The 114,322-nt window shown below is 45.9% G+C and carries 117 protein-coding genes, 5 pseudogenes and 1 riboswitch (2 of these 123 running past the window's edge); of the genes and pseudogenes, 23 read left to right on the forward strand and 99 right to left on the reverse strand.

What is annotated here, in order from left to right; all coding sequences use genetic code 11:
• A protein-coding gene (locus OCV70_RS01155) for a class II fructose-bisphosphate aldolase (RefSeq protein WP_021926663.1) crosses the window boundary here: on the reverse strand, window positions 1-379 show its 5' portion. The gene continues 470 nt to the left of window position 1, outside the view; only the first 379 of its 849 coding nucleotides appear in the window; the start codon lies at window positions 377-379; its stop codon lies beyond the left edge, outside the window.
• Window positions 380-632: 253 nt separating this feature from the next.
• On the opposite strand from OCV70_RS01155, the gene OCV70_RS01160 reads away from it, so the two are divergent.
• Entirely contained in the window at window positions 633-1,076 is a 444-nt protein-coding gene (locus tag OCV70_RS01160) for an RbsD/FucU family protein (protein WP_021926662.1), read from the forward strand.
• 112 nt (window positions 1,077-1,188) lie between these two features.
• On the opposite strand, the gene OCV70_RS01165 is transcribed toward OCV70_RS01160, so the two are convergent.
• Window positions 1,189-2,391: a hypothetical protein gene (locus OCV70_RS01165; protein WP_262579030.1), complete on the reverse strand. Its 1,203-nt coding sequence runs from the start codon at window positions 2,389-2,391 to the stop codon at window positions 1,189-1,191.
• Window positions 2,392-2,882: 491 nt separating this feature from the next.
• Here OCV70_RS01165 and OCV70_RS01170 point away from each other — a divergent pair.
• Window positions 2,883-3,128 (forward strand): annotated as a pseudogene (locus tag OCV70_RS01170) (transposase); the annotation flags it as partial.
• A 229-nt stretch (window positions 3,129-3,357) separates the two neighbouring features.
• On the opposite strand, the gene OCV70_RS01175 reads toward OCV70_RS01170, so the two are convergent.
• Window positions 3,358-5,154: an L-fucose isomerase gene (locus OCV70_RS01175; RefSeq protein ID WP_262579033.1), complete on the reverse strand. Its 1,797-nt coding sequence runs from the start codon at window positions 5,152-5,154 to the stop codon at window positions 3,358-3,360.
• Window positions 5,155-5,398: 244 nt separating this feature from the next.
• Here OCV70_RS01175 and OCV70_RS01180 point away from each other — a divergent pair, with 244 nt between their 5' ends.
• The 3 genes from OCV70_RS01180 (at window position 5,399) to OCV70_RS01190 (ending at window position 7,394) form a co-directional block, all read left to right on the forward strand.
• Entirely contained in the window at window positions 5,399-6,247 is an 849-nt protein-coding gene (locus OCV70_RS01180) for an AraC family transcriptional regulator (RefSeq protein WP_021924664.1), read from the forward strand.
• Window positions 6,248-6,867: 620 nt separating this feature from the next.
• Window positions 6,868-7,104, forward strand: coding sequence for a hypothetical protein (locus tag OCV70_RS01185; RefSeq protein WP_117850733.1), 237 nt, complete (start codon window positions 6,868-6,870; stop codon window positions 7,102-7,104).
• A gap of 29 nt (window positions 7,105-7,133) precedes the next feature.
• Window positions 7,134-7,394, forward strand: a complete 261-nt coding sequence (locus tag OCV70_RS01190; protein ID WP_021924666.1) for a heavy-metal-associated domain-containing protein — start codon at window positions 7,134-7,136, stop codon at window positions 7,392-7,394.
• A gap of 111 nt (window positions 7,395-7,505) precedes the next feature.
• Here OCV70_RS01190 and OCV70_RS01195 read toward each other — a convergent pair whose 3' ends face one another.
• The 16 genes from OCV70_RS01195 to OCV70_RS01270 all read right to left on the reverse strand — a co-directional run bounded on the left by OCV70_RS01195 (window position 7,506) and on the right by OCV70_RS01270 (window position 20,005).
• A complete protein-coding gene (locus OCV70_RS01195; protein WP_021924667.1) occupies window positions 7,506-8,570 on the reverse strand; it encodes a cob(I)yrinic acid a,c-diamide adenosyltransferase in 1,065 nt (354 codons plus the stop codon).
• Between the two features lie 187 nt (window positions 8,571-8,757).
• Window positions 8,758-9,909 carry a 1-propanol dehydrogenase PduQ gene (locus OCV70_RS01200; RefSeq protein ID WP_021924668.1) on the reverse strand — a complete coding sequence of 384 codons (1,152 nt, stop codon included), beginning with the start codon at window positions 9,907-9,909 and terminating at the stop codon, window positions 8,758-8,760.
• A 26-nt stretch (window positions 9,910-9,935) separates the two neighbouring features.
• Complete coding sequence (locus tag OCV70_RS01205; RefSeq protein WP_021924669.1) at window positions 9,936-10,697, reverse strand: DeoR/GlpR family DNA-binding transcription regulator; 762 nt, start codon at window positions 10,695-10,697, stop codon at window positions 9,936-9,938.
• A gap of 37 nt (window positions 10,698-10,734) precedes the next feature.
• Entirely contained in the window at window positions 10,735-11,283 is a 549-nt protein-coding gene (locus OCV70_RS01210) for a BMC domain-containing protein (protein ID WP_117850741.1), read from the reverse strand.
• Window positions 11,284-11,299: 16 nt separating this feature from the next.
• Window positions 11,300-12,628, reverse strand: a complete 1,329-nt coding sequence (locus tag OCV70_RS01215) for a 4Fe-4S dicluster domain-containing protein (RefSeq protein WP_117850744.1) — start codon at window positions 12,626-12,628, stop codon at window positions 11,300-11,302.
• A gap of 4 nt (window positions 12,629-12,632) precedes the next feature.
• Window positions 12,633-12,899, reverse strand: a complete 267-nt coding sequence (locus OCV70_RS01220; protein ID WP_117850917.1) for a EutN/CcmL family microcompartment protein — start codon at window positions 12,897-12,899, stop codon at window positions 12,633-12,635.
• A 107-nt stretch (window positions 12,900-13,006) separates the two neighbouring features.
• The gene (gene pduL, locus OCV70_RS01225; protein ID WP_117850748.1) at window positions 13,007-13,651 is read right to left on the reverse strand and encodes a phosphate propanoyltransferase; all 645 of its coding nucleotides are present in this window, start codon (window positions 13,649-13,651) and stop codon (window positions 13,007-13,009) included.
• A 47-nt stretch (window positions 13,652-13,698) separates the two neighbouring features.
• Window positions 13,699-13,977: a BMC domain-containing protein gene (locus OCV70_RS01230; protein ID WP_005427721.1), complete on the reverse strand. Its 279-nt coding sequence runs from the start codon at window positions 13,975-13,977 to the stop codon at window positions 13,699-13,701.
• A 203-nt stretch (window positions 13,978-14,180) separates the two neighbouring features.
• Entirely contained in the window at window positions 14,181-14,483 is a 303-nt protein-coding gene (locus OCV70_RS01235) for a BMC domain-containing protein (protein ID WP_117850750.1), read from the reverse strand.
• A 21-nt stretch (window positions 14,484-14,504) separates the two neighbouring features.
• On the reverse strand, window positions 14,505-14,780 hold the full coding sequence (locus OCV70_RS01240; RefSeq protein WP_117850752.1) for a BMC domain-containing protein: 276 nt from the start codon (window positions 14,778-14,780) through the stop codon (window positions 14,505-14,507).
• Window positions 14,781-14,906: 126 nt separating this feature from the next.
• On the reverse strand, window positions 14,907-15,221 hold the full coding sequence (locus OCV70_RS01245) for a BMC domain-containing protein (protein ID WP_117850755.1): 315 nt from the start codon (window positions 15,219-15,221) through the stop codon (window positions 14,907-14,909).
• A gap of 23 nt (window positions 15,222-15,244) precedes the next feature.
• The gene (locus OCV70_RS01250; RefSeq protein WP_173765987.1) at window positions 15,245-16,483 is read right to left on the reverse strand and encodes a zinc-binding dehydrogenase; all 1,239 of its coding nucleotides are present in this window, start codon (window positions 16,481-16,483) and stop codon (window positions 15,245-15,247) included.
• A 17-nt stretch (window positions 16,484-16,500) separates the two neighbouring features.
• The gene (locus OCV70_RS01255) at window positions 16,501-17,889 is read right to left on the reverse strand and encodes an aldehyde dehydrogenase family protein (protein ID WP_117850760.1); all 1,389 of its coding nucleotides are present in this window, start codon (window positions 17,887-17,889) and stop codon (window positions 16,501-16,503) included.
• 75 nt (window positions 17,890-17,964) lie between these two features.
• Window positions 17,965-18,837, reverse strand: a complete 873-nt coding sequence (locus tag OCV70_RS01260) for a class II aldolase/adducin family protein (RefSeq protein WP_117850762.1) — start codon at window positions 18,835-18,837, stop codon at window positions 17,965-17,967.
• Between the two features lie 235 nt (window positions 18,838-19,072).
• Window positions 19,073-19,621, reverse strand: coding sequence for a EutP/PduV family microcompartment system protein (locus tag OCV70_RS01265; RefSeq protein WP_021924990.1), 549 nt, complete (start codon window positions 19,619-19,621; stop codon window positions 19,073-19,075).
• A 6-nt stretch (window positions 19,622-19,627) separates the two neighbouring features.
• Window positions 19,628-20,005 (reverse strand): BMC domain-containing protein, encoded by a 378-nt coding sequence (locus OCV70_RS01270; RefSeq protein ID WP_021924989.1) that lies wholly within the window; start codon window positions 20,003-20,005, stop codon window positions 19,628-19,630.
• 330 nt (window positions 20,006-20,335) lie between these two features.
• Here OCV70_RS01270 and OCV70_RS01275 point away from each other — a divergent pair, with 330 nt between their 5' ends.
• Window positions 20,336-21,049, forward strand: a complete 714-nt coding sequence (locus tag OCV70_RS01275) for a phosphatase (protein WP_021924988.1) — start codon at window positions 20,336-20,338, stop codon at window positions 21,047-21,049.
• A gap of 111 nt (window positions 21,050-21,160) precedes the next feature.
• Here OCV70_RS01275 and OCV70_RS01280 read toward each other — a convergent pair whose 3' ends face one another.
• From OCV70_RS01280 to OCV70_RS20045, 14 genes are all read right to left on the reverse strand, one after another.
• Entirely contained in the window at window positions 21,161-21,466 is a 306-nt protein-coding gene (locus OCV70_RS01280) for a cysteine-rich small domain-containing protein (protein WP_021924987.1), read from the reverse strand.
• Between the two features lie 344 nt (window positions 21,467-21,810).
• Window positions 21,811-21,998, reverse strand: a riboswitch (cobalamin riboswitch).
• A 260-nt stretch (window positions 21,999-22,258) separates the two neighbouring features.
• Entirely contained in the window at window positions 22,259-23,644 is a 1,386-nt protein-coding gene (locus OCV70_RS01285; protein WP_021926132.1) for a C40 family peptidase, read from the reverse strand.
• Window positions 23,645-23,935: 291 nt separating this feature from the next.
• Window positions 23,936-25,441: a PspC-like choline-binding domain-containing protein gene (locus tag OCV70_RS01290; protein WP_021926133.1), complete on the reverse strand. Its 1,506-nt coding sequence runs from the start codon at window positions 25,439-25,441 to the stop codon at window positions 23,936-23,938.
• Window positions 25,442-25,707: 266 nt separating this feature from the next.
• Window positions 25,708-26,694 (reverse strand): diaminopimelate dehydrogenase, encoded by a 987-nt coding sequence (locus tag OCV70_RS01295; RefSeq protein ID WP_021926134.1) that lies wholly within the window; start codon window positions 26,692-26,694, stop codon window positions 25,708-25,710.
• A 193-nt stretch (window positions 26,695-26,887) separates the two neighbouring features.
• Entirely contained in the window at window positions 26,888-27,541 is a 654-nt protein-coding gene (locus tag OCV70_RS01300) for a J domain-containing protein (protein WP_173765981.1), read from the reverse strand.
• The gene (locus tag OCV70_RS01305; protein WP_021926135.1) at window positions 27,525-28,379 is read right to left on the reverse strand and encodes a DUF5685 family protein; all 855 of its coding nucleotides are present in this window, start codon (window positions 28,377-28,379) and stop codon (window positions 27,525-27,527) included. Before OCV70_RS01305 ends, OCV70_RS01300 begins: the two co-directional genes overlap by 17 nt.
• A 1-nt stretch (window position 28,380) precedes the next feature.
• On the reverse strand, window positions 28,381-28,794 hold the full coding sequence (locus OCV70_RS01310) for a TFIIB-type zinc ribbon-containing protein (protein WP_021926136.1): 414 nt from the start codon (window positions 28,792-28,794) through the stop codon (window positions 28,381-28,383).
• Window positions 28,795-28,840: 46 nt separating this feature from the next.
• Window positions 28,841-30,043: a class I SAM-dependent rRNA methyltransferase gene (locus OCV70_RS01315; protein ID WP_021926137.1), complete on the reverse strand. Its 1,203-nt coding sequence runs from the start codon at window positions 30,041-30,043 to the stop codon at window positions 28,841-28,843.
• 197 nt (window positions 30,044-30,240) lie between these two features.
• A complete protein-coding gene (locus OCV70_RS01320) occupies window positions 30,241-30,852 on the reverse strand; it encodes an ECF transporter S component (protein WP_021926138.1) in 612 nt (203 codons plus the stop codon).
• A gap of 209 nt (window positions 30,853-31,061) precedes the next feature.
• Complete coding sequence (locus OCV70_RS01325; RefSeq protein ID WP_021926139.1) at window positions 31,062-32,663, reverse strand: DUF1002 domain-containing protein; 1,602 nt, start codon at window positions 32,661-32,663, stop codon at window positions 31,062-31,064.
• 159 nt (window positions 32,664-32,822) lie between these two features.
• Window positions 32,823-35,090, reverse strand: coding sequence for an endopeptidase La (lon, locus tag OCV70_RS01330; RefSeq protein WP_262579047.1), 2,268 nt, complete (start codon window positions 35,088-35,090; stop codon window positions 32,823-32,825).
• A gap of 207 nt (window positions 35,091-35,297) precedes the next feature.
• Window positions 35,298-36,272: a choloylglycine hydrolase gene (bsh, locus tag OCV70_RS01335; protein WP_117850778.1), complete on the reverse strand. Its 975-nt coding sequence runs from the start codon at window positions 36,270-36,272 to the stop codon at window positions 35,298-35,300.
• A gap of 15 nt (window positions 36,273-36,287) precedes the next feature.
• Window positions 36,288-36,821, reverse strand: a complete 534-nt coding sequence (locus tag OCV70_RS01340) for a hypothetical protein (RefSeq protein WP_262579048.1) — start codon at window positions 36,819-36,821, stop codon at window positions 36,288-36,290.
• Window positions 36,822-36,841: 20 nt separating this feature from the next.
• Window positions 36,842-36,916: a DUF6783 domain-containing protein gene (locus OCV70_RS20045; RefSeq protein WP_408610248.1), complete on the reverse strand. Its 75-nt coding sequence runs from the start codon at window positions 36,914-36,916 to the stop codon at window positions 36,842-36,844.
• Here OCV70_RS20045 and OCV70_RS20050 point away from each other — a divergent pair.
• Window positions 36,890-36,949 carry a hypothetical protein gene (locus tag OCV70_RS20050; RefSeq protein ID WP_317259443.1) on the forward strand — a complete coding sequence of 20 codons (60 nt, stop codon included), beginning with the start codon at window positions 36,890-36,892 and terminating at the stop codon, window positions 36,947-36,949. The two genes, OCV70_RS20045 and OCV70_RS20050, sit on opposite strands and share 27 nt — an antisense overlap.
• Here OCV70_RS20050 and OCV70_RS01345 read toward each other — a convergent pair.
• From OCV70_RS01345 to OCV70_RS01360, 4 genes are all read right to left on the reverse strand, one after another.
• Window positions 36,924-37,646, reverse strand: coding sequence for a LytR/AlgR family response regulator transcription factor (locus OCV70_RS01345; protein ID WP_262579050.1), 723 nt, complete (start codon window positions 37,644-37,646; stop codon window positions 36,924-36,926). The genes OCV70_RS20050 and OCV70_RS01345 overlap by 26 nt on opposite strands.
• Before the next feature lie 308 nt (window positions 37,647-37,954).
• On the reverse strand, window positions 37,955-38,719 hold the full coding sequence (locus tag OCV70_RS01350; protein WP_021926144.1) for a tRNA threonylcarbamoyladenosine dehydratase: 765 nt from the start codon (window positions 38,717-38,719) through the stop codon (window positions 37,955-37,957).
• Window positions 38,720-38,746: 27 nt separating this feature from the next.
• Entirely contained in the window at window positions 38,747-39,298 is a 552-nt protein-coding gene (locus OCV70_RS01355) for a flavin reductase family protein (RefSeq protein ID WP_021926145.1), read from the reverse strand.
• A 109-nt stretch (window positions 39,299-39,407) separates the two neighbouring features.
• The gene (locus OCV70_RS01360; protein WP_021926146.1) at window positions 39,408-39,758 is read right to left on the reverse strand and encodes an arsenate reductase family protein; all 351 of its coding nucleotides are present in this window, start codon (window positions 39,756-39,758) and stop codon (window positions 39,408-39,410) included.
• Between the two features lie 181 nt (window positions 39,759-39,939).
• Between OCV70_RS01360 and OCV70_RS19515 the strand changes: the two are divergent.
• The 3 genes and pseudogenes from OCV70_RS19515 to OCV70_RS01375 all read left to right on the forward strand — a co-directional run bounded on the left by OCV70_RS19515 (window position 39,940) and on the right by OCV70_RS01375 (window position 41,332).
• Window positions 39,940-40,356, forward strand: a pseudogene (locus tag OCV70_RS19515) (type III toxin-antitoxin system ToxN/AbiQ family toxin).
• Window positions 40,357-40,467: 111 nt separating this feature from the next.
• A complete protein-coding gene (locus OCV70_RS01370; RefSeq protein WP_117850783.1) occupies window positions 40,468-40,782 on the forward strand; it encodes a PadR family transcriptional regulator in 315 nt (104 codons plus the stop codon).
• 1 nt (window position 40,783) lies between these two features.
• Window positions 40,784-41,332 carry a DUF2812 domain-containing protein gene (locus OCV70_RS01375; RefSeq protein WP_021926148.1) on the forward strand — a complete coding sequence of 183 codons (549 nt, stop codon included), beginning with the start codon at window positions 40,784-40,786 and terminating at the stop codon, window positions 41,330-41,332.
• Window positions 41,333-41,417: 85 nt separating this feature from the next.
• Here OCV70_RS01375 and OCV70_RS01380 read toward each other — a convergent pair whose 3' ends face one another.
• From OCV70_RS01380 to pcrA, 6 genes are all read right to left on the reverse strand, one after another.
• A complete protein-coding gene (locus OCV70_RS01380; RefSeq protein WP_117850786.1) occupies window positions 41,418-42,224 on the reverse strand; it encodes a class I SAM-dependent methyltransferase in 807 nt (268 codons plus the stop codon).
• A gap of 14 nt (window positions 42,225-42,238) precedes the next feature.
• Window positions 42,239-43,093 (reverse strand): alpha/beta fold hydrolase, encoded by an 855-nt coding sequence (locus tag OCV70_RS01385; RefSeq protein WP_117850788.1) that lies wholly within the window; start codon window positions 43,091-43,093, stop codon window positions 42,239-42,241.
• 252 nt (window positions 43,094-43,345) lie between these two features.
• Window positions 43,346-43,528 carry a hypothetical protein gene (locus OCV70_RS01390; protein WP_021926151.1) on the reverse strand — a complete coding sequence of 61 codons (183 nt, stop codon included), beginning with the start codon at window positions 43,526-43,528 and terminating at the stop codon, window positions 43,346-43,348.
• An 80-nt stretch (window positions 43,529-43,608) separates the two neighbouring features.
• Entirely contained in the window at window positions 43,609-44,988 is a 1,380-nt protein-coding gene (rlmD, locus tag OCV70_RS01395) for a 23S rRNA (uracil(1939)-C(5))-methyltransferase RlmD (protein ID WP_117850790.1), read from the reverse strand.
• A gap of 78 nt (window positions 44,989-45,066) precedes the next feature.
• Window positions 45,067-45,297, reverse strand: coding sequence for a hypothetical protein (locus tag OCV70_RS01400; protein WP_021926153.1), 231 nt, complete (start codon window positions 45,295-45,297; stop codon window positions 45,067-45,069).
• Window positions 45,298-45,542: 245 nt separating this feature from the next.
• On the reverse strand, window positions 45,543-47,774 hold the full coding sequence (gene pcrA / locus OCV70_RS01405; protein ID WP_173765911.1) for a DNA helicase PcrA: 2,232 nt from the start codon (window positions 47,772-47,774) through the stop codon (window positions 45,543-45,545).
• Between the two features lie 217 nt (window positions 47,775-47,991).
• On the opposite strand from pcrA, the gene OCV70_RS01410 reads away from it, so the two are divergent.
• Window positions 47,992-48,615: a DUF1836 domain-containing protein gene (locus OCV70_RS01410; protein ID WP_021926155.1), complete on the forward strand. Its 624-nt coding sequence runs from the start codon at window positions 47,992-47,994 to the stop codon at window positions 48,613-48,615.
• A 124-nt stretch (window positions 48,616-48,739) separates the two neighbouring features.
• Here the strand turns inward: OCV70_RS01410 and OCV70_RS01415 are convergent, their stop codons facing one another.
• The gene (locus OCV70_RS01415) at window positions 48,740-49,066 is read right to left on the reverse strand and encodes a YerC/YecD family TrpR-related protein (RefSeq protein WP_021926156.1); all 327 of its coding nucleotides are present in this window, start codon (window positions 49,064-49,066) and stop codon (window positions 48,740-48,742) included.
• Window positions 49,067-49,297: 231 nt separating this feature from the next.
• Between OCV70_RS01415 and OCV70_RS01420 the strand changes: the two genes are divergently transcribed.
• From OCV70_RS01420 to OCV70_RS01430, 3 genes are read left to right on the forward strand one after another with little or no spacing between them, the layout of a single operon-like run.
• Window positions 49,298-49,987, forward strand: a complete 690-nt coding sequence (locus OCV70_RS01420; protein ID WP_173765909.1) for a YesL family protein — start codon at window positions 49,298-49,300, stop codon at window positions 49,985-49,987.
• Window positions 49,984-50,913 (forward strand): tRNA modification radical SAM protein MnmL/YtqA, encoded by a 930-nt coding sequence (gene mnmL / locus OCV70_RS01425; protein WP_173765907.1) that lies wholly within the window; start codon window positions 49,984-49,986, stop codon window positions 50,911-50,913. The genes OCV70_RS01420 and mnmL overlap by 4 nt, the downstream gene beginning before the upstream one ends.
• 2 nt (window positions 50,914-50,915) lie before the next feature.
• Window positions 50,916-51,428, forward strand: a complete 513-nt coding sequence (locus OCV70_RS01430) for a DUF4364 family protein (RefSeq protein ID WP_021926159.1) — start codon at window positions 50,916-50,918, stop codon at window positions 51,426-51,428.
• 24 nt (window positions 51,429-51,452) lie between these two features.
• Here OCV70_RS01430 and OCV70_RS01435 read toward each other — a convergent pair whose 3' ends face one another.
• The 11 genes from OCV70_RS01435 to infC form a co-directional block, all read right to left on the reverse strand.
• On the reverse strand, window positions 51,453-52,775 hold the full coding sequence (locus tag OCV70_RS01435) for a replication-associated recombination protein A (protein WP_021926160.1): 1,323 nt from the start codon (window positions 52,773-52,775) through the stop codon (window positions 51,453-51,455).
• 106 nt (window positions 52,776-52,881) lie between these two features.
• A complete protein-coding gene (locus tag OCV70_RS01440) occupies window positions 52,882-53,640 on the reverse strand; it encodes a polysaccharide deacetylase family protein (RefSeq protein WP_243280710.1) in 759 nt (252 codons plus the stop codon).
• A 140-nt stretch (window positions 53,641-53,780) separates the two neighbouring features.
• Window positions 53,781-54,404: a cytidylate kinase-like family protein gene (locus OCV70_RS01445; RefSeq protein WP_173765905.1), complete on the reverse strand. Its 624-nt coding sequence runs from the start codon at window positions 54,402-54,404 to the stop codon at window positions 53,781-53,783.
• Between the two features lie 68 nt (window positions 54,405-54,472).
• Window positions 54,473-55,183, reverse strand: coding sequence for an ABC transporter ATP-binding protein (locus OCV70_RS01450; RefSeq protein WP_117850803.1), 711 nt, complete (start codon window positions 55,181-55,183; stop codon window positions 54,473-54,475).
• Window positions 55,184-55,198: 15 nt separating this feature from the next.
• On the reverse strand, window positions 55,199-55,957 hold the full coding sequence (locus tag OCV70_RS01455) for an ABC transporter ATP-binding protein (RefSeq protein WP_021926164.1): 759 nt from the start codon (window positions 55,955-55,957) through the stop codon (window positions 55,199-55,201).
• 2 nt (window positions 55,958-55,959) lie between these two features.
• The gene (locus OCV70_RS01460) at window positions 55,960-57,033 is read right to left on the reverse strand and encodes a branched-chain amino acid ABC transporter permease (protein ID WP_117850924.1); all 1,074 of its coding nucleotides are present in this window, start codon (window positions 57,031-57,033) and stop codon (window positions 55,960-55,962) included.
• Window positions 57,034-57,043: 10 nt separating this feature from the next.
• The gene (locus OCV70_RS01465) at window positions 57,044-57,928 is read right to left on the reverse strand and encodes a branched-chain amino acid ABC transporter permease (protein ID WP_117850805.1); all 885 of its coding nucleotides are present in this window, start codon (window positions 57,926-57,928) and stop codon (window positions 57,044-57,046) included.
• 279 nt (window positions 57,929-58,207) lie between these two features.
• Window positions 58,208-59,368: an ABC transporter substrate-binding protein gene (locus OCV70_RS01470; RefSeq protein ID WP_117850808.1), complete on the reverse strand. Its 1,161-nt coding sequence runs from the start codon at window positions 59,366-59,368 to the stop codon at window positions 58,208-58,210.
• Window positions 59,369-59,761: 393 nt separating this feature from the next.
• Window positions 59,762-60,118: a 50S ribosomal protein L20 gene (gene rplT, locus OCV70_RS01475; protein WP_117850812.1), complete on the reverse strand. Its 357-nt coding sequence runs from the start codon at window positions 60,116-60,118 to the stop codon at window positions 59,762-59,764.
• 40 nt (window positions 60,119-60,158) lie between these two features.
• Entirely contained in the window at window positions 60,159-60,356 is a 198-nt protein-coding gene (gene rpmI, locus OCV70_RS01480; protein WP_173765903.1) for a 50S ribosomal protein L35, read from the reverse strand.
• 89 nt (window positions 60,357-60,445) lie between these two features.
• Window positions 60,446-60,940: a translation initiation factor IF-3 gene (gene infC, locus OCV70_RS01485; RefSeq protein WP_117850820.1), complete on the reverse strand. Its 495-nt coding sequence runs from the start codon at window positions 60,938-60,940 to the stop codon at window positions 60,446-60,448.
• 442 nt (window positions 60,941-61,382) lie between these two features.
• Here infC and OCV70_RS01490 point away from each other — a divergent pair, with 442 nt between their 5' ends.
• Window positions 61,383-61,703 carry a DUF1540 domain-containing protein gene (locus OCV70_RS01490; protein ID WP_021925349.1) on the forward strand — a complete coding sequence of 107 codons (321 nt, stop codon included), beginning with the start codon at window positions 61,383-61,385 and terminating at the stop codon, window positions 61,701-61,703.
• A 77-nt stretch (window positions 61,704-61,780) separates the two neighbouring features.
• Here OCV70_RS01490 and ftsZ read toward each other — a convergent pair whose 3' ends face one another.
• From ftsZ to OCV70_RS01620, 26 genes are all read right to left on the reverse strand, one after another.
• Entirely contained in the window at window positions 61,781-62,929 is a 1,149-nt protein-coding gene (gene ftsZ / locus OCV70_RS01495) for a cell division protein FtsZ (protein ID WP_117850823.1), read from the reverse strand.
• 375 nt (window positions 62,930-63,304) lie between these two features.
• Window positions 63,305-64,381: a cell division protein FtsQ/DivIB gene (locus tag OCV70_RS01500; protein WP_021926437.1), complete on the reverse strand. Its 1,077-nt coding sequence runs from the start codon at window positions 64,379-64,381 to the stop codon at window positions 63,305-63,307.
• Window positions 64,382-64,388: 7 nt separating this feature from the next.
• Window positions 64,389-65,657 (reverse strand): UDP-N-acetylglucosamine 1-carboxyvinyltransferase, encoded by a 1,269-nt coding sequence (gene murA, locus OCV70_RS01505; protein ID WP_289045052.1) that lies wholly within the window; start codon window positions 65,655-65,657, stop codon window positions 64,389-64,391.
• Between the two features lie 216 nt (window positions 65,658-65,873).
• Window positions 65,874-66,941, reverse strand: coding sequence for an FtsW/RodA/SpoVE family cell cycle protein (locus tag OCV70_RS01510; protein ID WP_330385649.1), 1,068 nt, complete (start codon window positions 66,939-66,941; stop codon window positions 65,874-65,876).
• A 145-nt stretch (window positions 66,942-67,086) separates the two neighbouring features.
• Entirely contained in the window at window positions 67,087-68,442 is a 1,356-nt protein-coding gene (gene murD, locus OCV70_RS01515; protein WP_021926440.1) for a UDP-N-acetylmuramoyl-L-alanine--D-glutamate ligase, read from the reverse strand.
• Window positions 68,443-68,464: 22 nt separating this feature from the next.
• Window positions 68,465-69,421, reverse strand: a complete 957-nt coding sequence (gene mraY, locus OCV70_RS01520) for a phospho-N-acetylmuramoyl-pentapeptide-transferase (RefSeq protein WP_021926441.1) — start codon at window positions 69,419-69,421, stop codon at window positions 68,465-68,467.
• Window positions 69,422-69,497: 76 nt separating this feature from the next.
• Window positions 69,498-71,228, reverse strand: a complete 1,731-nt coding sequence (locus tag OCV70_RS01525; protein WP_021926442.1) for a peptidoglycan D,D-transpeptidase FtsI family protein — start codon at window positions 71,226-71,228, stop codon at window positions 69,498-69,500.
• Window positions 71,229-71,301: 73 nt separating this feature from the next.
• Window positions 71,302-73,437 (reverse strand): peptidoglycan D,D-transpeptidase FtsI family protein, encoded by a 2,136-nt coding sequence (locus OCV70_RS01530; protein WP_243176585.1) that lies wholly within the window; start codon window positions 73,435-73,437, stop codon window positions 71,302-71,304.
• 136 nt (window positions 73,438-73,573) lie between these two features.
• A complete protein-coding gene (locus tag OCV70_RS01535; RefSeq protein ID WP_021926444.1) occupies window positions 73,574-74,125 on the reverse strand; it encodes a septum formation initiator family protein in 552 nt (183 codons plus the stop codon).
• A 13-nt stretch (window positions 74,126-74,138) separates the two neighbouring features.
• Window positions 74,139-75,074, reverse strand: a complete 936-nt coding sequence (gene rsmH, locus OCV70_RS01540; RefSeq protein ID WP_117850832.1) for a 16S rRNA (cytosine(1402)-N(4))-methyltransferase RsmH — start codon at window positions 75,072-75,074, stop codon at window positions 74,139-74,141.
• A 35-nt stretch (window positions 75,075-75,109) separates the two neighbouring features.
• On the reverse strand, window positions 75,110-75,541 hold the full coding sequence (gene mraZ / locus OCV70_RS01545; protein WP_021926446.1) for a division/cell wall cluster transcriptional repressor MraZ: 432 nt from the start codon (window positions 75,539-75,541) through the stop codon (window positions 75,110-75,112).
• A 332-nt stretch (window positions 75,542-75,873) separates the two neighbouring features.
• Window positions 75,874-77,286, reverse strand: coding sequence for a prolipoprotein diacylglyceryl transferase (gene lgt / locus OCV70_RS01550; protein ID WP_021926447.1), 1,413 nt, complete (start codon window positions 77,284-77,286; stop codon window positions 75,874-75,876).
• A 41-nt stretch (window positions 77,287-77,327) separates the two neighbouring features.
• The gene (ychF, locus tag OCV70_RS01555) at window positions 77,328-78,425 is read right to left on the reverse strand and encodes a redox-regulated ATPase YchF (protein WP_021926448.1); all 1,098 of its coding nucleotides are present in this window, start codon (window positions 78,423-78,425) and stop codon (window positions 77,328-77,330) included.
• Window positions 78,426-78,609: 184 nt separating this feature from the next.
• Window positions 78,610-79,287 carry a thiamine diphosphokinase gene (locus OCV70_RS01560; RefSeq protein WP_173765899.1) on the reverse strand — a complete coding sequence of 226 codons (678 nt, stop codon included), beginning with the start codon at window positions 79,285-79,287 and terminating at the stop codon, window positions 78,610-78,612.
• A gap of 8 nt (window positions 79,288-79,295) precedes the next feature.
• Window positions 79,296-79,967, reverse strand: a complete 672-nt coding sequence (rpe, locus tag OCV70_RS01565) for a ribulose-phosphate 3-epimerase (protein WP_021926885.1) — start codon at window positions 79,965-79,967, stop codon at window positions 79,296-79,298.
• Window positions 79,968-79,971: 4 nt separating this feature from the next.
• On the reverse strand, window positions 79,972-80,850 hold the full coding sequence (gene rsgA / locus OCV70_RS01570) for a ribosome small subunit-dependent GTPase A (protein WP_173765897.1): 879 nt from the start codon (window positions 80,848-80,850) through the stop codon (window positions 79,972-79,974).
• A gap of 3 nt (window positions 80,851-80,853) precedes the next feature.
• Complete coding sequence (pknB, locus tag OCV70_RS01575) at window positions 80,854-83,112, reverse strand: Stk1 family PASTA domain-containing Ser/Thr kinase (RefSeq protein ID WP_262579061.1); 2,259 nt, start codon at window positions 83,110-83,112, stop codon at window positions 80,854-80,856.
• Window positions 83,106-83,852, reverse strand: coding sequence for a Stp1/IreP family PP2C-type Ser/Thr phosphatase (locus OCV70_RS01580; RefSeq protein ID WP_021926887.1), 747 nt, complete (start codon window positions 83,850-83,852; stop codon window positions 83,106-83,108). The genes pknB and OCV70_RS01580 overlap by 7 nt, the downstream gene beginning before the upstream one ends.
• 26 nt (window positions 83,853-83,878) lie before the next feature.
• On the reverse strand, window positions 83,879-84,919 hold the full coding sequence (gene rlmN, locus OCV70_RS01585) for a dual-specificity RNA methyltransferase RlmN (protein ID WP_021926888.1): 1,041 nt from the start codon (window positions 84,917-84,919) through the stop codon (window positions 83,879-83,881).
• 11 nt (window positions 84,920-84,930) lie between these two features.
• Window positions 84,931-86,280, reverse strand: a complete 1,350-nt coding sequence (gene rsmB / locus OCV70_RS01590) for a 16S rRNA (cytosine(967)-C(5))-methyltransferase RsmB (RefSeq protein ID WP_021926889.1) — start codon at window positions 86,278-86,280, stop codon at window positions 84,931-84,933.
• A complete protein-coding gene (locus OCV70_RS01595) occupies window positions 86,273-86,986 on the reverse strand; it encodes a zinc metallopeptidase (RefSeq protein ID WP_117850846.1) in 714 nt (237 codons plus the stop codon). Before OCV70_RS01595 ends, rsmB begins: the two co-directional genes overlap by 8 nt.
• Window positions 86,987-86,990: 4 nt before the next feature.
• Window positions 86,991-87,941, reverse strand: coding sequence for a methionyl-tRNA formyltransferase (gene fmt / locus OCV70_RS01600; protein WP_173765893.1), 951 nt, complete (start codon window positions 87,939-87,941; stop codon window positions 86,991-86,993).
• On the reverse strand, window positions 87,942-88,424 hold the full coding sequence (gene def / locus OCV70_RS01605) for a peptide deformylase (protein ID WP_021926892.1): 483 nt from the start codon (window positions 88,422-88,424) through the stop codon (window positions 87,942-87,944).
• A gap of 19 nt (window positions 88,425-88,443) precedes the next feature.
• Window positions 88,444-90,672 (reverse strand): replication restart helicase PriA, encoded by a 2,229-nt coding sequence (gene priA, locus OCV70_RS01610; RefSeq protein WP_186900704.1) that lies wholly within the window; start codon window positions 90,670-90,672, stop codon window positions 88,444-88,446.
• A 3-nt stretch (window positions 90,673-90,675) separates the two neighbouring features.
• Window positions 90,676-92,133 carry a UDP-N-acetylmuramoyl-L-alanyl-D-glutamate--2,6-diaminopimelate ligase gene (locus OCV70_RS01615; RefSeq protein WP_195587178.1) on the reverse strand — a complete coding sequence of 486 codons (1,458 nt, stop codon included), beginning with the start codon at window positions 92,131-92,133 and terminating at the stop codon, window positions 90,676-90,678.
• A 62-nt stretch (window positions 92,134-92,195) separates the two neighbouring features.
• Window positions 92,196-93,908, reverse strand: a complete 1,713-nt coding sequence (locus OCV70_RS01620) for a COG1361 family protein (RefSeq protein ID WP_262579069.1) — start codon at window positions 93,906-93,908, stop codon at window positions 92,196-92,198.
• Between the two features lie 448 nt (window positions 93,909-94,356).
• Between OCV70_RS01620 and arcC the strand changes: the two genes are divergently transcribed.
• Window positions 94,357-95,289, forward strand: coding sequence for a carbamate kinase (arcC, locus tag OCV70_RS01625; protein WP_021926896.1), 933 nt, complete (start codon window positions 94,357-94,359; stop codon window positions 95,287-95,289).
• Between the two features lie 107 nt (window positions 95,290-95,396).
• On the opposite strand, the gene OCV70_RS01630 is transcribed toward arcC, so the two are convergent.
• From OCV70_RS01630 to OCV70_RS19520, 3 genes and pseudogenes are all read right to left on the reverse strand, one after another.
• On the reverse strand, window positions 95,397-95,849 hold the full coding sequence (locus tag OCV70_RS01630; RefSeq protein ID WP_117850858.1) for a hypothetical protein: 453 nt from the start codon (window positions 95,847-95,849) through the stop codon (window positions 95,397-95,399).
• 101 nt (window positions 95,850-95,950) lie between these two features.
• Entirely contained in the window at window positions 95,951-96,769 is an 819-nt protein-coding gene (locus OCV70_RS01635; RefSeq protein ID WP_173765887.1) for a hypothetical protein, read from the reverse strand.
• Window positions 96,770-96,872: 103 nt separating this feature from the next.
• Window positions 96,873-96,977, reverse strand: a pseudogene (locus OCV70_RS19520) (DUF6783 domain-containing protein); the annotation flags it as partial.
• On the opposite strand from OCV70_RS19520, the pseudogene OCV70_RS19525 reads away from it, so the two are divergent.
• From OCV70_RS19525 to OCV70_RS01645, 3 genes and pseudogenes are all read left to right on the forward strand, one after another.
• Window positions 96,960-97,007: pseudogene (locus OCV70_RS19525) on the forward strand (DUF6783 domain-containing protein); the annotation flags it as partial. The pseudogenes OCV70_RS19520 and OCV70_RS19525 overlap by 18 nt on opposite strands.
• 99 nt (window positions 97,008-97,106) lie before the next feature.
• Window positions 97,107-98,114, forward strand: coding sequence for an aspartate--ammonia ligase (gene asnA, locus OCV70_RS01640; RefSeq protein ID WP_117850862.1), 1,008 nt, complete (start codon window positions 97,107-97,109; stop codon window positions 98,112-98,114).
• Window positions 98,115-98,141: 27 nt separating this feature from the next.
• On the forward strand, window positions 98,142-98,552 hold the full coding sequence (locus OCV70_RS01645; protein WP_021925339.1) for a CBS domain-containing protein: 411 nt from the start codon (window positions 98,142-98,144) through the stop codon (window positions 98,550-98,552).
• 71 nt (window positions 98,553-98,623) lie between these two features.
• Here OCV70_RS01645 and OCV70_RS01650 read toward each other — a convergent pair whose 3' ends face one another.
• The 3 genes from OCV70_RS01650 to OCV70_RS01660 all read right to left on the reverse strand — a co-directional run bounded on the left by OCV70_RS01650 (window position 98,624) and on the right by OCV70_RS01660 (window position 100,964).
• Window positions 98,624-99,370 carry an amino acid ABC transporter ATP-binding protein gene (locus tag OCV70_RS01650; protein WP_021925338.1) on the reverse strand — a complete coding sequence of 249 codons (747 nt, stop codon included), beginning with the start codon at window positions 99,368-99,370 and terminating at the stop codon, window positions 98,624-98,626.
• The gene (locus OCV70_RS01655) at window positions 99,360-100,052 is read right to left on the reverse strand and encodes an amino acid ABC transporter permease (protein WP_021925337.1); all 693 of its coding nucleotides are present in this window, start codon (window positions 100,050-100,052) and stop codon (window positions 99,360-99,362) included. The genes OCV70_RS01650 and OCV70_RS01655 overlap by 11 nt, the downstream gene beginning before the upstream one ends.
• A gap of 132 nt (window positions 100,053-100,184) precedes the next feature.
• Complete coding sequence (locus tag OCV70_RS01660; protein ID WP_021925336.1) at window positions 100,185-100,964, reverse strand: transporter substrate-binding domain-containing protein; 780 nt, start codon at window positions 100,962-100,964, stop codon at window positions 100,185-100,187.
• 265 nt (window positions 100,965-101,229) lie between these two features.
• Between OCV70_RS01660 and dapF the strand changes: the two genes are divergently transcribed.
• Window positions 101,230-102,084, forward strand: coding sequence for a diaminopimelate epimerase (dapF, locus tag OCV70_RS01665; protein ID WP_021925335.1), 855 nt, complete (start codon window positions 101,230-101,232; stop codon window positions 102,082-102,084).
• 47 nt (window positions 102,085-102,131) lie between these two features.
• On the opposite strand, the gene OCV70_RS01670 is transcribed toward dapF, so the two are convergent.
• From OCV70_RS01670 to yedE, 8 genes are all read right to left on the reverse strand, one after another.
• Window positions 102,132-102,449, reverse strand: coding sequence for an AzlD domain-containing protein (locus OCV70_RS01670; RefSeq protein WP_021925334.1), 318 nt, complete (start codon window positions 102,447-102,449; stop codon window positions 102,132-102,134).
• The gene (locus OCV70_RS01675) at window positions 102,439-103,164 is read right to left on the reverse strand and encodes an AzlC family ABC transporter permease (RefSeq protein ID WP_173765885.1); all 726 of its coding nucleotides are present in this window, start codon (window positions 103,162-103,164) and stop codon (window positions 102,439-102,441) included. The genes OCV70_RS01670 and OCV70_RS01675 overlap by 11 nt, the downstream gene beginning before the upstream one ends.
• 146 nt (window positions 103,165-103,310) lie before the next feature.
• Complete coding sequence (locus tag OCV70_RS01680; RefSeq protein WP_262579077.1) at window positions 103,311-105,335, reverse strand: FtsX-like permease family protein; 2,025 nt, start codon at window positions 105,333-105,335, stop codon at window positions 103,311-103,313.
• Window positions 105,328-106,095: an ABC transporter ATP-binding protein gene (locus OCV70_RS01685; protein WP_173765881.1), complete on the reverse strand. Its 768-nt coding sequence runs from the start codon at window positions 106,093-106,095 to the stop codon at window positions 105,328-105,330. Before OCV70_RS01685 ends, OCV70_RS01680 begins: the two co-directional genes overlap by 8 nt.
• Before the next feature lie 124 nt (window positions 106,096-106,219).
• The gene (locus OCV70_RS01690) at window positions 106,220-106,858 is read right to left on the reverse strand and encodes a DUF3786 domain-containing protein (protein WP_173765879.1); all 639 of its coding nucleotides are present in this window, start codon (window positions 106,856-106,858) and stop codon (window positions 106,220-106,222) included.
• A gap of 147 nt (window positions 106,859-107,005) precedes the next feature.
• The gene (locus OCV70_RS01695) at window positions 107,006-107,248 is read right to left on the reverse strand and encodes a putative Se/S carrier protein (RefSeq protein WP_021925329.1); all 243 of its coding nucleotides are present in this window, start codon (window positions 107,246-107,248) and stop codon (window positions 107,006-107,008) included.
• Window positions 107,248-107,454: a sulfurtransferase TusA family protein gene (locus OCV70_RS01700; protein WP_021925328.1), complete on the reverse strand. Its 207-nt coding sequence runs from the start codon at window positions 107,452-107,454 to the stop codon at window positions 107,248-107,250. The genes OCV70_RS01695 and OCV70_RS01700 overlap by 1 nt, the downstream gene beginning before the upstream one ends.
• 116 nt (window positions 107,455-107,570) lie before the next feature.
• Window positions 107,571-108,650, reverse strand: coding sequence for a YedE family putative selenium transporter (yedE, locus tag OCV70_RS01705; protein ID WP_173765877.1), 1,080 nt, complete (start codon window positions 108,648-108,650; stop codon window positions 107,571-107,573).
• Window positions 108,651-108,817: 167 nt separating this feature from the next.
• Between yedE and OCV70_RS01710 the strand changes: the two genes are divergently transcribed.
• Window positions 108,818-109,999, forward strand: coding sequence for an aminotransferase class V-fold PLP-dependent enzyme (locus OCV70_RS01710; protein ID WP_173765875.1), 1,182 nt, complete (start codon window positions 108,818-108,820; stop codon window positions 109,997-109,999).
• 40 nt (window positions 110,000-110,039) lie between these two features.
• Window positions 110,040-110,942: a selenium metabolism-associated LysR family transcriptional regulator gene (locus tag OCV70_RS01715; protein ID WP_173765873.1), complete on the forward strand. Its 903-nt coding sequence runs from the start codon at window positions 110,040-110,042 to the stop codon at window positions 110,940-110,942.
• Between the two features lie 78 nt (window positions 110,943-111,020).
• Here OCV70_RS01715 and OCV70_RS01720 read toward each other — a convergent pair whose 3' ends face one another.
• The 4 genes and pseudogenes from OCV70_RS01720 to OCV70_RS01735 all read right to left on the reverse strand — a co-directional run.
• On the reverse strand, window positions 111,021-111,530 hold the full coding sequence (locus tag OCV70_RS01720; protein WP_173765871.1) for a hypothetical protein: 510 nt from the start codon (window positions 111,528-111,530) through the stop codon (window positions 111,021-111,023).
• 315 nt (window positions 111,531-111,845) lie between these two features.
• Window positions 111,846-112,121 (reverse strand): phage holin family protein, encoded by a 276-nt coding sequence (locus OCV70_RS01725; protein ID WP_262579086.1) that lies wholly within the window; start codon window positions 112,119-112,121, stop codon window positions 111,846-111,848.
• Between the two features lie 109 nt (window positions 112,122-112,230).
• A complete protein-coding gene (locus tag OCV70_RS01730) occupies window positions 112,231-112,806 on the reverse strand; it encodes a hypothetical protein (protein WP_173765869.1) in 576 nt (191 codons plus the stop codon).
• A 25-nt stretch (window positions 112,807-112,831) separates the two neighbouring features.
• Window positions 112,832-113,965, reverse strand: a pseudogene (locus tag OCV70_RS01735) (RHS repeat-associated core domain-containing protein); the annotation flags it as partial.
• 81 nt (window positions 113,966-114,046) lie between these two features.
• On the opposite strand from OCV70_RS01735, the gene OCV70_RS01740 reads away from it, so the two are divergent.
• Window positions 114,047-114,322: the 5' portion of a sigma-70 RNA polymerase sigma factor region 4 domain-containing protein gene (locus tag OCV70_RS01740; RefSeq protein WP_117851042.1), read on the forward strand. 105 nt of this gene lie beyond the right edge of the window; the window shows 276 of its 381 coding nt (coding positions 1-276); it begins with the start codon at window positions 114,047-114,049; the stop codon falls past the right edge of the window.

Raw genomic sequence — 114,322 nt, forward strand, 5'->3', positions numbered from 1 at the left:
TGGATGCTGCAACATCAGCAACCTTCTTGCTCACCTCGATGTTGCCCTCATAATCCAGCTTGGAGCCATCGATCATAACAGAAGTATATCCGGCCTTGAGAGCCTTCATCGCAAGGTCAAAGCTGCTGCCGTGATCCAGATGCAGGCATACAGGAACGGAAGCCTTGGCAGCTTCTGCTGCAACGATTGCCTGATAGGTCTCCAAAGTTCCGTACTTGATGGTAGACGGGGTAGTCTGGATCATAACCGGTGCCTTCAGCTCCTCTGCAGCCTGGATGATTGCTTTCACCATCTCCATATTCTCTGCATTGAATGCACCGACTGCGTAACCTCCCTGCTGAGCCTTCAGTAACATTTCTTTAGATGTAACAAGTGGCATATTTTCCTCCTTCTGCCTGTGCCGGACAGGCTGTAAGCTTTCGCTTTTTCAGAAACCGAAACGTTTCCGTTTGAGTTCATAATAACTCTTTTGCCAGTTCCTGTCAACTGTAAATATTTCATCTTTTTCCGTAAAATTTTAACTTGAAATGTTGTTTAAATACGGGTAATTTATAGAGTAGAATACTTTCGGAACCGAAGTATGTTTCAGGCAGATTTCGGTTCTCCGAGAAAGAACGAAGGGAGATTAAATTATGTTAAAAGGAATTCCGGAAATACTTTCACCACAGCTTTTAAAGGTATTATGTGAGATGGGCCACAGCGACCGTATTGTAATCGCAGACGGCAACTTCCCTGTAGAATCCATGGGTAAGAATGCAGTTGTTGTACGCTGTGACGGACATGGCGTTCCAGAGCTTCTGGATGCGATCCTGACTGTTATCCCGCTTGATTCTTATGTAGAGAAGCCGGTAACATTAATGGAAGTTATGCCTGGTGATCCAGTTAAGACCCCGATCTGGGATACCTATAAGGAAATTGTTTCCAAGCATGACGACCGCGGTGCAGACGCTGTTGGAAATATTGAGCGCTTTGCATTCTACGAAGAAGCCAAGAAAGCATACTGCATCATCGCTACAGGTGAGAAGGCAGTTTACGCAAATGTTATGCTTCAGAAAGGTGTTGTTATCAACAATTAATTCCAGACTCTATGAAAAAATACAGCCTTGCTGCTGTTTTATAACAGCCTCCTATCAAAAAAGCTCCGCCGTTTTCATTCCGGCGGAGCTTTTATTTTGTATTCTTATTTACTTAATCATTGTCTTTTTTGTTTCTCTTAAGGAGCCAGATCACAACTGCAATTCCGATAATGATTACAACGACTAGAATCCAGATCAGTGATGTCATGCCGGAAGAGGTCTTCTCCACATTCTCACTGGATGCTTCCTGTCCTGCACTGTCCGTTGGAGTGGCAGCCTCAGTTGGCTTCTCTGTAGGTGCGGATGTCTCAGTCGGCTCCGGAGTTGGAGTGCTTGTATTAGTCGGCTCCGGAGTTGGAGTGCTTGTATTAGTTGGTTCCGGAGTTGGAGTGCTTGTATTAGTTGGTTCCGGGGTCGGGGTGCTGGTATTGGTTGGTTCTGGAGTTGGGGTGTTGGTTGGCTTCGGAGTTGGGGTTGCAGTTGCCTTTGCCTTAGTGTCTGCTGCAGCTTTTCCAACAGCCTGTGCATCATCCTCAGAATTCATACCAATTCCATCTTCCGCCTGCGGCTCTGCCACGTCAGAATTGTCAGCTGCTCCAGCCTCTTCTGATCCATTGCCTGCAGTGTTCGTTTCATCCGTATCTGCAGCCACTGCTGCATCAGCTGTACCTGTCTCTTCTGCTGCCTGCGCAGTGTCAGGAATCAGTTCTACAGTGCTCTGCTCAGTATTAGTAGCCTGTGCAATGTCTACCCAGCCAGATACATCGCCTGCTGTGGTTTTGCCCCAGATGCCGTCCTTGCCGGTGTCAACTTCTACGTCAATATGTAATTTCTCGCCGTTGGCAATGTTGCAGCCGCCGGATACTGTGCCATATTTCTTGCCAGGTCCCTTGTAAAGGGAAACAGAACCATCTTCCTTGGCATTTACGGTAATGTCATAATTCACATCTGTACTTCCATACAGGGCAAGCTCGGAAGCAACAGCCTCAGCAAGAGTTGCTGGCTTCAGATATTTCTCTTCAAGGAAGCCAAACATTCCGTGAAGCTGTGTATACAGCCACAGGTTTCCTGCATCGTCCTTGCTCTCTCCTTCTACATGGATAGCCGTTCCATTAAGAATCAGTTCATCGTTCAGCTTCGGACTGTCAGTACTTGCCTCAGAAAACATGTCCACTCCGCCGTCCGGTGATTCCACAATCATATAATAATCGGTTTTATAATCTACCTGCTGTGATTTCCCTGCATCTGCAAAAGCGCTTACAGACATACAGAGGGTGAGAACCACAGCCAGCAGCAATCCCAGCTTTTTCTTCATAAATGTCCCCTTTTCCCTGTTATATACTTTTTTATGCTAGTCTTTATTGTACCACATCACCAAGAAGTTGCAACCACTTTTTTCTTTATTTTTCCAGTATTCGAGCCGAATAAGAGTGGTTTTACTTCTTGAACGACAAAAGGCCCGGCGTTCGTGGCATAATCAGTTTATGCTACTTTTCTGAACTGTATAAAACTTACGGCAGGATCAGAAAAAATCAGGCAACGCCGCGTCAGATGCTGAAACTCGTTATCTATGCAGCAATGAATCGAATCTACTCAAGCCGGGATATCAGGAAGGCATGGAAACGGGCTATTACGAAAAACCAGGCCCGGTTATACACGAAACTAACTTCTTTTGTGGCTGAATGCGAAGAACTTCCCTTTTTTGAAAGATATGGAGAGTCACTTAGGCTTTAAGTATTCAGAGATCGTTGCAGATGCCGGATATGAAAGTGAAGAAAACTATCTTTTCATTGCGGGGAACAGACAGAAGATCTGGAACGGATCACAAGTGAGTATGGAACGATGCTCCGTATGAACCGCAGTATTCAGGCAGAAGGTTCTTTTGCCGATGTAAAAGAAGACATGAATTTTCGGAGATACCTGTACCGAGGAAAAGCGAATGCACTGGCAGAGAGCATCCTTCTTGCAATGGGACGAAATATCAATAAGCTTCATTGCAAGATTCAGACCGGAAGAACAGGAAGTCATCTTTTTTCATTAAAGACGGCATAGATTTAGATGGTTGAAAATAAAACAGTTCGAAATAAGGCATGCCGAAAGGGATGTCTGGGAATGAACTGTGTTTATAGAGAATGGCATCGAAACCACAACCAGTTTCGATGCCATTTGGGCTTAAAGCAGGGCTGCCGCCCAGCAAAAAATATTTGCTAATGCGACAGCCCCTTTCGCGTCCTTCTTTCGAAGTCTTGGGGGGAGAAAGAAGGCGATTATAAAAAGCTAATTATTTATAAAGAGGTCCATAATTCTTGCAAGCTCTGAAGTCTGCACCTTCTTTATCCATTCCAAATGCATTCCAAGCTGCCGGACGGAAAACATCTGCTTCAGGTACGTTATGCATGCAAACCGGGATTCTCAGCATAGAGCACATTGTAATCAGATCTGCACCAATATGTCCATAGGAGATTGCACCGTGGTTAGCACCCCAGTTATTCATAACATCATAAGCAGTCTTGAATGCACCGTCTTTGCCATCGCATCTCGGTACAAACCATGTGCATGGCCATGTATAGTCAGTACGTTTCCAAAGTGTATCAGATACATCCTCTGGAAGCTCTACAGTCCAGCCCTCTGCAATCTGAAGAACCGGTCCAAGTCCTTTTACAAGGTTCAGACGGATCATAGTTGCCGGCATGGTGGCTCTTGTCTCGAATCTGGAGGAGAATCCGCCGCCACGGAAGTATCCGTTATCAGCTGCATTCCATGTAGTAGCCTTCATGATTGCTTTCTGATCTTCCTCTGTAACATTCCACCATTCTTTCATAACGCCGTTGCCGTTCTCATCTTTCACAACACCGGAAGCATCAAGGCAACATGCACCGGAGTTGATCAGGTGAATGATACCATCGTTTTCTTTTGCAACGCCTTCAAGATCATATCCTGTAACACGTTTTACTGCATTTGCACTCCAGTAGGTACGAACATCAGCAAACATCTGAGCACGTCCGGTAAGAAGTTTCATAAACAGCATTCCAAGACCGTTAAGTACGTCATTCTCTGTAGCAAGGATGTATGGCTCTCTTGCTCCATCCCAGTCAAAGGATGTGTTCAGCATTGCTTCTGCAAAGTCACCATTCGGATAGAAGTCTGTCCACTGTCTCTGTCCCTGGAAACCAGCTGCAAGTGCATTGTGTCCGATAGCTTCCTCTGAGAATTTCGGGTCAAGATTGTCGCATCCATTCATAAGCTCTTTAATGATAACAGCCATCTTAACTACGAACTCAAACTGCTCTTCTTTCTGCTCTTCTGTCATCTGAAGTTCCGGTGGGTTCTTGTCAAATCCGATGGTGCAGTTCTCTTTTGCCCACTTCATTGCTCTGTCGAACTCTTCGTGATCATAGATGCCCTCTGTCATACGGCGGATAATCTCAACCTCGTCAACAGACTCTACACGCATTCCAAGATAGGACTCGATGAAATCAGGATCGATAATAGATCCGCCGATACCCATTGTAACAGAACCGATCTGCAGCCAGGATTTGTTTCTCATGGTTGCAACAGCAACAGCTGCACGGCCGAATCTTAACATTTTTTCTTTTACATCTTCTGGCATTACTGTGTCATCAGCATCCAGAACCTCATGTCCGTAGATACCGAATGCAGGAAGACCCTTCTGTGCATGTGTAGCAAGAACGGATGCAAGGTAAACAGCACCTGGTCTCTCAGTTGCATTGAATCCCCATACAGCCTTGATGGTCTGTGGATCCATATCCATTGTCTCTGCGCCGTAGCACCAGCAAGGTGTAACGGTTACAGTAATATCAACGCCTTCATGTCTGAACTTATCAGCACATGCAGCAGCCTCACCAACACGTCCGATGGTGCTGTCTGCGATTACAACCTTTACAGGCTCGCCATTGGAATATTTTAAGTTTGCCTCATATAATTCCTTAACGGATTTGGCCATATTCATGGTCTGCTCTTCCAGGGATCCTCTTACGTCGAGGGCTCCTCTACGTCCGTCAATTGTCGGTCTGATACCGATTACAGGGTAGCTTCCGATTAATCTGCTCTTTGCCATAGTAGTTCATACCTCCTGTTATAAATAAAATTTGCTTTTTATAAACATTTTCTGCGTCAGGTTCTGCGCCTGGGTGCTGTCAAGGGTTCAGCAATTCTTCTGATTTCCCTTAACCTCTCATATCTTACATTATATGATTGATTCTGGAAAATTACTTGTGTTATAATAGCAAATAATAGTACAATATTCACCTTTTCTGTTGGAATGACAAAATTTCAATAAATTTGCGGAAGGAGGAATGATTTTGCAGATTATAGATCAGAATGAAGACCGTCCCAGAGGGACTTATGAGTTTCCTTTTGAGTTTCACCACATTGACCAGAGCCATCCCAGATATGTGATGTCTTACCACTGGCATGTGGAATATGAAATCATCCGCATTCTTACCGGAGAATTTACCGTCACTTTAGACGAAAAAAGTTTTAAAGCAGTGCAGGGTGATGTGATTTTTGTCCACAGCGGAATCCTGCATTCCGGAATTCCTGTCAATTGTGTCTATCAGTGCATTGTCTTTGATATGAACGTATTTTTGAAGCTGAATTCCGTATGCGCGGATTACATCCAGAAGATCGTCCACCAGGATATTCTGATTTTTCACCACTTTGACCAGCGTTATCCGGATGTTCTTTCGGCAGTAAATTCCCTTTTTCAGTCTATGGATGAAAAAAAGCCTGGATATGAGCTTTCTGTAATCGGACAATTTTACCACTTTTTCGGTATTGTTTTTGGTAATCATTACTACCTTGACAGCCAGCCCAAAGCGCGCCGGGATTACAAGAGGATCCTGCAGCTGAAGCAGGTAGTGGAATTTATTGAAAAGAACTATGCTTCTCCTCTTACCCTGGGGCAGCTGTCTGATTCCGTATCCATGTCCCCCAAGTATTTCTGCCGCTTCTTTTCGGAAATGACCCATCAGACTCCTATGGACTATCTGAACCGCCAGCGCATTGAGCAGGCCTGCTACCAGCTTTCCACCACAGACGATTCCATAACGGATATTGCCTATCGCAACGGCTTTAATGATCTGAGTTATTTTATCCGTACTTTTAAGAAATACAAGGGAACCACTCCTGGAAAATATAAAAAAAGCTGATCCAGTTTGAAAAACAGGGAACAGCTTGAAGCCAAAATTGATTTTCGGAATTGTGCCGGGCGGGAATGCACCTTTACCCCCGCCCGTGAAAAAGAACTTTATTCTTTTTTCAAAAAGCACCAGATATGTAGAAGATATGATTTTTTTCGCCGCAAGAAAACGACAGAGAACTATTCCCGCATTTTCATGCGGGCTATGGTGATGCACTTTATGCATCTTCTTTTGCTGTACAGACACGAAAAATCGTATTTTCGTTATACAGGCTGGTTATTCCAGGACCCTTATGCTGCGCGTCTCGAGTTAAATGGATGATGGAATGATTGCTGATCAGGCTGAGTAGCCCATGGCAGAAAACTGTCCGCACATACTGCAGCAGAACGCCGCAGAAAATCAGAAATTTGTTTTTCTCTTTCGTTTCCTCTATTCTAACAAAGTTTTTGGTCTGTTACAATAAAATTCGGTCGTAAAATTCTCTTATAAATCGACAGCCGTTCCCGTCATTTTCCGCTGTTATTGAGATATTTTATCAATATGCAGCGTTTTCTTTTGGAATAAACGTGCTATAATAGTTTTAGTTAGAAGATACTAACAAAAGTACGAAGAAGGGAAGCTGTCAGATCATGGGAAGACGATATCATTTATCAAAAGCTGTTTCAAAAGACCAGACAAATGAAATCTTAAAAGAACTTACGGAGCGGGGCGATGTGAAAACTGCCTCAATTTCAGATGATGGACGTTATCTGCATGTAGACACCATTGATGGTGAATTTTCTGTAGTAATGTATTCTGCAGTAAACATCTGCAGCCGTATTGCAAACTGTGAACTGTCCTTCGAGGGATTTGACTATACAGCTTAAAAATATTTACAGAATGGAGAACAACGATTATGCAGCAATATACTTTAAAAATAGACGGAATGATGTGCGGAATGTGTGAATCTCACGTAAATGAAAGCATTCGAAATGCTTTTTCCGTAAAAAAGGTTACCTCTTCCCAGGCAAAGGGAGAAACCATCATCCTCACTGAGAAAGATCTTGATGAGAAGAAGCTGAAGGAAACCATCGATAAGACCGGTTATCAGCTGCTTTCCATCTCCAAATCTCCTTACGAGAAAAAGAAGGGTCTTTTTTCCTTCCTGAAAAAATAAGCCCTCTTTTCCATAATAATTAATAACCCCATAAAAAGACCCTGCTTACGCTCTTATAAAAGAAAAAAGCAGGGTCTTCCCATTCTCAATTCTATCATCCATCTATAAGCTTCAGCCCAGAATCTCAGGCAGTACAGACAGTCCGTATTCTGCAAGGCTGTGGTCTTCTTCACCTGTGCCGCCGCTGATGCCAAGTCCTCCGATAATGGTATCTTCGGATTTCAGCGGGACGCCGCCGCCAAAGATCACAATCTTGCCTCCATCCATCTTATCTACGCCGTAAAAAGTTCCTCCTGGCTGGGCAAGGGCGGAAAGCTCCATGGTGGACATCTTCACTGCCACGGAGGTATAGGCTTTCTTAAGTGCTACATCAAAGCTTACCAGAAATGCTCCGTCCATTACATGAACTGCAATGGGATTTCCGTCTGGTCCACAGACTGCGATCACTGCACGTTTGCCCCGGCGAAGTGCTTCCTGCTCAATCTTCTCGATCAGCTTCTTGGCTCCGTCCAGTGTAATTCTGCCGGAAACACCAAGACGTCTTAAAACTGCCTGGATCACGGCTTCATCTACAGAATCAGAAGAAACGCCGCCGGACGGCTGTGCCTTCTCTTTCGAAGACAGGGGCGTACCTGGCGCCTCATGATCAGCTGCGCCAGATAATCCCTTCCCAGACATACTGGCATCGGCATACCTTGCCAGCACATACAGATAGTCAGCCAAACGGTTCATATATTTCTTACTGCCGGAATCCGTACCGAACTTTACGCTTACTGCTGCAAGTGCGCGCTCAGCCCTTCTTGCAACAGAACGGGTCACATCAATCTGGGCAGACAAAGGACAGGCTCCCGGAAGAACGGAATCCTTCGGACAATGAAACAAACCTTCCAGACGGTCAATTTCTTCCTCCAAAAGCTCCGTCTTATCATCGTTGATCTTATATTCTCTGTTATAAGGATCTGCCACTCCTGCCGTTACTTTGACAAGATTTTCCTGAATCTTCTCCAGGAAACGGATAGTATCCCCGTCGCTTATCATGGTTTTCACCACACCGATATGGCTGGTCAGCTCATCTATGGTTCCCTTCAACTGGATTCGGTCATCCGATTTGGAAACATTTTTGGTATGGACAAGATTGGTGGTTCCCTTGTCTCCGCTTTTCGTATAAATACTCATATGGCACTCTCCCGGTCTTTTTGTTACCAGTACACTGAAAATAAGACAACCTAAGCTGTTGCCTGATGTTCACTATACTGGTAGGCTTCTCACTGTGTAATTGATAAACTGGCTTAAGACAGACCCGTTAAGTATCTGCCTTAAGCCCATTGCATTCATCAAAATACCGCCTGTGGCGATACCGCTTTTAGAATGACCACAGTTTCTTGTAAATCTTTACGATATCTTCCTTGGTAGGAACTCTCGGGTTCGCAGGTGTGCAGGCGTCTGCAAGTGCTGCGTCTGCCATCTTGTCGATAGCTCCAAAATATTCATCAGGAGAAATGGTTCCAAGTTCCTGAATGGTAAGCGGAATATTCATTTCCTTCTGCATGAACTGGATCCAGTTTACAAGAGATCTGACGGACATTACTTTGTTGTAATTGCTAAGACCCAGAATATGAGCAATATTTGCATATCTCTTCACTGCCGGAAGATATTCTTTCTGGCTCTTGCTGTGTTTGTTAATGTCTGCATTAAACTCAACAATATGAGGAAGAAGCATGGCATTGGCACGGCCGTGAGGAATGTGGAACACAGCTCCAAGCTGATGTGCCATACTGTGTGTAATTCCAAGTCCTGCTGCATTAAAGGAAAGTCCAGCAAGACAGGAAGCTACATGCATTTTCTGACGGGCATGCATATCGCTGCCGTCAAGGTAAGCTCTTAACAGAAAGACTCCGCAGATTTCAATTGACTTTTCTGCAAGAGCAGATGAAAATTCATTGTGATTGATACTTACATATGACTCAATGGCATGAGTCAGTACATCCATACCTGTATCCGCTGTAATGGAAGGCGGAACACTCTTTACAAGCTCTGCATCCAAAATTGCCTCATCAGCAGTCAGGCTGTCTGAGATCAGCGGATATTTCACATGATTTTCTGTATCGTTTACAACTGCAAAAGAGGTAACCTCAGATCCTGTACCACTTGTGGTAGGAATTGCAATAAGACCTACCTTGCCGTAATTGTTGATCTTCAGGGCAAACTCACGGATTGCCTTGGAAGAGTCAATTGCAGAACCGCCTCCAACAGCTACTACAACCTCTGGCTGATACTCCAGGAACTTCTTTACACCTACTGCAATTTTTCCTACCGGTGCATCCGGCACAACATCACTGAATACTTCAAACTCCTTACCACCGCGTTTCAATGGGTCTGTGATCAGATTGATCATTTCCCCTTTTGCGATGAATGGATCTGTGATCACCAGAACTTTTTTGTATGGCAGTTCTGCCAGTCTATCCAGGGAATTGTCACCAAAATGGATGACTGTTTTCATTTCAAAAGTTTTCATAATTCAATGCTCCTTTATCGGACAGCTTACGGATATCTGCACTCCACGCCCACCTCTTCAAACAGCTGCAGCCATTTGTCGGAAGGCTTTTCATCTGTCACGATGATATCAATGTCCCGCAATTTTCCTGCTACGGAAAACGCGGTCTGGTCAAATTTTGTATTGTCCACAACCAGGATTTTCTTACGTCCGGAATCCAGCATAGCTTTCTTCGCAGTTCCGAAAGCCTCCTGAGATTCCATTACTCCAAGCTTCTCATCAAGAGCCTTGCAGGAGAAAATAACGGTATCAGCAAAATAAGAGCGAATGACTTCTTCTGTGCGGGAACCAAGGAAAGCCAGGTAGCCTTCCTTCATCATCCCGCCTGTGGAAATAATATTCCAGCCTGACACATCAGCCAGTTCCAGAAGGATCTCCATGGAATTGGTGATCACAGTCAGGCGCTCTTTTTCTTTCAGTGCTTTCGCCACGAACACCGCAGTGGTGCTGGCATCCAGAAGCAGATGTTCCCCGTCATGCACAAGAGAGGCTACAATTTCCGCCATCTTTTGTTTTCCCACTACATTCTGGTTCTTGCGCACATTAAAGGGCAGGTCAATGCTCACATCTTCATTGATCACAGCACCGCCGTAGCTTTTGATTGCAAGACCTTCTTTTTCCAGCTTATCCAGATCTCGCCGGATGGTCTCCTCAGAAACCCCGTACATCTGACTAAGCTCGCTTACAACTACACGTTTTTCATCCTGTAGTTTTTCCAGAATCAGATTTCGTCTCTCTAATGCAAGCATAAGGTCTCCTCCGCGCTTATTTTTTTAGACCAGAAGCTTACAGAAGGCTGTCGATCATTCTCCTATCCGGATGTGCGATAACAGATGAATCCAGATACATGCCTTTTGCCGCAACCAGCTCTTTGGCTCTGTCAATAGATGCAGATACTGCAGAAACCTCACCAGTGATCATCATGTAAGATTTTCCGCACATACCTTTTGCAATACGAAGCTCAATAAGATCAACGATTGCAGTCTTTGCAGCCTGGTCTGCAGCTTCAATAATGGAAGCTGCATCATATGTTTCAAGAATTCCCAGTGCACTGATCTCCTCAACCTGAGTAGTTCCATAAATTGCCGGGAAAAGGGACTCATGTGGATTGCCCAGTACGAAACTGTCAATGCACTTGTCCTCGTATGTTGTTACAGCTGTATCAACGGCAGCTTTTACCGCACTGAGATCACCGGTAATAATTGCAATATATTTACCCGGACACACGGTCTGCGCCTCAACGATTTCTACATCAGATGTCTTAACCATTGCATCTGCTGCAGTAACGCCGGTAGCTGTAGTTTTGAATTCAATCATTCCGATTGCTTTACTCATTTTCTGCACGTCCTTTCTAATTCTTTGCAACTACGATCCAGCGATCTGTCACTTCGGTAACTTTACCGGAGATGGTTGCATGGATGCCAACACTTAAGCCCTGGGCAGGTTCTGCGATCATCTGACCTCTTGTCACCTGATCTCCAACCTTGACAATTGCCTTTGCAGGTGCTCCGATATGCTGGCTCAAAAGAATTTTTACCTTCGGAATCTCAACCAGTGTCTCGTCCATTGGTGCGTCCTTATCATATTTGGTAAGACCAAGACGTGCCATCAGGCGCTCTTCCGGAACCTTGCGGTATTCTCTGGATTCCTTAACCGGTACTGGCTGTACTCCCTGAGGAGGACGAATACCTGCCTGACGAAGTCCGCCCTTCATATCTGCAAGAAGTGTTCTTGGAGCAAGACTCTGCGGACATGCATACATTTCACAAACACCGCAGGAGCTGCAGAAGCTTGCATTGATGTATGGATTCATGTCTCTGAAATCATGATTGGATGCTGCACGCATGAAACGTGCCGGATCAATCGGATGTCCCAGATTGTTACGTGGGCAAAGGTCTGTACAGGTATTGCACTGGCAGCAGATAGATGCTGCGCGTTTCAAATCTATGGAAGAAGTCCGCATCTTCTTCTGTACGATTAAATGGTCTTTTGGCAGAACCAGAATCGCATTTGTTGTCTTCGTTACAGGGTCAGAACCTTTTCCGATTCTTCCCATCATCGGTCCACCAACAAAGTAAACCGGGTCTTTTACAGTAGTTCCGCCAGCCTGGGCTACTACATCATCCATGGTACATCCAAGAGGTACTCTTACAGTGACCGGATGATTTACCTCAGCTACAACAGATACATATTTGGATGTTACTGGCTCTTTTTTCTCTACTGCCTGATAAATGTTGTACAGTGTCTCTACGTTGAATACTGCAACTCCCTGCTCAATAGGAAGTCCGCCAGGTCTTACAACTCTACCAGTTGCCTCGTAGATCAGTACAACCTCGTCTCCCATAGGATATACCTCATCCAGAAGGTGGATGCGCATTCCCGGGAACTCCTCGATATGCTGTTTCAGAGCATTTACTGTCTGAACATAGGATTTCTTAATTCCAATAATGGACTCAGCAGCACCAACGGTCTCCTGAACCATATGGAAAGTTTTCATAATTTCGTAAGCGTGCTTCTCTAATAACTGTCTGTGTAATTTCAGTAAAGGTTCGCACTCTGCACAGTTCATAAGAATGGTATTAGCTTTGTCTGTCAGCTTCATGTATGTAGGGAATCCTGCACCGCCGGCACCAACTACACCATTCTCCTGTATAATATTCTGTAATTCTTTGATATCCATGGCGTTACTCCAATCCTGCACCGTCATCAACGATACCTACAATGGCGGCATCTACCGGTGCTGTTTCTACGCCGCAGCCAATTCTTGCCGCGCTTCCTTGTGCCACCAATACATATTCTCCGATTCCTGCACCGATAATATCGATTGCAACAATCTGGCTGAGGTCACCTTTCATGTGATGAACCGGTTCCACGATCATAAACTTATTGCCGATAAGCTTTTCGTTTTTTCTTGTGGAAACAACGCTTCCTACTACCTTGCCAACTATCATGTGAACCTCCAAATTTATGTCAGCACAGCCATGCAGCATCTGTACTGCCAGATCCCGCATGGCTGAACATCTTTATTTTCGTAATGAGGGGAAAATCCCCGACTGCATTACTTTATAATTGTAACTGTATTGCCTGTGGCAATTTTTGCTGCATTTGCTTCGTCTGTATCAATGTGCATTTCCAGTGTAAAGCTGTCGTCTACACGGATCTTCACCTGATTAAAAATGGTTCCTCTCTCATTGTCTGCCTTAACGGAAACAATATCTCCATCCTTCACTCCGGCTGCCTGGGCATCCTTCGGGGACATGTGGATGTGGCGCATTGCTACGATACATCCCTCTTTCAGATAAATTGCACCTTTCGGTCCGACAATTGCAATAGGAGCACTTCCCTTAACATCTCCAGACTCACGAACCGGCACTTTCATGCCAAGCTTGATTGCGTCTGTAGCTGATACTTCAACCTGGGAAGCCTTGCGGACCGGTCCGAGAATACGTACATTCTCGATTGCGCGCAGCTTAAGTCCAACGATGGTAACTGTCTCATTGGAAGCAAACTGTCCGCCCATCAGCTCTTTCTTCTTAGTAAGCTGATATCCTGGTCCGAATAAAGCCTCTACATGTTCCTGTGTCAGGTGGATATGTCTTGCGGAAACTCCGATCGGCACCATGAAGCCATTGCCTTTTTCTTCCTTTTTGTTAAGAGCGTCCAGCACCATTCTGGTGATCAGCTCAACATTATTGGTTTCCAAAAGTACACCTGCTTTCTTCCTGGATTATGTAATAATCTAGGCGTGGATTATTTAAGAACTGGAAGAATTTTCTCAACGTCTGTATGAGGTCTTGGAATTACGTGTGTAGCTACAAGCTCTCCAAGTCTGGATGCTGCTGCGCTTCCGCTCTCTACTGCAGATTTAACTGCTCCAACATCTCCGCGAACCATAACAGTTACAAGACCGGATCCGATCTTCTCTGTTCCAACTAATGCAACGTTAGCTGCTTTGCACATCTGGTCAGCTGCCTCGATAGCTGCTGTAAGTCCTCTGGTTTCTACCATTCCTAAAGCTTCCTGTGTCATGATTTTTTCCTCCTTATGAATTGCTGGTTTCTCAGCTTCTATATGTTTGGTTTCTGTAATCTTTTCATCTGCTGCAGTGGTTTTGGCTTCTTCCGCTTTTACCTCTGCGGCTTTTGCTTTTGTTGTTCTGGCCGTTCTTCTCGGAGCGGCTGCCTTTTTAGGGGCTGTTTTTTTCGCTGTCTCTTTCTTTTCTTCGTCAGCCATTATTCATCCCCCTTTTTCTTTCTCCATCGACTTGCGCTTAACTCCACCATTTTGACGATTTCCTCATGGGGATTGGCAATTACTGCATAGCTTGCCGGTTTCTTGATGGCATGTGTTGCTGCCGCTTCCACGGCTTCTGTAACAGCTGCCACATCGCCTTGTACAATAATGGTCACCAGTCGTCCGCCCAGCTTACGCTCCCATGACGCCAGCTCAACGTCTGCCGTTTTACACATGATGTCCAAGGCATCCATAGCCGCTACAACACCTGTGATTTCAATAAAACCATATGATTTACTCATGAGCGAACTCCTTTTAGTTCATTAGATGCTTGGAAGGATTTTCTCCACATCTGTATGAGGTCTTGGAATTACGTGTGTAGCTACAAGCTCTCCAAGTCTGGATGCTGCTGCGCTTCCACTCTCAACTGCTGCCTTAACAGCTCCAACATCGCCGCGAACCATAACAGTTACAAGACCGGATCCGATTTTCTCTGTACCAACCAGTGAAACCTCTGCTGCTTTTGTCATTGCATCTGCTGCCTCGATTGCAGCTGTAAGTCCTCTGGTCTCTACCATTCCTAAAGCTTCCTGTGCCATGATGAATTCCTCCTGATTTATCTCAACTATTCAAGTACGCTCCAGCGCACTTGCTGTGAGGTACCTGTCATGCTCCGCATGACTGTTCATTTTTATTATAGATGTTTCTTCACTGGTTCGCAATAACTATTCCTTATCCAGTGCGCTGATTTTCAGCATTTTTTCTGTACCGGTTTCCGGATTGGGTATTACATAGTGCTGTACCACACCAGTCATACTCTCTGCCACTCTGATTCCCGCTTCCACAGCTTCTGTTACATCAGATACGCTTCCGCGGAACTTGATGCAGACAAGGAGCGGTACCGGCAGACTGTCCGCATTTGCAGGTTTATTTTTATCAAAAACCTCCAGATGGACATTTGCTGCCTTACAGCCGGCGTCGGCCGCCACAAATGCTGTTGCCAGTCCGAACACCTCCAAGATTCCTACAGCTTCTGCCATCTTGATTCTCCTTTATCCGGCTATTATTTATTTACGACTGCGATCTTAAGACCGGTCATAGCAAGGTTCTTCTTTAATGCTTCATTGATCTCCTCAAGCGGATACTTGTCTGTGATCAGCTCAGACATTGGAAGTCCGATTGCGTTTGCTCTCTTAAGGAAGTCAAATGTTGTAACGTAATCTCTTAAGGTGTATACCCAGGATCCTACGATTGTGATCTCTTTGGAGCAGATATCAAAGTGCGGGTTGATTGTAGCATCTCCGCCGTTGATAAAGAATCCAAGCTCGCAGAGACCGCCGCCGTTACGGATGAATTTGTAGATGTTTGCATGAGCAACAGGTGATCCTGTGCACTGGAATGCAAAGTCTGCAAGATGTCCGCCGAACTGCTCTTTTACTGCCTCAGCAAGTGCTTCAATTCCTTTGTGCTCCATGAAGTTTACACTCATGGTAGCGCCCATTCTCTTAGCGAAATCAAGACGCTGCTGGTTTCCGTCTACTGCGCAGATGTTCTCGATACCCATGGTACGAAGAACTGCGATGCAGATCAGACCGATCGGTCCGCATCCCTGTACAACAACTCTGCTGTTGAAACGAAGGATACCAGTTGTTTTTGCTCTCTCAACTGCATGTACAAGTACTGCACATGGCTCGATCAGGATACGGGAATCCAGGTCAAGATCGCTTACGTTGAAGAATGTGCTTCCGAAGTTTCCGCCGCGGATAAAGATATAATCGGAGAACCATCCGTTCAGATGTACATCATCATCTGGAAGAAGTCCGTATACATCAGCTCCGCCAACGTTCTTCTTGTTCAGGTCGAACATTGTGATCTCCGGATCATCCTTGAAGATCATGCAGGTAACAACTTTATCACCGATCTTAACCGGTTTTCCAGCTGTATCTGTCTTAACGTTCTTACCCATAGCAACGATCTCACCAGTTCCTTCATGTCCAAGTGCAACCGGGATCAGGTTAAATGGGTCTCTCTTGAATTCGTGAGCATCTGTACCGCAAACGCCGCAGCCTTCTACTTTAACAAGGATATCGTCGTCACCAACTGGTGGAATCGGGTACTCTTTGATATCAAAATGCTCTTTCTCAGTAAGAACTGCAACGTGTGCAGTTTTCGGAATAGCGCCTGCCGGTGCTGCAGCCGGTGCCGGAGCAGCTGCTGGTGCAGAAGCTGCCGGAGCAGTTCCAGCCATTCCAGCAAGAACCTGTTTTACGATTTCTTCAATATTTACGTTATTCATATCCATTTTTATGTTTCCTCCTGTCAGCGAATGCAAAGGCTGTCTGCCATTACGCAGCGTCTTCTCTTGGTGAATGTGCTTGCGCTTGTAAGTCCCTCACCTGTACGGCTTGCGATTGTGAAGGTACAGTAGCCTTCTCCGCCGAATCCAAGTGCTGCATAAGAAGGTGCATTCTTAACCAGGATTGCGGTGTCGATTGCTTTCGCATATTTGGTGATATTATCAATGTTCTTGGAATGAATGTGTGCAGAGTGGCGGTTGCCATGCTCAAGCCATACAGCCTGCTCTACTGCATCATCAAAATCTTTTGCTCTCACAACGCCAAGGATTGGCATCATAAGCTCTGTAGCAATAAGCGGATGTTCCTTCGGTCCTTCGAATACGATGCAGCGGATGTTTGCAGGAGCATTTACTCCGATCATGGAAAGTAATGTCTTCGCATCACGTCCTACGCATTTACGATTCAGCTTGCCGCCTGCAAGAACAGTCTCAACAAGTTTGTCCTGTTCTTCCTTAGAAGCAAGATAGCAGTCATTCTCGCTTACCAGATAATGCATCAGCTCATCTGTAATAGAAGCAACTGCAACGATCTCCTTCTCTGCGATACAAGGAAGGTTGTTATCGAATGTACAGCCGTTTACGATATCCTGAGCAGCTTTTCTGATGTCAGCTGTCTCATCTACAACTGCAGGTGGGTTTCCTGCGCCGGCGCCGATTCCACGTTTTCCAGAGGAAAGAACTGCGGTAACTACGCCAGGGCCGCCTGTTGCTGCGATCAGCGGGATATCTTTATGTTTCATCATGATATTGCTTGTCTCTAATGTAGGTTTCTCTACTGTTACTGCGATATTGTCCGGTCCGCCGGCTTCCAGGGAAGCCTCGTTCAGAAGGTTGATCGCATAAATAGAGGTCTTGATTGCTGCCGGATGCGGGTTGAATACAACTGTATTTCCGCCTGCCAGCATGCCGATCGTATTACACAGAATGGTCTCACTTGGGTTGGTACATGGAGTGATTGCTCCGATCACACCGAATGGTCCCATCTCGATCAGAGTAAGTCCTCTGTCGCCTGACCATGCTGTAGTGCTGAGATCTTCTGTACCTGGTGTCTTATCTGCTACCAGATGATGTTTGAGGATCTTGTCCCCAACATTTCCCATTCCGGTCTCATCAACACCCATACGTGCAAGGATTTCTGCATTTTCTTTTGTTTTTCTACGAATGCAGGTAATAATTTTTTCTCTCTGGTCCAAGGACATTTTCCGAACGATTTTCTGGGAAGCTTTCGCTGCCTCGATAGCCTCGTTCATATCTTTGAAAATTCCATGTTTACCGGCCGGAGCTTCTGCAATCTGCATTTTCGCCATAACTTCCTGTACAATGTCCTGTACCATGCTCTCGCTAATTGGCATGAGATTGTTCCTCCTTAAAGGTTTCACGCAGCCGCCTGGTACCACTCCGGGCAGCCGCATTTCTTATTTTTCAGATTATTTCAGGCCTAACTGTGCCATAACCTGTTTTGTGATCTTAGCTACTAACTCTGCATCTGCATTAGCGTTGTTAGCTGTGTCTGCTGTCGGAGCATCGCTTCCGCCAACGAAATCATACTGATATCCTGGGAACTGTTTGTAGTCCTCGTTGTGGCAAGCGCCGCCGCAGTTGTGGCAGTTCAGGCCGTCTTTGTTCTGACAGAGGTTTGCAGGATGTTTTCCAGGCATACCGAATTTACGACGGATCTCATAAAGTTTCTTGATGTTCTCTTTATCGAATTCCTTCGGGCCGCCAAGAAGTTTGCTCTGATACAGAAGCTGTGCGTAGAACTCTACGGATTCCATCTTCATGTATGCAGCGTTCAGATCTGTGCTCCATGTAAGAGCTCCGTGGTTCTCAAGAAGAACTGCATCGAAGTATGGAAGGTATTTCTCAAGGTTATCCGGAATCTCCATTGTAGAAGGTGTACCGTACTCAGCGATCGGAACGCATCCAAGAGCGATAACTGCCTCTGGCATGATCGGCTGTGTAAGCGGGATTCCTGCGATAGCGAAGGATGTTGCATAAATTGGATGAGCATGTACAACAGATCCTACATCCGGTCTCTTCTCATATACTCTCATATGCATCTTGATCTCAGATGATGGTTTGAATCCTGGGTTAGCCTGGATAACATTTCCTTTTGCATCAACTTTACAGATGAACTCTGGAGTCATGAAGCCTTTGGATACACCAGTAGGTGTGCAAAGGAACTCATTGTCGTTAAGCTTTACAGAGATGTTGCCATCATTTGCTGCAACCATGTTGCGGTTATAGATTCTTCTTCCGATGTCGCAAATCTGTTTTTTGATTTCGTATTCGTTTACCATGCTTTTTTCCTCCTTAAGCACATTCAGGTGCGGTGGATTATGTATTTTATAGTACCGCACCGGGTAACTTATCATGGCTGGACATAGTCAGCCTGTTACTTTTATGGTTATGTTGTAAGTTTACACCATTCCACATCATAAGTCAAGGTTTTTCCGTTGTTTTATGTTGTTTTGTGTGGAATCTTTGGAGAATTGCTATGTTGTTTTACGTGGTTTTGATATTTTTCCCACATTCTCAAGGTTTGTTTTCTTTGCTTTCTTCTGTGCTTTTCCCGGATGGTTCTTCAGAAGTATCCTCAGGCTCATCCAGGTCCGCCTTTGGCTTTCCAGGAGCCTCTTCCCAGGGCATTACATCTCCCTCTTCCCGGAGATATTCCAGGATTTCCGGGATGCCTTCCTGCTGCTTGGAATCCACATAAAAGATCTTTTTGCAGCCGGCCAGCTGCAGCCAGGAGGTTGCCAGCTTCACATTGGCCTGGGGATTATGGATCTTGGTGACAATGCCGATCACCTCGCGGTTGGCCATGCAGGTGATGCATGGGGGAAACAGGCAGTACGGCTCGATAGCTGATACCAGAAGTCCCACAACATCGGATTCATATGTATACAACGCCAGGGCGTGTCCAAGCCCTTGGGTCTGGGCATACTCTCCTGGCGTGTCTACGATTACATCAAAATTATTTACATATTGTGTTTTGTGATAGTGTATTTTTTCTCCGCGCAAAGCCTGGGTCAGGGTTGTTTTGCCAGCTTCGCTGCGGCCGATGAGAACCAGTTTCTTCATATTATATCAGGTCCTTGTGATCGGGCATAAGGTAAAGCCCAGCTTGTTTCCCACATAGTCCAGAATGGCGCTTGTGGAAGCTTCCACCTCAGATACAGTGCCTGTGATGATCAGGCTTCCGCTGAAGCGGTCTACAAAGCCCAGCTCAATGCCGGATGACTTCATGGCAATGTCTGCCATAATAATGGCTGTCTCTGCAGGGCTGACAGTCATAATTCCAATGGCTGCCCTTGAATAATCCAGAGACGGGTCAAGTCCTAATTTGGTGTAAAGAATCTTATCCGGATTGGCAATGATATGTGCCAGGGAAATCTGCTTGCCTGGTACAAGCTCCTGCACAATGCGCTGCTTCATTTCCGGAGACATGTTATCTGTATATCCCATTTTTCCTCCTGTCTGAAACTTTGGCTGATCCTGCCGTCAGCATACAGCATTCCCATACCTGAAAGTTTAATATATATACAAAATCTTTTGCTGTTTTTCTACCGTAATTATACTATCCGGTGTTTTGACTGTCAACAAAAAGCAACACTTTTCCTACACATATATGTGGTTTTTCTTGTGTTTATGTGTTGTTTTTATTTGTTTTTCCAAATTTTTCTTATTTTACAGTTGACAGTCTTTTTCTGCTCTGTCATACTGAAAACAGTACAGGCATTCACAGCTTTTTAAACTTTCCGAATGCACAGACTTCTTAACAGGAGATGATTTTTTATGTATCTTTCCGATATGCATACCCACTCTATCGCAAGCGGGCACGGAACAAGCTGCACCATCAGCGACATGGCTAAGTCAGCTTCACGCAAAGGGTTAAAGCTTCTTGGCATTACAGACCACGGGCCAGCTACTCTTGCAGCAGGAACCGCGTCTTATTTCCGCAGTCTTACTTATTCGCCGCGGAAGCGTTTTAATGTGGAATTATTATATGGGATTGAACTGAATATTTTGGATGTGAACGGCAAGGTTGACCTGGAGCAGGAGCTGCTTGAGAAGCTGGACTATTCTATTGCCAGCATACACGCCCAGAATTTCCATCCAGCCAGCAAAGAGGAAAACACCAAAGCCTTTCTTAATGTGATGAAAAATCCTATGGTAAAGATTCTGGGGCATATTGATAATACCCAGTATCCGGTAGATTATGATGCAGTTGTAAAGGCAGCCGGAGAAAATGGGGTTCTTCTGGAGATGAATGAGGCTTCTCTTGCGCCTTATGGCTATCGCGGAGATACCCGCAGCAACTGTGCGGAAATTTTAAGATGCTGCCGCAAATATCTGGTTCCAATTGTACTGTCCAGCGACAGTCATGGGGCAGAGCATATTGGGGATTTCACTTATGCGGCAGATTTTGTCCATCAGGCTATGTTCCCGGAGGGACTGATCCTGAATAACCAGATTCCGAAGCTGAAGATGATTCTCAGTATGCGGTAGTGTGTGATTGTTCAAGCAAACGACTTGTTAGTAAATACCGCTCCTGCTAATTTTATCTGCAAAATAAAAAGTTTCCCTGCACCCAATTTGTGGGTAGGGAAACTTTTTGTTTTACTTTTCTTTTACGTCCTGATTTTCACGTACCTTCTTCATCAAATCAGCCAGTTCCTGATACTTCCCGGTGACATAGCCATAATTTTTCCGTTTGTGGGGAAGCTGGCAGTTAGTGCAGTCCTTGAAGCCTTTTTCGTTGTAGTGGAAATTCCCGCCGCATTTATCCCCTAATGCATAGAGTGGACAATAGCAGAACAGGCAGTTGAAATCCTCCGGATCTGCGCCTTTATGACAGGGAAAAAATTCGCAGTTCTTATGACTGAAGTAGGAATATTCCTTGCCTTCCCAATAATTCTTTTCCATTTTCCGGCTCCTTTCTCATCTGCCCTAACAAATTCCTTTTCCGCAGGATTTTTATAGTAGAAATCTTCTATATCATTTTCAATTAAATAAAAAAATAACCGCTTACGCGGCTTCAAAATTCTCGCAGATATTTAAGAGGGAGCGATGCTACTCCGGGGTAGAATATGACCCGTTCATATATACGCGGAGGGAACGGTTTCATCCAAAGTAGTATCGCCTGCCATTTAATCTGTATAATTCATCTGAACAGGCGATATTCCATAAAAAATGTCCACTCACAAAAGCGGACAACATTCCAGGGCTGCGGATTCCCTAAAACTGGTTGTTACACTTTCATCGGAAGTTTAACCTCGCCATACTAAGCAGGTTTCCTGGCTCCAGAATCATCGCATCATCTCTCCTTCTCATGCATACGCACAATGGACTCTGAGACTTGCTCCTCTGTTACAGTGACCGGATCGCTCAGGTTTCTCACCTGATTCCCTCTTTCTGCCAGCTAATAGCTACCAGCACTTAATATGTTCAATATGGAATTATACTGACATCATAGTACCACCTGCCTAAGTATTTGTCAACCCGTAATCTGTTATTTATTTATCAAAATTATGGAAAGCAAATTCCGCTTTTATACTCTGTTTCGGACACCCTCAAGTTTTCACCATAAAGCCCAAAACAATCCCACCATCAAAAAACCTCCCGGATTCCATAGCGAGGATCCGGGAGGGATTCAAATTCTTTCATTAAATATGCCCGCCGATGCAGGTACTGTATTTATTCAGGCCTATGCTGCAATTACACAAGACGTCTTACAGATGTAATGGTTCTGTATGCAGCATTGTCGCTGATCTTGATTCCGTCTCTGGAGTTGGACGCGTGTACAATCTGTCCATTTCCCATGTAGATTGCGACATGACCGCCGTAGCAGATCAGATCTCCTGGCTGTGCATCTGCATAGGAAACTTCAGTTCCTGCATTCTGCTGCTCATAGGAAGTTCTCGGAAGGCTGACGCCGAAGTTTGCATATACGCTCTGTACGAACCCAGAGCAGTCAGCACCATTTGTCAGGCTTGTTCCGCCCCATACATATGGATTTCCAACAAACTGTGTTGCATAGTTCACTACAGAAGATCCTGAGCCGGAAGAACTGCTGGATGAGCTGCTGGAAGAACTTTCAGAGTAGCTGTCATAATCTACTGTATTATCGCTGTCGATTACGTTTCCATACTCATCATATTCATAATCAGAAGAAGAATCAGAGCTTCCGCTTACAACGTCTCCATCCTCGTCATACTGAACATCTGTATCTGAACTGTCGCTGTAGTCCTCACTATCATCTTCACTGTAGTCATCATAGCTTTCATCACTCTGTGACTCTTCTGCTTCCTGTGCGGCAGCTGCTGCAGCAGCTGCTTCTGCCTCTGCCTGACGTCTTGCCTCTTCCTCAGCTGCAATACGCTCTGCCTCAAGCTGCTCGATCTCAGCCTGCTGCTCTGCAAGAAGGTTTGCATACTCGGTAGCCTGCTGCTGCGCGTATGCGATCTCATTCTCGCAGTCAGCACTGTTTGCACGGGTTACATCCAGCTGATACTGAAGATTGGACTGCTGTGCCTCATACTCCTGTTTCATTGTCTCGAAATCAGCTTTCTCCTGCTCGTACTGATCTTCTAACTTCTGAACCTCTTCAATGGTTCTCGCATACTTCTGAAGGCTCTCTCTGTCCTGCTCATACATCTGCTGTGTGTACTCTGCCCTGGTAAGAAGATCTGCAAGGTTGTCTGCGTTGAGCATCATCTGGAACCATGCATTGTTTCCGCCTTTTTCATAAAGATACTGGATACGTTTCTTCATGGAGCTGTACTGTTTATCCTTGGCGTTCTGTGCCTTAGTCAGGTCGCCCTGGGTTTTCTCAATTTCCGCTTCCTTGGAAGCAATATCATTCTCAAGAGTCTGAATGGAAACCATGACATTAACAAGATCGGAATTCAGGGAATCGATCTGGCTCTCAAGCTGCTGTTTCTGCTCCCAGAGAGCATTCATACGTGCATATGTAGCATCCAGCTGCTGGCTTGTCCAAGCCTGCTCTTCTCTTAAGTCGCTCTCGCGGTCAGCCATTACGCTTACTGCCTGTGAGCCGCACATTAAAATTGCCAGTGTCAGACATACAATTCTTTTCTTCATGTTTCGTCACCCTCATTTTTTAATCTAAATATCTAAATTTGTAATATGTTTGCAATATTTCAATCAATCTTGCTACATATTAACACAGCTTCGCAAACATTTCAACCCTAAAATGCAATAAATTTTAAATTTCTGTAACATTTCGTAATATATTCGTATTTCATTTGCCAGAAATACAGCGTTCTTATAAGCAAAATCCCACAACCGTAAATTGATTTTTGTAATTCGTAATACTCAAAAAGGAGGAAACCAGTTTCAAACTGATTTCCTCCTGTGTAAATCACTGTGAAATTATTTGCCAAAAAGATCATAAAGAATCTGATCAGCTGTCTTGTTTAAATATCCGTCCGGATCAGAAAGAGTACTGCTGTTCCATCTCAGATAATTACCATTACGGATATAGTTTCCGCTGGATGTATGATAATTGAATTTGTTGTATCCGGAATACATTGCCATATATTTCTTTGCAAGAGCCACTGCCTGGCTGGAATAATTTCCAGTCGGTGTAGTTGTTCCGGAAATCTGAACACCAGCCTGAGGAGTAGAGTGAACGATTACAACACTCTTGTCACTGCACTGACCGATTACGATCCAGGTATGACCAGAGTTGTAACCAATATCACCTGGTTTCAGTGTCCAGCCTGCCTTTGACAAAGCTGCCTGATTCAGAACAGTTCCCCATCCAAGGCTCTTATAATAACTTCCAATTTCACCAGACACTACTGTATATCCGGAACCAACACCAGACTTGGTCTGCATTACCTGATAAGCGGACCAGCCCACAAAGCCGGAACAGTCAAATCCTTTCGCCCTGTTGGAAACAGAGAGATCACGATAATTGTTATAATCATATCCGGATGGATTAGAAAGCCACTTGTTATACCAGTCTGTCATAGTGGAGCTAAGGCCCTTTCTGGTAGAATCATTCCAGCCGCCGCCCCAGACATAAAGAGCTTTTCCAACCGGTTTCAGCGCACCTGCAAGGTAATTCTTAATGGTCTTGCTTCCTGTATTTCCACTTGGTGATGGGTCGTCCTTCTTCTCACCCAGGCAGATACCGGAGCTTGAGAACTCATATTTCTTGCCGTCAACGGTCTGTACCCCTGTATACATTGCGCCTGTTGACTTGTTAAAGTAATACTTGGTACCCTTGCTTGTATTGTTTACCCAGCCTGTAGCCATCACTCCAGAGCCTTTATAGAAATAGTATGTAACGTTATTGAGCTTCTTAAAGCCTTTCGCCATAACTCCATTAGCCTGGAAATATCGTTTCGCTCCGGAAGAACTGGTAAGCCATCCTGTAGCCATGATTCCTGTCTTAGTAAAATAACGGGTATTTCCCTTGCTATCCTTTACAAACCCTGTAGCAGCAATACCTGATTTAGAATACAGATAATATGTCTTGTTTCCAAGCTTCAGCCATTTAGTTTTCATATATCCTGTGGACGGATCAAAATAACGTCTCTGTCCTTTAGAATTGGTAAGCCACCCGGTTACCATCGCTCCAGAGCCGCTGGTAAAATAACGCTTTCTGCCCTTTGACGCATTCACCCATCCTTTTATCTGAACACCAGTATTTCTATTAAAATAATATTTTCTTCCCCTTAATGTCAGCCATCCTTTGTGTTTCTGACCATTGGAATCGTAGTAGTAGGTTTTTCCATTTTCTTTACGAAATCCGGTCTTCGTAGCTGCCTGAACATCCTTAGATGTAGCACGGCATGTAACTCCAGCTGCCATAACCATCACCAGTAACAGGAGTGTCCACCATCTGAATTTTTTGATTCTGCTTTGCATGCTTACCTTCCTTTTTTCATAATTGTTATTTATCAGTGCAAGTTTTTACAAAGTTGTTACATCTTTATGTAGCTCATTATAGTACAGAAACCCTTTTCCGTCAACATTAAAGTACAACTCTGTAAAATTTGCACAACATTTTCACCGGATTTTTTTACAAAAAGAAGACAGCCTCTGTGATATGCAGAAACTGCCTTCTTAACTATCTGTCTATTTCTATTTTCTCAGTCCGAAGTCTCACTTCTTCCGAAAACAAAGCCAGTGAATTAAAGCAGGGTCTTTCTTAACTCTTCGCCGCTTAATGCGCTTAAGTAAGCCGGTGCAACATCAAATACGGTCTTGCAGCCCTTCTGTCCTTCCTGGTTCATGCGGTATGCAGCTCTTGCATATGCAATGATAACAGAAGAAGTAAATTCCGGGTTGGAATCCAGCTTCAGGCTGTACTCGATCACATGATTGTTCTCGTCATTCCAGCCGGTCTTGCCGCTGCGGATTACGAAACCACCGTGCGGAATACCGCTGTGGTCACGTTTCAGTTCTTCCTCAGAAATAAAGTGTACAGTGGTGTCATACTCATCAAAGTAATTCGGCATGGTCTTGATCTCATTCTCGATTCTCGCAAGATCAGCACCTTCCTCTGCTACTACAAAGCACTCTCTTGTGTGTTTCTCTCTTGTGGTAAGCTCCGGATTCTTGCCGCTTCTTACAGCTTCCAGTGCGGACTCTACCGGAATTGTGTACTGCTTGCCATCCTTAACACCATCAATACGGCGGATTGCATCAGAATGTCCCTGGCTTACGCCCTTGCCCCAAAATGTATAATCCTTGCCGTTAGTCAGGATTGCATTTGCATACATACGGTTCAAAGAGAACATTCCAGGATCCCAGCCTACGGAAATAATTCCAACATGACCATTCTCAGAAGCAGCCTTATCTACATTGGCAAAATGCTCTGGAATTCTCTTATGGGTATCAAAACTGTCTACTACGTTAAACCACTGCGCATACTTCGGTGTCTGCTCCGGAAGGTCGGTAGCACTTCCTCCGCAGAGGATCATAACGTCGATCTGGTCTTTCATCTTCTCTGCGTCATCTACAGAATATACCTTGGCTGTCTCAGTCAGGATCTTAACAGTCTCAGGAGCACGACGGGTAAATACGCCCACCAGTTCCATATCAGGATTATGTTTGATTGCACATTCTACTCCACGTCCCAGGTTACCATAGCCCAGGATACCAATACGAATACTCATTCTCTGATTCCTCCTATACCACCGCATATGGGATATTCTGCTTCCGCTTCCAGATCAGAATCTACCTGCGGCAACTCTATTTCACGCTTTAACAGTTTAATACGTGCCAGTTGTGTTGTCAATTATTTTTTAGAAAAAACTAAGGAGCCTGAGCATGTTTGAGAAAGGCTCTAAACCCTTTCAGGAAATTTTATCAACAGCAGAGCACGCCGCCTCCAGGGCAGCACATTCCGCAAAGGGCATTTGCCAGGCAAAGCTTCAGGCACATGTCATCCCCTGCCGCCGGCATTCCTCCAAAAGGTCCCTGCTGTGTCTCATACCAGCTTCCGCCGCCTTCCATACGGTTCAGAAGCATGCGGTACTGCTGGTTATTTGGCTCCAGGCGCACAGCCTCGCGGATCTGCTCCAGCGCCTTCACATTATTCCCCATACCCATGTTCGCCATGGAGGAAAGATAATACCATTCTCCATTCTTCTGGGAAAGGGAATTCAGTACATTCATGGCTTCCTGATAATGTCCGCTCTGAACAAAATTGGCTGCTGCCCGTCTGCGGACACTCTCTTCATCCTCGTAAGTGCTCTGACGCTGCTGGCCGCCAAATCCTCCGAAACCGCCATATCCCCCGTATCCGCCAGAGGTGCCGCCGGCACTTCCGTACTCCCGCTCTTTCATGATCTGCTCGTACGCCTGCTGGACTTCCTTAAATTTCTCCTCTGCCTGATCCTTATTGGGATTGTTGATATTTGCATCCGGATGGTACTTCCGGCTTAATTTTCTGTATGCCTTTTTTATCTCTTCGTCTGTCGCATTTCTGGAAACTCCCAGTACGCTATATGGATCTAACATGCTCTTTCTCCCGTTCTCCCCTGCGCTTTTTGCTCACTTCCTCGAAGCGGCACCACACGCCGGAATATAAAATGTTCCGAAGAATATCCCCATATTTAATAATAGGAAGCTTCTCGAATTCTCTGCAGGTTTCTGCCATCATCATAAGAAGAATCCGGCGTACTTCCTCTTCAAACCCTTCCATTGTATATTTTTGTGCGAAAGGATTGTAATCTTCATTTTTCACATCCTCTTCCACATCATCATATGCGTCCAGAAGATAGATGAATTTGCCAAGATAAAAGCCCATTCTGCGAAGGCTTCTCTCCCACTCGTCCTGTCTGTAGGCAAAAATCTCCTCCATAATATGGCCAAAAATACCGGACATTTTGTCTACATCTGTCTCCCCTGCTTTCTCAAGCTCACCAAGTTCATCCAGAAGCTCTGCGATCCGCTTCGCCTTATCCGGATAAAGCTTAAGAAGGCGGTTATTTTTCCCCTCAAGAAGCTTCGCATAGCCAAGCTTCACATATTTCCGGTCGTCCTTCCAGTCGTCCAGACACTTGTAATAAGTAAGAAGGACATTCATATCTGCGCAGTACTCTGTGACCTCACTTTTCCTCACCGGCTGTTTCCGAACCGGATGAAGGATGCAGCGGGTAGTCCCCTTATAAGTCTTCGGCTCATAAAGCCCGGAAAGAAGCAGGATCACAAAAGTCATGTCGTAGCTCAGTGTAATCTGACCGGAGATTCCGTATTTTTCCCGCAGTTCCCTGCACAGTCCGCAGTAAAAGGATCGGTACAGGTCAAAATCCTTCATCTTGATCTCCGGCTTATTCATTACAATATATCCAAACATATCAGCGCCTCTTTATAAATTTGGTATGGCACTTCGGACATTCAATCTCCACTTTCTTAAAGCCGCCTCTTGGAATACGGATCTTCTGGCCGCATCCCGGACAGCTGTAAATATGATAATCCTTACGCTGGCTCATCATGCGCTTCTCTTTCTGAAACCAGGATCTATACTTGGCGGAAACAGAAAGATATTTCTGATTCTCTGCATAGCGCTTGGAAATATTCTTGGAAAAAATCCTGTAATACGTATAGACAAGAGCTGCCATTCCCAGAATGTCCAGGAACGCCCCAAGTCCATTTCTGGTTCCTGTAAACAAAGTCAGCACGATTGCAACCAGTGCCACTCCCATAGTAAATCTGGAAAACTGGTCAACTCCGTTTCGTCCCTGCATAAACCGGATAAATTTTTCTCTCAATGAAATACCTTCTTTCTTATCAGAGTATGTTAAAAAAAGCTCCAGACTATCTGTCGCTGCAAACCTGGAAAATATAAAATTTCAAATAATAGGATTCATCTGCGGACCACAGAATCGGATGATCCGGTGCCTGGGTACGGTACTCTACCTGACGGAGACGCTTGTGCACATTCTTAGCCGCCTGTCCGATGGTCTGTGTAAAAAGCTCATAATCCATAAAATGAGAACAGGAGCAGGTTGCCAGAAATCCGCCGTCCTTTACAAGCTTCATGGCACGAAGATTGATCTCGCGGTATCCCTTTACTGCATTCTTAATGGAGCTTCTGGATTTGGTAAAGGCCGGAGGATCCAGAATCACCACATCATACTTCTCCCCCTTCTCCTCAAGAGCCGGAAGAAGGTCAAACACATCCTCACAGATAAACTTCACCGTATCAGAAAGACCATTCAGTGCCGCATTGGCTGTTGCCTGATCCACAGCAAGCTGGGAAGCATCCACTCCGGTAACCTCCTTAGCGCCCGCATATCCTGCATTCAGTGCAAAAGATCCGGTATGGGTAAAGCAGTCCAGCACTCTTGCATTTTTGCAAAGCTTCTGGATGGCAAGACGGTTATACTTCTGATCCAGGAAAAATCCTGTCTTCTGTCCGTCCTTTACGTCTACCTGGTACTTCACGCCATTCTCAACGATCTCCACCAGAGTTGAAAATTCTTCACCTATAAATCCCTTGTATGGCTCCATTCCTTCCTGCTTGCGGACCTTCACGTCACTTCTCTCATAAACACCGCGGATCTGGATTCCATCTTCTGCCAGAACCTTCTTCAAAAGTTCTACCAGCATCTCTTTGTAGCGGTCAATTCCAAGAGCAAGTGACTGTACCACCAGCACATCAGAAAACTTATCCACAACAAATCCCGGGATAAAATCAGCCTCTCCGAAAATCACGCGGCAGCTGGAGGTATCCGTCACCTTCTTACGGTACTCCCATGCGTCCCAAACTCTCTTCTCGAAAAATTCTTCATCGATCATTGTATTCTCGTCTCTGGAAAGAAGACGTACCACAATTTTGGAATTGGTATTGATAAATCCCCTTCCAAGCGGATAGCCGTCAAAATCATGAACAAGAACAATATCTCCATTTACAAAGCTTCCCATTACAGAAGCTATTTCATTATCAAAAATCCACATGCCGCCGGATTTTAAAAGTCGTCCCTCTCCCTTTTTCAGGGTTACTACTGCCAGACTCATAGCATTTCTCCTTTGCTTTTGCGATTTAGCTATCATTTTAGCACACAATGTTTCAATTTACCAGTATTTCCAGCGTCTCCAGGGCAAAGTCACAGAAATTTCATTAATCTTAAATTTTTATAAAAATGAACTTAGGAAAAAATATGGCTCCAGATTCTGCACTGCAAAATCTGAAGCCAGTATAGAAGTTCTTATATTTATTTGTTAGCAGATGCCATTACATGGACATCGATCAGATTCGCCTTGATCAGCGCCGGACGGATGGCATTGTAAAGAATAACTACCAGGATGGTAGATACGATCGCATTGACGAAGGTTGCGCCTGCACTTAATTTTGCAAGAATGCTTGCTACTTCCTGAGGCTGTCCCAGAATGTACTGTTTGTAGAAGTATCCAACAACCGGATCTGCAACTACATTAAATGCCAGACCTGCGATAGATGCGATCAGACTCCATTTGAAAACGTATTTCTTGTCATTGGTCTCATTGATCTTGGCAAGCTTGTGGGCAACCAGTCCTGTGATCAGGCCGATGCAAAGCTTCAGCACAAAGGTCTTCGGTGCTCCTGTAATGTAAACCGGATCCATAAGGTCTGCGATGGTCATACCGATTGCTCCTGCAAGGCCGCCGTACCAGCCGCCAAGAAGCAGTGCTCCAAGTACACAGAAGGTATTTCCAATGTGAAGGGAAGTCGCATCCCCGCCAGGTACCGGAATCTTAATCTGCAAAAATGTGAAAGATACGTAGCAAAGTGCAGCAAGAAGAGCTGTCTCTGCAAGTTTCATAACGGTAGTGTTCTGTTTGTTCATAGTTTCTCTGCCTTTCCTGGACCAAAATACTGTTCCTGTATAATCAGCACTATCTTACCCACATACTGTCTTCTCGCCAATAGCCACTTTCAAACTTTTTTGCATGGTCAGTTTAATTGTAAAGCACTTCCACAAGTTCCATCCTGGCAGAATCTCTTTCCCCTATAAGAAAAGGGGAGACCAAAGTCTCCCCAAAACAGTTGTCCTGTTTATTCAGCAGCATCCTCAATTGTGTCTTCGGAATAGGAATCCTCTCCTGCCCCATCAGCTGCGCTGTCATCTACAACTGCATCGCTGTATTCTGCGCTGTCTGTTGTCTCACCGTAAAGATTCTCAAAGAACTTCATAGTGTCTTTGTATAAGGTATCCTTATCCTCGTCAGATACATCTGCACCCAGAATATCGATATCCTCGATAGAGGAACCGTCATCAATGATATCAATTCCGAAAAGCTTCTTCAGCTGCTCATCCAGCATATTCAGCTCTGGAGTCATGTATTTCTCTGTGCCGTCTGCGGAGTAAGTAACTGCTCCATTGCCAAGGATTCCAAGGTATTTCTCAAGAACCTGGATGGAAAGCTTATTGGCTGTATCAGAATCCAGTGTTACAAGTGCAGCTGCATCATCGCCCATAACCTGACGAAGCGCATCCTCATCACCCTCATACTCACCCTGGCAGAAAGTCTTGGCTTTCTCGAATTTTGCCTGGGCATCCTCATCCAGGAAATCTGCATTCAGCTGGGAAATATCGGTAATCTCATCAGAACCAGACTCATCGGTTCCATCTGAGGTGTCAGCTGCAGCATCCTCTGTGTTTGCATCGCTGCTGTCAGAAGAATCATCACTTGTCGGATACTCTTCCCAGTCTTCACTGTCGCTGCTGTCAGAAGCGCCAGTCTCTTCAGCAAGTCCCGGGTCCTCTGTAGAACTCTCGATTACATTGTCTCCAAGAGCACTCTGATCTACGTCATTTACAATGCTGTCCGGATCTTCCTCGGAACTGTCTGCTGCTGTGCTCTCATCTGCCTGACCTGTCACGTTGTCATTCACACGCTCCAGAGTCTCCTGCATTTCGGAATAATCGTAATTCTGCTGTGCGATCTGGGTCAGCAGGCTTACGATGGTGTTCAGCTCATCATCTGTAAGAGATACGTTGTTGTTATTGGAAATATTTACTACAATGTTGTAGATGTCATCTGCATTCTGCACATTGTCTGCGATTACCTGCATCTTCGCCTGGTTGATGACTGTAGTAGCATCATTCTGTCCTACAGAATCTGCAAGGTTGCCGGTTACTACCATCTCTTCAGTAGCCAGCTCCTTCTTGGTCTCATCAAGCTTCTCACCGCTGGCTGTCTCATAAGCCATCTGGATACCGGTCAGAGCACCGGTGCCAGATACCTCGAACGGGCAGGCAGCAACCACTTCGCAGTTAGTTACACCGGATGTGGAAAGAGAACTTGCGATCATATTACAGGTAACCCAGTTCAGGTTCGCTGTACGTACCTTGATGCCGCCGGATGTGGTAGGCTTCACATAAGCACAGCTTACGGTTCTGGTACCGATCTGCTCCAGCGGAACATAGGAACTTAAGTGGTCTCTCTCGTCCTGATTGGTAACATAGATGATCTGCACCTGGCTGGAATCCACCTTAAAATATCTCAGCATGGTGTTCTTCTGATCCTCGGAAAGGTCTGCTCCTAATGTTACAACCTTCATGGCATCTGCCATGGCAGGAACTGACGGAACAACACTTCCGATCAACATGGATGCGCTGCATACAAGCGCTGCTAATAATTTGGATTTCTTCATAAATTTCCCTCCATAACTTCTGTTCGGATTAGAGTCTGTTTTTATTTGATGAATCTATTATAGCATACTTTTTTCTGGTTTTGTAATATTAATTCACTGCTGCAGTCCAAATATCGAAAATATGTTTTGGTGGTTTTTACCAATTCAGAAATTTACCCTTTATTTCAGAACCTGCTTCAGCACTTCCTGTACAGTCTTTACAGGGGTAATCTCAAGCTTCTCCTTCACCTCGTCTGCCACATCATCCAGGTTGTCCACATTCTCATATGGAATGAATACATGTTTTACACCGGCCCGCTGGGCTGCCATCAGTTTCTCCGGCAGACCGCCGATGGGCATAACCCCTCCACGTAGAGAAACCTCACCTGTCATAGCAATTTCTGCCGGAGCAGGCTTTCCTGTTACCAGAGAGGAAAGGGCTGTCACCAGGGTAATTCCAGCGGATGGGCCATCCTTTGGAACAGCACCTGCCGGAACGTGGATGTGGAGGTCATTTTTCTCAAACTTCTCTGCCGCATCCGGATAAAGGGATTTCACAAGGGTGATCGCGATCTGGGCAGACTCTTTCATTACATCCCCAAGCTGTCCGGTGATAATCACCTTTCCGCTTCCTTTGGTAAAAGAAGTCTCAATGAACAGAATCTCTCCTCCTGCACTGGTCCATGCAAGACCGGTTACCACGCCAGGTGCTGGGTTTTCCAGAATTTTTTCGTGATGGATTCCGTTATTTCCAAGGAACTCTGGAACCCGCTTCTCGCTGACTGTAATGCTCTTCTGCTCACCTTTTACCAGCTTCACGGCAGCGTAGCGGCAGAGCACATCCATCTGCTTTTTCAGCCCGCGTACACCTGCCTCTGCTGTATATTCCTCAATGATCCGGCGGATTGCGTCATCGCTCACCTTCAGATTCTGGGCTTTGATTCCCATGCTCTTCATTGCCTTGGGCAAAAGATGGCGTCTGGCAATCTGGAATTTCTCCACTGCAGTGTAGCCAGGGAACTGGATCACTTCCATTCGGTTCAAAAGAGGCTCCGGAATCGAATCTGTAGTGTTGGCTGTGCATACAAATAATACGTTGGACAGATCATACGGCACATTCATGTAGTGGTCTGTAAAGCTTCCGTTCTGTTCCGGATCCAGTACCTCCAGAAGAGCGCTGGCCGGATCGCCGCCGTAATCCTTGGCAAGCTTGTCCACCTCATCCAGCACCATAACCGGATTGGCTGCGCCGCTTCGCTTCATCCCTTCCATAATTCTTCCCGGCATAGCGCCGATATAGGTTCTTCTATGTCCGCGAATCTCAGCTTCATCCCGGATTCCTCCAAGACTGATGCGCACGTATTTCCGGTGAAGGGCACGGGCAATGCTTTGTCCGATGCTGGTTTTGCCCGTACCAGGCGCACCTACAAACAGAAGAATGGAACCGGATTGTTTCTTATTTAAGGCCATAACTGCCAGCTGCTGGATAATACGTTCCTTTACTTTTTTCAGGCCGTAATGGTCTTCATCCAGGATTTCCTCCGCTTCACCAAGGTCAATCTTCGCCGACTCCTCCGTTTTCCAGGAAAGGCTTGTAACAAAATCAAGATAATCGTACAGCATTCCGTACTCATGGCTGTCTTTCCCCTCCTGCTTCATTCGGCTCAGCACCTTCTCGGCTTCCTTGCGTGCTTCCTCGTTCATGCCGGACTCCTGGATTTTCTTCTCGAAACGGCGTACATCGGAAATATTCTCCGGATGCATCTCGTCCAGCTGCTGCTGCAGAAATTCAATCTGCTTCTTGATGGCGGACTCGCGGTAAACCTTCTCACTGGAATTCTTCTGTGCAGTCTCCGCTTCCTCACTGACACGGAAAATCTCCATCAGTTCATAGACTGCCTGCTCCATCAGCTCCAGACGCTCTTTCCGGGAATCCGCCTCAAGAATATGGTACTTTTCCTCCCAGGAAAGGCTCATATAGCCAGCCAAAGCGCAGATTGCTTCCGGATAACTCTTCCAGTGATAGATCATGCTGCGCACCCAGACGCCCCACTGAAAACCTTTGGCAAAATCCATCAGTTCTTTCTTGATGGCATCGAATTTCTCCTTCTCCTCTTCTGGAGAAATATCCTGAATGTCCGGCAGATCCACTGCTTCCGCCTGCACCGCGCCATCTGCATATTCTACGGATGATACCTGAACCCTGCATTTCGTCGTTACCTTAATGCTGCCTTCTTCATCTATGCTCTCAATGGTTCCAAGCACACCCACCGGAAAAATATTTTCCATGGAAATTTCTTCTGGAACCATCTCTTTTTTCTGTAACACAAAGAGAATCTCTTCTCCAATATTTTCTTCTGTGATCCTGCCCTTCGGAAACATATCTTTTTTAAAGAAAAATGTAACTCCCGGCAAAAGAAGAAGTTCATAAACTGGTATTGTGATCATACATGTTTCCTCCCTTGTTTTATCAGCACTCCGTTGTATTGAGTGCCAGGTTAATCTTATAGAAAATGGCGAACTCATATGAATTCGCCACTGATTCTATGATAGGTCAATTATAACACCTGTCTGCAAATTTGCAAGATGGAATTTTCTGTCTGCCCGAAGTTCATATTGGGTCTTTGCTGTTATCGCAGGATTCGGTAAAACCTTCTAATTCTGTTTGAAAAACTGCTCTCCCTTTACCAAAGCATAGGATATCAGCTTTTCTCCATCTAAATCTTCCTTGTGCATATCCACTGCGCTGATCTGGTGATTATCATAGGTGTTATAATAATAGATTCCTTTATCCGTATTGCAGCAGGAGGTGTATAAGGTAATCTCATACTTATCTTCCCCAAGCTTGCAGCAGCCTCTCTGCTGATCCACACTGCCAAGAATATGAAAAAACTGGCTGACGCTCTCTTCCTCGGAATCACCGGAAAGGGAATTCATTTTCACAAAGGAAACTCTCACAAACCTAGACTGGGAAGACAGATCTCCCGGAAGTCCCATGCCGCCCATACCGCGGCTGTACGGGTTTAAGACCAGCTCGTCAGAAAAGGTGTTTGGGTGGTTTGCTACGGCAAGGTGCATATAATTATTCAGATTAAACATCTGATAGTCAAATGGCGGATTGTTGGTAAGAACGCCTACCGGATTGTCATAAACCTTCATTCCGGATTCCATACACTCAAGGGTGATGCACGCTTCTTTATCCGCAATGATCCAGTGAAGCTGCGCCATGGGAAGCTTCTCCATAAATGGGATATCTGTAAGATTCAGATTCTCAAGAAGGGCTCTTGCTTCTTTCACAGTTGTGCACTTTCCAAGGATCCAGGGAATGAGCTCAAACTGGGTAATATTATCCTTGTCTGCCACTGGTTTATTGTAGTGGGCATTTCCAACGAAATTAAGCCCTGCAATCCCAAGCCCTTTCTCATTTACCGCATCATAATACAGCGGATAGTCCTGCATAACGCAGGCCATTCCAATCATAGCATAGTGGCTTTTCAGCTGACCGCCGCTGCGCAGGTCAAATACATAATTTCTTGGTGTAATTACCACCTGGTCTCCATAAGAAATCTCATAATCCAGTGTTCTTCCAAAATAAAAATCTTTCGTCTTATAAGTTGCTGCTGTACACATGCTGCCTGCCTCCTCTTATTCTATAGCCTCGCTTGGCTCCTGATTCATTTTTTTCCTGGATTTCTCCGGCACTTCAATCAGTTCAAATCTGTAAAACAATGCATAAATATAGGAAATTCCACGGATATCCCCAAGCGCCTTCGGGCGCAGAACCAGCTTCTTATTATAATGATATTTCCGGATCCTAGTGCCCTCCGCCTGATCTGTCTGATCTGTGTAATCGGTATGCTTCATAGATTCCATACACTCTATGTTTTCCTGGCTTGTTTCAGCCTCCGCATCATACAAAGAGTGAAAAGCCAGCTTCACAGAACTCCACGCCAGACTTTTGCTGTCTTCTCTTCTGTCTACCCATAGTTCCTTGGTAAATCTGCCGTTTCTTCCTACTTTCAGTTTATATTGAAAGGGCAGCCCGGAAGCAGTCCACATTCTGGTATTCTGAAACTCTGCAATGCATCTCCACAGATTTTCCTCTGTGCAGCATTCATGCAGCCTGTGGACAGCTTCCTGCTGCCTTATATTCTGTTCATTTTTCTCTTCTGTATGCATTCACTGACGTACCGCCTTTCCTATCCTATAGCAACTGAATTCGGGCAAAATATGCCGCAAAGTGGGGCGTGCAGATTGCGGGAATGATTTTTCAGACACGCCCTAACGCTTCGCGGACTGTCTGGTAAAGTAGTCGTTATAGGCATCCACCACTTCCTTGCGTCCCCTCACCCGGATCGGCACGCTGGCTTTATTTCGAAGGATAAAATTCTCCTGCACATCTGCAATGTGTTCCATATTTACAAGATAGCTCTGATGGCAACGCAAAAAACGCTGGTCATCGATTCTCTTCTCCAGCTCACCTAACTTATCTACAGTTACAATTTCAGAACCATCCAGCATATGTATTGTCACTGTATGGCGGTAACTTTCCAGATACAATATGTCATCTATAAATGGATATCGGAACTGCCGCCTGCATTTCACCGCAATCCGCCTGCGAAGGTCTGTTCGCAAAAGGCGCTGCAAAAGAGCGTTCGTCTGCTCCTCATCAGCAGGCTTCAACAGATAACCAGATGCCTCCACCTCATAGCTCTCCAGAGCAAAATCCGGCGAAGCAGTCAGAAATATAATGGGTGCTTCTACCCCCAGCTTGCGCAGTCTTCTGGCAGTATCAATTCCGTTCAACTCACCCATATAAATATCAAGAAAAATCAGATCCGGCCAAATATAACCGTCTTCGATTTCTGCAAGAAGGCTTTCACCGGAAACGAATTCCCGGATCTGCGCCTCCCCACTGGTTGTTCGAAAGTACGCCATCAGCTGACGTCGCAGCACAAATCGTTCAACCTCTACGTCATCACATATGGCTATTTCTTTTACCAAAGCTCTCCCAAAGCCTCCTCGTACTTTACATTTTTTATTATAACAGAAATTTTCCGCTTTTTAGAAAATCTGCACAACTCTCACTTTTTTAAGCACAATCCTCAGGTCTGGAGCATCTGCAGAGCGTTTTTCTAACTTTATCTTCTTTTTTCTACCTTTTCAAAAGCCTCTCCCTTGCAAGAACAAACAGCTTTTTGATTCTGGTATTCCCAAATATAGCACTAAAAACTGTATGCGTCAAGTAAGGATTGGGAAACCTGTATTTCGAATTTTCGCGAAATATTTCCAAAGAACCGTAACATAAAATCTTATTTTGGGGATGCAGCACAAAGGTCCTTCACCACTTCCCCTGCAATGATCAGGCCTGCAACGGACGGCACAAATGCTACGCTTCCCGGAATGTCACGGCGCTCTGTGCACTTATGCTTGGCTCCTGGCGGGCAGATGCAATGGGTTCTGCAGCTGATGGACATATCCTCGATTGGTCTTGTGGGCACTTCCTCGGAATATACCACCTTCAGCTTGCGCACGCCTCGCTTCTTCAACTCGCGGCGCATTACCTTGGCAAGGGGACATACTTTGGTCTTATAAATATCTGCTACTTTGAACTGGCTTGCATCCAGCTTGTTTCCGGCACCCATGGAGCTGATGATGGGAACGCCTTTTTCTTTGGCTTTCATTACAAGGGCGATCTTGGCCGTTACTGTATCTACTGCATCTACAATATAGTCGTAGTCCTCAAACGGAAAATCGTCTGCATTTTCCGGCAGAAAAAAGCAGTTGTGGGTCTGTACATCCACATCCGGGTTAATCTCCAGCATACGCTCTTTCATGACTGCGGTCTTGTATTTGCCTACTGTTTTGCGGGTTGCAATGATCTGGCGGTTGAGATTGGTGAGGCACACCTTGTCATCATCGATCAAATCAAAGGCACCCACACCGCTTCGTACCAAAGCTTCGCACACATATCCGCCTACACCGCCGATTCCAAACACAGCCACTCTTGCATTGGCAAGCTTTTTCATGCCGTCTTCTCCAAGAAGCAGCTGGGTTCTTGAAAACTGATTTAACATAAAATTTTTTCTCCTCGTATACTGGGTTTATTTTAATTTCAGGCCGTCTTTGAAAGCGTTTCCTACCTTCTCCCCAAGGACCAGATAGTCGTTGTTCACCGGATCGTAGCTGATTGGTTTTAATTTGGCAGGGTCAATGCGTCCGTCTGTGAGCACGCTCTCATCTGCATTGATATTCACGATTTCCCCTACCAGAATGCCGTTGTCGAAGCTTTTCACTTTACACTCAAGTGCCATAGGAAGCTCATCGATCAGAGGCGCGTTTACAAATTCGCTTCTGGTCGCGTGGAAACCGGATTTCGCAAACTTGTCCGGTACCTTAGCTGCAGACTCGATTCCAACGTAATCGCTGGCAGTTACGGTATCCGCGGTTGCCATGCTTACGGTGAAAGCACCTGTCTTGGCAATGTTTTCTGTTGTTTTGTGCTCGCCCATGCTGATACTGATCTCGTTCATGTCTGTGATAATGCCCCAGGCTGCGTTCATTGCATCCGGTACGCCATTCTCGTCATAGGTTGCTACGATCAGTACCGGCATTGGATATAACCAGGGTTTTACTCCGAAATTTACTCTGCTCATTTTTCTCCTCCTGCTTGTTTCTTCTCTTTTCATGGAAAAAGTGCTTTTGAATCTCACAGGACATATGCAGTTTTTCAGCTGTGTTTCCCCTGTGATTCTTTTCGCACTCTTATAACAGTTTTGCTTCCCACTCAGCTTCTTTAAATCCGGTCAGCACAAAATCCTCTGCCACGATCAGCGGTCTTTTTACCAGCATGCCATTGGTAGCAAGAAGCAAAAGCTGCTCATCCTCACTCATTTCCGGCAGTTTGTCCTTTAACTGCATTTCTTTATAAAGCATGCCGCTTGTATTGAAAAATCGTTTCAGCGGAAGTCCGCTTCGCTGGTACCATTCCTTCAGCTCTTCGTATGTGGGATGATTCTCTACAATGTGACGGTCTGTATATGAAATTTCGTGCCCATCCAGCCATTTCTTCGCTTTCTGGCAGGTGGAGCACTTAGGATATTCTAAAAACAACATGGAACCAGCCTCCTTTTTGTATTTTTTCAGTGATCTTTTTTATTATACATTATCTGGGCAGGACACTCAAGTCACTCTTCTGGTTAATGGGTAAAAATACATTATAAATTTTTCAAAAAACTATTGATTTTTCATTGCAGCTTGCATATACTAAAACTACAGATAAATACTTCATGTCGGCATTCTTTTTACCATTGGCGAATTTCATTATTATGTTCCCCTTTCTTCTGCAAAACCCAAACATCAAAAAATGGCAAACAGTCTGGATTTTCACAAACTCCAGGATGAAAGCACTGGATATCTTTATGCCGTACTAAATCTCAACAATATGATTCCGGTTCCTGATTTCTGCCTAACTTAATTAAAATACAATCAAATCGACCAATTCCGTTCTTTTAAAAATTCCAAAGAAAAAACAGATTATATATATCTTTTGCAAAAAGAAAAATACCTAATTGATAAGCTTCAAACCACATTGCACGCAAAAGCCCTGAAGTTATATCAAAAATGCATTGCCAAGCCTGACTCTTCCCTTGCTATGAGATGCTGCAATTTTAAGTTGCTGGAAGAAAAATGTATGCTCTATTGTTCGCATTAAATATTTTTTATTCTTATATTGTGCAAAATTTTCATTGACATATATATCGAATCTCGATATAATCATTATATCGAAGTTCGATACATCGAAATAAAATGTATAAGAGGACATATGGACAGTAAATTAAAAAGGATTTATGTTCCCATGACGGAAACAGGGTTTTACATTCTTTTTTGTCTGCAGAAGCCGCAGCATGGGTATGGAATTGGGCTGCAGGTGAAAAAGATGACAGATGGAGAAGTTTCCATCAGTGCGGGAACTATGTACGGAACTCTTTCCAAAATGGAAAAAGATGGGCTTATCGCCTTTTTTGCTGAAAAAGAGAAACGAAAATTATACCAGATCACCCCTCTTGGACGGGAAATACTGGATCTGGAAATTCAGCGCATTAAACGACTGTATAGAAACAGCATGGAGGAAATATAGTATGAGCGAGACCAAAGTTAAAATCAGATTTTACACAATTGCCGACTTTAATGAAGAAGAAATCTGGCTGAGAAAAGAACACCAAAGTGGATGGAAGCTTGTGAAAATGGTTCCGCCCTGTTTCTATCATTTCGAGAAATGCCAGCCAGAGGATGTAATCTACCGTCTTGATTTCAAAAACAACGGAGAAAATGCAGATTATATGCAAATGATGAAAGATTATAACTGGGAATATTTCGAACATTGTGTAGGATGGCTATATTTTAGGAAGCCAGCTGCAGAGGTACATACAGAAAATGACGGCGAGCTGTTTTCTGATAATGAATCCCGTGCCGCTATGATTGCGCATGTGATCAAAGTCCGCTTACTCCCGATTCTGGCCATTTTCCTGTGCGCCGTGGTTCCAAACGCCACAAGAATCTCTGCCGAAAGTGTAGGTAATATTATTTTTAGTGTAATTTGCAGTATCCTGCTTGTATTTTATGTTTATCTGATCGTGCACTGCACAGTGAAGCTAAAAAAATTAAAAGATGAAGTTACAATAAAATGAAATAAGTTAAGGTTTCCAAGCGGAAAACAGACAGCGGGCGAAAATCCACCTGCTGTCTGTAATATTTTCTAAATTTGTTTGTTCTTTATGCTTTCTCAAATACCAGAATCTTCTGTGCGAATTTCTTCACAATAGGCATCCAGGCTACCAGGCCGTACAGAGGGGTCAGGGTTAGCATGCCGCGGACGATGTTGTCGTCTTTTACTTTTCGGAAACCTGCGGCAATGTCTCCCAGGTCGTCAAAGCAGTTGGCACCCCAGGTAAAGGTGGCTCCGGTAGCTTTGATGGACTTCTCGATTCCTTCTTTTTTCACGAAGTAAGGACACAGGGTTTCCATGCATACATAGGCATTGTCAAAATGATCCCGTATAATTGCAAGCATCTTCTTTACTTCGTCTGCAGTCATATACATGGTAAGCCCCTCGATGATAAACAGCATTTTGCCCCGCACTTTGACCTGCTCCACCCATTTTTCGTCCAAAACAGAGCAGGCGATCGTTGAAATCCTGCCCTTTTCCTGATAGATTGAATCGCGCACCTCTATGGTTTCCGGCAGATCCAGGTTATACCAGGTGAGCCTTCCATTGTCCATACGGTATGCACGGGTGTCCAGTCCGCAGGCAATGTTCACCACAGTGCAGTCCGGGTATTTGGAAATAAACTCACTGACCAGTTCATCAAAAACAACGCTCCTTGCCACAATTCCGCCGCTCATGGCGGTATCTTTTTTTGCATTGCTGAAATCGTAATCCAGACGGTCGATCAGTTCCTCTGCCTTGGCATCGTGAAATTTGTTTTTGGGATTTTTGCTGTGCATGGCACGGGCATAAAAGCATTGAAGCATGGTTTCGGCGGTGCCGTTTAATTTGGGTTTGATTTTCTCATTATTCATTTCTGATGTTCCCCCTAATTTTCAAAGGTTTTCAGAAAATCGCGGATTGTACGCACGTAATCCTCCGACTTCAAAATCGTAGACAGATGACCTCCGGAAACATATGTAATTTTCGGATCATGCATGAGACGAATCAGGTTCTCCTGCATTTTGCCGGAAAAGAAATCCTGGTCTGGAAGAATCAGAAGGATTTTTCCTTTCAGCTGCTGGAAATTTTCTGCTGTAACAGGAGTCTGGTTCATCAGATCTGCCAGCAAACCAGAGATATGTACATCTTTCTCTTTTGTGTAATCTTTAAATATGATTTCAAACATATCCTGGGCGTAGGCAATCTCTTCCTTGCTTTCATTGCGGATATGGCTCATTCCTGCTTTGATCAGTTTTGGCTTCAGTTTTTCATAATTGCAGTGCTTCATATACCAGAGCATGACCGGGGCAAAGAAATACTTCTTTTTCAAAGTTTTCAAGGTTTCGGCATCCATTCCGCCGGTGGAAACCAGAACCATTCCCCCTGCCTCACCCGGGTATTTCTGAATGTAAATCTGCGCCACCATTCCACCGTCACTGGCTCCTACAAAGATTGGTTTTTTTACGCCAATTTTCCTGAAAAAGGCATGCATGCCCGTTACCAGTTCCTGGTTGGTCCGAAGCTCCTGTGGGTAATCGAAAAGCAGTACCTGGTAATCTTCCGAAAAGGCATCCACATAGTTCATCCACATTTCCAGCGTATTCATGCCGCCGTTCAGCATGACGAGCGTCTGGCTGTCCTTCCTGCCGTTTAATACATAATGAAATTTCGCACCATCAACCATCACATCTTCATATTTGTGTGAAGCCGCAAATGCTTTCAAATCCTCTGAATATGACATAACTTTCCTCCCCGCTTTTATTTCATCCACGTTTTTGCAGTACGTTGCAACTAACTTTTATTATATGCTCTTTTTCTCATTTTTTCAATTTTATCTTTTAGAAAAATATAAGCATCAAAAAACATCTACCATTTCTGATAGATGTTTTCAATCGAATCATAATTTGGATAAGTCAGATATCCACAGAATATCCATTTATCCACATGGTTATGGAAATACTGGTGTATAAATATACTTTTATTTTTCTTTCATTTACATAGCACCTCCAGGAAGTGCCGAAACTGCTGATAAATTGATACGGTCTAATGTATCCATCTGCTTAATTGCCAAATTTCTAAGCAATAATTCCTTGAAATCACCATCAAAAGTTGTTTCAACTTTTGTCAGACCATCCTCTGTCGTATAAATAAGCATATCTGTTTTTTCTTTGTTCATAAATCATTTTCTCCCTAAAAAAATCAGATACATTATCAGCTAACACATTGCAATAATAATCTTCCATATTCGCACTGATTTTACTGTGCATCTGGTTTTCGGTTGCTCAAGAGGCAAATTGTCTCGCAATGTACCGTCTCGCAGAACTGGTCCACGCTGCAGGTGCGCTGGATCTGGTAGCCGGCGGCGAGGAAGGAGGGGAGGTCCCGGGCCAGGCTGGTGGGTTTGCAGGAGATGTAGACGATGTTTTCTACGCCGTATGCAAGGATCTTTGGAAGAGCCTTGGGGTGGATGCCGTCGCGTGGGGGATCCAGGACGATCATGTCCGGCTTCTCGGTAAGGTCATCCAGCGCCTTCAGTACATCTCCGGCGATGAAACGGCAATTGGTCAGGCCGTTAAGGGCAGCGTTTACTTTGGCTGCTTCTACAGCTTCCTCCACAATCTCCACGCCGATCACTTCTTTCGCTACAGAAGCAAGAAGCTGGGCGATGGTTCCGGTGCCGCTGTAAAGGTCAAACACTTCCTTATCCTTGGTATCCCCAATGTAATCCCGCACAATGGAATACAGTACTTCTGCTGCCAGAGAGTTCGGCTGGAAGAAGGAAAAGGTGCTGATCTTAAAGCGCAAGCCCAAAAGTGTCTCATAAAAATAATCCTGTCCATAAAGAATCTGCGTCTCATCGCTCTGCACCACATCAGACAGGGAATCGTTGATGATGTGCATGATCCCCACGATTTTGCCCTCAAGAGGAAGGGCGAGCAGTCTGGAAACCAGCGGCGCATAGTCGTACTGGGCCTGGCTTGTGGTAATCACGTGAACCAGAATCTCTCCGGAGGTTACCCCTCTTCGAAGAAGCAGATGGCGCAGATATCCGGTGTGCTGCATTTTCTTATAATGTACAGCTCCAAGCTCTGTGAAAAAGTCCAGCACGCAGGAAAGAATGGCAGTCATGTCCGGATGCACCAGCTTACAATCGGATGCAGTCAGCACATCATAGGTGCTTCCTTTCTTGTGAAGTCCCAAAGACAGGGGACCGTCCTTAAACTCATCCCCAAAAGAGAATTCCATCTTATTCCGGTATCCAAACTCAATGGGACTTCCATGGATTCCCTCCCAGTGAAGATCCACGTCCTCCCCAACTGCTGCCTGAAGAAGACTCTTCACCTGATTTTCTTTCATCTTCAGCTGCTCTTCGTAAGACATGGTCTGATACATACAGCCTCCGCAGGCAGGGAAAATGCTACAGACAGGTTCCCGCACCTCAAGAGGTGATTTCTCCAGAACCTCCAGAAGTCTTCCCTCCACCCGGCCGGAACGCTTCTTGTTGATCATAAAACGGACCTTCTGTCCCGGAATTCCATTCTTTACAATTACTTTTTCTCCATCTATATTTACATATCCCTTATTGGGAAAATCCACTTTCTCAATAACCCCTTCGTAAATCTCGCCTTTTTTCATAATTCCTCCGTAAAAAAATAAGGTATACGGGAGAGCATAAATGCCATATGCCCGTATACCTCATTCGTTAATCCTTAATCATTTCTCTTCGTCCTCGAAATAATCGTCATAGTCATCATCGAAATCTTCTTCGAAATCCTCAAGATAATCCGGTGCAAAGAAGCGATATACTGCAAATGCAATTCCTGCAACAGCAGCTACAGCACCAACGATTGCCAGTACCCAGAGGACTGTATTTTTCTGCTTCTCTTCTTCTTTTTTCTTAAGTAATGATAATAATTCCTCGAGCTTATCCATTTTAATGTTCATGTGATACCATCCTCTCTTTCATATAGCTTGCATGTGCATTCTGAAGCAGTTTCCTAAAATAGCCAACTAACTTCTGCACCGAAACACCAGAGCGTATTCAAAAAGTCTCCGGCACCCGACTTACATTTATTGCAATCTTCATCAGGTTTATTTATTATACCACTTTTGCTACCATTTTACCATAGTTAATCTTTTTATTTTGAATTTTTCGTTTCAAAGCATAGCGCTAATCGCAGGGCGCACAATTATATTTTCTTCAACTTGGCGAAGCTTGCGAACATCTTCTTGACGCCTACCTTGTCAAATTCCACCGTAACCTCGTAGTCCCGGCCGCCCTCCACGATTTCCTTTACGATTCCCACGCCGAATTTAATATGGCGAACCGTATCTCCAACCTCATAATCTAGGGAACCGGATTTGGTCACCTTAAATTCCCTTGGTTTGTAGTTACGGCTCTGGAGAATCTCCTTCATCTTGGAATACTTGGTAGGAGTTGGGATCAGATCCTCGGCCTTCGGCTTTTTCTCCTGGATAGTATGTCCCAGATCTACAAGCTCACGGGGAATCTCTCTTACAAAACGGGAAACCTTATTGTACTGGGTTTCCCCGCGGATCATTCTCTGCTGTGCACATGTCAGCGTCAGATCCTTCATGGCACGGGTAATTCCCACATAACAGAGCCTGCGCTCCTCTTCCAGTTCTCCGTCATCTCCATAGCTGATGGTCATATGGCTTGGGAAAATGCCGTCCTCCATTCCCACCATAAACACCTTTGGGAACTCCAGGCCCTTGGCGCTATGTAAGGTCATAAGCAGTACATAGTCCTGGTCCGGATCTACCGTATCAATATCGGCAACCAGCGCCACTTCTTCCAGAAAACCGGAAAGTGTAGCAGGCTGATTCTGCTCTTCCATAGCCTCCTGATAAGCCACAGTTTTGGAAATCAACTCGTCAATGTTCTCGATTCTGGCCCTGGATTCCTCCGTATCCTCAGCTTCCAGCTCTGCCACATATCCGGTATCATCAATCACCTCCTGCAGCAGTTCTTCCACAGAAAGCACATCCGCCTTGCTCTTCAGGCTCTGGATAAACGTAACAAAACCGTCGATCTTGGATAGGCTTCTTCCAATGGAAGGAACCTCCTCTGCCACCCGAAGAGCCTCATACAGGCTGATTCCCATATTGTCTGCATAGTCCTGGACACGTCCAAGTGTAGTGGCACCGATTCCGCGCTTGGGCACATTGATGATTCTCTGCACAGCAAGGTCATCTCTGGCATTGTCAATGGTTTTCAGATAGCACAGAAGATCCTTGATTTCCTTACGGGCGTAGAAGTTCACGCCGCCTACCAGCTTATAGGGAATGTTGGCTGCAATAAATTTCTCCTCAAAAATTCGTGACTGAGCATTGGTGCGGTAAAGAATGGCGCAGTCCCGATAGCTTCCCATTCCTTCCCTCTTCATCCTGCCAATCTCCCCTGCTACATATTCCGCCTCCTCATAAGCATTGAAAAACTGCCGGAAATGCACCTTGCTGCCCTCTTCATTCTCGGTCCACAAAGTCTTGGCCTTACGCTCGGTATTATTGGCGATCACCTGGTTGGCAGCGTTCAGAATGTTCTTGGTGGAGCGGTAATTCTGCTCCAGGCGGATTACCTTTGCATCTGGAAAAACACGCTCAAAGCCAAGGATATTCCCAATATTTGCCCCGCGGAACTTGTAAATAGACTGGTCATCATCACCCACCACGCACAGATTCTCATATTTCTGTGCCAGAAGGCTGATAAATTTAAACTGCGCAGTATTGGTATCCTGGTACTCGTCTACCATAATATATTTGAACCGCTCCTGATAGTACTCCAACACAGCGCCGCAGTTCTGGAAAAGTTCCACAGTTTTCACGATCAGGTCATCAAAATCCAGGGCGTTGTTCTTGCGAAGGGCAGCCTGATATTCCCGGTAAACAGAGGCTACTTTCTTCATATTATAATCCCCTGCTGCCTTCATCTCCATATCATCCGGCGTCAGCAGTTCGTCCTTGGCATGGGAAATCTGAGCCAGAAGGGACCGCTCCTTATACACCTTGGTATCAATGTTCAGCTTCCTGCACACATCCTTCATCAGGGATTTCTGGTCATCTGTATCGTAGATGGTAAAATTGGTGTCATATCCCAGATTGTCAATGTGTCTGCGCAGGATCCGCACGCAGGCAGAATGGAAGGTAGACACCCAGATGCTCTCGGAACCAAATCCCACCAGCTTGTCCACACGTTCTCTCATCTCCTGGGCTGCCTTGTTGGTAAAAGTGATAGCAAGGATGTTCCATGGATTGACCCCCATCTCTTCCATCAGGTAGGCGATTCTGTGAGTCAGCACTCTGGTCTTGCCTGACCCTGCACCAGCCAGAATCAGAACCGGTCCTTCAGTCTGCGCCACTGCCTCGCGCTGCGGCGGATTTAATGTATCGTATATGCTCATCTATTTTCTCCTATATAAAATTCCAGGTTCATTGTCTCATATGGGTAACCATAACAGTAAAATTCATTATACATGAAATCCTCTTTTCCCACAACCCCGCGCATGCAAAAAAGCAAACATAGTTTCGGTTTCCCTCTTCCATTTTTACAGAAACTGAAAAAAACAGTTTACAAGTAGTTTTAAAAACTATATAATAGGGAGCAGAGGTGATAAAAAAATGACAGAAGACGATAAATCCGTATTCAGAAGCATTCTGGACCACATTTCCGGAATGGATTATATAAAGCCGGAAGATCTCCCGAACATTGATCTTTACATGGATCAGGTCACAACCTTCATGGAAGATCAGCTTGCATCCACCAAGCGCCACGAGGACGACAAGATCCTCACCAAGACCATGATCAACAATTATGCGAAGAACAACCTGCTCCCTTCCCCGGAGAAGAAGCGTTATTCCAAGGATCATCTTCTCATGCTGATCTTCATCTATTATTTTAAGAATATTTTGTCCATCACAGACATCCAGAAGCTTCTGGGTCCTATCACGGAGAAGTATTTCAAGGGCGAGCCAGGCAAGGACATGACCTATGTATATAATGAAGTATTCGGCATGGAGAACCGCAAGATCGACCAGCTGATCAAGAATGTCCTCAAGGACTACCGTTTCTCCAGCGCTACCTTCCAGGATGCAGACGAGGAGGACCAGGAATTCTTAAAGCGCTTCAGCTTTATCTGCCTGATGAGCTTCGACGTCTACATCAAGAAGATGATCATTGAGAAAATGATCGATGACATCTCCCCCGCAGAGGATAAATCCTCCAAGAAAACAAAAGAGAAATAAAACTTCTCTCCCTACACCGCCACAAAACCCGCGAATCACCATCCAATGATCCGCGGGTTTTCTTTCGTGCATGTAAGTCCTGTTCTATTGTCTGTCATTTCCAGAGCGGGAACTTCAAAGCTCCTTATTCGTCCTTCTGGTCCAGCGGACGATTCTGCTCCTTCTTCTCTTCCATTCTCTTAAATACCATGTCGTAGCCGTCATTACCATAGTTCAGGGAACGGTTTACACGGCTGATGGTCGCTGTGGAAGCACCTGTCTTCTCAGAGATGTCCAGATAAGTTCTCTTATCCATCAGCATCTTGGCAACCTCAAATCTCTGGGATAAAGAAAGAAGCTCATTAATGGTACACACATCCTCAAAGAAAGTGTAGCACTCTTCCTTATCCTTCAGACAAAGTATGGCCTCAAAAAGATGGTCAACTGCCTCAGTTCTGATATTTTTACTCATTTCGCTACTCCTTTTTCTATCTTTAATTGTTGCTATTCTATTTTCAATAATTACTATTTTAACACGCTAACGTGTGATAAGCAAGCAATTTCGAGAATATTTTTTTGTGAAAATTTTATACATTTTGATTTTCAAATTGCTTTTTTTCCACAGATTCGTTATACTATTGCATAAGCTATAACGCCGGGACTGATTCCGGCTTTACAACAAACAGAAAAGAGGAGTATATGAATGGATCGTTTCTTCAACATGGATAACAAATTTTTCACCTTTATGAGCAGAGTAGCAGATCTTATCATTCTGAATATTCTGTGCATCGTCTGCTGTATCCCAATTGTTACAATCGGCCCTTCCATTTCTGCCATGTTCTATGTCACAATGAAGATGGTACGCAATGAAGAATCCTACATTGTACGCGGCTTTTTCAAATCCTTTAAGCAGAATCTGAAGCAGGGCATCGTCATCAATCTGATCATGCTGGCTGCCGCAGTTCTCCTTGCCATTGACATCAGCATCTGCCGCGGCACAGCAGGCTCCCTTGGCAAGGTACTCCTGGTGATCTTCATGATGATCCTGGTGGTTTACCTGATGCTTTTCATGTACATCTACCCGGTACTTGCCAAATTTTACAACACTATCAAGAACACCTTTACCAACGCATTTTTGATGTCCATCCGTCATCTTCCTTATACAGCACTGATGATCCTGATCTCTGCTGCACCGGCCCTGGCATTCTTTATTCCAAGCGCCCAGCTCCAGTCTACCGTGATCCTGCTTCTGGTGCTCCTTGGATTTTCCGGAATTGCTTACATCAATTCACATTTCTTTGTGAAAATTTTTGACAAATACATCCCGGAGGAAACCAGCGAACCAGATCCGGATTGTATAGTAGATCACAGCCAGGATCCTGATGTGCGATGAATAACTGGAACGGCAAGCCCTATCATTCCCTTGACTATATGCTGCGGGAACGGTTCGGGGAAAAGGTTTACAAGGTTACACTGAACGGAGGCATGAGCTGTCCCAACCGGGACGGCATCATCGGGCACGGCGGCTGTATTTTCTGCAGTGAAGGGGGCAGCGGAGATTTCGCCGCAAGCGCAGCCCTTTCCATCACCAGGCAGATTGACAGCCAGATTGAAATGCTGTCCGCCAAGCGTCCAATCCACAAATATATTGCCTATTTCCAGGCATATACCAATACCTATGCTCCGGTTCCTTATCTGGAGCGGATTTTCACAGAAGCCATTTCCCATCCAGGGATTGTGGCGCTTTCCATCGGCACCCGTCCAGACTGCCTGGGAGAGGATGTGATAGAACTTCTCTCTCGCCTGAATAAAAGAAAGCCCGTCTGGGTAGAGCTTGGACTGCAGACCATCCATGAATCTACTGTCGCCTATATCCGCCGGGGCTATCCTCTTTCCTGCTTCGAGGATGCACTTTGCAGGCTTCGAAAGGCAGGACTTGAAGTGGTGGTGCACACCATTCTCGGACTTCCGGGGGAAAATAGGGAAGATATGCTGGCAACTATGGATTACTTAAGTGCCTGTGACATCCAGGGCATTAAGCTGCAGCTTCTCCATGTTCTGAAAGGCACCGACCTTGCATATGATTATCTTGCCGGGAAATTTAAAGTGTTGGAACGAGACCAATACATTGACCTTGTAATCGACTGTCTGGAGCATCTGGACCCGTCCATTGTGATCCACCGGGTTACCGGGGACGGCCCAAAAGATCTGCTCATTGCACCTTTATGGGCAAGCCGCAAAAGAGAAGTCCTCAATCTTCTTCACCACCGATTGAAGGAAAGACAGAGTTTTCAGGGAAAAGCCAGAAAGGAGGCTTGAAAATGGCAACACCATTTACTGTTTACAAGCTGATCATTTTATATATGCTTCGAAATTCATCCTCTCCCATTACCAATTCCGAGATTTCTGAATTTATTCTGGACCGGGAATACACCAATTATTTCCATTTGCAGCAGGCTCTTTCCGAGCTTGAGGAGACGGAGCTGATCGAGAAGCGTACCATTTCCAATACTTCCTATTATTATCTCACTGAAGATGGCAAAAACACGCTTACCTATTTTGAGAATGATATTTCCCAGGACATCCGCACCGAGGTGCTGCAGTATTTAGCTGCCAGAGGTGCTTCCGCCAAGAACCAGGTTAAGGCTCCTGCGGACTACTACATCAATAACCAGGGGGAATATGTGGTGCACCTGCAGCTTTTGCAGAAGGGAGCTTCCGTGATTGATCTTTCTCTTGCGGCACCATCCCTTACGGCAGCCAAGGCAATGTGTAAGCAATGGCCGAAGAAATACGAAGAAATATATGCAAAAATAATGGAGGGGCTTCTGTAAAGCTCCTCCATTTTATTACCACTTCTACTGTTTATTTCTTCGTATAAATTCCATATGCTCTTTCAATTTCTTCTCATATCCCATATCGGACAACTCATAGAATTTCTCATCCTTAATTTCATCTGGAAGATACTGCTGCTGTACATAGTGATTCGGATAATCGTGGGCATACTTATAGCCGATTCCATGACCCAGCTTCTCATGCCCGCCATAGTGTGCATCCTGGAGATGTACAGGCACTGTGGTCTTGGTGCGCTTCACGCTGTTCATCGCTGCAAAGATCGCATTCACAGCGGCGTTGCTCTTCGGCGCGCATGCCATATAAGCAACAGCCTGGGAAAGGATGATCTGGGATTCCGGCATGCCTACCCGCTCTACTGCCTGCGCCGCAGCAGTTGCCACCACAAGGGCCTGGGGATCTGCATTTCCAATATCTTCGGAAGCAAGGATCATAATACGTCTTGCAATAAACTTCACATCTTCCCCTGCATACAGCATCTTCGCAAGATAATACACTGCAGCATCCGGGTCTGAGCCGCGCATGCTTTTAATGAATGCGGAAATAATGTCGTAATGGTTATCTCCGTTCTTATCATAGCGTACCACACGCTTCTGGATACACTCAGAAGCCACATCCAGTGTAATATGGATCTTGCCGTCATCAGACCTGGGAGTCGTCAGAATCCCCAGCTCTATGGCGTTTAAAGCGCTTCTGGCATCTCCTCCTGCCATATCTGCAAGAAACTCCAGGGCATCCTCGTCCAGAACTGCTCCATAGCTTCCCATGCCTTTCTCTTTGTCATTGACAGCCCGAAGAATCAGTTCCTTAATCTCCGGAATTTCCAGCGCCTTCAGTTCGAACACAATAGACCGGGACAAAAGAGCCCCGTTTACCTCGAAATAAGGATTCTCTGTAGTTGCACCGATCAGGATAATGGTGCCATCCTCCACAAATGGCAGAAGATAATCCTGCTGTCCCTTATTGAAGCGGTGGATCTCATCGATAAAAAGGATGGTCTTCCTTCCGTACATGCCAAGGGCATTCTGAGCCTGCTTCACCACCTCTTCCATGTCCTTCTTGCCGGCTACAGTGGCATTGATCTGGGTAAAATCTGCGCTGGTGGTATTGGCGATGACCTTGGCAAGGGTGGTCTTGCCGGTTCCCGGAGGTCCGTAAAAAATAACAGAAGTCAGCTTATCTGCCTTAATTGCCCGGTAAAGCAGCTTATCCTTTCCTACAATGTGCTGCTGCCCTACAACTTCCTCCAGACGGGTAGGACGAAGCCTGGAAGCCAGCGGCGACTCATTCTCCATTGTCTTTGCTTTTGCATATTCAAATAAATCCATGTATTTTCTCCATTTTTTGTTTCTTACTCAGATGTATTATACCGCACATTTGTTCTAATTATAATCCATCTTCCCAATTTAGGCAAATCTTTTTCTTTGCATTTTCTCACGGCAGCACCAGTTCATCCACAGTCACAAACTCATACCCCTGTGCCGTCAGCAGATCCACGATCTGAAGGGCTGCATCCACAGAGCTCTGATATGCGTCGTGCATCAGAATCACCGCCCCATCCTCAATCTCTGATTCCACGATCTGCATCACCGCATTCACATTCTGGCTTTTCCAGTCCAATGTGTCAATGTCCCAAAGAACCGGAAACATGTTCACATAAAAGTCCAGATTCTTCTGCCACTCCCCGTAAGGCGGACGAAGCCACATGGGATATTCTCCTGTGATATCGTAAATTTCCTGATTGGTGGCTTCGATTTCTGTTCGGGCTGCCTCCTTGGAGATTTTGCACAGCTCCACATGGTTGTAGGTATGGTTCCCGATCAGATGTCCTTCTGCCTGCATCCGCTTCACCAGTTCTTCTTTTCCCTCTATATTTTTCCCCATAAGAAAAAAGGTGGCATGGACGCCTCTTTCTTTCAGTCCCTCCAGAAGCAGGGGCGTATACTTGCTGCTTGGACCATCATCGAAGGTCAGAGCTACTCTTTTCTTTTCCTGAACCAATCCCCGGTTCTGATCAAAATCTGCCTTCGCGTCTCCGTTTTTTGCTGCATTTGTCAGCTGTACGGCTTCCTCTCCCGCCGTTCCCGTCTCCCCTTCCTTTTCCAGAATAGCTCCAGCCCCCAGCCTTGCGCACAAAAGAACCAGAACCAGCCCCTGCACCCACATCACCAGATGCCCTGTTTTTACTTTCATCTCTTCGCCGCCTGACATCTGTCTTTCCTGATAATATATGTGGATTTTCTTCAGACTATGAAAAGAGCACCGACAATTTCTTTTTTGAAAAAGCCGATGCTCTGTGATTCTTCTTATTTCAGTTTGCCCAAAGGAAGAACTTATTTGTTCTTCAGCATGTTCAGCTGGTTCTCGATTTCCTCGATGCACTTGTCATAGCCAAGCTTGCTGCTGTCCAGGCACAGGTCATACTGGGTGGCATCCTTCCACTCCTGGCCTGTAAATCTGCGGTAGTACTCGTCCTTGCGCCTGTCATCCCTCTGAAGGAATTTCTCAATCTCCCTGGTACTCATGCTCAGCTTCTCAGCAGCTTTTTCCATACGGAAATCCCAGTTTGCATGAACAAATACGCGAAGTACATTTGGATAATCCTTCAGCACAAAATTAGCACATCTTCCGATGATCACGCAGGATTCCTTCTCCGCCAGCTCGCGGATCACTTTTGCCTGATAATTAAACAGGTTTTCATCAGAGGTAAAATCCTTGCTCTGAGGCGGAATCAGCTCTCCGCTGTAAATTCCTTTTTTGCCAAACAGCGGGCGTCTGGCACTTGTGTACTCGTCCACTCTTCCGAAAAGAGTCTCGTGAATACCGCTGTCCTCGGATGCTATGCGGATGATGTCCTTGTCGTAATATCCAATTCCTAATTTCTTCGCAAGCATTTCACCTACGGTACGTCCGCCGCTTCCGTACTGTCTTGCAATGGTAATTACGAAATTGTCCATATTTCTCCTCCTTATTATCCCGGCAAAGCTCCTTTTTGCTGCCTTGCCGGATTAATTTTCAAATGGATTTATTCTCCAAGATAAGCCTTCTGTACAGCCTCATCATTGAGCAGGTCGCTTGCTTTTCCGCTCATGGTGATCTTGCCGGTCTCAAGGACATAAGCACGGTCTGCGATGGAAAGTGCCTTCTTGGCATTCTGCTCTACCAGAAGTACAGTGGTGCCGCCTTCGCTTACCACACGGATAATATCAAAAATTTCATTTACAAAAATCGGAGAAAGCCCCATGGAAGGCTCGTCCATTACGATCAGTCTTGGCTTGCTCATAAGGGCACGTCCCATGGCAAGCATCTGCTGCTCACCGCCGGAAAGAGTACCGGCGCGCTGTCCTTTACGCTCTTCCAGTCTTGGGAAACGCTTGTATACGCCGACAAGGCTCTCCTGGATCTCTGCCTTGTCCTTACGTGTATAAGCACCCATGATCAGGTTCTCATAAACACTTAAGTCTGCGAATACGCGGCGTCCTTCCGGAACATGTGCGATTCCCATCTCAACGATCTTATGCGCCGGAACTTTGGTAATATCTTTTCCTTCAAAAACAACGGAACCTTCTTTTGCGGAAAGAAGTCCGGTAAGAGTCTGCAGTGTAGTGGTTTTTCCTGCACCGTTGGCACCGATCAGGGCGATGACCTCTCCCTGGTTTACCTCAAAGGAAATTCCTTTCAGAGCCTGAATTACACCATAATATACGTGTAAATCCTTTACTTCCAACATTGCCATTTCTATATTTCCTCCTTATTCGCCCAGATATGCAGTAACAACAGTCGGGTCTTTGAGAACCTTAGAGGTCTCGCCCTGACAGAGAACCTGTCCGAAGTTCAGTACGGTCAGCTCCTCGCAGATACCGCCAACCAGCTTCATATCATGCTCGATCAGCAGGATCGTCATGTTAAAATGGTCTCTTACAAAGCGAATGGTATCCATCAGCTCCTGTGTCTCATTGGGGTTCATACCTGCTGCAGGCTCATCCAGAAGAAGAAGCTTGGGATCTGTGGCAAGTGCTCTGGCGATCTCCAGCTTACGCTGTTTACCATAAGGGAGGTTTCCCGCAAGAAGCTCTGCTTCCTGATCCAGGTTAAACACCTTCAGGATCTCCATGGCACGCTCGTTCATTTCTTTTTCCACCTTGAAGTACTTCGGAAGTCTTAAGATTCCGGTAAGGGTCGAATATTTATGATGGTTGTGCAGGCCTGCCTTAACATTGTCCAGCACTGTCATATCCTTGAAAAGACGGATATTCTGGAAGGTACGGGCAATACCTGCCTTGTTGATGTCGATAATGCTTTTTCCTGTAATGTCCTGTCCGTCCAGCTTGATAATTCCCTCATTAGGCTTGTATACACCTGTGAGAAGGTTGAATACCGTTGTTTTTCCGGCACCGTTTGGTCCGATCAGGCCGTACAGCTCGCCTTTCTCAATTTTCATATGAAAATTATCTACAGCGTGAAGACCGCCAAACTGGATGGAAAGATTGTTTACCTCTAACATTGCCATAATTAAGCCGCCTCCTTTTCTTTGCCATGACCTTTGATCTTCTCAACAATACGGCTTCTGAAATCTCTTGCAGCAGGAGCCCAGTTGAACAGCATCATTGCGATCATAACGATTGCATAGATCAGCATACGGTATGTGGAGAATCCACGAAGCAGCTCAGGAAGTGCATAAAGCACGATGGTTGCGAGAATGCTTCCGCGAAGATTTCCCATTCCTCCAAGGATGACATATACCAGAATGGTAATGGACATATTGTAATCGAAGATAGAAACCTTCAGCATGGAAAGGTTGTGGGCATAAAGCACGCCAGCCACTCCTGCAATTGCAGCGGAAATGGTAAATGCAAGCAGCTTGTTCTTTGTTACGTTGATACCGATGGACTCGGCTGCGATACGGTTGTCACGGGTTGAAGTGATAGCACGTCCGCTTCTGGAATTTACCAGGTTCTGGATTACGAAAAGCACGATCAGGATCAGGATCACGCCGATCAGGAAGAAATAATCCTTGATGTCTTTGTAAAGGGTGGAAGTTCCGGAAACTCCAAGGGCACCCTTGATGATCTGCTTTCCGCCTGGATCCAGCTTCAGGTTGGCTGCGCTTGTTGCAACATGAAGCCCTTTGTCATCTACGCCAACATAGAGAATGTTGATCAGGTTCTTGATGATCTCACCAAATGCCAGGGTTACGATAGCCAGATAGTCACCGCGAAGTCTCAGTACCGGAATACCGATGAGAACTCCAAAAACAGCAGCAACCACTGCACCTACCAGGATTGCAAGGATCAGTCTTGGAACAGACGGGATCAGATCACTGGTAACATGGGAAAATACAGCACTGGAATAAGCTCCAACGCACATAAAGCCAGCATGTCCAAGACTCAGCTCTCCGGAATAACCAACTACCAGGTTCAGGGAAAGGGAAGCGATGGTGTAAACGCAGATGGGAACCAGAAGTCCGGTAAGCAGTCGGGACAGGTTTCCGGTTGAGGAAAGGATCTGTACCACTGCGAAAATGGCGATTACCATGCCATATGTAATAAAGTTATTCTTTGTTGTTTTGTTCACTGTCTTTTTCATATCGGCCACCTCATACTTTCTCCTGGATGTTCTTGCCGAACAGTCCAGATGGTTTTACAAGCAGCACGACGATCAGAACTGCAAACACGATGGCGTCTGCAACCTGAGAAGAAATATATGCCTTACTGAAGATCTCGATAACTCCAAGAAGGATTCCTCCTACCATGGCTCCCGGGATAGATCCGATTCCGCCGAATACGGCTGCTACGAATGCCTTGATACCAGGCATGGCTCCTGTATATGGAGTCAGAGTCGGATATGCAGAACAAAGCAGAAGGCCTGCGATTGCGGCAAGTCCGGAACCGATTGCGAAAGTAAGGGAAATGGTTGCGTTTACATTGACACCCATCAGCTGTGCAGCGTCGCGGTCCTCAGAGACAGCCTGCATGGCACGTCCTGGTTTGGTTTTCTTTACGAAAAGCTGAAGGCCGACCATAATTACGATACATACAAGGATAGTTACGATGGTAACACCTTTGACGGTAAGCTGTCCGCCGAAAAGTACCAGTGACGGAACATTGATAACCGGAACGAAACTCTTGGCATCTGCGCCGAAGATCAGAAGGGCCAGGTTCTGAAGCAGATAGCTGACACCGATGGCGGTGATCAGAACTGCCAGGTTGGATGATGCTTTACGAAGAGGTCTGTAGGCAACTGCCTCAATTACAACACCTGCTGCGGTACAGATCACTACGGAAAGGATGATTGCCAAAATTGGTGACATATTGGCTTTGGTGACTGCTGTCAGGATTACAAATGCTCCAACCATGATAACGTCGCCATGTGCGAAATTCAGCATTTTTGCAATACCATATACCATTGTATAGCCCAGGGCGATGATGGCGTAGATACTGCCCAGGCTGATACCATCTTTTAAATAGGATATAAAACTCATAATGCACCTCTTAACTGGATTTTTTCCATGAGCGTGTTTGAAAATTCATTCCCGTTCTTTTTCCACTGTAATCTTTTTATGTTGCCTCGAATTTGAAAAAGCGGAAGTAAATTTTCAGACACGCTCCAGTTATTTTGTAAGTTATTTTTCATAGTGCAAAGAAGGAGACGGACCCACAGGTAACCGTCTCCCCTTTGCTAACGGCCATCCCCTGCGCAATCAGGGAAATGGTTAAGACCTTGCCGGACACCCGGCATATTGTCCTGTATTCTTATGAAATTACTCCATGGAAGCGTAAACGCCGTCTTTGATCACATAAGCCTTAGGAGCTTTATCGCACTCGCCGTCCTCTGTCCATTTAGCTTCTCCTGTAAGACCGTTTACAGTGATGTTCAGCATGGAAGCGGAAAGAGCTGCGCTGATGTCCTCGTTAGACATATCCGGTGTAATACCAGCATCATCTGCTGCTGCTTTCATAGCGTAAAGTACATCATATGCATCTGCTGCGAACTGGTTTGGTGTCTCACCGTTGTTCGCATCGCCGTATGCTTTTACGAAGTTTACAGTTGCCTCATCCTCGCCTGTTGCGGAGAATGGTGTCAGAAGCATAACGCCTTCTGCAAGGGATGTATCGAAGTTCTCAACGTTCAGGATACCGTCCATACCGTCAACACCGAAGATCTTCATGTCAAGACCAAGGTCATGAGCCTGCTGAAGGATCAGTGCGTTGTCTGAGTAGTAGTTCGGCAGGAACAGAAGCTCTGCGCCGCTGTCTTTGATCTTGCCAAGCTGTACGGAGAAGTCTGTGTTGTTGTCTGTTGTGTAAGCTTCATCAGCTACAACCTCAAGGCCGTAGTCACCGCATGCTGCAACGAATGCATCATGTACACCGGAGTTGTAGTCAGCCATGGAATCATAAAGAGTTGCTACCTTTGTAGCAAGTCCGTTCTCGGAGATGTACTCAGCAGATTTGGTTCCCTGCATTGGGTCTGTGAAGCACATACGGAACTCATTGTCACCAGCTGTGATGCTGTCTACTGCTGTTGCAGATGGTGTGAAGAGGAATGTGCTGTCAGCTGCCTCTGCACCTACTGCGATACAAGCACCGGAAGTAACGGTACCGCAAAGCATCTGCATGCCCTTGTCAAGAAGGTCATTATATGCATTAACAGCCTTCTCCGGATCTCCCTGATCATCGCCGGCATCAAGAATCTCTACCTGATATCCATTGAATCCGCCGTTTGCATTGATCTCATCTGCTGCGATCTTCGCTGCGTTGTATACGCCATTACCATACTGTGCGTAATCTCCTGTCATAGGTCCGATGACACCAATCTTGAAGGTTTCCTCGCTCTCTGCAAATACGGATACAGGTGTTACAGTGGATACTGCCATTGCTGCGGCTGCAGTAATGCTGAGTACTTTTTTCAGATTTCTCATAATAAATCTCCTCCTTAATTTATGTAAGAGCTTCTGTCATCTCGCCTTCCGATAAGTCTACCACCAACGGATAATAGAAAAGCCCACTGGTGGTTTCCCAGCCGGCTTTGGCTTCCATAACTTCTTCTCTTTACCACTTTAATGTTATGATTATAGCATCCTGTTTTTTTGATTGCAAGAGAAAATTTTATAGTTTTTTAAGAATTAGATAGGAAAAATCCGTTAAATTAACCAAAATACGCCATTTTTGTTATTTCTGCGGCGCACAAACGTGCGCTGTTAAGCACACATAAATATTTTTTGTATTATTTTGTTTTAAATAGCAGTTCTAAATTTCTGTATAAAAAAGGGAGATGGTTTCCCATCTCCCGTAAAAGTATCTTCTTAATGGAATTAAGCGATTGCTTTCTTAGCGATCTCAGCAAGTGCTGCGAATCCCTGAGCATCGTTTACAGCCATCTCAGCAAGCATCTTTCTGTTGATGTCGATGTTTGCAACTTTAAGGCCGTGCATCATTTTGCTGTAGGATAATCCGTTCATTCTTGCAGCAGCGTTGATACGTGCGATCCAGAGCTGTCTGAACTGACGTTTCTTCTGCTTTCTTCCAGCATAAGAGCTGGTAAGTGCACGCATAACAGACTGTTTTGCTACTCTATACTGTTTGGAACGAGCTCCTCTGTAGCCCTTTGCCAGTTTTAATACACGATTATGTTTTTTCTTTGCGTTTAATCCGCCTTTAATTCTTGCCATTTCTTATTTTCCTCCTGTTCGTCTTCTTCTATGCTATATCTTATAAATACGGTAATGCTTTCTTCATGCTCTTAACATTAGTAGAATCAACAACAGCAGCTTTTCTAAGATTTCTCTTTCTCTTCTGAGATTTCTTTGTTAAGATATGGCTCTTGTAAGCTTTATTTCTTACTAATTTTCCTGTTCCTGTTTTTTTGAAGCGCTTTGCTGCTGCTCTACAAGTTTTAATTTTTGGCATTGTAATTTCCTCCTTAATATCGTATCTATTTAATGTCCCTCATCCAGCCTGGCCGAACCCTTCCGGTCTCTCCAAATGAATGCAACATCCTAGTGTTTCTGTGCTAAAAACATTGTCATGCTTCTGCCTTCTACCTTAGCTGCCTTCTCAACTACGGCAACGTCCTTCAGCATCTCGGCAAAATCATCCAGAACATGCTTGCTGCTTGACATGTGTGCCATCTCTCTTCCGCGGAAGCGAAGTGTTACTTTAACTCTGTCGCCCTTGGTAAGGAATTTGCGTGCCGCCCCAGCCTTTGTGTTCAGGTCATTGGTATCAATATTTGGTGAAAGACGCACTTCTTTGACATCGATGGTCTTCTGCTTCTTCTTGGCTTCTTTTTCTTTTCTGGCAAGTTCGTAGCGATATTTACCATAGTCAATGATTTTACATACCGGCGGCTTTGCCTGTGGGGCAATCTTTACTAAATCAAGCTCTGCCTCCTGAGCCTTGGCCATAGCTTCTCTTGCGGACATGATTCCAAGCTGTTCTCCGTCCGGACCAATTAAGCGTACCTCTTTGTCTCTGATTTGTTCGTTGATCATTAAATTGCTAATTGTTGTGCACCTCCATACCTGATAGATGATCTGTTCTATTCCAGTTTCTAACCCCTGGACTCTCATTCCCCTTCGCAGGAAATTCCTGCCTCATACATGACTTCCTGTTCTTATGCTTCCTCAAACATAAAAAAAGTGCGGACAGAATCCACACTTCTCCTATTACACCCGCGAACTAAGTCACGCGCTGCTGTGCAATATGAACCCGAGCCGCATCTAAATGTGCGCTGAGGTGAGAGTGAACTCTGCTTTCTTTTCATCACGTACTGTTGAATAATACCATGTCTTTTCTTGAAAGTCAAGATATTTTTCTTATTTTTTCACATATTTTTTATTCCAAATAATGTAAGGAGCAACAGGTATATTTTGAATAATTCCGGAAAAACTAAAAATGTTTCATAACACAATCATTACTATCAGGAGGCAAACTATGACTATTTTAAAATGTTCCGCAACAACCTGTGCCTACAACGAGGATATGCTCTGTTCCAGAGGCGAAATTGATATGATGGGGGAAAGTGCCCATAGTGCTGAAGAAACCTGCTGCGGCAGTTTTCGGGAAAAAGGCCAGGGTACTATGAACAGTGCAAAAAATGGCTGTGGCTGCGAAACCATCCAGATTGACTGTAAAGCCTGCGGCTGCACCTACAATGACAAGTGTAAATGTACTGCCGCTTCCATTAATGTAGATGGAAATGATGCCAGAAAATGTGATGAAACAAAGTGCAGCACTTTCCAGTGCGAATACTAAAAGCAGTAATTCAAATTTCCTGCTGCCGATAAAAAGGCCTCCGCACATACATGCGGAGGTCTTTTGTCTGCAATAAATTATCTGTTTCTTAAGAAATCCGGAATCTGGATGTCTTTCTTCTGAACAGTGCTGGATGGTGTCTTCGCTGTGAATGGTGTCGCATTCATAGTAGGCATGCTGAAGCTAGGCATGTTCAGGTTCACGCCGGCAGATGCTGTGGAAGCCGGTCTCTTGTTGGAAAATACGGAATTGCTTGCCTTGCTTCCAAATGGGTTGTTGGCCTGTGCATTGTCTGTAAGACCTGTAGCAATAACTGTGATTCTTGCATAATCAGCAACAGAGTCATCATACATAGCACCGAAGATGATGTTTGCATCCTCACCAGTAAGCTCCTGTACATAGCTTGCTGCATCGTTTGCATCCATAAGGGAGATATCACCGGAAATGTTGATGATAACATGTGTAGCACCCTTGATGGTAGTCTCAAGCAGCGGAGAAGAAACTGCCTGCTGAACAGCCTCCATAGCCTTGTCATCGCCTCTTGCCTCACCGATACCGATGTGAGCGATTCCCTTATCTGTCATAACAGTCTGTACATCAGCAAAGTCGAGGTTGATAAGAGCCGGCAGATTGATCAGGTCTGTGATGCCCTGAACGGCCTGCTGCAGAACCTCGTCTGCCTTTCTCAGTGCTTCCGGCATAGTAGTACGGCGGTCCACGATCTCCAGTAATTTATCATTCGGGATCACGATCAGTGTATCAACTGCTTTCTTCAGGTTCTCGATACCTGCAAGGGCATTGTTCATACGTGTCTTCGCTTCAAAACGGAAAGGCTTGGTCACAACACCTACAGTGAGGATACCCATTTCCTTCGCTGCTGCTGCGATAACCGGTGCAGCACCTGTACCGGTTCCACCGCCCATACCGCAGGTAACGAATACCATGTCAGCACCTTCGATGATCTGCTTTACTTCCTCAATGCTTTCTTCTGCTGCTTTCTGTCCAACCTCAGGCTGTGCTCCTGCACCAAGACCTTTGGTAATCTTCTCACCGATCTGAAGTACAGTTGGAGCTTTACACAGAGTCAGAGCCTGCTTATCTGTATTAACTCCTACAAACTCTACCCCGCCGATGGCTTCCTCAACCATTCTGTTGACTGCGTTATTTCCGGCGCCGCCTACTCCGATTACAATAATCTTTGCAGAGGATTCCGCCTCATTTGACATTATCTCTAACAATGTACTTCCTCCTTTATTTCTACCTTATATCCTTTATCTCTAATCTTAGTCAATATACATGATACCAGTGTCAAAAGATCAAAAAGCTGTTCATGCTTGCACGATAAGGCTTTTGAGCTTGGGACACGCCAAATATGAGAAAGCAGCGATTTACGTAGTAAATCAGCGGATTTCGAATATTTGAAGAATTGTGGGAGCAGCATAGCTGCGGAACAATCCGGGTATCAAATGAGTGGCAAAATTCATTTTGACACTCATCTCATATACATACCAAGCTGCATATAGCTATATCATATATTTTTTTTAGGAATTTATCAACCACTAATTTTGTTTTTTTACACTTTTTTCTCGAAAATTGAAAGATTACTCTTCATAATCGTCCTCTTCCTGGTCATCCCAGTTGGATTCTTCCGTATAATCTTCCTCGTCGCTGGTGTCATTTGGATTAGGACCTACGTAATTTCCATCCTTGTCAAGCTGTCCGTATCCGGTGTAGCTGCCGTCCTCCATATAGCCGCCCAGCCAGTCACCGTTTGCCGCAATGCTTTCCTCGGTAGGCTTTGGACCTACGTAATTCATATTGGCATCATACTCGCCCTCGCCGGTATAGTCCCCCTCTTCGTCATAGCCGCCGTGCCAGTTCGCGATCGCATTCTCATAGGCACTAGTGGTGTCAATACTCGTCGTGGTATCTTCCTCGTCCACTTCTCGCTCAAAGGTGATGAGCTTGGAAGAATCCGTTACATTCTCCATGTGAAGGATTCCTTTTTCCCCGGAAAGCTTTGGCAGGATCGCGCTTACCCGGATCATCTTGTCCTCCAGGTACTCGTCCTTTCCCAACATAACCTGCACATCGCCGTAGGTCAGGGTGATCTGATAGCTGCTGTCAAACTCTATGTGATCTGGGATCACGTCATTTTTCTGGAAAATGGTGGAAAGCGCCACTGCAGTAGTCAGAACCGAACTTCCCTTGATTGGAAGCTTCTCCCCCTGGATCACATGGCTTACCTGGATCCCGTCAAAAAAAGGAACCAGCTCGTCCCGTGTGTGGGAACTCTCAATAAAAATACCATTGCGGTCAAAATACACGTAGCTGTCCAGATAGGGAATGCATCCCACTGCCTTCTTCTCCCGGACACTGATGCAGATGCTGTTATGGGAAAGGCGGGTAATGTTAAAGCCCTCTACAAACGGCACATCCTCCACATCCACCCTGGAATGAAGAAGCACAGCAAGAACAGAGTTATCTGTAAATGCACCCTGCAGAGCCATGCTTTTTACTTCCTCATCGGAATAACGGGCAGTTCCCATTACTTCCACTTTGCTTACATGAAAATAAGAAAAGAAAAAAACAAGGCCTGCCAGCAAAACTGCTCCCAGGGTACAAAAAATCATTTTCTTATGTTTTTTGTCAATCAGATTCTTTTTGAATAATTTCATAATCCTGTTATTCCTGTATCCTTTTTACTGCCGCACCTAACTGCTCAAGATCCTGGCAAATATGCTCATATCCCCTTCGCACAAAAGAATAGCCTTCCAGAACCGTGGTTCCGGCCGCCACCAGTGCTGCCAGTATCAGCGCTGCACCGCCTCTTAATTCCTGTGCTCTTACAAAGGTGCCGGTAAGGGGCTTCCCGCCCTGGATCAGAGCGTCTCTTCCCAGAATCCGGATGTCTGCTCCCATACGCACCAGTTCCGGCGCTGCCTTGTAGCGGTCCTCAAAAATAGCTTCCCGAATAAGGCTTGTGCCTTCCACAGTGGCCAGAACCGCCATCAGAGGAGACTGCAGGTCTGTGGGAAAGCCCGGATATACGCCTGTTTCCAGAAATGCTACGGGGCTGTGAACATTTTTTCCATTGACTAACAGTTTACCACCGATGCCGCTATATTGTCCACCTATTTTCCGATATACTTCCAGAAAGGAATCAAGTTCCCCCTCCGGCGGACCGGTCAGGGTGATCTCACTTCTTGTAATGGCAGCCGCACAGATATAGGTTCCTGCCACAATCCGGTCCGGCGGCACCCAACTGCTGCCTCCCCTCAGGCCTTCCACTCCACTGACGCAGATTCGCCCGGTACCGTCCCCTGTAATCTGCGCGCCCATGGTACGAAGATAATGACAAAGCCAGCTGATTTCCGGCTCGCAGGCACAGTTTTCCAGAACCGTTTCTCCCTTTGCCAGCACTGCCCCCAGAATTCCCTGCTGGGTGGCTCCCACACTTCTTTTTGGAAAAGAGAACTCTGTTCCCTTCATTCTTTCACACTCTGCGCTTAACTGCCCTGCCACTTCCTGTATCCTGGCCCCAAGACTTTCCAGAACCAGAAGATGCATGTCAATGGGGCGTTTTCCGATCACGCATCCCCCCGGATAGCCAAGACTGCCTTTTTTATTTCTTCCAAGAAGTGCCCCCAGAAGGATCACAGAAGACCGCATTCTCCCTGTGAAGGAAAATGGGACCTCTGTTTTGTCCGCTTTGGTGCAGTCCAGATACAGATCGTGGTCCTCCCACCAGGTTACAGCCCCCAGATTCTGCAGGATTTCTTCCATGCAAAATACATCCGCAATTCTCGGACAGCCTTTCAGTACGCTCACTCCCCGGTGTAAAAGAGAAGCCGCCATCATAGGCAGCGCTGCATTTTTGGAGCCCTGTATCTGAACATTTCCCTTCAGCTTGTGTCCCCCTTCAATGAAAATCCGGTCATTCAAGCCATTCACTCCTAAAGGGCCTCTTACCTTTTATTGTATGCAGTTTTCTTAATCTGGTGATAAAATCAGACGTTACTGTTCACTCCGTTCACAGCAACGCGCTTCGCGATGCACAGAAATCATGCATTCGCATGATTTCGCGCCGCAATTCTCAGGTTTTCTGTGAACTTTGTTCACAAAAAACACCTCGCGGAACATTGCCAGTGAACAGTAACAATCAGACAGCTATTTCATTCCGCCGCGGCTTACGCTTAAGGCCAGCCCCATTTCCCCCAGAAGAAACACCACAGACGTTCCTCCGTAGCTTACAAAAGGAAGTGTAATTCCTGTATTGGGGATGGTGTTGGTCACAACCGCAATGTTCAGGATCACCTGGATCGCCATGTGACTCATAATGCCGCTGCAGATCAAAGTGCCTTCCAGATCCCGGCAGTGCAGGGCAATTACGCACAGCCTCCACAAAAGCAGTCCGAAGATCAGGATCAGAAAAGAAGCCCCTGCAAGCCCCTGTTCCTCACAGATAATGGAAAAAATCATATCATTCTGCGCCTCCGGCACGAACCCCAGCTTCTGAAGGCTGCTGCCAAATCCCCTGCCGAAGATTCCGCCGCTTCCAATGGCATAAAGCCCCTGTATGGTCTGGAAGCCTTTTTCGTATTTCTCAGGATTCCGCCAGATTGCCAGCCGTTCCAGCCGGTAGCTTTCCGCTGCCAGAAACACCGCGATCACCGCCACCCCGGCGGCTCCCATTCCAATAAACCTGGCATATCCAGGGTCTGATACAAAGATCAGCACCACGCCGATTCCAAGTATGATAATAGCAGTACTCAGGTTATTGGTGCCGACCAGTCCCACGATTGGAAGCAGGGTCATCATAGTCCTGCACATAAACCAGAAGCCAGCTGTCTTTTTTCTGCTCTTTTCGATCTGCCAAGTAAGGAACAGAATCACGGCGACCTTGGCAAACTCTGAGGGCTGAAAGGAAAGAGGCCCAAAATTCAGCCACCTCTTGGAACCGTTAATCTCCTGTCCCACCAGCAGAACCGCAGTGGAAAGTGCCATGGACAAAAGATAGGCAGCCGGTGCCAGCCCCACGAAAAAGCGGTAATCCATTTCCGCTACTATGTACATTGCCATAAGTCCAAGGGCAGTGGCAAAAAGCTGCTTTTTAAAATAATAGGCAGAGTCGCCGAAACGCACTCTGCCATTGTATTCACTGATGGAAAACAGCATGATCAGCCCGAATACTGCCAGAAGCAGCACCAGGATCAGAAGGACCATATCTGTTTTCATTTTTGGATTTTTCTCCCGGATCATAGCTTGCTCCTGCTGGCTGCCTTATTTAAGCATATGCCAGAGGATGAACACCTATGTCTGGGGATTTTTCCCCTATGTAAAAATAACCCAGGGAAATAGCTCCCTGGGTCAATATGCATTCTTACAGAGCTCTTACGAACTCCTTGAACATCTCGCCTCTCTGCTCATAGTTGTCAAACTGTCCCCAGCTTGCGCAGGCAGGAGATAACAGAACTGCGTCTCCGGCATTTGCCTTGTCTGCACACACCTGAACCGCTTCCTTTAAGTCCTCACAGAGGATAATATCATGGAAGCCGTTCTTCTCGGCTGCTGCCTTGATTTTCTCCTTGGTCTGACCGATGAGAACCAGGTATCTTACCTTACCGTCAAAGGCCTGAATCCACTCGTCATAGCTGGATTCCTTATCATAGCCGCCGCCGATCAGAAGTGTAGGACGGTTCATAGCCTGGATTCCCTTGATGGCTGCGTCCGGGTTAGTTCCCTTGGAATCGTTGTAGTAAGCGACACCATTCTTCTCTGTCACATACTCGATTCTGTGCTCAACAGCTGTAAATTCGCAGACGCTCTTACGGATGCTGTCCATATCAACGCCAGCGCAATAAGCCATGGCAACTGCTGCCATTACATTCTCAAAGTTATGAAGTCCAAGAAGCTTCAGGTCTCCTGTCTTCACTACCGGAATCTCTTCTGTCTTGGTGCGAAGAATGATCTGGTCTCCCTCAAGGAAAATACCCTGTTCCAGTCTTCTTGCGCTGGAGAAATATACGGTCTTCGGTACGATATGCTTACCAAACTCGCAGAGAACCTCATCCTCATAATTCAGTACGCACACATCCTCCGGGCCCTGGTTGCTGGTGATCAGCTCTTTCACACGGATGTACTCTGCCATGGTATGATGGCGGTTCAGATGATCCTCTGTAATGTTCAGAATGGCGCTTACCTTGGGAGCAAATTTGGAAATGGTCTCAAGCTGGAAGCTGCTGATCTCTGCAACTGTAATGGTGTTGTCTTTCATCTCCAATGCCTTGGAGGTGTATGGGGTACCGATATTTCCTACTACAAAAACAGACTCTCTTGCATCCTTCATGATCTTGCCAAGAAGAGCGGTTGTGGTTGTTTTGCCGTTGGTTCCAGTAATGGCAAGAACCTCTCCCTTTCCGGTCTCATAGGCGAGCTCAACCTCTCCCCATACAGGAAGTCCCTGCTCATAAAAGCCCTTCACGATCGGAAGGTCCGTAGGAACGCCAGGGCTTAACACAACCAGGTCAAGGCTGTCCTGAACCTCCTTTGGAAGCTCTCCTGCATAGATCTGAAGTTCATAATTGCCGCTTGTTTTATGTAATACGCTTTCTTTATCCAAGTCTGCTTTTCCGTCATAGAGAATTGGGCAGGCACCTACAGCACCCAGAAGGTCTGCTGCACCGATGCCGCTTTTGCCGGCTCCGAAAACCAGAACCTTTTTTCCTTTTAATTCCATAATAAAATTCCTCCTTAATGCCTTACAAAGCCAAAAGACCGATCAGGCACATGATGGCAGTCACAATGGTAAACACTGCAACTACGCGGGCTTCAGACCATCCGCAAAGCTCGAAATGGTGATGGATGGGAGCCATTTTGAAAATACGCTTGCCATGTGTAGCCTTGAAGTATGTTACCTGGATCATAACGGACAGTACCTCAACCAGGTAGATCAGTCCTACGATCAGGATAAACAGGGGCATCTGCAGCATATAGGCCACGCCAGCCACAAAGCCGCCAAGTGCCAGGGAACCAGTATCTCCCATAAATACGCTTGCCGGATATACGTTGTAAAGCAAAAATCCCATCAGTCCGCCGATAACCGCACAGGTAACCGGCTCAATTCCGGACTGTGTTCCAATGGATACCACGGTAAAGAACACTGCCACGATCAGGGTAACGCTTGTGGCAAGGCCATCAACACCGTCTGTGAAGTTCACGCCATTGACAGTTCCGATCACGGCAAAAAACAGAACCGGAACCGCAAGCCATCCAAGGTTCAGATAATGTCCGCCCCAGAACGGAATGCGCATAGTCAGGGATACATCGGTATATTTCAGCAGATAGAAGGTGAAAATACCGGTTACAACCACCTGAAGCAGGAACTTCTGCCAGGGAAGAAGTCCATCTGATCTGCGAAGCACTACCTTCAGGTAGTCATCCAGAAATCCGATCAGTCCGAAGCCTAATGTCAGGAACAGCACCGGAATGATCTTCGGGTAGTCTTTCACATAGAATAATGAAGTAATAATCGTGGATATCAGAAAAATCACGCCGCCCATAGTCGGGGTTCCGGCTTTCTTCAGATGGGACTGTACGCCCTCTGTACGCTCTGTCTGTCCCATTTTCAGTTTCCTAAGAAACGGAATGATGACAGGTCCTAATACTGCACTGATCGCAAAAGAAATCAGCACCGGGATCACAATATGAAATTCCATCCTCACACCTCTTTAACTCTTTCGTTTTTCATTTTTGTTTTTTGAAGCATCTTATAGTATAAAGCTTTTCCCCTTATTAATCAACCCATAGGTTGCTTTTCGACGATAAAACTGCTTCAAAAATGCTTTTGATCACAGGTGCCGCAATGGTTCCGCCGTAGTAAACGCCCTGTGGATCATGGATGATGCAAAGTCCCAGAATCTGTGGATTTTCTGCAGGCATAAAGCCAAGGAAGGAAGAAATGTACCGGTTGGCACTTCTGGGAAGCGTCTGGGATGTGGCGGTTTTGCCGCCCACTGTATAGCCCTCGATCTGAGCATTTCGCCCGGAGCCCTCTGACACTACTTTTTCCAGGATCTGCCGCACAGTTTCAGAGGTTTTCTCAGAGACGATGCCCTCTTCCACCGGATATTCCAGCTTCCTTCCGCTGAGGCCGTCAGCACTTAGCACTGACACTCCAAAATGGGGCGTGATCCGCCTTCCCCCGTTGATCAGGGAGCTTACGGTAGTGGCAAGCTGAATGGGCGTGATCTGAAAAGACTGGCCGAATGCCACTGTGGCCAGCTCTACATTTCCCATATTTTCCATTTTGTGCATAATGGTTCCTGCTTCTCCTGGAAGATCCACGCCTGTTTTCTTTTTCAGTCCAAATTGTTCGAAGTAATGATAGTAATTTTCCACGCCAAGACGCAGGCCTACCTCGATAAATACCGGGTTGCAGGAGTTCTGTGCCCCTTCCACAAAATTCTGGGAGCCGTGCCCCGTCCTTCTGGCACAGTGGATCCGGCGGTCATCTACTACCTTGTAGCCAGGACAGTAAAAGCGGTCATTTACAGAAACCACGCCAGCCTCCAGTCCTGCTGACATGGTGATGATTTTAAAGGTAGAACCCGGCTCATAGGTATCATTCAGACAGGGATTTCGCCACATCTGGTTCAGAAGGTCCTGTTTTTCCTGCTGGGTCATTCCTGTAGTATCCACATCTGTATTTAAAGTAAAGGGATCGTTCAGGTCAAATTCCGGCACATTGACGCAGGCATAGATTTCCCCGTTCTGAGGATTCATAAGCAGGATGGACACACGAGTGGCCTGCTTTTCTTCCATCACCTTAAGGGCAGCCTGCTGGGCGTACTGCTGGATATCAATATCCAGACTGATCTTCAGGTTTTCACCGGGGACCGGATCCTTTCTGCTTTCTCCAATCTGGTCTATTTCCACACCACGGGCATCTGTGGTGGTCAAAATTTTGCCATTTTCCCCTTTCAGAACCTCTTCATACTTTACCTCAAGCCCGATGATTCCCTGGTTATCCCCTCCTGTAAAACCCAGAACCTTGGAGGCCAGAGAGCCGTAGGGATAGTATCTTTTGTAGTCTTCGTCTACCTTCACGCCCTCAAGACCGTAATCCCGGATGGTATCTCCCACAGATTTCTCAACATTGGTTTTGATCCTTTCAATAGAAGATACCTTTTCCACTCTTTTTCGCACGGTTTCTGTGTCCATATCCAGTTCTTTTGACAGAATCTGGATCACCTTTTCCGGCTCCTTGATCTGGCTGTGTATGACAGAAATGGTGCAGACTGTCTTATTATCTGCCAGCACCCGCCCCTGGGCATCCAGGATCTGGCCTCTTGCGGCTTTGATGTCCCTCTCTCTTTCATGAAGGTCCTGTGCTTTCTGGTAATAGTAATCTGACCGGAACCCCATCAGATAGACCAGCCGGCCGATCATTCCCAGCATCATGACTGCACATATGAGAAAGACCAGCCAGATTTTTTTCCTGTGAAAGGTCATGGCTTTTTTCATAAAAAAATCCCCCGACGGAAACTGTCACAATTAATATATGACAGTTCCCCGCGGGGGTATGTTTCATCTCTGCTCAATCAAGACCAGCTTCTTCGTTTGTAATGCCTTCGCTTTCCATGTTGTTATCCTGGATGGGATCTGTGGTATCTTCCGGCGGACCGGGGACGTTGGTATCGGAAACAGCCTCTGGCAGTGTCTCACCTGCAGAGCCTGTATAGGTATTGCTGGTTCCCTCAAGATTGTCGGATTTGATATACTCTCCGTTTTCATCCATCTTGTAGCTTCCATCGATGTTGAGAAGATAGCCGTTCTCGTCAATGCGGTTGCCGTCCCAGTCGATCAGGTTTCCATTTCCGTCTACAAGATTGCCGTTTTCATCGATCTGGCTATTAGACACATTGTTCGCATAACCGCTGAAATTCTCCCACAGCTCTGTCTCCGGAATGGTTCCGTCTGTGGATTCATCCGGCTGAATGTTCATATAAGGCAGCATCTCAGAAAGAATGGCCTGTGCCACGTACTGGGCATAAACACTGCTTGCCTGATCTTCCACGTTTGGCTCATCAATGACTACATAGATTACCACCTGGGGCTCCTCTACCGGGGCAAAACCAATGAAGGAAACTACATATTTGCCGTTTCCTCGCGGGAATTTCTCCGCAGTTCCGGTCTTACCGCCTGAGCTGTAGCCCTGCACCTTGGAGGTCATACTGGTACCCTGTTCCACACTGGCCTGCATGTAGCTGCGGATATCTGCAGAAATACTCTCGGAAATGGTCTGCTTCTGAAGGATCGGGCTGATGTTTTTCACTGTAGCACCGCTGGCGTCCTTAATCTTGGTAACAAGATGGGGCTGATAGTAGTAGCCGCCATTGATCACAGAGCACATGGCATTGATCTCCTGGATCATGGTGCAGCTGAATCCCTGACCAAAGGCAGAACATGCAAGCTCCGTCTCCTTCATGGTCTCAATGGTATGCATAATGCCGTAGCCTTCATTTGGAAGATCGATTCCGGTTCTGCTTCCGAAGTTGAAGGTGCTCTGGGCCTTCAAGAAATTCTCTGCGCCCATGGCTGCACCAATCTGCATCATGGCATCATTGCAGGAATTGGCAATTACCTCTGCAAGGGTCTCCATGCCATGACCGTAGATATTCGCACACTTGATGGTAGTCATATTTCCTTCCACACCAAAGTTCTGGAATCCATCGCAGTAGAATGTGTCGCTTGTGGAAATTTTGCCCTGCTCCAGAGCTGCTGCCATAACAATGGGCTTCACAACAGAACCCGGTTCATAAATATCTGTAACGCAGAAGTTGTTCCATCTGTCGCTTAAGATCGTCATGGTCTCCGAATCACTCATGGCAGCCTGTTCTTCCTTTGTATACTGATCAGAAAGATCACGGGGATCGTTCAGGTCATAACGGTCTCCGCCATCCATTGCAAGGATTTCACCGTTATTAGGGTTCTCCACAATCACGCCGATGTTCTTGGCTCCTGTGGATTCCATAAAAGCATTCACCCATTTTTCCACAATTTGCTGAATGCCAAGATCCAGGCTGGTTTCCAGGTTGTTTCCATCCTTTGCCTCAATAATAGTCTGCTCCACATTGGAATCATCGTTGAGGTAGCCGTACTGGCGGCCATCGATTCCCACAAGGCTGCTGTTGTAATAGCCTTCCAGGCCATAATCTGCCGAGTCCCTGGAATAGGTGAAGCCAAGTGTATCGCAGGCAAGCTCATTATAAGGATAAACTCTCTGGTAATCCTCCTCAAACCAGACGCCCTTCACATTCTGCCGTTCCTTAATTTCTGCTGCTGTAAGGCCTGTAGTATCGGAAAGGTCACAGTAATCCTCAAAGGCTTTCTGGTCATCCATACTGGCCGCCCTTTTGATCACCCAGTACTGGCTGTCCTTTGTTTCATCATCTGTCAGCGCCTTTCGGACAGCGGTCTCTTCCACTCCAAAAATATTTTCCAGTGCCCGGATCGTGGGCTCTATATAATCGGTCTCTGAGTTTATGGTCCTGCAGTCCAGAATTACATTGTATACCTTGTTGCTGGTTGCCAGAAGGTTTCCATTCCGGTCGTAGATACTGCCTCGCTTGGATGGTATGGTACGATTCTGGTATTTCTGCTGGGCCTGGCTTAATACCTGTTTCTTGTATTTTTCACCGCTGTGAAAATTGATATAGGTAATAACTCCCAATAAAACGACTAAAGCTCCCAATACGCATAAGAACAGTATTGACAGCTTATTTTTCATAGTGTGATTTATTTTTTTAATTGGTTTTTTCTTTGCTTTTCTTCCTGAAGTACTCAATCAAACACCTGCCTTCATTCCCTTACTTCCCGGTTACTTCCTGATACTGCCGGACAAAGCTGCCGCCCTCAGTTGTATAGGTCTCTGTCTGCTGGTTGCTTGGATATTTCATTCCCAGTCGTCCAATCGCGATCTTTCGTATTCTTTCAAGATCCTCGCTGGATGTTACCTGGCTTTCATATGCATCATTATCTTCCTTCAGCTCTGCTAACTGGGATTCTAAGGAAGCCACCTGGCTTCTTTTGCTTGTGCATTCTGTTTTCAGACGCAGATAATTGATGCTGCAAAATACAACTATAACGCCAAGCACGCCCAGAAATATGGCAAAATTCCGGTTCATGCTGTTGGCCTTGGCACGGTTTCGACGCGCTTCCCTGGAAAGAGACTTGCCCTGGCGGGTCAGTTCCTGACCTGGGCCAAGTGCAGGTCTTGCCTGTTTCTTTCTAACTGAATGCTCTGGCTGACGGTATTCCCTTTTTACAGGAACTTCCTGTACTTTACGCACAGTGTTGCCATCAACATACATGCTCTGTGAACTTCTTCTGGAAGTAGTATGTCTGCCTGTCTTCGCCATTTTTTACCCTTCTTTAAATCCTTCGCTCAAAAATTCTTAGTTTTGCGCTCTTAGAACGCGGATTTGTTTCCATTTCCTCATCACTGGGAAGAATCGGCTTCCTGGTGATCACTTTTCCTTTGGACTTCTTCCCGCACACGCAAACCGGAAAATCCGGCGGACAAGTACAGGGATTCTCATTCTTGCGGAAGATGGTCTTGACGATTCTGTCTTCCAGGGAATGGAACGTAATAATACAAAGCCTTCCCCCATCATCCAGAAGATCGATCATCCCGTCAAGGGAATCCCGAAGTACATCCAGCTCCTTGTTCAGCTCAATACGGATTGCCTGGAAGGTACGCTTGGCAGGATGTCCGCCTGCTGCCTGTATCTTCATAGGGATAGATTCCCGTATGATCTGTGTAAGCTGCCCTGTGGTGGTGATCGGGGCCTGCTGCCTTGCGGCAACAATATGTTTCGCTATATTCTTAGCAAATTTATCTTCACCGTAATCGCGTATAATGCGATATAGTTCTCTTTCTTCGTAACCGTTTACAATGTCACTGGCGGTCTGAGTCTGTCTCTGGTCCATACGCATGTCAAGAGGTGCATCTACCCGGTAGGTAAATCCACGTTCTTCATTGTCCAGCTGATATGAGGATACTCCCAGATCCAGCACAATACCATCTACCTTGTGAACTCCCCTTGCGGCGAGCTCCGGTACCATGTAACAATAATTGCTGCGAATGATTGTCACCTGATCAAAGGCGGCAAGTCGTTCACTCGCAGCAATTATCGCATCCTGGTCTTGATCTATACCAATAAATCTCCCCTTGGCAGAAAGTTTCCTGCATACCTCTATGGCATGTCCAGCGCCGCCCAAAGTGCCATCCACATAGATTCCATCCGGCTTGATGTTAAGCCCGCCAACGGTCTCGTCCAGTAATACAGATTTGTGTTTAAATTCCATTTCCGTCTCCTGTTGGATTTCTGCTTGTTTTATGCTCAGATAACGATACCGATGCTTTCCATGCTCTCTGCAATGCTGTCCATATCGTCAAAATTGCAATTCTCGCTCCATTTCTCCTTGCTCCAGACCTCAACTCTGTTCAAGTTGCCTGTCAGGACCACGTCCTTCTCCAGACCAGCGAACTCACGTAACGTCTGAGGTACGAGAATTCTCCCCTGCTTGTCCAGTTCACACATGGTAGCTCCAGCTACAAAGAATCGCGAAAAGGCTCTAGCGTTTTTGTTTGTAAGTGGTAATGCTCTGAGCTTCTCTTCAAAGGCTTCCCATTCATCCATAGGATAAATAAAAAGGCAACCATCAAGTCCCTTGGTCAGTACAAATTCTTCTCCTAAGAGTTCCCTGAACTTAGCCGGGATAATCAAACGCCCCTTCGCGTCGATTATATGATTGTATTCTCCCATGAACATAGAAACTCACCTACTCTCGTGAAATACGATTCTCCCCTTCGTATTTCATGATGGGAAACAAATGGAAGTTCTGCCACTTCGTCCCCATTTGTCACCACTTTTCTCCACTTCCTACCACTTATGCGTTTATTCTAACCCATTTGCTTCTAAATTACAAGTGGCAAATTATGAAATCTATTACATAATTGTGTTACAAAGTCCTTACAAACACAGAAAAAACGCCGCTTTGATGAGTCATTCACCAAAGCGGCGCTTCGCCTTCCATCCCTTTTTGGAATGGTCAAAATATTTCATTCAGCCCGGCAAGATCGTGATATCTGGCGATCATACCGTCAATTTTTCTGCTCATTGGCAGGTTTTTTCGCAAATCTGCGCGGCTTGCTATACAGCCACTCATCATCTTCTGAAAGTGATGGATCCGCTGCAGAAGCAGCTTCTGTTCCATAAGGTGCAGCAGTCTCTTCCACCTCTTCATAGGCGGAATCGTCTTTTTGTAAGCTGCCGTCTTCCTGAAGTGCTTCCTCAGATACGGCTTCATCGCCTTCATTTTCTTCGTATTCTTCCGAAGCTGTTTCTTCAGTCTCAGCGTCTTCGCCAGCAACTGCTTCCTGATTTTCAGAGACTTCTTCATAACCATCCTTTGCAGCTTCTTCCATCTGGTCAGAAGCTGATCCGGCAGTCTCTTCTTCCTTTGGATCATCCTGAGTGCTTTCTTCTTCCTGGCTTTCATAGACCGGAACACTGCCGGAATATGCTTCCGGGACACTGCCTTTCTTTTCATCTGCAAAAGCCCGCTCAAGCTTAAGCCTGTCTCTGTATTCTTCCGCTTCAGCCTGTCTGGCCGCCATCTCCTGTGCTTCATAATCCTGTTCTCTCCTGCGTCTGCGCCTTGCAGCTCTCTTCTTCGCCATAGAGCTCTCCACAGTTACCACTACCGCACATATGAGAAACAGTGCCGCTGAGATCACCTGGCAAATTCCGATGGAAGTTCCGGGAATCGTCAGCTTGTCTGTTCTCAGATATTCCAGAATGAATCTGCCAAGTCCGTATCCAGCCAGATATCTTAAGAATACCTCTCCATGAAAACGTTTCTTTCTTTTCCACACAAGCATGAGCAGAAACAAAAGCAGGCACCACAGACTTTCGTAAAGAAAGACCGGATGAACCTGAATATAGGAAACGCCTCCTATGGTCTCAAGATTCTCCCTCATAACGGATGTGACTTCACTGGAACGCACAGCGGATAAAGGAAGCTGCATTGCAAATATGCTGTTGGTATATTCACCGAAGGATTCCCGGTTAAAGAAATCCCCCCACCTTCCTATTATCTGCGCGATCACCAGTCCCATACAGGCAGTATCTGCCATCTGCATGAAGGCCTTTTTGCGGATGGCACAGTAGATGGCTGCGCCCAGCATGCCGCCGAACAGCCCGCCGTAAAAAGCAAGGCCGCCGCCTCTTAAATTAAAGATCTGATTCACATTTCCTTTATAAAGATTCCAGGAAAAACATACATAAAGTGCTCTTGCACCGATCACTCCCGTCACCAGTGAGAGGATCATCATTTCCAGGTAATCATCTTCTTTTTCTCCGCATCTTCTTGCCTCAAGGACTATAAATCCCAGTCCCAGAAGCATTCCGGCTGCAATCAGAAGACCGAAGAAGGTAATTTCAAATCCAAATATGCGAATGGATTTTCCCACATAATCCAGGTTGATCCCCAGATTTGGAAACTGAATTGACATTTATTATCCCTCTGTCTCTTTCGGTTGGATCGCATTGATCATTATACGTTAAAGCGGAATAAGATTACATCGCCGTCCTGTACCACGTAATCCTTACCTTCCATTCTCACAAGGCCTTTCTCTCTTGCACCTGCATAGGAGCCGCAATCCAGAAGATCCTGATAATTCACTACCTCAGCCTTAATGAATCCTCTCTCGAAATCAGAGTGGATCTTACCAGCTGCCTGAGGTGCCTTGGTTCCAATCTTGATGGTCCATGCTCTTGTCTCATCTTCACCGGAAGTAAGGAAGCTCATCAGGCCAAGGAGATGGTAGCTTGCTTTTACCAGCTTCTCAAGGCCGGACTCCTTAAGACCAAGATCCTCTAAGAACATTTTTCTCTCATCCTCATCCAGCTCGGAAATCTCTTCCTCGATCTGGGCACAGATCACGAAAATCTCGCTGTTCTGCTCTGCTGCATACTTTCTTACAGCCTGAACATGAGCATTGTCAGCTCCGTCGTTTGCAAGGTCATCCTCTGCAACATTGGCTGCATAAATCACTGGCTTCTGGGTGAGCAGGTTATAGGTTCCCATCCATGCTTCCTCATCCTCATTCTCAAGCTCCATGGTAATTGCCATCTTGCCGTCTTCCAGCCATTTCTTAATCTTCTGAAGGAAGTCAAGCTCCTTGGCCGCTTCCTTATCCATACGTGCGGTCTTGGTAACCTTGGCAATTCTTCTCTCCAGGATCTCAAGGTCAGAAAAGATCAGCTCCAGATTAATGGTCTCAATGTCACGGATTGGATCAATGCTTCCGTCTACGTGGATTACATTGGTATCCTCAAAGCAGCGTACTACATGTACGATTGCGTCTACTTCACGGATATTTGCAAGGAACTGGTTTCCAAGACCTTCGCCCTTGGAGGCGCCCTTTACAAGTCCGGCAATATCAACAAACTCGATGACTGCAGGTGTTACCTTCTTGGAATGATAGAAATCTCCAAGCAGAGCCAGTCTCTCATCCGGTACAGTAACAACGCCCACGTTAGGGTCAATGGTACAGAATGGATAGTTGGCGGATTCTGCTCCTGCCTTGGTTAAAGAGTTAAAAAGTGTACTTTTTCCTACGTTTGGTAAACCAACGATACCTAATTTCATTTCTGTATATTCCTCCTTGTATTTCTTCCGAAATACCAATTCTTAATGTAGCAGGGCTGCAAGGCAGCCCAATCCTGTTAAATCATACCACACCGCGTTTCAAAAGTAAATTGTAACTGTATATGGTCTGCGCAGTTACAGCAAGGTTACTATTCGCTCCGTGCCCAGTAACACAGCAAGATCTTTATCTGCGGTCCCGGGACATGATCATCAGAAGGCTGCCGCTCTGGTAGCGGATCACTGCCTCTTCTTCCTGGATCTCATTACTTACGGTAAGTCCGCTGTCCGCTACTGTCAGATTATATCCGGCCAGCGTATACTTAAAGCCCTCAAGGGTAAGTCCCTCAACCGCTCCTCCTGCTGGAAAAAAAGAAACATATTTTCCAAACTGCCTGTCCTTATAAAGCCTGGTTCCACTCTCCACAAGACAGATATAATTCTGCTCGTCTGCCAGGGCAACCTTCACGCCTTTTTGTTTTCCCAGGGTAAGAAGTCCCAGATTGCCAAGGAAGTGGTCCAGCCTGCCTCCTGTCGCTCCCAGGATTAAAATGCTGCGTGCCCCCTGATCAATCACCAGGTTTAATGCAGACTGTGTATCCGTATCATCCTTTTCCGGCTGAAGCTTCATAATTCTGGTTCTAGTAAGGCTGTCAAGGTATGCCTTTCCCTCCGCAGATACGCTGTCAAAATCTCCGTCTGCAAGATCCGGCACCAGCCCGGTCTCTCTGAAAAAGTCCAGCCCCCGGTCAGCTGCCACAAGCTGCAGCTTTTGGTCTTTATTCTCTTTTTGCAGTTTTTTTAAAAAATCGAGGGCAAAATCTTTCTGGATCATGCCCCCGCTTACGATTACTGTGTCTGTCATACTGTATCTCACTCGATTCGGTCGCTGATTTCTTCAATTTCTTTCTGAATGTGACGGACATTTTCTGCGATGTCACCGCCAAATACCCAGGATCCGGCAACAAAAATATTTGCCCCGGCCTTCATAACAGTCTCAAGAGTACCCTCATTGATTCCGCCGTCCACCTCAATATCCACATCCAGATTCTCTTTGTCGATCAGTTCTCTCAGTTCCTGAATCTTCTCTGTACACTCATCCATATATTTCTGTCCGCCAAATCCTGGCTGAACCGTCATCACAAGGACCATATCCACATCCTCCAGCATATGGCTGATGTCATTCACCGGAGTCGCAGGCTTGATGGAGACTCCCACCTTCACGCCAGCGTCCTTGATGCGCTCAATTGTCCTTTCCAGATCCTCACAGGCTTCTGCATGTACGGTAATGGAATCTGCACCGCAGTTTACAAAATCCTGAATGTATCTCTCTGGCTCTGTCACCATAAGATGAACATCAAAAAACATCTTGGATTCCTTACGAATGGATTTGATCACAGGCATTCCAAAAGAAATGCTTGGAACGAAATCTCCATCCATAACGTCAATGTGGAGCCACTGTACTCCTTCGTTTTCAAGAATTTTAATCTGTTCGCCCAGGCGGTTAAAATCCGCTGATAAAATGGAAGGGCATAGCTGATACATAGTTTTAGTATCTCCTTTTCTCTTTTAATTCCTCATATAATGCCAGATAATCCTCATAACGCAGCTGGCTGATCTTTCCCTCTGCCAGGGCTTCCTTAACGCCGCAGTCCGGTTCGTGGATGTGTCTGCATCCCTGGAAACGGCACTGCGGTTCATATTTCAGAAATTCCGGAAAATAATTTCTCAGTTCATCTTCTTCCATATCCGTAAGATACAAAGAAGAAAATCCCGGAGTATCCACAAGGAAGGTATCCTTCTCCACAGGAATTACCTGGGAATGTCTGGTAGTGTGCTTTCCTCTTTTCAGCTTCCGGCTGATCTCTCCAGTCTCCATCTGAATCTCACCCTGCATGCAGTTGGTGATGGAAGATTTGCCAACTCCGGAAGGACCTGCTACCACGGTTGTCTTTCCTCTCAGGATCTGACGGATCTCGTCGATGCCCTCTCCTTCTAAGGTACTGGACAGAACCACCTGGTATCCGCATCCGGTATAGGTCTGATACAGCCGTTCCAGTTCTTCCTTCTCTCCTAAATCCTTCTTGTTAAAACAGATAACAGCAGGAATCCCCTGCTGCTCCATCATAATCAGAAATCTGTCCAGAAGAAGAAAATTCGGCTTTGGATCCTCCATTGCAAAGATAACAAATGCCTGATCCACATTGGCAACTGCCGGACGGATCAGGGAATTGCGGCGGGGAAGAATGGCAGTTACGCTGCCTTCCTTCGCCTCCTGGTCCAGAACGGAAATTTCCGCATTATCCCCTACAAGGGGCTTGAAATTATCCTTTCGGAAAATCCCCTTTGCCTTGCATTCATACACATTGCCGTCCTCGGCATAAATGTAATAAAAACCTGCGATTCCTTTAATGATCTTTCCCTGCATGGATTACTCTGCTTTCTCAAAAGTAAGCGGATAATGTCCAAGTTCCTGGTAGCTTCCGTCTGACTGCTGTTCGGACAGATATAAGGTACCCTCAGCCACACCAGGTGCTCCAATAATGTCCAGCTGATACGGGAAAGTCAGCTGCTGTCCGTCTACTACAGTGCTTGCAGTGGGAACTCCGCTCACTTCCTGAACCAGTTCCAGTCTGACAAGACCGCCTGTGTATCCGGTAGGTGTGTTCAGTCTCTGGGTGCATTTCCAGATTTCACCGTTTGCAACAGCGGCTGCAGCAGCGTCGGAAGAGCTCTGTGTCTGAGTTGTATCTTCTGTGCTCTCTGCGGCAGAAATATCCTGTGTACCACTGCTTACGGTAATGGTAATGGTATCTGTGTCAGGATTTCCGTAAACCGGATCATCATCTGTGAATCCGATCGGATCCTGGGAAATAACGGTTCCTTCTGCAACATCTGTGCTTACCTGTGTCTCCACATTGATATTAAGGAATTTGCCAAGCTTGGCAATTGCTTCATTTTTCTCAAGTCCGGTTACATCCGGTACCTGTACGCTGTCGCCATAGTCAATACCGCGGCTGATGGTAAGGGTAACCGTATCCCCGGCCTTCACAGTCGTGCCGGCTGTCGGCTCTGTATCCAGTACGCATCCGATATCCACAGAAGAGGTATCATCCGGGTAGATCTTATTGATCTGAACATTCACGCCCTGGCTCTCCAGAGTTTCCTGTGCGGCAGCAGCATTCTGGCCAAACAGATCCGGTACTGTAATTTCTTCTGAACCTTTACTTACATAATAATTGACTGTTGAATTCTTCTCTACTCTGGTACCCTCTACAGGATCCTGGGAAGAAATATTGCCTTTGGCCTGAGTGGAAGCTTCCTCACCCTTGTAGCTCATTCCGATATTCAGGGATGCAAGGAGTTCCTGAGCCTCAGCCTCTGTCTTGCCAACCAGATCCGGTACTGGTACCAGTCCGTCATCTGTGTTATCCTGCTGTGTGGTCTGCTCCTGCTGGTCTGCTTCAGTATTTGCCTTGCCGCCTCCGATCAGGCCGGTGGCCTTTCCTGCTACAACGATCACAGCAATGAGAACAGCTGCGCCTGCGATCAGTGCCACAATACTTCCTGCTACGCTGACGCCTCTTTTCTTTTTCTTAAGGCGGCGCTCTCTGTCATCTCTGTCCCTTTCTCTGTCCCTTTCTCTGTCACGGTCCCTGCTGCTTCTGCTGCGGGAACGGCTGGTTCTGTCTTCGTCCTCATCCGGATCGTAATCATCATAGTTGGTCTCATTAAGTTCCTTCTCAAGAGCCTCAATGTCAGCCTTTATGGACTGCTTCGGGGTATGCTTGATCTCCCCAAGCTCCTCGTCAGAGATTACCACCGTCTTGGCATCTGTATCTACAGAAGTCAGCTTCACAAAATCCCCCTGCGGGTCGATCAGGGAATGCTTCAGGTCTGCGATCACATCCTCCATCTTGTTGTATCTGCGGTCCACACTCTTCTGGGTACATTTCAAAATGATCTGCTCCAAGCTGTACGGAAGATCCGGCGCATAGAGGCTGGGCGGAACCATTTCCTCCTGAAGATGCTTGATGGCAATGGCAACTGTGGTATCCCCGTCAAAGGGAACCCTGCCTGTTACCATCTCATATAAGGTAATACCCAATGAATAGATATCACTCTTCTCATCGCTGTAACCGCCTCGTACCTGCTCCGGTGAACTGTAATGTACAGATCCCATCACATTGGAGCTGATGGTATTGGAGGATGCGGCTCTGGCAATACCAAAGTCTGTTACCTTTACTTTACCGTCTGTAGAAATAATAATGTTCTGCGGCTTCACATCACGGTGTACAATTCCGTGGCTGTGTGCAGCCTCCAGTCCCATGGATACCTGAATGGCAATACTGGTTGCTTCCTTTACGGAAAGCTTGCCTTTCTTGGAAATATACTCCTTCAGGGTAATTCCCTCGATCAGTTCCATTACAATGTAATAAACGCCCTCATCATCTCCTACGTCAAATACATTGACGATATTGGGATGCGTCAGTCCTGCTGCTGCCTGCGCCTCACTTCTGAATTTCTTTACAAAAGTTGCATCTTCCCGGAATTCCGGCTTCAGAACCTTAACTGCCACAAAGCGGTTCAGTTTATGGTCCATTGCCTTATATACGTCCGCCATTCCGCCGGTACCGATTTTGCTTACAATTTCATAGCGCTCAGCTATGATCATACCTGTCTTTAACATGTTTCCACCTCATTCGTGAATGGTTCTACCAATACTATTGCAATGTTGTCTTTGCCGCCGTTGTTGTTGGCCTCCCGGATCAGGGTCTCCCCTTTCCAGTTAATGTCTTCATCGGAATTCAATATGATCTCTTCCATCTTGGAATCCTCAACCATATTGGAAAGACCGTCCGAGCACATCAGAATCGTACTTCCCGGCTCCAGACGCATGTCAAAGAAATCTACATCTACGGTTTTCTCTGCACCAAGCGCTCTGGTGATAATATTCTTATCCGGATGATTCCGTGCCTCCTCGGCTGTAATTTCACCCATTCTTACCATTTCCTGTACCAGCGAATGATCTCTGGTAACCTGTCTCAGTTGTTTGTCTGCCACATACAGTCTGCTGTCTCCCACATTGGCCACATAGGCATACTGGCCAACAATGGTGGCTACCACCATGGTGGTGCCCATTCCACGAAGTTTCTCGTCTTTTTGTGCCTGTTCTATAATTTCTGTGTTAGCAGTCTCGATGGCATGGCGGATCACCTTTACTGGATTGTAATCCGTATCTTCCCTGATTTCATCTACCAGTATCCTGACAGCGTGAGAGGAAGCGTAATCACCTGCGTTGTGCCCTCCCATTCCATCAGCAACAGCAAAGAGGTTCGGGAGATTTCCAACCGGGGTCTGGGAAGCGAACACATAATCCTGGTTCATCTTCCGCTTCATTCCGATATTCGTAGCTGAATATACCCTCATGTCACTTCTCGCTTTCTGCTTCTTGGTTACTGCTGATCGTAACCTTTTTCCATATAACTCTTTCTCAATTGTCCACAGGCACCGTCTATATCACTGCCCATTTCCCTTCTAATAGTAACATTAATTCCGCATTTTTCAAGTTTTATTTTAAAATTCTCCACAGCCTGATGGGTGGAACGCCTGTAAGAACGCTCTTTGATCGGGTTCACAGGAATCAGATTTACATGACAGTTAATGTCATGGATCCGGCTGCTTAGCTCTTTTGCGTCCTCATCACTGTCATTAACACCAGCCACAAGACTGTATTCAAAGGTGATTCTCCTGCCTGTTTCCTGGAAATAATTCCGGCATGCATCCAGGACCTCATCCATACTGTAGCGGTTGGCAATGGGCATCAGCTCACGCCTTTTCTCATCATTCGGAGCATGCAGGGATAACGCAAGGGTAATCTGCAGCTTTTCCTTTGCAAGCTCATAGATTTTCGGAACAATCCCGCAGGTCGATACGGTTATATTCCTCTGGCTGATATTAAGACCGCCTTCCTCGGAAAGCAGATGTACAAAACGTACAATGTTATCATAGTTATCCATCGGTTCGCCGGTTCCCATCACCACTACATTGGATACACGCTCGCCGGTAATGCTCTGGATCCGGTAGATCTGGTCCAGCATCTCGGAAGGAAGCAAGTTTCTGGTCCAGCCTCCAATGGTAGAGGCGCAGAAACGGCATCCCATTTTGCAGCCCACCTGGGAGGAAATGCACACAGAGTTCCCATGTTTATAACGCATGAGAACGCTCTCGATCACATTTCCATCAGAAAGACGAAACAGATATTTCCTTGTGCCGTCAATGGCGGAAATCTGCTCGTCCACCATTTCCAGGGCCGTGATGGGATATTCCTTCAGTTTTTCTTTTAATTTTCCCGGGATATTTCCCATTTCTTCATAGGAAGTTACCAGGTGTTCATGAAGCCAGCTGTAGATCTGTTTGGCACGAAAAGGCTTTTCTCCAACCTGTACCATCAGATCCTTCAGTTCTTCTTTATTCATGGACTTAATGTCTGTCATAATTTCGTTTCCTATTTTCTTCTGAATTTTGCAATAAAAAATCCATCTGTCTTATGTACGCCTGGAAGCAGCTGCAGATATCCAAGAGCTGTTGTCTCAGAATGCAGTTCCTCTGGAAGATAAGGATCCAGGCTTTCCAGCTTAAACGGATAATTCTGCAAAAACCACATCATATTCTCTTCGTTTTCTTCTTTTGCAATGGTGCAGGTACTGAAGATCAGTTCTCCTCTTGGCTTCACATAGTTGGCTGCACGGTCCAGAATGGTTCTCTGCAGGATTACGATTTCCTCCTGTTTCTGAGGAGTTACCCGGTATTTGATCTCCGGTTTCTTGCCGATGACGCCATAGCCGGAGCAGGGAACATCTGCGATCACAATGTCTGCCAGCAGCTCTGACTCCTGATCAAACACGGTAGCATCCTGTACCTTTGCCTGCACATTGATGGAGTTGGTTCTCTGGATATTCTCCTCGATCAGGTTCACCTTGTACTGGCTCACATCCCTGGCATCCACAGTTCCGTAGCCTTCCATTTTGTCACCCATGTGAAGGCTTTTGCCTCCCGGTGCCGCGCACACATCAATCACATAATCCCCCTTCTTAGGGTTTGCCACCTCTGCAACCAGCATGGAGCTTACGTCCTGCACTACAATCTGTCCTTTAATGAAGGCATCCAATGCAAGAATATGGTTGAAACCGGAGATTCCATATGCATAAGGAAGATAAGGGGCAGGCGTTACCTCTACGCCCTGATTTTCCAGGCTCTTCACAATTTCTTCTTTGGAATTCAGATAGGTGCGGCAGCGGATGGTAAGAGGCCGCTCGGTAAGAAAATCAGCCAGGATCTTTTCTGTAGTTTCCTCTCCATATGCATCCAGCCATCTTGTTACCAGATTCTCCGGCATGGAATACTTCACGGAAAGATATTTCAGAAGATCTTCTTCCTTCTTCGGGAAGCTGACCTTGTCCATTTCCCTTGCAATGGTGCGAAGCACACCGTTTACAAAAGGCTTCAGGTTATAAAAGCCCTTGCGCTGTGCCAGCTTCACAGCTTCATTGCACACTGCGCTGTCCGGCACGCTGTCCATATATTTCAGCTGGTATACCGCACTTCTTAAGATTTCCCGAATGGCAGGCTTCATCTTATCCACAGTCACCTTGGAAAAAGAATTGATAATATAGTCGATCTGGATCCGATATTCTAAGGTTCCCTCGCAGACCCGGGTAATAAATGCCCGGTCCTGCTTGGGAAGAAACTGGTATTTGGAAAGGGCATTTCGGATCGCCACATGGCTGTGCTCGCCCTCTTCAATTTCAAGTAATATTTCCAGGATCATTTCCCTGGAATTGATTCCGTTAATCATCCCGTCTTCTACCTCCGGAAAGTATGATCAGTCTCAAAAGCTGCAAAATGGAGGAAGCCAGCGCTGCTACATAAGTCAGGGCTGCTGCGGTAAGCACCTTTTTTGCACCTGCATTTTCCTCGTGACTTAGAATTCCGGTACTTTCCAGCATTTTTAAGGCTCTTGAGGAAGCATTAAACTCCACCGGAAGGGTCACAAGCTGGAACAGCACGGCCAGTGAAAACAGCACAATTCCTGCTGTGGTAAGAGCCGGAATGGAAAGGATCAGTCCCAGAAGAAAGATCGGCCAGGAAAGGGAAGATCCGATATTTGCCACTGGTACAATGGCAGAGCGGATGTTCAGCGGTGCATAATTCACATTGTGCTGGATGGCGTGTCCGCACTCATGGGCGGCCACACACACAGCAGCCACAGAAGTTCTTCCGTATACATCTTGGGAAAGTGCCAGCTTCTTTGTTCTTGGATCATAGTGATCCGTGAGGCTTCCTGCAATGGGAACCACTGTCACATCATAGATTCCAGCAGCATTCAGGATTCTCTGGGCCGTCTGGGCTCCGGTAAGTCCGCTGTGGCTTCTTACCTGTTGGTAGCGGGCAAACGTGCTTTTCATTTTTCCGGAAGCTGCCAGCGCCAGGATCATTCCGATAATCAGCAAAACATAGGTAGGATCAAAATAAAATCCATAAGGATATCCATATCCGTACATACGATCACTCCTTTTTATCTGCGAATCTGTTTCCGGCTTCTATGCGGCATCCGCGAAGGAATGCATCTGCGTCCATTCGTTTCTTTCCTTCCAACTGAACCTGGGAAAGCACCAGAACGCCCTCGCCGCAGGCCACATAAATTCCTTTTTTGTCTGCTTTTACAACGGTTCCAGGTTCTGCCTGGTTAAGATCGTCACTCTCTGCCACAAAGCTCTCCCATACCTTTAATGTTTTGCCATTATAGAAGGTAAAGGCACTTGGCCAGGGATTTAAGCCTCGCACAAGTCTTTCCAGTTCTGCGGCAGATTTGGAGAAATCCATCAGTCCCATCTGCTTGGTGATCATGCCTGCATATGGGGTCGGGCTTTCTTCCGGCTGCTTCTCGTAAACGGCTGTGCCGTCAAAAATATGAGGCAAAGTCGCAATAAGAAGCTTTGCGCCTGCTTCTGCCAGCTTGTCAAACAGGCTTCCGCCAGTCTCATCTGCAGCAAGGGGTACTATGATCTTGGAAATCATATCTCCTGTATCAAGACCGGTTCCCATTTGCATGATCGTTACGCCGGATTCTTTTTCCCCGTCAATCACCGCCTGCTGGATTGGCGCTGCACCGCGGTATTTGGGAAGCAGGGAGGCATGGATGTTGATGCATCCGTACTTTGGCAGTTCCAGAATGCTCTTCGGAATGATCTGTCCGAATGCTGCTACCACAATAATATCCGGCTCCAGTCCCTCCAGAACCTCCTGAAATTCCGGATCCCGTACTTTCACCGGCTGAAAAACAGGAAATCCATGCTTCATTGCCTCTTCCTTTACAGGTGTTGGCAGCATGGTCTTTCCTCTGCCCTTTGGCTTGTCAGGCTGTGTGACAACGCCCACAACTTCATATCCGGCTTCTGCCAGGGCGTGAAGAGGATTCACCGCAAAATCCGGTGTTCCCATATAAACAATTCTCATTTAGTCTTCTTCCTCCTCGTTATCATAGCTTACATGATGGAGCTCGCCTTCAACCAGACGGGTGTACATTTTTCCATCCAGATGATCGATCTCATGACAGAAAGCTCTTGCAAGAAGTCCTTCTCCTTCGTATTCCTGCTCCTTCATATCCATATCAAGCGCTTTCACCTTCACATAGTTGGGACGGGTAACCTGACCGGACATTCCCGGAACGCTTAAGCATCCTTCCTCGCCAGTCTGCTCACCGGAAGTCATAAGAATCTCCGGATTTACAAGAACCAGCGGGCCGTCTCCGATATCGATCACTACGATTCTTTTTAATACGCCTACCTGAGGGGCTGCAAGACCTACACCGCAGGCATCGTACATGGTCTCCAGCATGTCTCCTACCAGATCCTTGGTACGCTTGTCAATTTTCTCTACAGGTCTGCAGACTTTCTCCAAAACGGAATCTCCCTCTGTTCTGATTGTTCTAAGTGCCATCTTATTTAATCTCCTTTTTCTATAAAAAATCAAACTGTATATTTACCTTCCTGAAGCCGGAATTAATTTCAATATATTCCTCCAGCCTGTCCTTGATCCGCACAAGCAGGTCATAATTCTCATGCTTCAGATAGATTACTCTTCTGTATATGTCTTTTACTTTTCCCACAGGTGCCGGGGCAGGGCCGATCACATGCAGTGCTTTTCCAGAGTGAAGCTTGTCCACAAACAGCCTGAGATAATGCATGGCTGCCTCCAGCACAGCCTCATCCTCCGACGCTCCAAGCACTGCCATCATATGGGCAGAGGGCGGATAATCCATAAGGATCCGGTATCCCATCTCCTCCTCATAGAACTCCTCGTAGTCCTGCCTGGACGCTGTCTGGATGCTGTAATGATCCGGGCTGTAAGTCTGGATCAGGGCGTGCCCCTCTTTTTTGCCTCTTCCGGAACGTCCTACTGCCTGAGTCAGAAGCTGGAAGGTGCGCTCCCCGCTGCGGTAATCGTCTGCATTCAGGGAAAGATCCGCCGCGATCACGCCGACTAAAGTCACATCTGGAAAATCATGTCCCTTGACGATCATCTGGGTTCCAATGAGGATGTCTGCCCTGTGCTGGGAAAAAGCTTCCAGGATTTCCTCATAACTGCCCTTGGCCCGTGTGGTGTCATAATCCATGCGAAGGACTCTCGCCTCTGGAAATTCTTTTTCCACCACCTGCTGGATCTGCTGGGTTCCTGCTTTGAATCCTCCTATATAAGGGGAGGAACAGACCGGACATCTGTCCGGCTTAGCGGTCTCATAGCCGCAGTAATGACAAATCAGCTTTCTTCCATTATGCTCACTTAAGGACACGTCGCAGTGGGGACATTTCATCACATGGCCGCAGGAACGGCAGGACACAAAGCCTGCATAACCCCGGCGGTTGAGAAACAGCATGGCCTGTTCTCCTTTTGCAAGGCACTGGCCAAGGGCTCCTTTCAGCTCCATGCTAAGAGCGGAGCGGTTGCCTTTTTTTAATTGTTCCCGCATATCCACAATTGATACCTGGGGAAGAGGCCGCTCTTCATATCTGGCCTCCAGCTTCACCAGGGCATATTCCCCTGTGCCGGCGCGGTAATAAGCTTCCATCGATGGAGTGGCAGAACCAAGTATCACATTTGCCCCTTCCATTTTCGCCCTGTATATGGCAGTTTCCCGTGCATGATACCTGGGACTGTTCTCACTTTTATAGGAGGATTCATGTTCCTCGTCAATAATGATCAGCCCTAAGTTCCCAAAGGGGGTAAAAAGTGCAGAACGGGGACCTACCATTACCTGGAGTTCCCCCTGCTTTGCTCTTTTGAACTGGTCGTAGCGCTCCCCCTGGGAAAGCCTGGAATTGATCACAGATACCTTATCACCAAATCGCCCGTAAAAACGTCTCACAGTCTGATAAGTAAGGGCTATCTCCGGAATCAGTACAATGGCCTGTCTGCCCTGCCGGATCACCTGGTCGATCAGTTCCATATAGACCTGAGTCTTGCCGCTTCCGGTAACACCGTGAAGCAGAACCGGGCGGGGTGCTGGCTTTTGCCACTCTGCAAGAATCTGTTCTACTGCCTTTTTCTGCGGATCACTTAAGGTATCCGGTGCCAGGTGAGGAATCTTCTCAGCGTCGTAAACCGCATTTCGGTAAATCTGGTCAGATTCCACAGTGACAACCTTGTTTTCCGTAAAATACTTCAGAACTGAAACGGTAGTTCCAAGTTCCTTCAGTGCCAGGGATGCTTCGATTCTGCCTCCGTTTTCCCCAAGCAATGCCTCAAGGAGACGGATCCTTGCCTTGAACCGGGTTTTCTTTAGCTCTTCCAGAAGCTTTTCCCCCTCTTCCCTGGAAATGGAAAGGGTTATCCACCGTTTTTCCTGGGCTTTCACCTTTTTCTGAATGGGAAGTACGGTTTTTAGCGCCTGGATCATGGTGGAACCGTAATGCTCCTTCATCCATCCCGCAAGAGCAATCAGACGGGATTCAATGGTCTCCTGGTCATTCTCAATGCTTACAATGGATTTGATACAGCTTCCGTCTACTTTAAGCTTGCTGGAAAGCCCCACCACATATCCCTTTCGTACATGGTTCCCCCGGCCGAAAGGAATCTGCACCACCATTCCCACCTGAATCTGTTCCTCCAACTGCTGGGGAACCAGATACTGAAAGCTTTTGTCCAGCTTTTCATGGGAAATATCTACAATAATATCTGCATAGGTCATGTTTTATTTTCCGGCAAGGATATCTGCGATCAGCACACGCTCATCCATTGGATATTTCTTGCCTTTGATTTCCTGGTAGTCCTCGTGGCCCTTGCCTGCAAGAACTACGATGTCTCCTGGCTCGCCGTGATGGATGGCATATGCGATTGCTTCCTTGCGGTCCGGAATCTCCACATATTTGCCCTCTGTCTTGGCCATTCCTACCTTGATATCATCAATGATCGCCTGCGGCTCCTCATCTCTTGGGTTATCGGAAGTGATAATGGTCAGGTCTGCCAGACGTCCAGAAACCTCGCCCATCTCATAGCGGCGAAGCTTGGAACGGTTGCCGCCGCAGCCAAACAGGCACACCAGTCTGTGGGGATGGTACTCCCGAAGGGTGGTAAGAAGGCTCTCTAGAGCCATTGCATTGTGTGCATAATCGATCATCAGGGTAAACTCATCGGACACCTTCACCATCTCAATACGGCCTTTTACTTTGGCTACCTTCAGGGCTTTCAGAATATTCTCTTTAGAAACCTTGAAATGACGGCAGATTGCAATGGCTGTCAGGGAATTGTAGATGCTGAATTTACCTGGAATGTCAATTTCCACAGGGAAATCCATAAGTCCCTTCAGATGGTAGGAAATTCCAAGATATCCCTTGCCGCCAACCAGCTTGGCGTCTTCTGCGCGAAGGTCTGCTTTCTCTGAAAATCCGTATGTCTCCAATGTGCAGGTATGTCCCTCCACGATCCGGTCAAAGTGCTCATCATCCCGGTTTACGATTCCTACCCGGCACTGCTTCAGAAGCATAGCCTTGCAGGACAGATAGTGATCAAAATCCTTATGCTCATTGGGGCCGATGTGGTCTGGCTCAATGTTGGTGAAAATACCAAAATCAAACACAAAGCCCTGGGTACGGTGAAGCATAAGTCCCTGTGAAGAAACCTCCATTACCACACAGTCACAGCCGGCTTCCACCATTTTGTGGAAATATTCCTGTACCACATAGGATTCCGGTGTGGTATTGGAAGCAGGGATCACCTTATCGCCAATGATCGCCTCGATGGTACCGATCAGGCCAACCTTGTATCCTGCATTTTCCAGAATGGATTTCACCATGTAAGTAGTGGTGGTTTTTCCCTTGGTTCCGGTAATTCCGATTGTCTTTAACTTCTCTGCCGGATGTCCGAACCAGGCTGCAGCAATAAATGCCATGGCATATCTGGTATCTGCTACCTGAATGACGGTAACATCAGATGGTGCATTGACAGGCTCTTCCACAACCAGAACCTTCGCTCCCTTGGCTACTACATCCGGTACAAATTTATGTCCATCCACAACAGCGCCTCTGATACAGATAAACAGAGAACCTTCTGTCACTTTTCTGGAGTCATAAACAACACCGGTAACTTCCTGCTGGGGATTTCCCTGTACGCAGGTGTATTCTAACTTCTCTAATAAGGATGATAATTTCATTATACATGCCTCCCTATATTTGAACGTACTCTTTTATAGAATAGCACACACCGTAATTGTTTTCAATCTTTCCTGCGAAAAAACATCCGTCTGGCAGCCAGGGCTGAAATCAGAAAAGACACTAAAATCAATGCCTGGAACAGTTCTCTGTGAGAATTATCCCCGGTCTTTGGAGCCTGGCCTTTGCCAGTTCTGCCCGCACCTGAGCTGCCGTTCCCGGATTTTGCCCCAGAGGAAACAGCATCTGAGGTTTTCTTATTTTCTACCCGTATGGAAGTCTGATCCCGAACTGCCTCATCTTCTCCTGTTTCATCCGTAACTACAATGACCTGATTGACCAGATTCTGGTCTTCCAGCTGGTCAGGCAGCACAACTCTAGCTTTTAGATTTACGCATCCTCCCGGTACGATTTCCGGAATTTTCGCCTGGGTTTTCGTTTTGTTCAGGGTCACGCCTTCCTGCTCCAGGAAAGCGGCGGAAACTCCTGCCATTTGGAACCGTTCTGTGGTAATGACGGAATGAAGGGTCTGCTGCCCGGTGTTGTGGATGCTGATCTGGTAGGTCACTGTATCACCTGGGCAGGCTGTGTTGCAGTCTGCCGTTTTTTTCACGGTAAAAGAAGCTTTTGGGGGCTGGACAATCACCTGTGCCGTCCCGGTACGCTCAAGGGATATGGGTTCCTGGGTTTGTGCCAGAACTTCGAAAGTAAGCTCTCCTTTTTGTGCGGAGGAAGTGTCTGCATAAAAGGAAAGGGTTCTTGTTTCTCCTTCTGCAAGACTTTCCAGCAGGACACTTTCCTGGAGCACCTCTAAGTTTGGCTCATTTTCCCACACTGGTATGATATCCCCATCAGAGGTTTGGGCCTGCAGGGAAATATGGTAGAAAGGTACTTGCCCGGTGTTTACCAGACTGGCGTTCATCAGAATCCGGTTGCCGGCGACTGCAGTTTCCTCCACGTGACTTACTTCTACGGAAAAATCCGAGGTTCCTGCCGGAATTTCCAGAAAATCCGAGGTTGTCTGACAAATGATACGCTGGCTGTCACCTGACTTTTCCACGATATAGACGCCTCCCTGGCACAGGTTTTCCACACCTTTTTCAAGAGGAGCATCCTGGCAGGTGGATACCGCCCTTTTTTCCAGTGGATAACGGTATTCCCTGCGCAAGCTGACTGGAATTTCCAGGATTTTTTCGGTTTCCCCGGGATTTATTTTGTATCGGAAGCCGTAGATGGAAGCGCTTCGTCCGTCCGCAGTCTGTATGGGCATTTCTTCCATCAGACAGCCTTCAGGCAAAGACACAGGCAGGTCTGGCTGAAAATATTCAGACAGCCAGACAACCAGATGGCGGGATTGTATGCCTGAGACTGTTTCGGGTGTGGATTCTGAAGGCAATTCTGATAGAACTTCTGAGGTGTCCTCCAGATTCGAAGCAGGTTCTGACTGGATTTCTGAGATGATGTCTGGTTCGATTTCTGTTGTATCCTTTCCGCCATCAGATTGAAAACCAGCAGCTTTGCCTTCCGGGCTTTCATTGTCCTCATTCCCTTCGTTCCCGGTCCATGACAAATTACCAAGTCCGTCTGCCCTGACCGAAATTACCGCCTGGAAATTTTCCAGATCCGTCCACCTTGCGCTTTGCGAAACCGTTACAATTCCGCCATCTGCAGCCGCTGCTCCCACAGGCTGTGCCATACAGCCGGAGAAAAGACCTGCTCCGGTCAGCAGGCAGCATCCCAATGCAGCAATTCTTTTCCATATTCTGTTTTTGATCATACACTTCTCCCTTTCTTAAGCTAAAAAAATAAAATAAACAGGGTATCCTGCGCCGAACAGGCGCGATAGAACTTCTTCTCCGCAGAACACGGATTTGTGATATGTCCACTTTAACACAAATTTTTTCCAATTTCAAACTTTATTTTCATTTCATATTTTTTCGATTTCTTTTAGATTTGCGACACACTTTCCTCACAAATTACAGATATAATAGCTCTCGGATAGATGAAAAACCACTCTCTATCTCCCCCCTCAAAAAATATAGGAAATAAGCCATCCGCACCGCGCGGATGGCTTTTCCTGTTTCTAATCCTTTTCCAATTCCAAAGAAGTTACTGTTCACTCCGTGAACAATAACCCAAAGAATCTATTGCAATTCCCGCCTTTACCTTTTATAATGAATTATATTACATTCTATTATATTCTTGACAGAAACGAGGTATCTCCTATGAGTGAAAAAATCGTAGTAGTTGCATTAGGCCACAGAGCTCTGGGCACAACACTTCCTGAGCAGAAAATTGCTACACAGGCTGCAGCAAAGGCAGTCGCAGATCTTGTTGAAGACGGAGCGAAGGTAGTGATCTCCCACAGCAACGGTCCGCAGATCGGTATGATTCACACTGCAATGAATGAATTTGGAAAAGCCCATCCGGATTACACATTCGCTCCTATGTCCGTATGCTCCGCAATGAGCCAGGGCTACATTGGATACGACCTTCAGAATGCAATCCGTACAGAGTTTATCAAACGCGGTATTTATAAACCTGTTGCCACCGTCCTTACCCAGACTGTCATCGATCCTTATGACGATGCATTCGCAGATCCGGAGAAGATTATCGGACGTGTGCTTACAGAGGAAGAGGCAGAAGCAGAGGAAGAGAAGGGCAATTTCGTTACCAAGCTTCCAGATGGCGGCTACAGACGTATTGTAGCAGCTCCCAAGCCTCAGAAGATCGTTGAGATTGAGACTGTCCGCGCACTTCTCAATGCAGACCAGGTAGTCATCGCAGCAGGCGGCGGCGGAATCCCGGTTCTTGAGCAGGGCATCAACCTTCACGGTGCCAGCGCTATTATTGAGAAGGATCTTGCTGCTGGACTTCTTGCAGAAGAACTGAATGCAGACACACTTCTCATCCTTACCAGCGTAGAGAATGTAAGCCTGAATCTTGGCAAGGCAGATGAGCAGAAGCTTGGTTCCATTTCTGCAGCAGATGCTAAGAAATACATAGAGGAAGATCAGTTTGCTTCCGGCTCCATGCTTCCGAAGATTGAAGCAGGTATCTCCTTCATCGAAAAAGGCGAAGGACGTGCCGCTGTTATCACAGATATGGCTCATGCCAAGGAAGGATATGAAGAGAAAGCTGGAACTATCATTCGATAAGCCACTAAAGCGTGTCCCAAAGGGCTTTCTATTTCGTAGAAACAAAATAAAACCTTGCGTTCATCGTCATTTTCTATTTTTCATGACTATGAACACAAGGTTTTTCCTTACACCCGGTAATGCTGTTTTCTCTTTCCAATCCGGAATTTCCCGTAGAGTCTCCAGATTCCCCACACAATCCCATAACAGATTGCAAACTGTATAGCATACATAATGAAAATCACAGGCGGAGAAATCTTCTGGCTTCTGATCTGTACATCCGCTTTTTCCGCCAGCGCCTCCATTTCTGCCTGGTCGGTTTCATCTGCAAGGGCATACCAGTCGCTTGCCTGCTCCTGTTCGTCGCAGATCATCACCACGTAAGAGCCGTTGATGCATTCGATTTGATTGATCAGTTCCTGGCTGGCATAATCTTCCAGTTCCTTCATGGTCACGGTCTTGGACGGATGCATGGAATTCCAGGAAATACAGGTGAACACAGCCGCGATCACAAGGATCGTACCTGCCACCAGCATCCATTTTTTCCTGCGTCCTGATTTTGTTTCTTTTTCTTCTGTCATTTCCTGGTTGTATCCTTTCTTCTGGTGAGTCTCTTACGGCAAAAACCTCCTGCCAATATGCTGCCTATCCTGCTTCACAATCAATACCTGCATCCATCCTGTTAATTTTCATGCAAGGTCAGCCGCAGGGCAGCATCCTGGGGATCTGCACTGACCACATGTATCATGTCACCCTCATTTAAGGTAATCTTACACTCTTCATCTTCTGCCACAGACATTCTTCCGTTTTCGCCATCTTTTCCCTGGATGGCAAAATATAGAACACCTTTATCACAGGATGCTGTATAATAACCAGCCTCAATTCCTCCGCCGACTACCAGAGTATCTCCTGCGTGCATTTCATAGGCTTCTCCGAACATCTCACTGAAAGAATCCCCGAACTCCTGCATAAAACCTTCCTGGATCCCATCTCTCAGCCCAGGCACCACAGAACAGATCACAATGATCATGATCAGCCAGCCAAGCCAGCTGTTTTTCTTCTTAGCAGATGCTTTTGTATGAGTACCGCTTTTGCCTCCTGCGCTATAGTTCTTGGCATATGTACTGTTTGCGGTCTGTTTCTGTCCATAGGAATTTCCCATATTCGGTCTGCTGGCATTCGCAGAATATCCGCCAGGCTTATTCGCCGCAGTTTGCTTATAGCCGTTCCCCGCCGCTTTATTTCCACTGGCATTCTTTTTTGCTGCCGCCGTCTGTGCACATGCCTTATAGGTTCCTGCGCTTCCCGGCTTCTTATCCCCCAGCGGGATTTCCTCCTGGCGCATCATAGCACGCGCCCTGCTGGTGGCATGGCGGTAATGATCGCTTCTGTTCTCATTCAGATGATACAGCGTCTCATCATTTCGATAAGGCATTCCGCACAGCTTGCATCTGCCGTTTACAACAGGTCCGTCACAGACCTGACACCGTTTTCTCTCCATAAAAACCTCCCGTATCCTGCAAATTCCCCGGACAACTTTTCTTTATTGTATCTTTTTTATATATTTCTTGCAAGGTGTAAATTGCCAACTGGGAAAATACCTGTTATAATAAACCAAGATTAGAGCATGTTTGAAAAAGGCTTTCTGCAAGATGTGCGTCACAATTTGTGGGAGATTTTGTCCGGATGAGGGCGCCGTAGCGGGCTACGGCAACTGAATTCGGGCAAAATCTCCCGCAAAGTGGGGGGTGCAGATTGCAGGAATGATTTTGGGGGCAGGCTCTAGAGCCTGTCTGCAACTCAGACATGCTCCACCAACATCAACAAGGAGGATTCCCATGGAACAATTGAAAATTCCTATGGGCTATCATGCAGACCTTAATCTCCATGATACTCAGGTAGCAATTAAAACTGTCAAAGACTTTTTCCAGCAGACACTTGCCCAGAAGCTGAACCTTCTGCGTGTCTCCGCACCTATATTTGTAGACCCAAGCTCCGGCCTCAATGACAACTTAAATGGCGTGGAACGCCCGGTAAGCTTCGATATCAAGAATATGGAAGGCAATGCCGAGATCGTCCACTCCCTTGCGAAATGGAAAAGATACGCACTGAAGAAATACGGCTTCGCCCAGGGCGAGGGCTTATATACCGATATGGTTGCCATCCGCCGCGACGAGGACGTAGACAACATCCACTCCATCTATGTGGACCAGTGGGACTGGGAGAAGATCATCTCCAAGGAAGAAAGAAACGTGGAAACACTGATCAATACTGTCCGCTCCATCTACAGCGTTCTTAGAAAGACCGAGAAATACATGGCTGTACAGTATGATTACATAGAAGAGATCCTTCCAAGAGAGATTGCATTCGTTTCCACAGAAGAGCTTGTAGACATGTATCCGGACCTTACTCCTAAGGAAAGAGAATACAAGATCGTCAAAGAAAAAGGTGCCGTTTTCCTTATGCAGGTCGGCAAGATGCTGTCCAATGGGGAGCGCCACGACGGACGTGCCCCGGACTACGATGACTGGGAATTAAACGGTGATATTCTGGTATACTATCCGGTACTGGACATTGCCCTTGAGCTTTCCTCCATGGGTATCCGTGTAGACGAAACAGCACTTGACAAACAGCTTACAGAAGCCGGATGCGATGACAGAAGAGAGCTTCCATTCCAGAAAGCCATCCTGAACAAGGAGCTTCCATACACCATCGGCGGCGGTATCGGACAGTCCCGTATCTGTATGTTCTTCCTGCGCAAGGCTCACATCGGTGAGGTACATGTTTCCCTGTGGCCTAAGGAAATACAGGAGGAAGCTGCAAAGAACGGAATTCCGCTTCTGTAAATCCATCAACGAAACGAGGGATTAAAATTGAATATACTTTTTTTCCTAACACCGAAAAATGATGTTGCTTACATTTTCGAGAATGAAACCCTGCGTCAGACCATTGAGAAAATGGAGCACCGCAAGTTCTCCTGTATTCCTATTCTGAATCCAGAGGGCAAATATGTAGGAACCATTTCCGAGGGAGACCTTCTCTGGGGCATGAAGAATCTGAACATTACAGATATGAAGAGTGCTGAGGACATCCCGGTTATGGCGATCCAGCGAAGAGCCACCTACAAGCCGGTTCATGTTGACTGTGATATGGAGGATCTTCTGGACCGGGCCATCAACCAGAACTTTGTTCCGGTTATCGATGACCAGGATCATTTTATCGGAATCGTAACACGTAAAGAGATCATCAAATACTGTTACAAAGAAATGAAGAAAAATGCCTGAATAAAATTACGGCAGTCACACATCTTCCCATTTCATAAGGGAATGCATGGCTGCCGTTTTTTATTGTTTATTTAAAGAACCTTGGATAAAAATTCCTTCAGACGCGGGTTCTTTGGATTTTCGAAAAATTCCTTAGGGGAATTCTGCTCCTGAATTTTTCCATCGTCAATGAACAGAACCCTTGTTGCTACCTCACGGGCAAATCCCATCTCGTGAGTAACCACCACCATGGTCATGCCGCTTTTGGCAAGCTCTTTCATCAGCTCCAGAACCTCGCCTACCATCTCCGGGTCCAGCGCAGAAGTTGGCTCATCAAACAACATCACATCCGGATTCATGGCAAGGGATCTTGCAATGGCAATACGCTGTTTCTGTCCGCCGGAAAGCATATCCGGGTAAGCATTTGCCTTGTCCGGAAGTCCTACGCGGGCAAGAAGTTCATCAGCACGCTTAGATGCCTCTTCTTTGGTCATCAGCTTCAGGGCAACCGGTGCCATCATAATGTTCTGCTTTACAGTTTTGTGTGGAAACAGGTTAAACTGCTGGAAAACCATTCCGATTTTCTGGCGGTGACGGTTAATGTCAACCTTGGGATCAGTAATGTCCGTTCCCTCAAACAGGATTTTGCCGCCTGTGGGCACTTCCAGAAGATTCAGGGAACGAAGGAAGGTGGATTTTCCGGAACCGGAAGGTCCGATAATGGCAACAACCTCGCCCTGACAGATATCTGTGGAAATTCCATCCAGTACCTGGTTTGCTCCAAATGCTTTCTTCAGATCCTGTACCTGGATCAAAACTTTGCTCTTATCAACGCTCACTGGTTCTCAGTCTCCTCTCCAGTTTATTCATAAAGAAGGTCAGTACCATGACCACGATCAGGTAGATTGCAGCCGCTGCCAGAAGAGGCATAAATGCATTGTAGGTACGGCTCTGGATCAGCATAGCACCCTTGGTCAGGTCCATCATTCCGATGTAGCCGATGATGGATGTCTCCTTGATCAACACGATAAACTCATTTACCAGTGCAGGAAGCACGTTCTTGAACGCCTGCGGAATAATGATCAGACGCATAGTCTGGGTAAAATTAAGTCCAAGGCTTCGTCCTGCCTCTGTCTGTCCCTGGTCAATGGACATGATTCCGGAACGGACGATTTCCGCAACGTATGCACCGGAGTTGATACCAAACGCCAGGCTTCCTACCAGGATTTCATTGACGCTGACAGATCCGAACACAACGAAGTTCATGATCAGCAGCTGGATGACGGTCGGGGTACCGCGGATGACAGTCAGATAAACCTTGCAGATCGCATTTGCAATCTTGAAGTTCCCGGATTTGTCATGGGAGGAACGGATGATCGCAACAAGAAAACCGATGCAGATACCAATGAGAAGGGCAAATACAGTGATGATCATGGTGTTTTTCAGACCATCCAGAAGCCAAGTATATCTGTCATCTTTTATAAAATTGATATAAAAATCGTGTCCAAATTTTTCAAACATATTTTTTTCCTTTTTACTTTAACAGAATTCACAGCATTCAATAACACCAGATGAGCCACCCCGGGGCAGTTCTTCGCGGATTGCCGTTCAGGGTGACTCATGATCAGGGCAGCTTATACTGTATTTCTTCTATCAGTCAGCTTTTACAATGATAACCTGGCTTGCGTTTGCATAGGTGTCTGTGAAATCAACGCTCTCCAGACGGTCCTCTGTAACAGTCATTCCGGCAGCACCGAAGTCAGCTTTTCCGGACTGTACAGCTGCAAGGATTGCATCGAATTCCATGTCGTCGATCTCAAGCTCATATCCAAGCTTGTCGCAGATTGCCTGTGCGATATCCGCATCAATACCTACAATGGTGTCACCCTCACGGTATTCATATGGCTCGAACTCAGCGTTTGTAGCCATTATCAGTGTTCCATTGGAACGGTCAACATCTTCCGGGGACTCATATGGTGTCTCACCAATGTTGTCACCGATGTAGTTATTCATGATATCATCAACGGTTCCGTCTTCTTTGAGTTCCTCTAAAGCTCCGTTGATCTTGTCAAGAAGCTCGTCATTGCCTTTCTTCAGGCAGATTGCATACTCTTCTTCTACGAATGGCTCGTCTAAGATTTTCAGTCCGTCTGCGTTCTCAACGAATTTCTGAGCTGGCTGGGAATCGATGATCACACAGTCGATCTGTCCTGCCAGAAGTGCCTGGATTGCTTCGCTTCCTTTGCTGTAACGCTTAACAGTTGCGCCGTCTTTCTCATATTCACTTGCTTCAATATCACCGGTGGTTCCAAGCTGTACGCCGATGGTAGCGTTCTTAAGGTCATCCTTGGACTCGACAGTTGCAGCGGATACGCCAGCTGTCATGGAAACTGCCATTACAGTGCCAAGTGCTAAAGCTGTTAATTTTTTCATATTTTTTCCTCCTCTTAATTGTATGCAGGAATAATTATGCATAGTTCCCGCATATTCATTCATCTATCTTTCCCCCATTTTATCAGCTTTTGTGAAAAATGCAAGACTTTCCATAAGATTCCTTATTTTTTTGCTTCCTGTTTTCTGAGAAAATTTGGAAAAATTCACTTTTTCATAACAGACTTGTGGTATGATAAGATAGAGACACGTGATGAGGAGTATAAAAACAAGGCGTTTACCCGCCGGATACAAGGAGGTAATTATTATGAAATTTACAAAAATGCATGGTATCGGAAACGATTATGTATATGTGAACTGCTTCAAAGAAACTGTGAAAGACCCGTCAGCGGTGGCGAAGTTTGTAAGTGACCGCCATTTCGGCATTGGCTCTGACGGGCTGATCCTGATCAAGCCCTCTGACATTGCAGACTGTGAGATGGATATGTATAACCTGGATGGTTCCCAGGGTGCCATGTGCGGAAACGGAATCCGCTGCGTTGCCAAATATGCCTACGATTACGGCATTGTAAACAAGACCAGCATCAGCGTTGCCACCAAAAGCGGCGTGAAATATCTGGATCTTTCCATCCGCGACGGCAAGGTCAGCATGGTAAAGGTAAATATGGGGGCACCAATTCTTCAGGCATCTCTCATTCCTGTTGTTTCAGAGGATGAGCAGGTGATCGACGCACCGATCGAAGTGAACGGACAGACCTACCGTTTCACAGCTGTTTCCATGGGAAATCCTCATGCCATTGTCTACATGGATGATGTAGACGGACTGGATATTGAGAAAATCGGACCGTCTTTTGAATCTCATGTGAACTTCCCGGACCGTGTGAATACAGAGTTTGTCAGGGTAATCGACCGTCACACTGTCCAGATGAGGGTGTGGGAGCGCGGTTCCGGCGAAACACTTGCCTGCGGTACAGGAGCCTGTGCAGTTGCGGTTTCTTCTATTTTAAACGGACTGGTTGACAGGAATCAGCCGGTTACTGTGAAGCTTCTTGGAGGCGACCTGAATATTTTCTGGGATGAAAGCGACGATCAGGTTTACATGACCGGTCCGGCAACTACTGTATTTGACGGAGAAATTGATTTAGGATTTCTTGGAGAATAAATACGGAAAAGAAATGGCCCTTGCGAACCGTAAGCACTGCAAAACGCTTACGCCGCAAAGGCCATTATTCTTTCTACAATAAATACTGCAGCGCAAGCCCAAAGGGCTACGGTCAGCAGGCTTTTTTCTCTGTAGGCTGCGATCAGCGCTACGATAAATCCGGCTACAGCAGAGACCACACTTGCCGTTGCTGACAAAATGGCCGGGAAGGTCATCGCTGCAAGGCAGGCATAAGGCACATAAAACAGAAAAGATTTTACAAAAGGATTGGTAATCTCCTTCTTCGCCAGTGCCAGGGGAAGCATACGGATCAGGTATGTCACTCCCGCCATAACCAGTATATAAATATAAACATTAGGCTTCATGAGCTTCCTCCTTCTCGTTTTCTTCTGCAACCGGGCAAAGCACAGCCGCAATTCCGGCAACCAGAATGGTAGTGATAATGATCACAAATCCGGATGATACCTTTGATAAAACCGGAGTCCAGGCGAACAGTGCACTCACTGCCATGGCTCCAAGCACTACCAGAAACACCGCTTTGTTTTTCTTGGAAGGAGGAATGATCACAGCCAGGAACATCCCGTAAATTGCCACGCTAAGTGCGCTCATAATAAAATCAGGCAGAAGACTGCCGGAAACCGCTCCAAGCAGGGTGCCAAATGTCCAGCCTGGAATAGCCACGCTCATCACGCCATAATTGTAAAAAGCACTGACCTTGCCAGGCTTGCTGGCACTGACACCAAAAATTTCGTCTGTCACGCCAAAAGCCACTCCATAGCGGTGTCCCCAGGGCTCATCCCTGCGCAGCTTCTGGGAAAGAGAGAAGGACATCAGGCAGTATCTCAAATTGATGATCAGCTGAGTCAGTGCCATCTCCCACAGAGAGCCTCCTGCTATGATAATGTCCAGTCCCGCAAACTGTCCCGCTGACGTAAGATTGGTCAGGGAAATCAGAACTGCCTGCCAGATGGTAAGTCCGCCCTGCACCGCCATCATGCCAAACGTAAAGGAAACTGCCAGATACCCCAGGGCAATGGGGATTCCATCTGTAATTCCCTGCTTAAAGCTCTCTTTTTTCATGAGAGATTTCCTCCGGTTTCTTCTGCCTGTCTGCTTTTTTAGAAATACCAGTCAGGCTTTTTTCGCATAAATAGCCTGGGAAGCATTCTTTTGCCTCCCAGGCTATCTCATTGTAACACTTTACACTGGTAAATACAACCCTGCCCTTATCTTCTTTCTACGATTTTATAATAGGTTCTGGCTGTAAGCCCGTAAATAATTCCATAGATCACAGCAAATACCAGAATGGTAATCACCGTACATCCTGCAAACAGACCAATATTGGTCATGCTGAACAGCGCCAACAGTCTTTTTACCATAGGAAATGCCATAGCAATATGAAGAGCCGCCATTCCAAGCGGAAGGAAAAATACCATAAGGATCTGTCTGTGAATGGAGGATTTCACCTCTTTGTGGGTCATACCCACCTTCTGCATGATTTCAAAACGGTCTTTATCCTCATAGCCCTCGGAAACCTGCTTGTAGTAAATGATCATGGCTGCACCCATTAAGAACAAAAGGCCAAGGAAAATTCCAAGAAACAAAATTCCGCCAAACAAGCTGTAGAAGCTTTCATACAGTTCGTACCGCACAGAGGTCATACAATAGCTTTCTGCCGGGAGATTTCCCGCTTCCTTCTGTCCATCAAAAAATTCCATGGCAAGGTCACGAATTTTCGACGCATCAGCCTCTTTTTCCTCTTCTGTTCCATTAAGATAAACATCCATCTCCATGGATGCCATAGAAGAAACGCCTCCATAAGCCTCGGCCTGTTCCTCATATAGCTTCTGGAAATCTTCATCATTTACAATCAACTTAATGGAATCCATGGAAGAAAAATTATCTCCCACATATTCATAATCCTTCAGCCATTCTTTTACCTGGTAAACGCTGTCATGAATTTCCAGAGCGTCTTCACCTGCTTTTCCATCCCTGTAAGCAAGGACTTCACCGGGTTCAAGAGAAATTTCTTCACCGGTAATTCTGGAATATTCCTCCTGGGGAACAACGGTAAGGGTCTCCAGCTGGTTTTGAAGTTCGGAAAAGGTACTCCCATCTGATTTTTCAAATTTCCAGTTGCCGCTCCCATCTTTAACCAGAGTGCTGGAAAAATTAATTTCCGTATTTAATTTTTCGTAAGAAGCCTGATCCTCAATTTCCTGCAAAAGCTTCGCTCTGATATTTTCCAGCTGTTCCTTTGAATCCGCTTTGTACATCACGCTCACATCTGATGGACAGCGCAGATTAATAATGTCATCAATTCCGGAATTCAGGCATACCGTAGTGGATACCATCAAAAGCACGCCGGTACTTAAAATACAGATACTTGCAAGTCCCACCGCATTTTGCTTCATTCGGTAAAGCATACCGGAAATGGCAGTAAAATTCTTTGCCTTATAGTAAAATTTCTTGTTCCAGCGCATGATTTTCAGGATTACAATGCTTCCTGCTGTAAAAAGCAGATAGGTTCCTGCCATAACCAGCAAGACGGCAACAAAAAACAGTGCCAGGGCAGACAAAGGGGATTCCGTGGTAACTGCAATATAATATCCTGCAAACAGACAGATAAATCCAATCAGGGCCATCAGCCACTTTGCTTTTGGTTCCCGCTCTCCTGCATTTTCTGCCTTAAGAAGTTCAATTGGCTTTGCCTTATATACTTTCCGTATGTTTACCAGAAGAATCACTGCAAATATAACGCCATACACTTCCAGACAAGTGATGATTGCCTGAATGCCTATTTCAAATCCAAACGCAGCCGGCAGCCGAATCAGCTTCAGAAGCAGCAAAAGGACAAGCTTGCTTCCCAGAATTCCTACAAGAATTCCTCCTGCTAAACTGATCAAAGAAGTAATCACGGTTTCCATACTCATCACAATACTGATGTGCCTTTTTTCCAGACCCAGAATATTGTAAAGTCCCAGTTCCTTCTGTCTTCGCTTCATTAAAAAGCTGTTGCTGTACAGAAGAAAAATAAAGGAAAAAATAATGATAATTCCCACACCCATGCTGGTGATCATCAGCACATCCCCACTATGGCGGATCCTTTTCATTCCTGCATTATTGTTGATAAACAGCATCATATACAGCATTGCCACATCGAACAGGCTCGCCAGAATGTAAGGCACATAGGTCTGGTGGTTTTTCTTTATGTTTACCAGTGCCAGCTTTGCAAAAAGTCCGTTACGCATGATATTCACCGCCTGTCATCAATATGGTAAGAGTATCGGAAATCATCTGGTACATTTCTTCTTTTGTTTTTTCCCCTCGGTAAATCTGATGGAATACCTCACCGTCCTTGATGAAAAGGACTCTGGAAGCCCGGCTTGCTGCCTGTGCGCTGTGCGTAACCATAAGAATAGTCTGTCCCTGCCTATTTACTTCTCCGAATACATTCAGAAGAGCATTGGCTGCCTTGGAATCCAGGGCGCCTGTCGGCTCATCTGCCAACACCAGCCGTGGGTTTGTGATCAGTGCTCTTGCCACTGCGCAGCGCTGCTTCTGACCGCCAGATACCTCATAGGGATATTTTTCCAGAAGCTCGGTAATGTGAAGGGCCTGGGCAATGGGGCGGATTTTCTGTGCCATTTCCCGGTAATCTTCCCCGGCAAGCACCAGCGGAAGGTAAATGTTGTCTCTTAAACTAAAGGTATCCAGAAGATTAAAATCCTGGAATACAAATCCCAGATTTTTTCTTCGGAATGCGGAAACCTCCTTGTCGGAAATGTGCACCAGGCTTTTTCCGTCCAGAAGAACCTCTCCGGAGGTTGGCTTATCCAGAGTCGCAAGAATATTCAGAAGGGTGGTTTTTCCGGAACCGCTCTCTCCCATGATGGCAACGAATTCTCCTTTTTCCACGGAGAAATTTACGTTGGATAAGGCCTGTACTTTATTGCCGCCGAAGCGGGTGGTATATATTTTCTTCAGGTTTGTAACTTCAAGCAATGGCATGTTTTATGTCCTCTCTTTCTTTACTATGTCTGACAGTATAGTGAAAAAATCAGGTCACTGCCATCGAATCAGGTTACAAAATGCGGTGGGAAACTTACGATTTTGTAAGGTTGGATGGATTTTATTACTCTGCGTAAATTTTTTCCCCGGGAAGGCCTGCTGCCAGGGTCAGATAATAGACTGCATCTGCTGCCACACAGACTACATTTTCTTCATGCATAAACTCTGTGATTTCCGAATCAAACAGCATGTTTGCCTGGGCATCGAACTCCTCATCCCCATCCCAGAAAAGAACTGCTATGTTTAAAAACGGGAAAACAGGCAGCATATAACCTACATCTCCCTGTGGAAGCGGCGTGCCGCCAAGGGCTTCACATGCCATTTTCAGTTCCTGTGTTTTCCCGGAAAAGATGGTCTGCAGTTTGGAAATGATAGTTCTTCGGTAGGCAGCCTCGAAAGGATACACTCTTTTTACCTGGCGGAAGGCCACCAGATTTCCAGATGCAACGGGATGTTCGGATGCATAATAAAAGGTGTTGTAAATATTCATCACAGTGTCAAAGCCCGGATGCACCCCCTGATCCGTAATCACTCCGCTCTTCCGGTCGATCCGAAGCTTCCTGGAAAAATATACGATATACAGCGCCTCTTCGTCCGCCTCCAGATGAAACTTCCGGGTCAGTTTCTCCTGATCCATTTCCAGGAATTTCAGACGCCAGTTCTCGATTACCTGGTCATAGTTGGATTTCTCTGTTTCTTTCAAAGATACACCTTCTTTCTGATTTCGTTTCATTGGTTTCCATTTTAGCAAACTTTATATGGATATGCAAATATACCCAAAAACCACAAAGCAGCGCTACCTTTCTATCACTTTGTAAAAGATGATAGAGAGCGCGCTGCTTCTCTTTTTTTAGCTATGCCAGATTACCTGAAAGGTTCCGTTTTCCAGAACCTGGGCCAGCTGTTCTAATTCATCTGAGTTCCAGTTCCGGGCTTTCTCTGCGGTTCCGGTGAATTTCACGCAGGTTCCGCAGGAGGAGCTTAAATTTCTCGGCACCGGCATGATCACAGCCGGGTAGCCTTCTTTGTCACACTTTTTCTTAAATGCCATCGCTCCGAAATGGGAAAAAAATGTGGCAATATAGTCTTCCATTATTTTTCCAGGGTCAGAATGAAATCTTCCCCGTCCTCTTTCCATGAAACCTGATATCCCTGATGCATGGCAAAACGGGATACGTTCTCTCTTGCGGTTACGTTATCTACCATTACGGTGTATGCCTTTTCCCCGGATGCCAGAGCATTCTTGGTGCGGATCACAGGCTCCGGACAGGAAAGACCTCTTGCGTCTACTGTTTTCATAAATGAAATCCCCTTTCTTTGAAGATGAAATTTCTGCTGCGTTTCAACTGAATAATCTCTTATCTGTATTGGTTGACAGGATTTTGATCCAAGGTCATATTGGACTTTATTGCCTTTTAACTCTCTGCCTTACGTGCAGAGTTAACTGCCGCGATCACAAACAGCACAACAAATCCAATTATAACTGCTGCCTTTCCATTTGCTGTAGGGCCTTCACCAGAAGAAGCAAGCCCAAAGTTATGAGCCACAGCTGCGCCAGCCATCAGTCCAAATACAGTAATTGCGGAATCTGTATTTCCTTCTCCTGCCAGTACCAGCTGACGAAGTGGGCAGCCGCCAAGAAGCACGCAGCCAAATCCAGCCAGTGCCATTCCAAGTGCATTCCACAGACCATCTGTATGCGCGATTGCCTGTCCTGCAAATCCAGGATGGAAATATCCAAGAATCATATTTCCGATCAGGACACTTACCAGAATTGCAACAAATCCAAGAAGCAGCTTCCATTCTCCAAACAGAACTACATCACGGATACCGCCAACCATGCAAAGACGGGTTCTCTGTGCCAGGGCACCAACTACAAGTCCTGCAATCAGGGAAATGGCAATTGCCGCATGCTTTGCGCCAGGGCCGCCGTCTGCTTCTGTGAAATGAATAAATGCAGGTGCCGCGATCAGAAGTACCAGAATTCCAATTTCCACGACCGGGAAAATGACACCCTCAACCGGCTGCATCTTATAGGAACGTTTCAGAGTGTATCCTTTTTTCAGGAAAAATACGCCAGCCAGAATTCCAACAATAAATCCAATCAGCCCAAAAATGGCGTTCCAGTCACCGCCTGCAAGGCGAAGGATCATACGGAACGGACAACCAAGGAACATCAGGCATCCAATCATAACGAACATTCCAATGACAAAACGGGTGACAGGTGCAGAGCCGCCTCTTGGCTTGAATTCTTTGGTTGCAAGGGCCAGGATGCAGGAACCAAGAACCAGTCCCACAATCTCCGGACGTATGTACTGCACTGCCGCTGCGGAATGAAATCCCAGGGCACCTGTGGTATCACGCAGGAAACATGCAATACAGAAACCCATATTTGCAGGGTTTCCGAAATAGACCAGAGCCACTGCAATGATTCCAATGATGACGCCCGCTCCAATGATCATAGGCGTCTCTTTCTTTGACAAACTTTCTTTCATACTCTTTCCTCCTTGTACAAGTGTCAAATCTTTCCTTTATTTTAACATTTTTTGTCAGAAAACTCTAATTGATTATGGGGGATTATTTTGTGTATTTATAGATATTTTCGATAGATTATGGTATGATAGGATACAAATAAAAACTTTCAAGAAAGGATTTCGTCACTATGAACCGCATATATCTCGATCATGCCAGCACCTCTTTTCCAAAGGCTCCTGGGGTGGCCCAGGCCATGATGGATTACCTGACTTTAAACGGAGCCAACGTAAACCGCGGCTGCTATTCCAGCGCATACTCCGCAGAAGAGGTCATTTATGAAACCCGCCAGCTTCTCGCCCAGCTGTTTCATTTTCCAAAATGTAAAAATGTGATCTTTACCCCCAATATCACCACCAGCCTGAATTTTATCCTAAAAGGACTTCTAAAACCGGGTGATCACATTCTGGTTTCCGCCATGGAACACAATGCGGTGATGCGTCCTGTAGTGCAGCTGACCTCCCATGGAATTACTTTCGATCGTATTCCTTGCAGAGAAGACGGCTCTATGATCCCGGAACAGGTGGAACCTTTGATCCGCCCCAACACCAGAGCCATCGTCGCCCTTCATTCTTCCAATGTTTGCGGAACCTGCATGCCCCTGGCAGAACTTGGGGAAATTTGCCGGAAGCATTACCTTTTTTTCATTGTAGATACTGCTCAGACAGCCGGGATTCTGCCTGTTGATATGGAGAAATTTCACATTGATGCCCTGGCTTTTACCGGTCATAAAGGGCTTCGCGGGCCTCAAGGCACAGGGGGCTTTCTGGTTACACAGGAAATGGCAGAATTAATGGAACCGCTGATTTCCGGAGGAACGGGAAGCGTATCCCATACAGAAGAAATCCCGGATTTTTTGCCGGATCGTTTTGAATCCGGAACGCCCAATCTTCCGGGAATCTATGGACTGCATCAGGCACTTTTATTTTTGAAAAACGGAGAGGAAAATTTTGAAACTCATATGGCACAGCTGTACCAGAGGGAAATGAAGCTGACCGGATATTTTCTGGAAAAACTGCTGGAACTTGATGATACCGGAAAGCATATCCGTATTGTGGGTAAGAATGATCTGCAGGATCGAACTGCTGTTGTTTCCCTTCAGACGCCAGAGCAGGACTTGGCACAGGTTGCCTGGAGACTGGATAGTGAATACAGTGTTATGACAAGAGTTGGGCTGCACTGCGCCCCTAACGCCCACAAAACGCTTGACACCTATCCTGCCGGAACCATCCGTTTTTCCTTTGGACCAGAAAATACAGAGGAAGAACTGGATACGGCAATTGATGGGCTAAAGAAAATTCTGGATATTTAATTTTAGGAAAGGACTGCGAGATCTTCGCACTCATAACTCTATGGAATTTAAACAATTAGAAGCCTTCGTGGCTGTAGTTGAAAATAAAAGCTTTTCCGAAGCGGCCAGGCAGCTGAATCTGACCCAGCCTACCATCAGTGCACACATCCAGTCCTTGGAGCAGGAACTAAACTCCCGGCTGCTGATCCGCACCACCAAGAAGCTGACCATCACCCAAAGAGGACTTCAGCTTTATGACTGTGCTTCCAACATTCTGAATATGCGCAGCAATATTATAGAAGAATTTACTGGAATCAATAAAAAGATTGTAGATCTGGCAGTTTCCACCATTCCTTCCTCTTATCTGCTTCCGGAGATTCTCAGTGCTTTTACCTGTCAGATTCCGGATGTCTATTTCCATTCCTGGCAGTCGGACAGCCTGGGGGCCGTGTCCAGGGTGCTGGACGGAAGCGTGGATCTGGCACTTGTGGGAAATACTTTCGAGGAACCGGACTGCTGCTTCATTCCTTTTCGAACGGACAAACTGGTAATTGCCACGCCTGTGAATGAGCATTACCTGAAATATCAGGAAAAGGCAGATCTTGGTACTCTGGATTTTTCTGATTTTCTGGATGAGCCGTTTATTATGCGGGAAAGCGGATCTGGTACCAAAAAGGAAATTGACCGTTATCTGGAATCCCATAATATTCCGGATACCAGTCTGCATGTTGTGGCACGAATGAACGATCTGGAAGCCATCCGCAAGTCTGTGGCAGAAGGACTTGGCATCTCCATTTTATCCGCCTGCTCCGCCCAGGACCTGGCTGCCACACACCAGATTCTCATGTTCCCTCTGAACCACGAAAAGGCCATGCGTACCTTTTACATCGTCTACAGCAAAAACCGCATCCTCAAGCCCCACGTAAAACAGTTCTTACGTTTCGTGCAGCACTTTTATCAATAACATCCGTAAAACAGAACCAGGGAATCCATCAGTCTCACCACTGTCATTCCCTGGTTCTATAAACTCAAATGTCACACCTTACTTCCTCTCCAACAAAGCAAGTTTTTCTTTCAGAAGCAAAAGTTCCTTTTCTGCATTGTCAGCCCGTATTTTTTCCGAATCTGCGCGCATTTTTTCTGAGTCTGCACGCATTTTTTCTGAGTCTGCGCGGTGGCGTTCTTTTTCTGTATTCTTCCGTTCTTCTTCCTTGCCAAGTTTTCTCCCAAGTTTTTCTCCAAGCTCTTTTCCCATTTCTTTCCCGGCCTCAAATTCTTCTTTTCGTAAAATCTCTTCTTCCCATTCCCGGTCATATTCAAATATACTCATTGCAACCACCTCTGCTTTGTTTGCCAGAAGAAATTCCTGAAGAATTCCTTCCCGAATGCACTCCTCCACTGCTTTTTCTACCGCTTCATTTAATTTCAGCGTTTTTTTGTATGTTCTTACTTTTGACACGTACTGGGCATATTCTTTCAGGATCTGGCAGCTCTCCATCAACTTTTGGTTGTAGCCTTCATTGATATTGATCACCAGGACCTTCAATTCCAATGCAGGCTCTCTGCTCCTCCTGTACTCCACTGTCAGCTTGTAGTTCCATCATAATAGGTACTCCTTTCCCAGGAGACCTGAACACACTTATTCCGAAATCTCCTGCTCTTAAATATTTTCGGGTTAAAAGCATAGATTTCTGAAATGTGTTTAGATGATAGATAGTGCCAGCGCACCTTGATAATTGAAAGAAATATGCTTTGTATTTATCTTAGCACAGTCTGGGCTTTTTGGAAATAGGGAATATATTAAAAATATATAAAATAAATTTTATAGGTCATATATTGAGGACAATATTTTACAGATGGGCTTTTTCTATGCGTTTTTCTCGCTTTTTAAAGCGTCAATGCTTTTTCGGAGGATTTCGGGGAGGGGCATGCCCATGAGACCGGCGTTTTCTATGATGGAAAGTGCCTCGTTGCAGATGAATCCGATGCATACAGCATCACGAACATATTCTGTACCCATCAGGGAGTCTAACTGTGCGCCTACCAGAACATAAGCAAGGATTTGTCCCATCCGCCCAGCAAAGAAATGACGGTGCTGCCGATAAAGCTTATGATCGTTATAATTCGGTACTTCATTTTTCACCTTCTTTCAAAAAAGAGTACAAAAAGGGAATGGTTAGTCGAAAATACCAACCATCCCCTGTGGTTTTGATTTACACTAGCTTGAAAGTATACATTCTAAATTTTACATATCACCGATTTCTTTTTTTACTTTCTTCATAAAGCTTTTTGCGTTCTTCTCGCATTTGAGTTTTTTCAGCTACTACACGCTCATATTCTTTTTGTTGGGCAAACTTCTTATCGATAGTAACTTCTACCTCCCATTCTTTTAACAATTGCATAATTTGCTTTTTTTGGACCTCATTATCAAATATAATATAAAATTGTTTGAAAATACTCAAAGAAACATACACTCTCATAGGAGAAATTGAATTTTTATTTTTTCCCATCATATCACTAAAAAAAAATAATCCTTCCAGTTTTTCCAATCTTGAAACTTTAATGGAACTATATATAATCTTTTCCAATTCTTCCCATCTGTATATTTTTTTAATTCCAAACCAATGGACAATGCACCTATCTTGTGTTAATTCAATCACTCTTAAATGCGGTAGTATTTCAAATATTAATAAAAATAAGATACTAATAAACGACATTATAGTGCTTGGATTTTTCAAACTAATTGGAGGAGTAATAATAATCAAGCATACAAATGCTGCACATATCAGCAAATCATTATATAATCTTCTTTTTGCTATAATTTTCATCTATTCCTCCTACTTTAAAATATGTCTATACAGTCCGTGCCCTAAGTGGTATATAGGTTTTGTGAGGTCTTTTTTTCAGGGATCCTGTGGCAGTTTTCCAAATACTGAATTTAAAAGATGTACCAGTTCTTCCATTGAAGTGTCGCCCTTGCCCAACTTTCTTTTCATGAGGAACATTTTTTACCTGCCTTTTAGTTTCGGCGGTCTCCATAGAAAGTCCACGAGATACACTAGCTGCAATCCCCCCTGCTCCAACACCATATGTTGCGCCCCAGGTAATAGCAATAGTCTTTTCAAGTCCTTCTGATGCAACTGCAAAACCAGATAAATTACTTATAAAAACAGTTGATAAAAAAGCAGTTCCTGAATTAATAATAGCTGCTGTAAGCGAATCTCCTCTTCTAAAACTGCACCAAGCCGTATAGACAGCACTAACCACGCCACCTGCAATAGCTCCTTCAAGTCCAGCCCCACCTGCGAAAATACCAGCCAAGCCAGCAGCAATCATATCTGTAACAGTATATTCTTGCCCTGTTACTGCTGCAGCTACTCCACCTGCCAAAACATTCATGGTAGCTCCAATCAGTCCACAAATCAAAGAAAACTGTCCATTAACATCAACTCTCGTAATCGGGTTATCATCACAGTATGCATACAGGTTCTTCTCACCCAGCATATCAAGATTGTCCCTTAAAACCTGTGTGTCATCCGCGCTGATGAATCTGCGGATCGCAGGATCGTAGTAACGGCTGCGGCAGTAATACAGGCCGGTTTCCACGTCATAATAATATCCCTTATAACGGAACGGGTTTCTTGCTCCCACCTTGTCTTTTAAGGTTCCTTCAATCTTAACTACCTGTCCCCAGCTGTCATAGGTATATCTTACAACGACCTTTCCGTCCTTGTCAAGAAGACCGATGATGTCATTCTGGGCATTTCTAAGGTACATATAGATCTCACTCTCATAGGTCAGCGCGATCACGTTTCCTGAGGAATCATAACGGTACCAGAGCGTTTTCTCACTTCCTGTCCTCTCTGAGACAAGCAGGTCACCAGCATAGCACATCTGGGTGACAGCACCGTCCACGACTTTCTTGATCCGGTGTCCGGCATGGTCATAGGAATACTGGATATTCTTTCCGCCGGATACTGCAGCAAGGGCATTTCCTAATGTCCAGGTATACTTGGTATTTCCTTATTTTCACCTCTGATCAAAAAATACGCCGGGAAGCTGTTTTATATGGATGCAGAGGACGCGGAGCAGGAAATGAAGCTGGCATTTCTTATCGCGGTACATAGTATGAGCTATTACAATAGTGAAGGTGAATGTCTTTCCTATATCCGAAATGGCCTTTACCGTAGGTTTTGTGCTCTATGCAGGGGAAATTACCAAAACAGCGAAGAAGCAACAGAGGTTTCCAAACTATGTGAATATGGATTTACAGAAAAATATGATGATGTTGAAACATTATTTGATTACGAAATGCTTTTAGCAAACAAGCCGATTGTTTACTCC

Source organism: Blautia acetigignens, assembly GCF_025566865.1.
GTDB lineage: Bacteria > Bacillota > Clostridia > Lachnospirales > Lachnospiraceae > Blautia_A > Blautia_A acetigignens.

What these genes read in the sequence shown, in the direction of transcription:
- OCV70_RS01160 (WP_021926662.1), top strand. Translation starts at nt 633, where the DNA reads ATGTTAAAAGGAATTCCGGAAATACTTTCACCACAGCTTTTAAAGGTA.
- OCV70_RS01165 (WP_262579030.1), bottom strand. Translation starts at nt 2,391, where the DNA reads ATGAAGAAAAAGCTGGGATTGCTGCTGGCTGTGGTTCTCACCCTCTGT.
- OCV70_RS01175 (WP_262579033.1), bottom strand. Translation starts at nt 5,154, where the DNA reads ATGGCAAAGAGCAGATTAATCGGAAGCTACCCTGTAATCGGTATCAGA.
- OCV70_RS01185 (WP_117850733.1), top strand. Translation starts at nt 6,868, where the DNA reads ATGGGAAGACGATATCATTTATCAAAAGCTGTTTCAAAAGACCAGACA.
- OCV70_RS01190 (WP_021924666.1), top strand. Translation starts at nt 7,134, where the DNA reads ATGCAGCAATATACTTTAAAAATAGACGGAATGATGTGCGGAATGTGT.
- OCV70_RS01195 (WP_021924667.1), bottom strand. Translation starts at nt 8,570, where the DNA reads ATGAGTATTTATACGAAAAGCGGAGACAAGGGAACCACCAATCTTGTC.
- OCV70_RS01200 (WP_021924668.1), bottom strand. Translation starts at nt 9,909, where the DNA reads ATGAAAACTTTTGAAATGAAAACAGTCATCCATTTTGGTGACAATTCC.
- OCV70_RS01205 (WP_021924669.1), bottom strand. Translation starts at nt 10,697, where the DNA reads ATGCTTGCATTAGAGAGACGAAATCTGATTCTGGAAAAACTACAGGAT.
- OCV70_RS01210 (WP_117850741.1), bottom strand. Translation starts at nt 11,283, where the DNA reads ATGAGTAAAGCAATCGGAATGATTGAATTCAAAACTACAGCTACCGGC.
- OCV70_RS01215 (WP_117850744.1), bottom strand. Translation starts at nt 12,628, where the DNA reads ATGGATATCAAAGAATTACAGAATATTATACAGGAGAATGGTGTAGTT.
- OCV70_RS01220 (WP_117850917.1), bottom strand. Translation starts at nt 12,899, where the DNA reads ATGATAGTTGGCAAGGTAGTAGGAAGCGTTGTTTCCACAAGAAAAAAC.
- OCV70_RS01230 (WP_005427721.1), bottom strand. Translation starts at nt 13,977, where the DNA reads ATGACACAGGAAGCTTTAGGAATGGTAGAAACCAGAGGACTTACAGCA.
- OCV70_RS01235 (WP_117850750.1), bottom strand. Translation starts at nt 14,483, where the DNA reads ATGAGTAAATCATATGGTTTTATTGAAATCACAGGTGTTGTAGCGGCT.
- OCV70_RS01240 (WP_117850752.1), bottom strand. Translation starts at nt 14,780, where the DNA reads ATGGCACAGGAAGCTTTAGGAATGGTAGAGACCAGAGGACTTACAGCT.
- OCV70_RS01245 (WP_117850755.1), bottom strand. Translation starts at nt 15,221, where the DNA reads ATGGCAGAAGCTGTAGGAATCTTGGAGGTGTTCGGACTGGCAACAGCA.
- OCV70_RS01250 (WP_173765987.1), bottom strand. Translation starts at nt 16,483, where the DNA reads ATGGATATGAATAACGTAAATATTGAAGAAATCGTAAAACAGGTTCTT.
- OCV70_RS01255 (WP_117850760.1), bottom strand. Translation starts at nt 17,889, where the DNA reads ATGCCAATTAGCGAGAGCATGGTACAGGACATTGTACAGGAAGTTATG.
- OCV70_RS01260 (WP_117850762.1), bottom strand. Translation starts at nt 18,837, where the DNA reads ATGGTAAACGAATACGAAATCAAAAAACAGATTTGCGACATCGGAAGA.
- OCV70_RS01265 (WP_021924990.1), bottom strand. Translation starts at nt 19,621, where the DNA reads ATGAAGAAACTGGTTCTCATCGGCCGCAGCGAAGCTGGCAAAACAACC.
- OCV70_RS01270 (WP_021924989.1), bottom strand. Translation starts at nt 20,005, where the DNA reads ATGGGATATACAGATAACATGTCTCCGGAAATGAAGCAGCGCATTGTG.
- OCV70_RS01275 (WP_021924988.1), top strand. Translation starts at nt 20,336, where the DNA reads ATGTATCTTTCCGATATGCATACCCACTCTATCGCAAGCGGGCACGGA.
- OCV70_RS01280 (WP_021924987.1), bottom strand. Translation starts at nt 21,466, where the DNA reads ATGGAAAAGAATTATTGGGAAGGCAAGGAATATTCCTACTTCAGTCAT.
- OCV70_RS01285 (WP_021926132.1), bottom strand. Translation starts at nt 23,644, where the DNA reads ATGAAGAAAAGAATTGTATGTCTGACACTGGCAATTTTAATGTGCGGC.
- OCV70_RS01290 (WP_021926133.1), bottom strand. Translation starts at nt 25,441, where the DNA reads ATGCAAAGCAGAATCAAAAAATTCAGATGGTGGACACTCCTGTTACTG.
- OCV70_RS01295 (WP_021926134.1), bottom strand. Translation starts at nt 26,694, where the DNA reads ATGAGTATTCGTATTGGTATCCTGGGCTATGGTAACCTGGGACGTGGA.
- OCV70_RS01300 (WP_173765981.1), bottom strand. Translation starts at nt 27,541, where the DNA reads ATGTTAGATCCATATAGCGTACTGGGAGTTTCCAGAAATGCGACAGAC.
- OCV70_RS01305 (WP_021926135.1), bottom strand. Translation starts at nt 28,379, where the DNA reads ATGTTTGGATATATTGTAATGAATAAGCCGGAGATCAAGATGAAGGAT.
- OCV70_RS01315 (WP_021926137.1), bottom strand. Translation starts at nt 30,043, where the DNA reads ATGAGTCTGGCAGTAGTAACCCTGAAAAAGGGAGAGGGACGACTTTTA.
- OCV70_RS01320 (WP_021926138.1), bottom strand. Translation starts at nt 30,852, where the DNA reads ATGAACAAACAGAACACTACCGTTATGAAACTTGCAGAGACAGCTCTT.
- OCV70_RS01325 (WP_021926139.1), bottom strand. Translation starts at nt 32,663, where the DNA reads ATGAAGAAATCCAAATTATTAGCAGCGCTTGTATGCAGCGCATCCATG.
- lon (WP_262579047.1), bottom strand. Translation starts at nt 35,090, where the DNA reads ATGATCACAATACCAGTTTATGAACTTCTTCTTTTGCCGGGAGTTACA.
- bsh (WP_117850778.1), bottom strand. Translation starts at nt 36,272, where the DNA reads ATGTGTACAGCAGCAACTTATAAGACGAAAGATTTTTATTTTGGAAGA.
- OCV70_RS01340 (WP_262579048.1), bottom strand. Translation starts at nt 36,821, where the DNA reads ATGCATACAGAAGAGAAAAATGAACAGAATATAAGGCAGCAGGAAGCT.
- OCV70_RS01350 (WP_021926144.1), bottom strand. Translation starts at nt 38,719, where the DNA reads ATGTTAAATCAGTTTTCAAGAACCCAGCTGCTTCTTGGAGAAGACGGC.
- OCV70_RS01355 (WP_021926145.1), bottom strand. Translation starts at nt 39,298, where the DNA reads ATGAGCAGAGTAAATTTCGGAGTAAAACCCTGGTTATATCCAATGCCG.
- OCV70_RS01360 (WP_021926146.1), bottom strand. Translation starts at nt 39,758, where the DNA reads ATGTTGTTTTTAGAATATCCTAAGTGCTCCACCTGCCAGAAAGCGAAG.
- OCV70_RS01370 (WP_117850783.1), top strand. Translation starts at nt 40,468, where the DNA reads ATGGACAGTAAATTAAAAAGGATTTATGTTCCCATGACGGAAACAGGG.
- OCV70_RS01375 (WP_021926148.1), top strand. Translation starts at nt 40,784, where the DNA reads ATGAGCGAGACCAAAGTTAAAATCAGATTTTACACAATTGCCGACTTT.
- OCV70_RS01380 (WP_117850786.1), bottom strand. Translation starts at nt 42,224, where the DNA reads ATGAATAATGAGAAAATCAAACCCAAATTAAACGGCACCGCCGAAACC.
- OCV70_RS01385 (WP_117850788.1), bottom strand. Translation starts at nt 43,093, where the DNA reads ATGTCATATTCAGAGGATTTGAAAGCATTTGCGGCTTCACACAAATAT.
- OCV70_RS01390 (WP_021926151.1), bottom strand. Translation starts at nt 43,528, where the DNA reads ATGAACAAAGAAAAAACAGATATGCTTATTTATACGACAGAGGATGGT.
- rlmD (WP_117850790.1), bottom strand. Translation starts at nt 44,988, where the DNA reads ATGAAAAAAGGCGAGATTTACGAAGGGGTTATTGAGAAAGTGGATTTT.
- OCV70_RS01400 (WP_021926153.1), bottom strand. Translation starts at nt 45,297, where the DNA reads ATGAACATTAAAATGGATAAGCTCGAGGAATTATTATCATTACTTAAG.
- pcrA (WP_173765911.1), bottom strand. Translation starts at nt 47,774, where the DNA reads ATGAGCATATACGATACATTAAATCCGCCGCAGCGCGAGGCAGTGGCG.
- OCV70_RS01410 (WP_021926155.1), top strand. Translation starts at nt 47,992, where the DNA reads ATGACAGAAGACGATAAATCCGTATTCAGAAGCATTCTGGACCACATT.
- OCV70_RS01415 (WP_021926156.1), bottom strand. Translation starts at nt 49,066, where the DNA reads ATGAGTAAAAATATCAGAACTGAGGCAGTTGACCATCTTTTTGAGGCC.
- OCV70_RS01420 (WP_173765909.1), top strand. Translation starts at nt 49,298, where the DNA reads ATGGATCGTTTCTTCAACATGGATAACAAATTTTTCACCTTTATGAGC.
- mnmL (WP_173765907.1), top strand. Translation starts at nt 49,984, where the DNA reads ATGAATAACTGGAACGGCAAGCCCTATCATTCCCTTGACTATATGCTG.
- OCV70_RS01430 (WP_021926159.1), top strand. Translation starts at nt 50,916, where the DNA reads ATGGCAACACCATTTACTGTTTACAAGCTGATCATTTTATATATGCTT.
- OCV70_RS01435 (WP_021926160.1), bottom strand. Translation starts at nt 52,775, where the DNA reads ATGGATTTATTTGAATATGCAAAAGCAAAGACAATGGAGAATGAGTCG.
- OCV70_RS01440 (WP_243280710.1), bottom strand. Translation starts at nt 53,640, where the DNA reads ATGAAAGTAAAAACAGGGCATCTGGTGATGTGGGTGCAGGGGCTGGTT.
- OCV70_RS01445 (WP_173765905.1), bottom strand. Translation starts at nt 54,404, where the DNA reads ATGGACAATTTCGTAATTACCATTGCAAGACAGTACGGAAGCGGCGGA.
- OCV70_RS01450 (WP_117850803.1), bottom strand. Translation starts at nt 55,183, where the DNA reads ATGGCAATGTTGGAAGTAAAGGATTTACACGTATATTATGGTGTAATT.
- OCV70_RS01455 (WP_021926164.1), bottom strand. Translation starts at nt 55,957, where the DNA reads ATGGCAATGTTAGAGGTAAACAATCTTTCCATCCAGTTTGGCGGTCTT.
- OCV70_RS01460 (WP_117850924.1), bottom strand. Translation starts at nt 57,033, where the DNA reads ATGAAAAAGACAGTGAACAAAACAACAAAGAATAACTTTATTACATAT.
- OCV70_RS01465 (WP_117850805.1), bottom strand. Translation starts at nt 57,928, where the DNA reads ATGAGTTTTATATCCTATTTAAAAGATGGTATCAGCCTGGGCAGTATC.
- OCV70_RS01470 (WP_117850808.1), bottom strand. Translation starts at nt 59,368, where the DNA reads ATGAGAAATCTGAAAAAAGTACTCAGCATTACTGCAGCCGCAGCAATG.
- rplT (WP_117850812.1), bottom strand. Translation starts at nt 60,118, where the DNA reads ATGGCAAGAATTAAAGGCGGATTAAACGCAAAGAAAAAACATAATCGT.
- rpmI (WP_173765903.1), bottom strand. Translation starts at nt 60,356, where the DNA reads ATGCCAAAAATTAAAACTTGTAGAGCAGCAGCAAAGCGCTTCAAAAAA.
- infC (WP_117850820.1), bottom strand. Translation starts at nt 60,940, where the DNA reads ATGATCAACGAACAAATCAGAGACAAAGAGGTACGCTTAATTGGTCCG.
- OCV70_RS01490 (WP_021925349.1), top strand. Translation starts at nt 61,383, where the DNA reads ATGACTATTTTAAAATGTTCCGCAACAACCTGTGCCTACAACGAGGAT.
- ftsZ (WP_117850823.1), bottom strand. Translation starts at nt 62,929, where the DNA reads ATGTCAAATGAGGCGGAATCCTCTGCAAAGATTATTGTAATCGGAGTA.
- OCV70_RS01500 (WP_021926437.1), bottom strand. Translation starts at nt 64,381, where the DNA reads ATGAAATTATTCAAAAAGAATCTGATTGACAAAAAACATAAGAAAATG.
- OCV70_RS01510 (WP_330385649.1), bottom strand. Translation starts at nt 66,941, where the DNA reads ATGAAAACAGATATGGTCCTTCTGATCCTGGTGCTGCTTCTGGCAGTA.
- murD (WP_021926440.1), bottom strand. Translation starts at nt 68,442, where the DNA reads ATGGAATTAAAAGGAAAAAAGGTTCTGGTTTTCGGAGCCGGCAAAAGC.
- mraY (WP_021926441.1), bottom strand. Translation starts at nt 69,421, where the DNA reads ATGGAATTTCATATTGTGATCCCGGTGCTGATTTCTTTTGCGATCAGT.
- OCV70_RS01525 (WP_021926442.1), bottom strand. Translation starts at nt 71,228, where the DNA reads ATGAAAAAAGCCATGACCTTTCACAGGAAAAAAATCTGGCTGGTCTTT.
- OCV70_RS01535 (WP_021926444.1), bottom strand. Translation starts at nt 74,125, where the DNA reads ATGGCGAAGACAGGCAGACATACTACTTCCAGAAGAAGTTCACAGAGC.
- rsmH (WP_117850832.1), bottom strand. Translation starts at nt 75,074, where the DNA reads ATGGAATTTAAACACAAATCTGTATTACTGGACGAGACCGTTGGCGGG.
- mraZ (WP_021926446.1), bottom strand. Translation starts at nt 75,541, where the DNA reads ATGTTCATGGGAGAATACAATCATATAATCGACGCGAAGGGGCGTTTG.
- lgt (WP_021926447.1), bottom strand. Translation starts at nt 77,286, where the DNA reads ATGTCAATTCAGTTTCCAAATCTGGGGATCAACCTGGATTATGTGGGA.
- ychF (WP_021926448.1), bottom strand. Translation starts at nt 78,425, where the DNA reads ATGAAATTAGGTATCGTTGGTTTACCAAACGTAGGAAAAAGTACACTT.
- OCV70_RS01560 (WP_173765899.1), bottom strand. Translation starts at nt 79,287, where the DNA reads ATGACAGACACAGTAATCGTAAGCGGGGGCATGATCCAGAAAGATTTT.
- rpe (WP_021926885.1), bottom strand. Translation starts at nt 79,967, where the DNA reads ATGTATCAGCTATGCCCTTCCATTTTATCAGCGGATTTTAACCGCCTG.
- rsgA (WP_173765897.1), bottom strand. Translation starts at nt 80,850, where the DNA reads ATGCAGGGAAAGATCATTAAAGGAATCGCAGGTTTTTATTACATTTAT.
- pknB (WP_262579061.1), bottom strand. Translation starts at nt 83,112, where the DNA reads ATGTTAAAGACAGGTATGATCATAGCTGAGCGCTATGAAATTGTAAGC.
- OCV70_RS01580 (WP_021926887.1), bottom strand. Translation starts at nt 83,852, where the DNA reads ATGAGGGTATATTCAGCTACGAATATCGGAATGAAGCGGAAGATGAAC.
- rlmN (WP_021926888.1), bottom strand. Translation starts at nt 84,919, where the DNA reads ATGACAGACATTAAGTCCATGAATAAAGAAGAACTGAAGGATCTGATG.
- rsmB (WP_021926889.1), bottom strand. Translation starts at nt 86,280, where the DNA reads ATGATTAACGGAATCAATTCCAGGGAAATGATCCTGGAAATATTACTT.
- OCV70_RS01595 (WP_117850846.1), bottom strand. Translation starts at nt 86,986, where the DNA reads ATGTACGGATATGGATATCCTTATGGATTTTATTTTGATCCTACCTAT.
- fmt (WP_173765893.1), bottom strand. Translation starts at nt 87,941, where the DNA reads ATGAGAATTGTTTATATGGGAACACCGGATTTTGCGGTGAATCCTCTT.
- def (WP_021926892.1), bottom strand. Translation starts at nt 88,424, where the DNA reads ATGGCACTTAGAACAATCAGAACAGAGGGAGATTCCGTTTTGGAGAAA.
- priA (WP_186900704.1), bottom strand. Translation starts at nt 90,672, where the DNA reads ATGACCTATGCAGATATTATTGTAGATATTTCCCATGAAAAGCTGGAC.
- OCV70_RS01615 (WP_195587178.1), bottom strand. Translation starts at nt 92,133, where the DNA reads ATGAAATTATCATCCTTATTAGAGAAGTTAGAATACACCTGCGTACAG.
- OCV70_RS01620 (WP_262579069.1), bottom strand. Translation starts at nt 93,908, where the DNA reads ATGATCAAAAACAGAATATGGAAAAGAATTGCTGCATTGGGATGCTGC.
- arcC (WP_021926896.1), top strand. Translation starts at nt 94,357, where the DNA reads ATGAGTGAAAAAATCGTAGTAGTTGCATTAGGCCACAGAGCTCTGGGC.
- OCV70_RS01630 (WP_117850858.1), bottom strand. Translation starts at nt 95,849, where the DNA reads ATGACAGAAGAAAAAGAAACAAAATCAGGACGCAGGAAAAAATGGATG.
- OCV70_RS01635 (WP_173765887.1), bottom strand. Translation starts at nt 96,769, where the DNA reads ATGGAGAGAAAACGGTGTCAGGTCTGTGACGGACCTGTTGTAAACGGC.
- asnA (WP_117850862.1), top strand. Translation starts at nt 97,107, where the DNA reads ATGGAACAATTGAAAATTCCTATGGGCTATCATGCAGACCTTAATCTC.
- OCV70_RS01655 (WP_021925337.1), bottom strand. Translation starts at nt 100,052, where the DNA reads ATGTTTGAAAAATTTGGACACGATTTTTATATCAATTTTATAAAAGAT.
- OCV70_RS01660 (WP_021925336.1), bottom strand. Translation starts at nt 100,964, where the DNA reads ATGAAAAAATTAACAGCTTTAGCACTTGGCACTGTAATGGCAGTTTCC.
- dapF (WP_021925335.1), top strand. Translation starts at nt 101,230, where the DNA reads ATGAAATTTACAAAAATGCATGGTATCGGAAACGATTATGTATATGTG.
- OCV70_RS01670 (WP_021925334.1), bottom strand. Translation starts at nt 102,449, where the DNA reads ATGAAGCCTAATGTTTATATTTATATACTGGTTATGGCGGGAGTGACA.
- OCV70_RS01675 (WP_173765885.1), bottom strand. Translation starts at nt 103,164, where the DNA reads ATGAAAAAAGAGAGCTTTAAGCAGGGAATTACAGATGGAATCCCCATT.
- OCV70_RS01680 (WP_262579077.1), bottom strand. Translation starts at nt 105,335, where the DNA reads ATGCGTAACGGACTTTTTGCAAAGCTGGCACTGGTAAACATAAAGAAA.
- OCV70_RS01685 (WP_173765881.1), bottom strand. Translation starts at nt 106,095, where the DNA reads ATGCCATTGCTTGAAGTTACAAACCTGAAGAAAATATATACCACCCGC.
- OCV70_RS01695 (WP_021925329.1), bottom strand. Translation starts at nt 107,248, where the DNA reads ATGGAAGACTATATTGCCACATTTTTTTCCCATTTCGGAGCGATGGCA.
- OCV70_RS01700 (WP_021925328.1), bottom strand. Translation starts at nt 107,454, where the DNA reads ATGAAAACAGTAGACGCAAGAGGTCTTTCCTGTCCGGAGCCTGTGATC.
- yedE (WP_173765877.1), bottom strand. Translation starts at nt 108,650, where the DNA reads ATGAAAGAAAGTTTGTCAAAGAAAGAGACGCCTATGATCATTGGAGCG.
- OCV70_RS01710 (WP_173765875.1), top strand. Translation starts at nt 108,818, where the DNA reads ATGAACCGCATATATCTCGATCATGCCAGCACCTCTTTTCCAAAGGCT.
- OCV70_RS01715 (WP_173765873.1), top strand. Translation starts at nt 110,040, where the DNA reads ATGGAATTTAAACAATTAGAAGCCTTCGTGGCTGTAGTTGAAAATAAA.
- OCV70_RS01730 (WP_173765869.1), bottom strand. Translation starts at nt 112,806, where the DNA reads ATGAAAATTATAGCAAAAAGAAGATTATATAATGATTTGCTGATATGT.